General features: G+C 70.5%; 104 protein-coding genes (2 of these 104 cut by a window edge). 37 read left to right on the forward strand and 67 right to left on the reverse strand.

The window, feature by feature from the left end:
* On the reverse strand, window positions 1–753 hold the start of the coding sequence (locus NE236_RS16570) for a peptide ABC transporter substrate-binding protein (protein WP_252842881.1). 843 nt of this gene lie to the left of the window's left edge; 753 of the gene's 1,596 nt are visible here — the first part of the coding sequence; it begins with the start codon at window positions 751–753; its stop codon lies off the left edge, out of view.
* A 298-nt stretch (window positions 754–1,051) separates the two neighbouring features.
* Between NE236_RS16570 and NE236_RS16575 the strand changes: the two genes are divergently transcribed.
* Window positions 1,052–2,428, forward strand: a complete 1,377-nt coding sequence (locus NE236_RS16575) for a GH39 family glycosyl hydrolase (RefSeq protein WP_252842882.1) — start codon at window positions 1,052–1,054, stop codon at window positions 2,426–2,428.
* Window positions 2,429–2,501: 73 nt separating this feature from the next.
* Here NE236_RS16575 and NE236_RS16580 read toward each other — a convergent pair whose 3' ends face one another.
* Genes NE236_RS16580 through NE236_RS16590 form a run of 3 tightly spaced genes read right to left on the reverse strand, consistent with a single transcriptional unit; the run spans window position 2,502 to window position 5,919 of the window.
* Entirely contained in the window at window positions 2,502–3,242 is a 741-nt protein-coding gene (locus tag NE236_RS16580) for a succinate dehydrogenase/fumarate reductase iron-sulfur subunit (protein WP_252842883.1), read from the reverse strand.
* Window positions 3,242–5,176, reverse strand: coding sequence for a fumarate reductase/succinate dehydrogenase flavoprotein subunit (locus NE236_RS16585; protein ID WP_252842884.1), 1,935 nt, complete (start codon window positions 5,174–5,176; stop codon window positions 3,242–3,244). Before NE236_RS16585 ends, NE236_RS16580 begins: the two co-directional genes overlap by 1 nt.
* A 2-nt stretch (window positions 5,177–5,178) precedes the next feature.
* The gene (locus NE236_RS16590; RefSeq protein ID WP_252842885.1) at window positions 5,179–5,919 is read right to left on the reverse strand and encodes a succinate dehydrogenase cytochrome b subunit; all 741 of its coding nucleotides are present in this window, start codon (window positions 5,917–5,919) and stop codon (window positions 5,179–5,181) included.
* Window positions 5,920–6,007: 88 nt separating this feature from the next.
* Here NE236_RS16590 and NE236_RS16595 point away from each other — a divergent pair, with 88 nt between their 5' ends.
* Window positions 6,008–6,934, forward strand: coding sequence for a LysR substrate-binding domain-containing protein (locus tag NE236_RS16595; RefSeq protein WP_252842886.1), 927 nt, complete (start codon window positions 6,008–6,010; stop codon window positions 6,932–6,934).
* Window positions 6,935–7,035: 101 nt separating this feature from the next.
* Here the strand turns inward: NE236_RS16595 and NE236_RS16600 are convergent, their stop codons facing one another.
* Window positions 7,036–7,590: a hypothetical protein gene (locus NE236_RS16600; protein ID WP_252842887.1), complete on the reverse strand. Its 555-nt coding sequence runs from the start codon at window positions 7,588–7,590 to the stop codon at window positions 7,036–7,038.
* A gap of 298 nt (window positions 7,591–7,888) precedes the next feature.
* Here NE236_RS16600 and sdhC point away from each other — a divergent pair, with 298 nt between their 5' ends.
* The 6 genes from sdhC (at window position 7,889) to NE236_RS16630 (ending at window position 15,920) form a co-directional block, all read left to right on the forward strand.
* Entirely contained in the window at window positions 7,889–8,719 is an 831-nt protein-coding gene (gene sdhC, locus NE236_RS16605) for a succinate dehydrogenase subunit SdhC (protein WP_252842888.1), read from the forward strand.
* Window positions 8,720–8,731: 12 nt separating this feature from the next.
* The gene (locus tag NE236_RS16610; protein ID WP_252842889.1) at window positions 8,732–10,642 is read left to right on the forward strand and encodes a fumarate reductase/succinate dehydrogenase flavoprotein subunit; all 1,911 of its coding nucleotides are present in this window, start codon (window positions 8,732–8,734) and stop codon (window positions 10,640–10,642) included.
* 1 nt (window position 10,643) lies between these two features.
* Window positions 10,644–11,414 carry a succinate dehydrogenase/fumarate reductase iron-sulfur subunit gene (locus NE236_RS16615; protein ID WP_252842890.1) on the forward strand — a complete coding sequence of 257 codons (771 nt, stop codon included), beginning with the start codon at window positions 10,644–10,646 and terminating at the stop codon, window positions 11,412–11,414.
* Window positions 11,415–11,666: 252 nt separating this feature from the next.
* The gene (locus NE236_RS16620) at window positions 11,667–12,248 is read left to right on the forward strand and encodes a DUF4282 domain-containing protein (protein WP_252842891.1); all 582 of its coding nucleotides are present in this window, start codon (window positions 11,667–11,669) and stop codon (window positions 12,246–12,248) included.
* Window positions 12,249–12,318: 70 nt separating this feature from the next.
* Window positions 12,319–14,691, forward strand: coding sequence for a protein kinase domain-containing protein (locus NE236_RS16625; RefSeq protein WP_252842892.1), 2,373 nt, complete (start codon window positions 12,319–12,321; stop codon window positions 14,689–14,691).
* Window positions 14,688–15,920, forward strand: coding sequence for a coiled-coil domain-containing protein (locus tag NE236_RS16630; RefSeq protein ID WP_252842893.1), 1,233 nt, complete (start codon window positions 14,688–14,690; stop codon window positions 15,918–15,920). Before NE236_RS16625 ends, NE236_RS16630 begins: the two co-directional genes overlap by 4 nt.
* A gap of 98 nt (window positions 15,921–16,018) precedes the next feature.
* Here the strand turns inward: NE236_RS16630 and typA are convergent, their stop codons facing one another.
* Window positions 16,019–17,875 (reverse strand): translational GTPase TypA, encoded by a 1,857-nt coding sequence (gene typA, locus NE236_RS16635; protein ID WP_252842894.1) that lies wholly within the window; start codon window positions 17,873–17,875, stop codon window positions 16,019–16,021.
* A gap of 296 nt (window positions 17,876–18,171) precedes the next feature.
* On the opposite strand from typA, the gene NE236_RS16640 reads away from it, so the two are divergent.
* Window positions 18,172–20,022 (forward strand): serine/threonine-protein kinase, encoded by a 1,851-nt coding sequence (locus NE236_RS16640; protein WP_289850495.1) that lies wholly within the window; start codon window positions 18,172–18,174, stop codon window positions 20,020–20,022.
* Here the strand turns inward: NE236_RS16640 and NE236_RS16645 are convergent.
* The 10 genes from NE236_RS16645 to ychF form a co-directional block, all read right to left on the reverse strand.
* Window positions 20,017–20,316 carry an MTH1187 family thiamine-binding protein gene (locus NE236_RS16645; RefSeq protein ID WP_252842896.1) on the reverse strand — a complete coding sequence of 100 codons (300 nt, stop codon included), beginning with the start codon at window positions 20,314–20,316 and terminating at the stop codon, window positions 20,017–20,019. The two genes, NE236_RS16640 and NE236_RS16645, sit on opposite strands and share 6 nt — an antisense overlap.
* Window positions 20,316–20,720 (reverse strand): (deoxy)nucleoside triphosphate pyrophosphohydrolase, encoded by a 405-nt coding sequence (locus NE236_RS16650; protein ID WP_308209108.1) that lies wholly within the window; start codon window positions 20,718–20,720, stop codon window positions 20,316–20,318. Before NE236_RS16650 ends, NE236_RS16645 begins: the two co-directional genes overlap by 1 nt.
* Window positions 20,721–21,863, reverse strand: coding sequence for an NlpC/P60 family protein (locus tag NE236_RS16655; protein WP_252842897.1), 1,143 nt, complete (start codon window positions 21,861–21,863; stop codon window positions 20,721–20,723). It lies immediately after the preceding gene.
* Window positions 21,864–21,873: 10 nt separating this feature from the next.
* Window positions 21,874–22,500 carry a hypothetical protein gene (locus NE236_RS16660; protein ID WP_252842898.1) on the reverse strand — a complete coding sequence of 209 codons (627 nt, stop codon included), beginning with the start codon at window positions 22,498–22,500 and terminating at the stop codon, window positions 21,874–21,876.
* Between the two features lie 7 nt (window positions 22,501–22,507).
* Entirely contained in the window at window positions 22,508–24,802 is a 2,295-nt protein-coding gene (locus NE236_RS43580; protein WP_289850496.1) for a type IV secretion system protein, read from the reverse strand.
* An 83-nt stretch (window positions 24,803–24,885) separates the two neighbouring features.
* A complete protein-coding gene (locus NE236_RS16670; protein ID WP_252842899.1) occupies window positions 24,886–27,423 on the reverse strand; it encodes an ATP-binding protein in 2,538 nt (845 codons plus the stop codon).
* A 179-nt stretch (window positions 27,424–27,602) separates the two neighbouring features.
* Window positions 27,603–30,722, reverse strand: a complete 3,120-nt coding sequence (locus tag NE236_RS16675) for a TcpE family conjugal transfer membrane protein (protein WP_252842900.1) — start codon at window positions 30,720–30,722, stop codon at window positions 27,603–27,605.
* Window positions 30,723–30,783: 61 nt separating this feature from the next.
* Complete coding sequence (locus NE236_RS16680) at window positions 30,784–31,068, reverse strand: hypothetical protein (RefSeq protein WP_252842901.1); 285 nt, start codon at window positions 31,066–31,068, stop codon at window positions 30,784–30,786.
* Between the two features lie 61 nt (window positions 31,069–31,129).
* Complete coding sequence (locus NE236_RS16685; protein ID WP_252842902.1) at window positions 31,130–32,140, reverse strand: conjugal transfer protein; 1,011 nt, start codon at window positions 32,138–32,140, stop codon at window positions 31,130–31,132.
* Window positions 32,141–32,330: 190 nt separating this feature from the next.
* Complete coding sequence (gene ychF, locus NE236_RS16690; protein ID WP_252842903.1) at window positions 32,331–33,410, reverse strand: redox-regulated ATPase YchF; 1,080 nt, start codon at window positions 33,408–33,410, stop codon at window positions 32,331–32,333.
* Between the two features lie 196 nt (window positions 33,411–33,606).
* Between ychF and NE236_RS16695 the strand changes: the two genes are divergently transcribed.
* Window positions 33,607–34,821: a DNA recombination protein RmuC gene (locus NE236_RS16695; RefSeq protein ID WP_252842904.1), complete on the forward strand. Its 1,215-nt coding sequence runs from the start codon at window positions 33,607–33,609 to the stop codon at window positions 34,819–34,821.
* A 154-nt stretch (window positions 34,822–34,975) separates the two neighbouring features.
* A complete protein-coding gene (locus NE236_RS16700; RefSeq protein WP_252842905.1) occupies window positions 34,976–35,539 on the forward strand; it encodes a DUF6542 domain-containing protein in 564 nt (187 codons plus the stop codon).
* A gap of 7 nt (window positions 35,540–35,546) precedes the next feature.
* Here the strand turns inward: NE236_RS16700 and NE236_RS16705 are convergent, their stop codons facing one another.
* The gene (locus NE236_RS16705; RefSeq protein ID WP_252842906.1) at window positions 35,547–36,494 is read right to left on the reverse strand and encodes a 4-hydroxy-3-methylbut-2-enyl diphosphate reductase; all 948 of its coding nucleotides are present in this window, start codon (window positions 36,492–36,494) and stop codon (window positions 35,547–35,549) included.
* A gap of 182 nt (window positions 36,495–36,676) precedes the next feature.
* On the opposite strand from NE236_RS16705, the gene NE236_RS16710 reads away from it, so the two are divergent.
* Window positions 36,677–37,654: a DUF8129 domain-containing protein gene (locus NE236_RS16710; protein ID WP_252842907.1), complete on the forward strand. Its 978-nt coding sequence runs from the start codon at window positions 36,677–36,679 to the stop codon at window positions 37,652–37,654.
* A gap of 161 nt (window positions 37,655–37,815) precedes the next feature.
* On the opposite strand, the gene NE236_RS16715 is transcribed toward NE236_RS16710, so the two are convergent.
* Both NE236_RS16715 and NE236_RS16720 read right to left on the reverse strand, forming a co-directional pair.
* Complete coding sequence (locus tag NE236_RS16715; RefSeq protein WP_252842908.1) at window positions 37,816–38,814, reverse strand: hypothetical protein; 999 nt, start codon at window positions 38,812–38,814, stop codon at window positions 37,816–37,818.
* Window positions 38,811–39,122, reverse strand: coding sequence for a PadR family transcriptional regulator (locus NE236_RS16720; RefSeq protein WP_252842909.1), 312 nt, complete (start codon window positions 39,120–39,122; stop codon window positions 38,811–38,813). The genes NE236_RS16715 and NE236_RS16720 overlap by 4 nt, the downstream gene beginning before the upstream one ends.
* Window positions 39,123–39,179: 57 nt before the next feature.
* Between NE236_RS16720 and xseA the strand changes: the two genes are divergently transcribed.
* The 3 genes from xseA (at window position 39,180) to NE236_RS16735 (ending at window position 41,631) form a co-directional block, all read left to right on the forward strand.
* On the forward strand, window positions 39,180–40,385 hold the full coding sequence (gene xseA, locus NE236_RS16725; protein WP_252842910.1) for an exodeoxyribonuclease VII large subunit: 1,206 nt from the start codon (window positions 39,180–39,182) through the stop codon (window positions 40,383–40,385).
* 134 nt (window positions 40,386–40,519) lie between these two features.
* Window positions 40,520–41,305: a hypothetical protein gene (locus NE236_RS16730; RefSeq protein ID WP_252842911.1), complete on the forward strand. Its 786-nt coding sequence runs from the start codon at window positions 40,520–40,522 to the stop codon at window positions 41,303–41,305.
* A gap of 89 nt (window positions 41,306–41,394) precedes the next feature.
* Window positions 41,395–41,631 carry an exodeoxyribonuclease VII small subunit gene (locus tag NE236_RS16735; protein ID WP_252842912.1) on the forward strand — a complete coding sequence of 79 codons (237 nt, stop codon included), beginning with the start codon at window positions 41,395–41,397 and terminating at the stop codon, window positions 41,629–41,631.
* Window positions 41,632–41,781: 150 nt separating this feature from the next.
* On the opposite strand, the gene NE236_RS16740 is transcribed toward NE236_RS16735, so the two are convergent.
* The 6 genes from NE236_RS16740 to NE236_RS16765 form a co-directional block, all read right to left on the reverse strand.
* Entirely contained in the window at window positions 41,782–42,420 is a 639-nt protein-coding gene (locus NE236_RS16740; protein WP_252842913.1) for a response regulator, read from the reverse strand.
* Entirely contained in the window at window positions 42,417–43,598 is a 1,182-nt protein-coding gene (locus tag NE236_RS16745; RefSeq protein ID WP_252842914.1) for a sensor histidine kinase, read from the reverse strand. The genes NE236_RS16740 and NE236_RS16745 overlap by 4 nt, the downstream gene beginning before the upstream one ends.
* Window positions 43,599–43,601: 3 nt before the next feature.
* Window positions 43,602–45,176 (reverse strand): substrate-binding and VWA domain-containing protein, encoded by a 1,575-nt coding sequence (locus NE236_RS16750; protein WP_252842915.1) that lies wholly within the window; start codon window positions 45,174–45,176, stop codon window positions 43,602–43,604.
* A gap of 210 nt (window positions 45,177–45,386) precedes the next feature.
* On the reverse strand, window positions 45,387–46,028 hold the full coding sequence (locus NE236_RS16755; protein ID WP_252842916.1) for a DUF4245 domain-containing protein: 642 nt from the start codon (window positions 46,026–46,028) through the stop codon (window positions 45,387–45,389).
* Entirely contained in the window at window positions 46,012–46,599 is a 588-nt protein-coding gene (locus NE236_RS16760) for a TetR/AcrR family transcriptional regulator (RefSeq protein ID WP_252843121.1), read from the reverse strand. The genes NE236_RS16755 and NE236_RS16760 overlap by 17 nt, the downstream gene beginning before the upstream one ends.
* A gap of 20 nt (window positions 46,600–46,619) precedes the next feature.
* Window positions 46,620–46,757: a hypothetical protein gene (locus NE236_RS16765; protein WP_252842917.1), complete on the reverse strand. Its 138-nt coding sequence runs from the start codon at window positions 46,755–46,757 to the stop codon at window positions 46,620–46,622.
* Between the two features lie 100 nt (window positions 46,758–46,857).
* Between NE236_RS16765 and glpX the strand changes: the two genes are divergently transcribed.
* A complete protein-coding gene (gene glpX, locus NE236_RS16770; protein WP_252842918.1) occupies window positions 46,858–47,892 on the forward strand; it encodes a class II fructose-bisphosphatase in 1,035 nt (344 codons plus the stop codon).
* Window positions 47,893–47,972: 80 nt separating this feature from the next.
* Here the strand turns inward: glpX and NE236_RS16775 are convergent, their stop codons facing one another.
* The 4 genes from NE236_RS16775 to NE236_RS16790 form a co-directional block, all read right to left on the reverse strand.
* Window positions 47,973–48,854, reverse strand: coding sequence for a carbohydrate ABC transporter permease (locus NE236_RS16775; RefSeq protein WP_252842919.1), 882 nt, complete (start codon window positions 48,852–48,854; stop codon window positions 47,973–47,975).
* Window positions 48,851–49,783 carry a carbohydrate ABC transporter permease gene (locus tag NE236_RS16780; protein ID WP_252842920.1) on the reverse strand — a complete coding sequence of 311 codons (933 nt, stop codon included), beginning with the start codon at window positions 49,781–49,783 and terminating at the stop codon, window positions 48,851–48,853. The genes NE236_RS16775 and NE236_RS16780 overlap by 4 nt, the downstream gene beginning before the upstream one ends.
* A 16-nt stretch (window positions 49,784–49,799) precedes the next feature.
* The gene (locus NE236_RS16785; protein WP_252842921.1) at window positions 49,800–51,047 is read right to left on the reverse strand and encodes an extracellular solute-binding protein; all 1,248 of its coding nucleotides are present in this window, start codon (window positions 51,045–51,047) and stop codon (window positions 49,800–49,802) included.
* A 336-nt stretch (window positions 51,048–51,383) separates the two neighbouring features.
* Window positions 51,384–51,989, reverse strand: coding sequence for a DUF1707 SHOCT-like domain-containing protein (locus NE236_RS16790; RefSeq protein ID WP_252842922.1), 606 nt, complete (start codon window positions 51,987–51,989; stop codon window positions 51,384–51,386).
* Window positions 51,990–52,043: 54 nt separating this feature from the next.
* Between NE236_RS16790 and NE236_RS16795 the strand changes: the two genes are divergently transcribed.
* Entirely contained in the window at window positions 52,044–52,979 is a 936-nt protein-coding gene (locus NE236_RS16795; RefSeq protein ID WP_252842923.1) for an ABC transporter ATP-binding protein, read from the forward strand.
* Window positions 52,972–53,754 carry an ABC transporter permease gene (locus NE236_RS16800; RefSeq protein ID WP_252842924.1) on the forward strand — a complete coding sequence of 261 codons (783 nt, stop codon included), beginning with the start codon at window positions 52,972–52,974 and terminating at the stop codon, window positions 53,752–53,754. Before NE236_RS16795 ends, NE236_RS16800 begins: the two co-directional genes overlap by 8 nt.
* Before the next feature lie 99 nt (window positions 53,755–53,853).
* Here the strand turns inward: NE236_RS16800 and NE236_RS16805 are convergent, their stop codons facing one another.
* From NE236_RS16805 to NE236_RS16815, 3 genes are all read right to left on the reverse strand, one after another.
* Complete coding sequence (locus tag NE236_RS16805) at window positions 53,854–54,879, reverse strand: CU044_5270 family protein (RefSeq protein ID WP_252842925.1); 1,026 nt, start codon at window positions 54,877–54,879, stop codon at window positions 53,854–53,856.
* 2 nt (window positions 54,880–54,881) lie between these two features.
* Window positions 54,882–55,481, reverse strand: coding sequence for an RNA polymerase sigma factor (locus NE236_RS16810; RefSeq protein WP_252842926.1), 600 nt, complete (start codon window positions 55,479–55,481; stop codon window positions 54,882–54,884).
* An 86-nt stretch (window positions 55,482–55,567) separates the two neighbouring features.
* The gene (locus NE236_RS16815; protein WP_252842927.1) at window positions 55,568–55,705 is read right to left on the reverse strand and encodes a hypothetical protein; all 138 of its coding nucleotides are present in this window, start codon (window positions 55,703–55,705) and stop codon (window positions 55,568–55,570) included.
* A 342-nt stretch (window positions 55,706–56,047) separates the two neighbouring features.
* Here NE236_RS16815 and NE236_RS16820 point away from each other — a divergent pair, with 342 nt between their 5' ends.
* Complete coding sequence (locus NE236_RS16820; RefSeq protein WP_252842928.1) at window positions 56,048–57,259, forward strand: MFS transporter; 1,212 nt, start codon at window positions 56,048–56,050, stop codon at window positions 57,257–57,259.
* A 54-nt stretch (window positions 57,260–57,313) separates the two neighbouring features.
* On the opposite strand, the gene NE236_RS16825 is transcribed toward NE236_RS16820, so the two are convergent.
* The 6 genes from NE236_RS16825 to pdxR (NE236_RS16850) form a co-directional block, all read right to left on the reverse strand.
* Window positions 57,314–57,412 (reverse strand): DUF397 domain-containing protein, encoded by a 99-nt coding sequence (locus tag NE236_RS16825; protein ID WP_252842929.1) that lies wholly within the window; start codon window positions 57,410–57,412, stop codon window positions 57,314–57,316.
* Window positions 57,409–57,528: a DUF397 domain-containing protein gene (locus tag NE236_RS16830; protein ID WP_252842930.1), complete on the reverse strand. Its 120-nt coding sequence runs from the start codon at window positions 57,526–57,528 to the stop codon at window positions 57,409–57,411. The genes NE236_RS16825 and NE236_RS16830 overlap by 4 nt, the downstream gene beginning before the upstream one ends.
* Window positions 57,525–58,334: a helix-turn-helix domain-containing protein gene (locus NE236_RS16835; protein ID WP_252842931.1), complete on the reverse strand. Its 810-nt coding sequence runs from the start codon at window positions 58,332–58,334 to the stop codon at window positions 57,525–57,527. The genes NE236_RS16830 and NE236_RS16835 overlap by 4 nt, the downstream gene beginning before the upstream one ends.
* 574 nt (window positions 58,335–58,908) lie before the next feature.
* Window positions 58,909–59,733, reverse strand: coding sequence for a helix-turn-helix domain-containing protein (locus tag NE236_RS44510; RefSeq protein ID WP_252842932.1), 825 nt, complete (start codon window positions 59,731–59,733; stop codon window positions 58,909–58,911).
* Window positions 59,734–59,840: 107 nt separating this feature from the next.
* Window positions 59,841–60,098 carry a hypothetical protein gene (locus NE236_RS16845; RefSeq protein WP_252842933.1) on the reverse strand — a complete coding sequence of 86 codons (258 nt, stop codon included), beginning with the start codon at window positions 60,096–60,098 and terminating at the stop codon, window positions 59,841–59,843.
* A 91-nt stretch (window positions 60,099–60,189) separates the two neighbouring features.
* Window positions 60,190–61,638, reverse strand: coding sequence for a MocR-like pyridoxine biosynthesis transcription factor PdxR (gene pdxR, locus NE236_RS16850; RefSeq protein WP_252842934.1), 1,449 nt, complete (start codon window positions 61,636–61,638; stop codon window positions 60,190–60,192).
* 83 nt (window positions 61,639–61,721) lie between these two features.
* Here pdxR (NE236_RS16850) and NE236_RS16855 point away from each other — a divergent pair, with 83 nt between their 5' ends.
* Both NE236_RS16855 and NE236_RS16860 read left to right on the forward strand, forming a co-directional pair.
* Window positions 61,722–62,819, forward strand: a complete 1,098-nt coding sequence (locus NE236_RS16855) for a DMT family transporter (protein ID WP_252842935.1) — start codon at window positions 61,722–61,724, stop codon at window positions 62,817–62,819.
* Window positions 62,820–63,070: 251 nt separating this feature from the next.
* Window positions 63,071–64,012, forward strand: coding sequence for an EamA family transporter (locus tag NE236_RS16860; RefSeq protein ID WP_252842936.1), 942 nt, complete (start codon window positions 63,071–63,073; stop codon window positions 64,010–64,012).
* A gap of 179 nt (window positions 64,013–64,191) precedes the next feature.
* Here the strand turns inward: NE236_RS16860 and NE236_RS16865 are convergent, their stop codons facing one another.
* Window positions 64,192–64,353 (reverse strand): hypothetical protein, encoded by a 162-nt coding sequence (locus NE236_RS16865; protein WP_252842937.1) that lies wholly within the window; start codon window positions 64,351–64,353, stop codon window positions 64,192–64,194.
* Window positions 64,354–64,493: 140 nt separating this feature from the next.
* Between NE236_RS16865 and NE236_RS16870 the strand changes: the two genes are divergently transcribed.
* Window positions 64,494–66,134, forward strand: coding sequence for a fumarate hydratase (locus NE236_RS16870; RefSeq protein WP_252842938.1), 1,641 nt, complete (start codon window positions 64,494–64,496; stop codon window positions 66,132–66,134).
* Between the two features lie 33 nt (window positions 66,135–66,167).
* Here the strand turns inward: NE236_RS16870 and NE236_RS16875 are convergent, their stop codons facing one another.
* Entirely contained in the window at window positions 66,168–66,650 is a 483-nt protein-coding gene (locus NE236_RS16875; protein WP_252842939.1) for a hypothetical protein, read from the reverse strand.
* Between the two features lie 270 nt (window positions 66,651–66,920).
* A complete protein-coding gene (locus NE236_RS16880) occupies window positions 66,921–68,156 on the reverse strand; it encodes a serine/threonine-protein kinase (RefSeq protein ID WP_252842940.1) in 1,236 nt (411 codons plus the stop codon).
* Between the two features lie 134 nt (window positions 68,157–68,290).
* Here NE236_RS16880 and NE236_RS16885 point away from each other — a divergent pair, with 134 nt between their 5' ends.
* Together NE236_RS16885 and NE236_RS16890 are read left to right on the forward strand one after the other, a co-directional pair.
* Complete coding sequence (locus NE236_RS16885) at window positions 68,291–70,087, forward strand: serine/threonine-protein kinase (protein WP_252842941.1); 1,797 nt, start codon at window positions 68,291–68,293, stop codon at window positions 70,085–70,087.
* A gap of 297 nt (window positions 70,088–70,384) precedes the next feature.
* Complete coding sequence (locus NE236_RS16890; RefSeq protein WP_252842942.1) at window positions 70,385–71,788, forward strand: class II fumarate hydratase; 1,404 nt, start codon at window positions 70,385–70,387, stop codon at window positions 71,786–71,788.
* A 111-nt stretch (window positions 71,789–71,899) separates the two neighbouring features.
* On the opposite strand, the gene NE236_RS16895 is transcribed toward NE236_RS16890, so the two are convergent.
* The 8 genes from NE236_RS16895 to abmR form a co-directional block, all read right to left on the reverse strand.
* Window positions 71,900–72,364 (reverse strand): aggregation-promoting factor C-terminal-like domain-containing protein, encoded by a 465-nt coding sequence (locus NE236_RS16895; RefSeq protein WP_252842943.1) that lies wholly within the window; start codon window positions 72,362–72,364, stop codon window positions 71,900–71,902.
* Between the two features lie 300 nt (window positions 72,365–72,664).
* Window positions 72,665–73,096: an aggregation-promoting factor C-terminal-like domain-containing protein gene (locus NE236_RS16900; RefSeq protein ID WP_252842944.1), complete on the reverse strand. Its 432-nt coding sequence runs from the start codon at window positions 73,094–73,096 to the stop codon at window positions 72,665–72,667.
* Between the two features lie 297 nt (window positions 73,097–73,393).
* On the reverse strand, window positions 73,394–74,395 hold the full coding sequence (locus tag NE236_RS16905; protein WP_252842945.1) for an aggregation-promoting factor C-terminal-like domain-containing protein: 1,002 nt from the start codon (window positions 74,393–74,395) through the stop codon (window positions 73,394–73,396).
* Window positions 74,396–74,808: 413 nt separating this feature from the next.
* On the reverse strand, window positions 74,809–76,116 hold the full coding sequence (gene phoH2 / locus NE236_RS16910; RefSeq protein ID WP_252842946.1) for an RNA 5'-3' helicase PhoH2: 1,308 nt from the start codon (window positions 76,114–76,116) through the stop codon (window positions 74,809–74,811).
* A 162-nt stretch (window positions 76,117–76,278) separates the two neighbouring features.
* Complete coding sequence (locus tag NE236_RS16915; protein ID WP_252842947.1) at window positions 76,279–77,040, reverse strand: isoprenyl transferase; 762 nt, start codon at window positions 77,038–77,040, stop codon at window positions 76,279–76,281.
* Between the two features lie 33 nt (window positions 77,041–77,073).
* Window positions 77,074–77,655, reverse strand: a complete 582-nt coding sequence (locus NE236_RS16920) for a hypothetical protein (protein WP_252843122.1) — start codon at window positions 77,653–77,655, stop codon at window positions 77,074–77,076.
* A 247-nt stretch (window positions 77,656–77,902) separates the two neighbouring features.
* The gene (locus NE236_RS16925) at window positions 77,903–79,438 is read right to left on the reverse strand and encodes a phosphoenolpyruvate carboxykinase (RefSeq protein ID WP_252842948.1); all 1,536 of its coding nucleotides are present in this window, start codon (window positions 79,436–79,438) and stop codon (window positions 77,903–77,905) included.
* Window positions 79,439–79,695: 257 nt separating this feature from the next.
* Entirely contained in the window at window positions 79,696–80,220 is a 525-nt protein-coding gene (gene abmR / locus NE236_RS16930; RefSeq protein WP_289850499.1) for an ATP-binding transcription factor AbmR, read from the reverse strand.
* 115 nt (window positions 80,221–80,335) lie between these two features.
* Here abmR and NE236_RS16935 point away from each other — a divergent pair, with 115 nt between their 5' ends.
* Window positions 80,336–81,865, forward strand: coding sequence for a DHA2 family efflux MFS transporter permease subunit (locus NE236_RS16935; protein ID WP_252842949.1), 1,530 nt, complete (start codon window positions 80,336–80,338; stop codon window positions 81,863–81,865).
* A complete protein-coding gene (locus NE236_RS16940; protein ID WP_252842950.1) occupies window positions 81,846–82,463 on the forward strand; it encodes an acyl-CoA-like ligand-binding transcription factor in 618 nt (205 codons plus the stop codon). Before NE236_RS16935 ends, NE236_RS16940 begins: the two co-directional genes overlap by 20 nt.
* Before the next feature lie 37 nt (window positions 82,464–82,500).
* Here NE236_RS16940 and NE236_RS16945 read toward each other — a convergent pair whose 3' ends face one another.
* Window positions 82,501–83,655 (reverse strand): C40 family peptidase, encoded by a 1,155-nt coding sequence (locus tag NE236_RS16945; protein WP_252842951.1) that lies wholly within the window; start codon window positions 83,653–83,655, stop codon window positions 82,501–82,503.
* A 210-nt stretch (window positions 83,656–83,865) separates the two neighbouring features.
* Window positions 83,866–85,854, reverse strand: coding sequence for a thioredoxin domain-containing protein (locus NE236_RS16950; RefSeq protein WP_252842952.1), 1,989 nt, complete (start codon window positions 85,852–85,854; stop codon window positions 83,866–83,868).
* A gap of 97 nt (window positions 85,855–85,951) precedes the next feature.
* On the opposite strand from NE236_RS16950, the gene NE236_RS16955 reads away from it, so the two are divergent.
* Window positions 85,952–86,329: a hypothetical protein gene (locus NE236_RS16955; RefSeq protein WP_252842953.1), complete on the forward strand. Its 378-nt coding sequence runs from the start codon at window positions 85,952–85,954 to the stop codon at window positions 86,327–86,329.
* A 172-nt stretch (window positions 86,330–86,501) separates the two neighbouring features.
* Window positions 86,502–87,050, forward strand: coding sequence for a hypothetical protein (locus NE236_RS16960; protein ID WP_252842954.1), 549 nt, complete (start codon window positions 86,502–86,504; stop codon window positions 87,048–87,050).
* A gap of 72 nt (window positions 87,051–87,122) precedes the next feature.
* Here NE236_RS16960 and NE236_RS16965 read toward each other — a convergent pair whose 3' ends face one another.
* Genes NE236_RS16965 through NE236_RS16980 form a run of 4 tightly spaced genes read right to left on the reverse strand, consistent with a single transcriptional unit; the run spans window position 87,123 to window position 91,035 of the window.
* Window positions 87,123–87,809 (reverse strand): hypothetical protein, encoded by a 687-nt coding sequence (locus NE236_RS16965; protein WP_252842955.1) that lies wholly within the window; start codon window positions 87,807–87,809, stop codon window positions 87,123–87,125.
* Window positions 87,810–87,827: 18 nt separating this feature from the next.
* A complete protein-coding gene (locus tag NE236_RS16970; RefSeq protein WP_252842956.1) occupies window positions 87,828–89,102 on the reverse strand; it encodes an ABC transporter permease in 1,275 nt (424 codons plus the stop codon).
* On the reverse strand, window positions 89,099–89,839 hold the full coding sequence (locus NE236_RS16975) for an ABC transporter ATP-binding protein (protein ID WP_252842957.1): 741 nt from the start codon (window positions 89,837–89,839) through the stop codon (window positions 89,099–89,101). The genes NE236_RS16970 and NE236_RS16975 overlap by 4 nt, the downstream gene beginning before the upstream one ends.
* Entirely contained in the window at window positions 89,836–91,035 is a 1,200-nt protein-coding gene (locus tag NE236_RS16980) for an efflux RND transporter periplasmic adaptor subunit (RefSeq protein ID WP_252842958.1), read from the reverse strand. The genes NE236_RS16975 and NE236_RS16980 overlap by 4 nt, the downstream gene beginning before the upstream one ends.
* A gap of 190 nt (window positions 91,036–91,225) precedes the next feature.
* Between NE236_RS16980 and NE236_RS16985 the strand changes: the two genes are divergently transcribed.
* A complete protein-coding gene (locus tag NE236_RS16985) occupies window positions 91,226–92,677 on the forward strand; it encodes an efflux RND transporter periplasmic adaptor subunit (RefSeq protein ID WP_252842959.1) in 1,452 nt (483 codons plus the stop codon).
* 236 nt (window positions 92,678–92,913) lie between these two features.
* On the opposite strand, the gene NE236_RS16990 is transcribed toward NE236_RS16985, so the two are convergent.
* The 3 genes from NE236_RS16990 to NE236_RS17000 form a co-directional block, all read right to left on the reverse strand.
* On the reverse strand, window positions 92,914–94,350 hold the full coding sequence (locus NE236_RS16990) for a S1C family serine protease (RefSeq protein ID WP_252842960.1): 1,437 nt from the start codon (window positions 94,348–94,350) through the stop codon (window positions 92,914–92,916).
* 234 nt (window positions 94,351–94,584) lie between these two features.
* Window positions 94,585–96,060 carry a sensor histidine kinase gene (locus NE236_RS16995; protein WP_252842961.1) on the reverse strand — a complete coding sequence of 492 codons (1,476 nt, stop codon included), beginning with the start codon at window positions 96,058–96,060 and terminating at the stop codon, window positions 94,585–94,587.
* Window positions 96,060–96,755, reverse strand: a complete 696-nt coding sequence (locus NE236_RS17000) for a response regulator transcription factor (RefSeq protein ID WP_252842962.1) — start codon at window positions 96,753–96,755, stop codon at window positions 96,060–96,062. The genes NE236_RS16995 and NE236_RS17000 overlap by 1 nt, the downstream gene beginning before the upstream one ends.
* A gap of 191 nt (window positions 96,756–96,946) precedes the next feature.
* On the opposite strand from NE236_RS17000, the gene NE236_RS17005 reads away from it, so the two are divergent.
* Window positions 96,947–97,744: a phosphatase PAP2 family protein gene (locus NE236_RS17005; RefSeq protein ID WP_252842963.1), complete on the forward strand. Its 798-nt coding sequence runs from the start codon at window positions 96,947–96,949 to the stop codon at window positions 97,742–97,744.
* A 272-nt stretch (window positions 97,745–98,016) separates the two neighbouring features.
* On the opposite strand, the gene NE236_RS17010 is transcribed toward NE236_RS17005, so the two are convergent.
* Both NE236_RS17010 and mca read right to left on the reverse strand, forming a co-directional pair.
* Window positions 98,017–98,235, reverse strand: a complete 219-nt coding sequence (locus NE236_RS17010) for a hypothetical protein (protein WP_252842964.1) — start codon at window positions 98,233–98,235, stop codon at window positions 98,017–98,019.
* On the reverse strand, window positions 98,232–99,089 hold the full coding sequence (gene mca, locus NE236_RS17015) for a mycothiol conjugate amidase Mca (protein WP_252843123.1): 858 nt from the start codon (window positions 99,087–99,089) through the stop codon (window positions 98,232–98,234). The genes NE236_RS17010 and mca overlap by 4 nt, the downstream gene beginning before the upstream one ends.
* Window positions 99,090–99,339: 250 nt before the next feature.
* Here mca and NE236_RS17020 point away from each other — a divergent pair, with 250 nt between their 5' ends.
* On the forward strand, window positions 99,340–99,705 hold the full coding sequence (locus NE236_RS17020) for a DUF4307 domain-containing protein (RefSeq protein WP_252842965.1): 366 nt from the start codon (window positions 99,340–99,342) through the stop codon (window positions 99,703–99,705).
* 133 nt (window positions 99,706–99,838) lie between these two features.
* Complete coding sequence (greA, locus tag NE236_RS17025) at window positions 99,839–100,339, forward strand: transcription elongation factor GreA (RefSeq protein ID WP_252842966.1); 501 nt, start codon at window positions 99,839–99,841, stop codon at window positions 100,337–100,339.
* Window positions 100,340–100,653: 314 nt separating this feature from the next.
* Here the strand turns inward: greA and NE236_RS17030 are convergent, their stop codons facing one another.
* Window positions 100,654–101,121 carry an Lrp/AsnC family transcriptional regulator gene (locus NE236_RS17030; RefSeq protein WP_252843124.1) on the reverse strand — a complete coding sequence of 156 codons (468 nt, stop codon included), beginning with the start codon at window positions 101,119–101,121 and terminating at the stop codon, window positions 100,654–100,656.
* 158 nt (window positions 101,122–101,279) lie between these two features.
* Here NE236_RS17030 and hppD point away from each other — a divergent pair, with 158 nt between their 5' ends.
* The 3 genes from hppD (at window position 101,280) to NE236_RS17045 (ending at window position 105,650) form a co-directional block, all read left to right on the forward strand.
* The gene (gene hppD / locus NE236_RS17035; protein ID WP_289850501.1) at window positions 101,280–102,491 is read left to right on the forward strand and encodes a 4-hydroxyphenylpyruvate dioxygenase; all 1,212 of its coding nucleotides are present in this window, start codon (window positions 101,280–101,282) and stop codon (window positions 102,489–102,491) included.
* 154 nt (window positions 102,492–102,645) lie between these two features.
* Entirely contained in the window at window positions 102,646–104,073 is a 1,428-nt protein-coding gene (locus tag NE236_RS17040; RefSeq protein ID WP_252842967.1) for a M1 family metallopeptidase, read from the forward strand.
* A 98-nt stretch (window positions 104,074–104,171) separates the two neighbouring features.
* Complete coding sequence (locus tag NE236_RS17045) at window positions 104,172–105,650, forward strand: M1 family metallopeptidase (RefSeq protein ID WP_252842968.1); 1,479 nt, start codon at window positions 104,172–104,174, stop codon at window positions 105,648–105,650.
* A gap of 88 nt (window positions 105,651–105,738) precedes the next feature.
* On the opposite strand, the gene NE236_RS17050 is transcribed toward NE236_RS17045, so the two are convergent.
* The 5 genes from NE236_RS17050 to NE236_RS17070 all read right to left on the reverse strand — a co-directional run bounded on the left by NE236_RS17050 (window position 105,739) and on the right by NE236_RS17070 (window position 111,352).
* Window positions 105,739–106,515, reverse strand: coding sequence for an ABC transporter permease (locus NE236_RS17050; protein ID WP_252842969.1), 777 nt, complete (start codon window positions 106,513–106,515; stop codon window positions 105,739–105,741).
* Window positions 106,516–106,520: 5 nt separating this feature from the next.
* Window positions 106,521–107,468 (reverse strand): ATP-binding cassette domain-containing protein, encoded by a 948-nt coding sequence (locus NE236_RS17055; RefSeq protein WP_252842970.1) that lies wholly within the window; start codon window positions 107,466–107,468, stop codon window positions 106,521–106,523.
* 383 nt (window positions 107,469–107,851) lie between these two features.
* Window positions 107,852–109,000, reverse strand: a complete 1,149-nt coding sequence (ilvA, locus tag NE236_RS17060) for a threonine ammonia-lyase (RefSeq protein ID WP_252842971.1) — start codon at window positions 108,998–109,000, stop codon at window positions 107,852–107,854.
* A 238-nt stretch (window positions 109,001–109,238) separates the two neighbouring features.
* Window positions 109,239–110,162 (reverse strand): ROK family protein, encoded by a 924-nt coding sequence (locus NE236_RS17065; RefSeq protein ID WP_252842972.1) that lies wholly within the window; start codon window positions 110,160–110,162, stop codon window positions 109,239–109,241.
* Window positions 110,159–111,352, reverse strand: a complete 1,194-nt coding sequence (locus NE236_RS17070; RefSeq protein WP_252842973.1) for an FIST signal transduction protein — start codon at window positions 111,350–111,352, stop codon at window positions 110,159–110,161. Before NE236_RS17070 ends, NE236_RS17065 begins: the two co-directional genes overlap by 4 nt.
* Window positions 111,353–111,656: 304 nt before the next feature.
* Here NE236_RS17070 and NE236_RS17075 point away from each other — a divergent pair, with 304 nt between their 5' ends.
* On the forward strand, window positions 111,657–113,039 hold the full coding sequence (locus NE236_RS17075) for a sigma 54-interacting transcriptional regulator (protein WP_252842974.1): 1,383 nt from the start codon (window positions 111,657–111,659) through the stop codon (window positions 113,037–113,039).
* A gap of 112 nt (window positions 113,040–113,151) precedes the next feature.
* Window positions 113,152–115,125, forward strand: a complete 1,974-nt coding sequence (locus tag NE236_RS17080; protein ID WP_252842975.1) for a VWA domain-containing protein — start codon at window positions 113,152–113,154, stop codon at window positions 115,123–115,125.
* Between the two features lie 35 nt (window positions 115,126–115,160).
* Here the strand turns inward: NE236_RS17080 and pdxR (NE236_RS17085) are convergent, their stop codons facing one another.
* On the reverse strand, window positions 115,161–115,343 hold the end of the coding sequence (gene pdxR / locus NE236_RS17085; RefSeq protein ID WP_252842976.1) for a MocR-like pyridoxine biosynthesis transcription factor PdxR. The gene runs 1,218 nt beyond the window's last position; only the last 183 of its 1,401 coding nucleotides appear in the window; the start codon falls outside the window, past its right edge; its stop codon occupies window positions 115,161–115,163.

Genomic DNA, 115,343 nt, shown 5'->3' on the forward strand with positions numbered 1-115,343 from the left:
GTCACGGCCGGCGTAGATCTTGAATGTGAGCCCGTCGGCGTGGGCGGGGCGCGGTCCCTTGTAGCCGGTGAACTTCTTCAGTTTGATCTGCCTGTTGTGCTCCCAGGAGCCGTCCAGCATGAACGGTCCGTTGCCGATCGGCTTCTGCTCGAACCCCTTGAGGTCGCTGAGCGCGGCCTTGGGCAGCGGCGCCGTGCCGACGAAGGACAGCACCAGCGGCAGCTGGCTGAAGGGCTTGGTCAGCGTGATCTGCAGGGTGTGGTCGTCGATGACCTTCAGGCCCCGCAGCTTGTCGGTCTTGGGCTTGGCCTTCTCGTCCGACGGGTTCAGGTCGTCGTAGCCGTCGATGGTGGCGAAGTAGGCGTTGTTGCCCCAGCCGTTCGGGCCGTACGCGGCCTGGTTCCACGCGTCGGCGTAGCTCTGGGCGGTGACCGGCTCCCCGTTGTGGAAGGTGAGACCCGGCTTGATCTTGACGGTCCAGACCTTCTGATCCGTCGAGGTGAGGGACTCGGCCTCCTGCGGCAGGGGCTTGCCCGTCGGGTCGAGTGTCATCAACCGGTCGAAGAGCGCGTCGTCGACGTTCAGGCCCTGACCGTCGTTGGTGTTGCCCGGCGTGAGGTGCTCCGGCTCGGTGACGGCGTAGCTGAAGGACTTGTCCGTGCCACCGCCGCCGGATCCGCCGCCACCACAGGCGGAGGCCGCGAGCGCCACCGCGGTCAAGGAGATGAGCCAGCGGCTCTTTTTCTCGGACATCGGGCCGTCCACCTCCGGGATCGTACGGTGATCGGCCCTAGCCTCGGGCAATGCGGCCACGGTTGGTAGATCTTTACGTCAACCGTTTCGATATCGAAATATACCTACCAACGCGACCGTGGACTCGGACGCACCGACGGCCACCACGGACGGACGGCTCGTGATTGGGCCGTGGGTCCCTGTCGAAAGGCGGCCGCGACTGCGAAGATCGGCGCGCGGGCGGTGGGGCCATCGGCGCATGCCGGACCACCGCCGCACGACCCACGGATCACCCCTTCACCCGGAGCCGGCCGACCGCATGAGAACCCTCAAAGCCCTCCTGTCCACCGTCACGGTGGCCACCGCACTCCTGTCCGGCACCGCCCCGGCCGACGCCGCGACCGCCACCATCACCGTCGCCTTCGGTACGACGGTCCGCACTGTGCCGCCCGAGACCTTCGGCATCGACATCTCCGGGTACGGCTACGGGAACTACATCACCAACGACGCCGCCCAGCGCGCCATGCTCGGCGGCGGCCGGTACGGCCTGGCCCGCATGCAGCTCGTCTACAGTGTCCCCGGCGACACCACCAGCAAGATCGTGGCCGGCGGTGACGGCGCCGACCGCGGGCCGACCGGCGACGAGTGGGTATCGTCGATCAAGAACCTCGGCGCGGCACCCGTCGTGATCGCGCCCCTGGACGCCGTCGACGCCGCCGGGCTGGTCCGCCACTTCAACACCGGAACGGCGCCGAACACGGTCACCCGCTGGATCCTCGGCAACGAACCCGACGGGGCCAAGATGGAGGCGGCGGACTACTCCGCGAAGTTCAACGCGGTCTACGACGCGATGAAGGCCGTCGACCCGACCATCAAGATCGGCGGACCCGCCACGGCCTACCCGAACTGGGACTTCCTCCAGACATTCCTCACGGGCAGCGGCTCACGGGCGGACTTCGTCGACTTCCACAAGTACGGCATGGGCGGAGACACGTTCCTCTGCGACGACCAGCTGCTCGCCAATACCGTCGGCTGGGAGAACGACATCACCCGCCTGCGCGGCATGATCCAGACGACGGTCCCGAGCCGGGCCTCCTCGATCGGCATCGAGGTCGGTGAGATGAACTCCGACTGGAGCGTGCACACCGCGCCGAGCAGCTGCGGGAACACCGGCACCGAGCCCCTGCAGTACCGCAACGCCGCCGTCTGGTGGGCCGCCAGCGCCTTCGGCCACGTGGTGAACGCCGGCGGGACCGGCATGGCCTACGCCGACAAGAACGGCGCGCTCGGCCTGTTGTACGACCAGGTCAACGCGGACCGGCCGTCGTACGCCCAGAACGGCGCCGGCCTGGACGAGCGGATGCCGATCTACAGCGGCCTGGGCTTCTTCACGGGGCAGCAGGGCACCTCGCTGAGGCACTTCGGCACCAGCCTGGTCTCCTCGTCGACGACCCTCCCCGACGTCGAGGCCTACGCGTCGGCGAACCCGAAGGTGATCGTGATCGTGAACAAGGGCACGACGAACCGGCAGGCCGTCATCGGGGTCGACAGCGGCACCACGGCCACCGCGTTCCAGAAGGACGGCAACACGGTCTCCTACGCCACGCCCACGTCGCTCGGCTCGCTGCCCGTCCAGTCCGGGCAGATCAGCGTCACCCTGCCCGGTCCGTCCGTCACACAGCTCGCGATCGGTTAGAGACATGTTCACGGCCCGGGCGGAAAGGGGGACGTACCTTCCGCCCGGGCCGTGAAGTCCGGTCGCGGCCCGCTCAGCCTCGGTAGGCCTTGAGCAGGTCGGCGTTGAGACGGGAGATCGTCTCGAGCGGGATTCCCTTCGGGCAGACCGCGGTGCACTCGCCGGTGTTCGTGCAGCCGCCGAAGCCCTCGGCGTCCATCTGGTCCACCATCGCGGTGACCCGGTCGTACCGTTCCGGCTGGCCCTGCGGCAGCAGGCCCAGGTGGGTGATCTTCGCGGCGGTGAACAGCATCGCGGAGGCGTTCGGGCAGGCCGCCACGCACGCCCCGCAGCCGATGCAGGTCGCCGCGTCGAACGCGTCGTTCGCGTCGTCCTTCGGCACCGGAATGGCCGCCGCCTCGGGCGCCGAGCCGGTCGGGGCGCTGATGTAGCCGCCGGCCTGGATGATCCGGTCGAACGCCGTCCGGTCCACGACCAGGTCCTTGATGACCGGGAACGCCCGCGCCCGCCACGGCTCGATCGTGATGACGTCGCCGTCTTTGAACTTCCGCATGTGCAGCTGGCAGGTGGTCGTGGCCTTCTCCGGCCCGTGCGGCGTGCCGTCGATCACCAGCGAGCACATGCCGCAGATGCCCTCACGGCAGTCGTGGTCGAACGCGACCGGGTCCTCGTCCTCGAGGATCAGCCGCTCGTTGAGGATGTCGAGCATCTCCAGGAACGACATGTCCGGCGAGACGTCGTCGAGCTCGTACGAGACCATCCGGCCCTTGTCGGCGGTGTTCTGCTGCCGCCAGATCTTCAGCGTGAGCTTCATTACTTGTACGACCTCTGGGTCATCTTGACGTTCTCGTACTCGAGGTCCTCCTTGTGGAGGACGGGCGCGCCGCCCGTGTACTCCCACGCCGCCACGTAGGCGAACCTCTCGTCGTCGCGGAGCGCCTCGCCGTCAGGGGTCTGCGACGCGGTGCAGAAGTGGCCGCCGCAGGACTCCTCGCGGTGGAGCGCGTCGATGCACATCAGCTCGGCCAGCTCGAAGAAGTCGGCGATGCGGCCGGCCTTCTCAAGGTTCTGGTTGAACTCCTCGTTCTCGCCCGGGACCTTGACGCGGGTCCAGAACTCCTCGCGCAGCTCGCGGATCCGCTCGATCGCCTTGAGGAGGCCGACCTCGTGGCGTTCCATCCCGCAGTACTCCCACATGACCGCGCCGAGCTCGCGGTGGAAGGAGTCGGGCGTACGGTCGCCGTCGATCGACAGGAGCTTCTCGATGCGGCTGTCGACCGCCTCGCGGGCCTCGACGACGGCCTCGTGGTCCTCACCGATCTTCTCGAACGGTCCCTTGGCCAGGTAGTCGCTGATGGTGTTCGGCAGCACGAAGTAGCCGTCGGCGAGGCCCTGCATCAGCGCGGACGCGCCGAGGCGGTTCGCGCCGTGGTCGGAGAAGTTCGCCTCGCCGATCACGAACAGGCCCGGGATGGTCGACTGCAGGTCGTAGTCGACCCACAGGCCGCCCATCGTGTAGTGCACCGCCGGGTAGATGCGCATCGGGACGTCGAACGGGTCCTCGCCGGTGATGCGCTCGTACATCTCGAACAGGTTGCCGTACTTGGCCGCGACGGCGTCCCGGCCGAGCCGCGCGATCGCGTCGGCGAAGTCCAGGTAGACGCCCAGCCCGCCCGGACCGACGCCCCGGCCCTCGTCGCAGACGTTCTTGGCGGCGCGGGAGGCGATGTCCCGCGGCACCAGGTTGCCGAACGACGGGTAGATGCGCTCGAGGTAGTAGTCGCGTTCGTCCTCGGGGATGTCGGCCGCCTTGCGGGTGTCGCCCTTCTTCGCCGGCACCCAGACGCGGCCGTCGTTGCGCAGCGACTCCGACATCAGGGTCAGCTTCGACTGGTGATCACCGCTCGGCGGGATGCAGGTCGGGTGGATCTGCGTGAAGCACGGGTTGGCGAACAGCGCGCCCTTGCGATGCGCCCGCCAGGTCGCCGTGACGTTGCAGCCCTTGGCGTTGGTCGACAGGAAGAAGACGTTGCCGTAGCCGCCGGACGCCAGCACGACCGCGTCGGCGGTGTGCGTCTCGATCTCGCCGGTGACCATGTCACGGGCGACGATGCCGCGCGCCACGCCGTCGACGACGATCAGCTCGAGCATCTCGTGCCGGGCGAACATCTGCACGGTGCCGGCCGCGACCTGCCGCTCGAGCGCCTGATAGGCGCCGAGCAGCAGCTGCTGGCCCGTCTGACCGCGGGCGTAGAACGTCCGGGAGACCTGCACGCCGCCGAACGACCGGGTGTCCAGGAGGCCGCCGTAGTCGCGGGCGAACGGCACGCCCTGCGCCACGCACTGGTCGATGATCTCGACGCTGACCTGGGCGAGGCGGTAGACGTTCGACTCGCGGGACCGGTAGTCGCCGCCCTTGATCGTGTCGTAGAAGAGGCGCTGGATGCTGTCGCCGTCGTTGCGGTAGTTCTTGGCGGCGTTGATGCCGCCCTGCGCCGCGATGCTGTGCGCGCGCCGCGGGCTGTCCTGGTAGCAGAACGACTTGACCTGATAGCCCAGCTCGCCGAGCGTCGCGGCGGCCGAGCCGCCGGCCAGGCCGGTGCCCACCACGATGACCGACAGCTTCCTGCGGTTGGCCGGATTGACCAGCTTGCCGCCGAAACGGCGCTTGTCCCAGCACTCCTCGAGCGGGCCCTCCGGCGCCTTGGTGTCCTCGATGGGGGCGCCCTCGGTGAACAGTTCGTCCATGGCTACTTCAACACTCCGATCGTGACCCCGACGGGAACGGCCACGAAGCCGAGCACCACCAGCGCCGCGGTGACGTCGGCGACCAGGCGGATGGCGGGGTAACGGCCCTGGCGGCCCCAGCCGAGCGTCTGGACGGCGCTGAACAGGCCGTGGCGCAGGTGGAGGCCGACCAGGATGACGGCGACGATGTAGAAAAGGGTGATGTACCAGCGGGCGGGGTCGAAGTCCGCGATGACCTTGTCGTACGGCGTGGCGTTCTCGCCCTTCGGGTTGACGGCTCCGAAGGTCAGGTCCAGCAGATGCCAGATGACGAACAGCAGGATGACGACCCCGCCGTACCGCATGACGTACGTGGCGTACCCGTTCTCGTGCACCTTGGGCCGCGCGGCGTACCGGACGGGGCGGGCTCGGCGCGCCTGGCGGGCCAGGGAGACCGCCGCCCATATGTGCAGGATCACGGCGACGACGAGGCCGGCTTCCAGGCTGCTCAGGAAGACGCGGTGCGGGAGCGCCGGCGCGCCGACCGATCGCAGCCAGTAGGAGTAGTGGTTGAAGTCCTCCCGGCCCAGGAAGGCCTTGAGGTCGCCGAGCATGTGGGTGATCACGAACAGGAAGAGGATGGCGCCGGTCACCGCCATGACGACCTTTCGGCCGACGGAGGAGCGGTACCGCTTCAGCGGACCGGCCGCCGACGAGGGCGTCTTCGGGCGGGGACGGGTGGCCACCGGCGTGGATCGGGTCACGGACGACACATCGCGCAAGCTATGTCCGTTTTTACGGTGGCGTCCAAGACATGACGACGCTTGTTTCCATAGCCGTAGGCTATGAACCGTGCAGCTACAGCAGCTTTCGTACTTCGTCGCCGTGGCCGAGGTGAGGCACTTCACACAGGCGGCGGAAACTCTGCGCGTCGCACAGCCGTCCCTGTCCAAGCAGATCAGGACGCTGGAGGCGGAGCTGGGCGCCCCGCTGTTCAGCCGCGCCCGTGGCAACATCACGCTGACGCCCGCCGGCGAGGCGCTGCTCCCCCTCGCGCGGCGCATCCTCGCGGACGTCGAGACGGCGCGCCGGGAGGTCCAGGACCTGACCGGGCTGCGGCGCGGGCGCGTACGGCTCGGCGCGACCCCATCGCTGTTCGCCGGCCTGCTCGCCGACGCGCTGATGCGCTTCCGCACCCGCTATCCCGGCATCGAGCTGCGGGTCGAGGAGGGCGGCTCCCGCGACCTCGTACGGGACCTGGCGCGCGGGCAGCTGGACCTGGCCCTGATCATCCTGCCGCTGCAGAGCACGGACCCGGCCCTGGAGACGATGCCGATCCTGCGCGAGGACCTGATCGTCGTCTCGCCGCACGCGGACGCGCCGAAACGCTCCCCGCTGCGGATCGAGGACCTGCGGTCGCGGCCGCTGGTGATGTTCCGCCGCGGGTACGACCTGCGGGAGGCGACCCAGGCGGCCTGCCGGCAGGCGGGGTTCGAGCCGCGGTTCGCCGTCGAGGGCGGGGAGATGGACGCGGTACTGCGGTTCGTCGAGGCCGGCATGGGCTCGGCCGTCGTGCCGTCGATGGTGCTCGCCGGGCGGCCCGGCCTCGTGGGCACTCCCCTGGCTCCGCCCGGGCTGCAGCGCACGATCGCGCTGGCCCGCCGCAAGGACGTCGACCCGACGCACGCCGCACGGGCGTTCCGCGAGACGCTGCTCGGATTCCTGCGCGACGCCGAGACCGACGACGCCCTCCCGCCGGGGGTCGAGCGGCTCGACTGAGACGGCGGTTCCGGCGGTCACGCCGACGCGCCGGCCGCCCCGCGGGACGCCGGCGAGGTACACACGCACGGCGTCCGCCGGGCGCGCGCCCGCAGCGGGCGTCAGGTGATCACGTCGACGTGCGGGGCGAACTCGCGCAGTGCCCTGGCCAGCCTCCGCCGGGCGATCCGCCAGCCGCCCAGGCGGGTCGACACCAGACGCGGCGGCTCCTCGTCGGGCGGCGCGTAACCCCGCAACGCCACGGCGCCGTGGCCGGTCGAGCCGCCCTCGGCCGCGTGGAACTCGATCGCCGCGACGTCGTCCCAGGAGAACCACTCGCCCTTGGCGCGGTCCCCCGAGGGGCACCAGAAGACGCCGTCGCGGGTCACGGCGAACGCCACCCGCCCCCGTACAACGCGGCGCAGATAGACGGCCGCGAGCACGAACAGGCCGACACCGGCGAGCGGCATCAGGCAGCCGGCCCAGAAGTTCACCCAGTCACCGACGCTCGGATGCGCGCCGGGACGCCAGCGCGCACTCGCCGGGCGCCGCAGCTCCCCGATGACGAATCCGGCGACGAGAACCGCGCCGACGACGGCGGGGACGAGCGGGCTCCACCAGGCGTAACGCACGACGTACGCGCCCGGGCCGAAGCTCGACCGTGACCGTTGCCCCATCCCTCACTCCCGTCAGGCGACTCCCGGGAGCCGCGATCTCATGCCATCCCACGAGCACACAATCGGACATTAGCGGAACAAACGCCTATTAGGCATCATAATTCACAAATACCGATTTTGGTCACATTTGGCGCATAATTAGCCCGGTTACTCGCTAGTAAGTGGGCAGTTTCACATTCGGTGACCGCGCCTCGTATCTTGCTCGTGACAACTCCCTAATAACGTAGAGCGCCCCGCAGAGGAGAGGCTGGAGTATAGGCGGCCCTCCCAGGCGATGTGCCTTCGATGGAGACTCCGGATGACGCAGACGACGGTGGACGCGCCGGCCAAGGATCGAGCCCGGATCCCGGCGCGCACCCTACGCACGGACCGCTATTGGACCAGCCCCCTGACCACGTTCATCGTGTTCACGGCGTGGGTGATCTACGCGACCGTACGCTCGATGATGGGCAGCAGTTTCTGGGTTGAGAAGTACCACTACCTGACGCCGTTCTACTCGCCGTGCGTCAGCAAGGCGTGCCCGGCCGGGGCCGCGGACTTCGGCAGGTTCGTCCCCGACCACCTGCCGTTCTTCATCCCGTACGCCCTGATCTCCCTGCCGTTCCTGCTCGGGTTCCGGCTGACGTGCTACTACTACCGCAAGTCGTACTACCGGGCGTTCTGGCTCACCCCGTCGGCGTGCGCGGTCCCGGACAAGAGCCCCGCCCGCAAGACGCCCGGCGCCTACTCCGGCGAGACGCGGTTGCCGCTCATCCTGCAGAACGCCCACCGCTACTTCTGGGTGGTCGCGGCCCTCATCTCCCTCGTCAACACGTGGGACGCGATCAACGCCTTCCACGGCAAGGACGGCGGCTTCGGCATCGGGCTGGGCACCATCATCCTGTGGGTCAACGTGATCATGCTGTGGGGCTACACCCTGTCCTGCCACTCGTGCCGGCACGTCATGGGCGGGCGCCTGAAGAGCTTCTCCAAGCACCCCGTCCGCTACTGGCTCTGGACGCAGATCAGCAAGCTGAACGCCCGGCACGGGCAGTTCGCGCTGATCACGCTCGGCACTCTCGCGCTGGCCGACGCGTACGTCGCACTCGTCGCGCACGGCTCATTCTCCGACCTGCGGATCTTCAACTAAGGACGACCACAAGTGACTGACATTGAGAGGCTGCAGTACGACGTCGTCGTCATCGGCGCCGGCGGCGCCGGACTGCGCGCCGCGATCGAGGCGCGGCTGCAGGGCAAGAAGACCGCGATCATCTCCAAGTCGCTCTTCGGCAAGGCCCACACGGTCATGGCCGAGGGCGGTGCCGCGGCGGCCATGGGCAACGCCAACCCGAATGACAACTGGCAGGTCCACTACCGCGACACCATGCGCGGCGGGAAGTTCCTCAACAACTGGCGCATGGCCGAGCTGCACGCCAAGGAGGCCCCCGAGCGCATCTGGGAGCTGGAGGCCTGGGGCGCGCTGTTCGACCGCACCAAGGACGGCAAGATCAGCCAGCGCAACTTCGGCGGGCACGAGTACCCGCGCCTCGCGCACGTCGGCGACCGCACCGGCCTGGAGCTGATCCGCACCTGCCAGCAGAAGATCGTCGCTCTCCAGCAGGAGGACCACAAGGAGTTCGGCGACTACGACGCGCGGCTGCGGGTCTTCGCCGAGACGACGGTCACCCGGCTCCTCAAGGACGAGCAGGGCAGGATCTGCGGAGCGTTCGGCTACATCCGCGAGACCGGAAAGTTCGTGGTCTTCGAGGCGCCCGCCGTGGTGCTCGCCACCGGCGGCATCGGCAAGTCCTTCAAGGTGACCTCCAACTCCTGGGAGTACACCGGGGACGGCCACGCGCTCGCACTGCTGGCCGGCGCGTCGCTGATCAACATGGAGTTCGTGCAGTTCCACCCGACCGGCATGGTCTGGCCGCCGTCGGTCAAGGGCATCCTCGTCACCGAGTCCGTACGCGGCGACGGCGGCGTGCTGAAGAACTCCGACGACAAGCGCTTCATGTTCGAGTACATCCCCGAGGTGTTCAAGGACAAGTACGCGACGACGGAGGAAGAGGCCGACGGCTGGTACGAGGACCCGGACAACAACCGGCGCCCACCCGAGCTGCTGCCCCGTGACGAGGTCGCCCGCGCGATCAACTCCGAGGTCAAGGCCGGCCGCGGATCACCGCACGGCGGCGTCTTCCTCGACATCGCCTCCCGCCTCAAGCCCGAGCAGATCATCAAGCGGCTGCCGTCGATGCACCACCAGTTCAAGGAGCTGGCCGACGTCGACATCACGGCCGAGCCCATGGAGGTCGGCCCGACCTGCCACTACGTCATGGGCGGCGTCGAGGTCGACCCCGACACCGCCGCCGCGCTCGTCCCGGGCCTGTTCGCCGCCGGCGAGGTCTCCGGCGGCATGCACGGGTCCAACCGCCTCGGCGGTAACTCCCTGTCCGACCTGCTGGTCTTCGGACGCCGGGCCGGACTGGGCGCCTCGGAGTACGCCTCCGCCACCACCGTGTCGGTGCCGGAGTCGGAGATCGAGGCGGCGATGGCCGAGGCCCTCGAGCCGTACGAGCGCGAGGCCGGGGAGAACCCCTACACGGTGCACCAGGAGCTCCAGCAGACGATGAACGACCTCGTCGGCATCATCCGCCGCGAGGACGAGCTGGAGCAGGCCATCGAGGCCCTCGGCAAGCTCCGCGAGCGCGTCCAGAACGTCGCGGTCGCACCCTCGGCCGGCGCGTCGCCCAAGGAGGGCCAGGGCCCCGCCTACCATCCCGGCTGGCACCTCGCCCTGGACCTGCGCAACATGATGATCGTCTCGGAGTGCGTCGCGCGCGCCGCCCTCGAACGCCAGGAGAGCCGCGGCGGCCACACCCGCGACGACTACCCGAAGATGTCCGCCGACTGGCGCAAGGTCAACCTGGTCTGCCGGGTCCGCGACGGCGTCGTCGAGCTCAAGCGCCAGGACATGGAGCCGATGCGGGAGGACCTGCTCTCGCTCTTCGAACTCGACGAGCTGCAGAAGTACCTGACCGAGGGCGAGCTCCCCGCTGAGGAGAAGAACTGAGATGGGCTACAAGGCGAAGTTCCGGGTCTGGCGCGGCGACGCGGGTGAAGGCGAGCTCAAGGACTACACGGTCGAGGTCAACGAGGGCGAGGTCGTCCTCGACGTCATCCACCGGCTGCAGGCCACCGAGGCGCAGGACCTGGCCGTCCGCTGGAACTGCAAGGCCGGCAAGTGCGGCTCCTGTTCCGCCGAGATCAACGGCAGGCCGCGGCTGATGTGCATGACGCGGATGTCGACGTTCGCCGAGGACGAGACCGTCACGGTCACGCCGATGCGCACGTTCCCGGTCATCCGCGACCTGGTCACCGACGTCTCCTACAACTACGAGAAGGCGCGGGAGGTCCCGTCCTTCGACGGCGGCGACGTCAAGCCCGGCGAGTTCCGCATGCAGCAGGTGGACGTCGAGCGCTCGCAGGAGTTCCGCAAGTGCATCGAATGCTTCCTGTGCAACAACACCTGCCACGTCATCCGCGACCATGAGGAGAACAAGGAGCACTTCTCCGGTCCGCGCTTCCTCATGCGGGTCGCCGAGCTGGAGATGCACCCGGCCGACGTGGCCGACCGCCGGCAGATCGCCCAGGACGAGTTCGGGCTCGGCTACTGCAACATCACCAAGTGCTGCACCGAGGTCTGCCCCGAGCACATCAAGATCACCGACAACGCGCTCATCCCCATGAAGGAGCGCGTCGTGGGCCGCCGCTACGACCCGCTGGTCTGGCTCGGCTCCAAGATCGGCATCGTGAAGCGCGACAAGGAGACCCCCAAGGCCTGACCGGCCGGCCCGCGCGGCGTCCCGGCGAGTCGCCGGGACGCCGCGCGTGCCGCTCGCCGCGGCCGCCGGTCGGTGGCTCGGGCGTTGGCGCGCCGCCACGCCGAGGCCGCGTCGCCGCGTGATCGACGGTCACAGCCGCCGACCCGTGTCCCGCTCCGGCGAAGCGGACAAACAGGATCAGCACGGCCTGGTCATGTGAACTGAGACCCGCGGCGCTCTAACCTGTGACGGGTGGAAGCCGAGGAGACAGAGATGTCCAACGCCCCCGACGATCCCGGACACCGTCCCCCACCCCCCCGCCAGGGCGACCCCCAGCCGTATCAGGGCGATCCTCAGCCGTATCGCGACGATTCACAGCCCTATCAGGGCGACCCAGGCCCGTATCAAGGTGGGCAGCCGCCGTACAGCGGATACCCCCCGCCGCCGAACCAGCCCCCGCCTCCGGCCAGCCCCTGGCAGGGCCCGCCCCCCGGCTACGGCCCCCCTCCGCACGCCCCCCAGGGATCACCGGGCTACCCACCCCGCCCCGCTGGCAAGGGCTTCTTCGGCGCGATCTTCGACATGAACTTCGACCACATGATCACGGTCAAGCTCGCCCGAGTGATCTACGTCGTCTTCCTGCTACTGATCAGCTTCTTCTCTCTGATCATCCTGTGGTATGGGTACTCGATCTTCCAGTGGAACGCATTGCTGGGACTCATGGTCAGCTTCGCTGCGCCACTGACCTGGATCTTCTACGTCCTGGTCCTCCGTGTCTCCATGGAATTCGTGATCAACCAGTTCAAGATCACCGAGCACCTGAAGGCGATACGCGAGCGGGGAGATCTGCGCTGATCACTGTGGCCCGCCAAGGCCAGGGCGTTAGGCTCTCGGAAGCACCTACTGACGTGGCGAGGGACAGGTAGTGGCGGACATCGAAGGGCCGTCCGAGACACGGCGCGAGGAGTTCGGGACGCGTCGGGACACAGCACCATCCCAACATGACGCGCCGGGTGCCACCCGTCGGGACGGCGGCTCGCCCGGGCCCTCCCTCGTCCGGCTCCCCGCCGACCTCGGCGACCGCCTCTCGGTACTAGGTGAGCTCCCCGCGCAGGGCGCGGAATCCGACCTGTTGCACGTCCGGGACCACGCGGGCACGGAGCTCGTCGTCAAGATCTTCCGGCGCGGCTTCACCGCCGACCGCTCGGTGTGGCAGAAACTGCCGACGCTCGACTCCCCGCATGTCGTGCGCATCCTCGAGACGGGACACGCCGAGGGACGCGACTACGAGGTCATCGAGTACGTTCCGGCGGGTAACCTGCGGGTCCTCGGGGCTCAACTGCCTCCGGCCCTGGTCGCCGAGGTCGTCGCACAGCTCGCGGGCGGGTTGGACCGGCTGCACGCGGCCGGGATCGTGCACCGCGATCTGAAGCCGGAGAACGTCCTGGTCCGCGGCACGACCCCGCTCCGCCTCGCCATCACCGACTTCGGCCTGAGCCGGGTGATCGAGCAGAGTGTGGTCTTCGCCTCGTCGTCGCGCACTCTCGCGTACGCCGCGCCGGAGTCGCTGTCCGGACAGGTCTCCCCCGCCCGTGACTGGTGGTCACTCGGCATCATCGCGCGGGAGCTGTTGACCGGCCGTACCCCGTTCGCGGGCATGAGCGAGACCGCGGTCGTCGACCATCTCGCGACCCGCACGATCGACTGCGACGACATCGCCGACCCTCGGATGCGTCTGCTCTGCCAGGGCCTGCTGACCCGTGACCCGCGTAAACGATGGAGCGGTGACGAGGTCGGGCAGTGGCTCGGCGGGGAGAATCCCGCGGTGGCCACGCCGGCGCCTCCCAGCGCGTCACCGCTCTCCGCAGGCGCCTCTTCGGGCGCGCTGGCCTTCGGCGGCCGGACGTACACCGACCGAAGTGAACTCGCGCGCGCGTTGATGGCCGACTGGGAGCCCGCGGCCCGCTACTTCTTCGGGACGATGTACACCCCTGTCGGTCCGAGCGAGGCGTGGCAGGCACTACGCGGCTGGCTGAACGGCTTCGGCGACGATTCAGAAAGCCGCATCCGCCTCATCGACGAACACCTGACCGGCGACCGTCCACCCGACGTCAAACTGCTGTACCTGCTGCGCTGGCTGGATCCGACCCTCGACCCGCACTTCCTCGGGCTGCGCCTGCTCCCCGAAGACCTCCCCGTCCTGGCTGCCATCGTCGACGACGAGCACCATCCCGACCACCACACGGCGGCGCGCGCGGCGCGGGCCCTCTGGGAGCATCGGCTGCTGCCCGTCCTGGCGGGTTTCTCCGGAACCGACGAACTGACCGCGATCGACCACCGCTGGCAGGGACTGGTGACGTCCTGGAACCGGCAGGCCGAATGGCTGCGTTCCCAGCTGCCCCGATCGGCGAACCGCCTGTCCGACGCGGGCGCCGCCGGCCTGGACGAGCCCCCCGTCATCTTGGTCACGCTGCTCGCGCTCGCGGGACACCCCGACGAGGCCCAGCGATCACTGGCCGTGGCAGCCGATCGTGCCCGCGACTCGGTACGGGAACCGGTTCCCTGGTTCGCCTGGCTCTCCGATCAGGCCGGGGACGATCTCCTCCGACTGTTCGCAGTGATCCGTACGGCCCCGGACGCGGTGCTCGAGGTCGAGGCGACGGCTCGCCGACACTACGAGGCCGAACAACGATCCGCCGAGGGTCGTGGGCACTGGGAAGAACGGGAGCGGCACCGGCTGTCAGGACGCCGGGCGGCCATGATCCGCGCCGTGCTGTGGACCCTCCCGCTGGCGGTCCTCTGGATCGGCGGCGGTCGGGTGATCCTGAGCATCGTCCGGCTGGCCTCTTCGGAGCGGGGCGGTCAGGCCGTCGACACCTCCGCCTTCACTCTGCCGTTCCTGCTGATCGGCGCCATCGCCTGGGTGGTCGACACCGGGTCCGAGGTCTTCCTCGCTTCCAAGCTGGGCGCCGACTACATGAGTTCCACGCCATGGTCACCACTGGCGAAGATCTTCGGTTCGACGAGCCGGGCGTTGTCCGGAGCTTCTCAGGCGGTATCACGGAGGAGTCGAAGAACCGGCAACCGGGGGTGCGGAGTCGCGGTTCTTCTCTGCGTCCTGCCTCTCCTCATGCTTCTCATTCTGATCCCCGCATTGGTCGCCGTCTCGTGGCTGCTCTGGCTGGCGGTGCTGGTCATGGTGCCGCTTGCACACATCGTCGTGACGGCCGTGCGGATGCAGCGGTGGCGACAAGCGCATGAAACGGCCCGGGAGCAGGCTGTGGGAGGACGACTGTGAGCAGTGGTGTGGAAGCGGACATCGCCCTTGACGCGGCCGTGATCGCCTCTCTAGGGCTCGTCCGCGTGATGGGTGGTGCCGCCGGATTGGCGGCAGCCGGCGCGGGGGCGCTCGCCGCCCTGGCCGAGGGGCGTGCCGAGGCGCAGGCACAACGGCTTCAGGAGGCCCAGGAGTTGGAGAAGACGGTCGGTGAGGCGCTGGACCGCACCGCTCGTATCGCCGCGCTCGCGCAATCCGCTCGCCACCACGGCCTGGCCGTCGGCCTGCCGACCCCGATCGAGCTCGCCGGCCGGTCCGCCGATGAACTCGCCGCCTGGATCATCCAGGCGGACGCACAGATCGCGCCCGCCGAGGAGTCACTGGCGACGGCGATCGCCGAAGCGGCCACCGGACGCATCTTCGACGCCGCTTCGACGCCGCTCAAGGCCAGGCCGCAGGAAGGCCGATCGTCCGCCGTGCCTCGCCCGCCGACCTCCCCTGATGACCTGACCCGCGTTCTCAAGCGGCTGGCACCGGACGCCGCCGGCGATGATCGGCGGTCCGTCACGGAGGCAGCCGAACAGGTCGTGCACGCGCCGACGGCGTCGGAGGCCGAAGGGCGGCTCACCGAGGTTCGGATCCGTATCCAGGACGCCAACGAACGAGCCCGCGAGCGCCGTGACGGCAGGGCCGCCGCACTGCGATTCCTGCGGGAACTGGAGGCCCACCCCGCCGCGGAGTCCGTACGGCCACGGCTCGGCGAGGTCGCCGACGGAACACGTCCCTTCGATGAGGCGCTGCGTGCCGAGGCCGCCCGTCTCGTCGAGGACGCGCAACGGCAGGCCGAACATCGCTACGTGACCGAGGTCCTGCGTGAGACGTTCGGCGCGTTGGGATACGAGGTCGGCGACGGCTTCGAGACGCTGACCGCTCAGGACGGTGAAGCGGTGCTGACGCGAGGCGACTGGCCACAGCACGCCGTCAAGGTCCGCGTCGACGACGCCCGCCAGGTGCGGATGGCGTTGCTGCGTACCGAACCGGCGGAGAGCGACGAGCAGCGTCGTCTCGACGTCGAGCGGGAGGAGCAGTGGTGCGCCTCCTTCGACGCGGCTCGGGAACGCCTCAGCGAGGCGGGCGTCCACGCCGACGTACGGTGGCGGGTCGAGCCGGGTACGCAGCGTCTCCCGGTCGCACAGCGACAGCGATCACGTCGCCAGCAGGACGAACAGCGCCGGGAACTCGGCAGGTGAAGCCCCGGGGTGGACGTCGTTCCACCCCGGTACCGGCCGTGCTCTGCCGGTCATTCGACGGGCACCGTCGTGGCGCCGCCGGTCCGGGGAGCCCGGGCTCAGGCCTGGCCGCGCTTGGCGCGGGCGCGGGTGCGCTCGCGTTCCTTAGAATCGAGGATGACCTTGCGCAGCCGAATGGCGGCGGGGGTCAGTTCGACGCACTCGTCGTCGGCGACGAACTCCAGTGCCGCCTCCAGGCTGAGGACGCGGGGCGGGGTGAGCCGCTCGAACGTCTCCGCCGTCGAGGACCGGATGTTCGTCTTCTGCTTCTCCTTGGTGATGTTGACGTCCATGTCGTCGGCGCGGGAGTTCTCTCCGACGATCATGCCCTCGTACACCTCGGCGCCGGGCTCGAGGAAGAGCGAACCACGCTCCTGCAGGTTGAACATCGCGTAGGCGGTCGCGGCACCGACTCGGTCGGAGACCAGCGAGCCCGTCGGCCGGGTACGCAGCTCACCGAACCAGGGCTCGTAGCCCTCGAAGACCTGATGCGCGATGCCCGTACCGCGCGTCTCGGTGAGGAACTCGGTGCGGAATCCGATCAGTCCACGGGCCGGGACCACGAACTCCATCCGGATCCATCCCGTGCCGTGATTGGTCATCTGCTCCATGCGGCCCTTGCGGACGGCGAGCAGCTGGGTGATCGCGCCGAGGTACTCCTCGGGTGCGTCGACGGTGAGGCGCTCGACGGGCTCGTGCAGCTTCCCATCGATCTCCTTGGTGACCACCCGCGGCTTGCCGATGGTGAGCTCGTAGCCCTCCCGGCGCATGGTCTCGACGAGGATGGCCAGTGCCAGCTCGCCACGCCCCTGAACCTCCCAGGAGTCCGGCCGGTCGGTCGGCAGCACCCGGATGGACACGTTACCGATCAGCTCGCGGTCCAGCCGGTCCTTCACCAGCCGGGCGGTGACCTTGGTGCCCTTCTCACGGCCCGCCAGCGGGCCGGTGTTCGTGCCGAGGGTCATCGAGATGGCCGGCTCGTCGACCGTGATGAACGGCAGCGGGCGCGGGTCGTCCGGATCGGCGAGGGTGTCACCGATCATGATGTCCGGGATGCCGGCGATGGCGATGATGTCGCCCGGGCCGGCCTGCTCGGCCGCCTTGCGCTCCAGGGCCTCCGTCATCAGCAGCTCGGTGATCTTGACGCGCTCGATGGTGCCGTCGTGCTTGCACCAGGCGACCTGCTGCCCCTTCTTGATCACTCCGGCGTGCACCCGGCAGAGCGCGATACGGCCGAGGTAGGAGCTGGCGTCGAGGTTGGTCACGTGCGCCTGCAGCGGCGTGTTCGGGTCGTACGCCGGCGCGGGAATGGTCCCCCGGATGACCTCGAACAGTGGTTCGAGATCCTCGGCGTCCGGCAGGCCGCCGTCCTCCGGCTTGTTGAGGCTGGCCCGCCCAGCCTTCGCCGAGGCGTACACGATCGGGAAGTCGATCTGGTCCTCGGAGGCGTCGAGGTCCATGAACAGCTCGTACGTCTCGTCGACCACCTCGGCGATACGCGCGTCCGGCCGGTCGACCTTGTTGACGACGAGGATGACGGGAAGCTTGGCCGAGAGCGCCTTGCGCAGGACGAACCGGGTCTGCGGAAGCGGTCCCTCGGAGGCGTCGACGAGGAGCACGACGCCGTCGACCATGGACAGGCCCCGCTCGACCTCGCCACCGAAGTCGGCGTGTCCGGGGGTGTCGATGATGTTGATCGTCATGCCGCCGTGCAGCACGGCGGTGTTCTTCGCGAGAATGGTGATGCCCTTCTCGCGTTCGAGATCGTTCGAGTCCATGACCCGCTCGTCGACGTCCTGGTTCTCACGGAACGCACCGGACTGCCAGAGCATGGCGTCAACGAGCGTCGTCTTGCCGTGGTCGACGTGAGCGACGATTGCGACGTTACGGAGATCGTCCCGAGTGGCGATGGGCATACGTGCGGGTCTCGCTTCGTGGTGTTGGAGTCGCCGCGGGATCCGCGCGGCGACTTCATTCTACTTGGCCCGCCGAGGCCACCGATCGTCTTGCGATTCGCCGCCGGGCGGACGCGGAACCGGCCACCAGAAGCATCCACCGTCATGGCAACCGAACGTGGCGGTGCGGCGTCGAATCTTGGGTGGGACGTCTCGATCCTGGCCGGAGCATTCAACGAGGCGTCCCGCCCTGTCGATCTTGTGCCTCGGGTGACGGCGCCCCATGATGTGCCCTCCATGGCACCGAGGAGCGCACGTTGAGCCACTGGACACTCCCGGGTTATACGGAACTGCGTGAGCTCGGTTCGGGCGGTTTCGGACGAGTCGTGATGGCACGCCACGACGTGTCCGGGGGCATCGTGGCCATCAAGTACCTGTTCACCCAGCGGCTCGGCGGGGACGCCTTCCGTGCCTCATTCCGGGACGAGGCCCGTCTCCTCGCGACGCTGGACAGTCCGTACATCACCCGGTTGTACGAGTACGCCGAGGAAGGCGACCACGCGGCGATCGTCATGGAGGCCGTCGACGGCGCATCCCTCCGCGCGGTGCTGGACGCGCACGGCCCGGCCGGGCCGGAGGCGGCTCTGGCCGTGCTCCGGGGCTCCCTGCTCGGGCTCGCCGCCGCGCACGCCGCCTCGGTCGTTCACCGCGACTACAAGCCCGCGAACGTCCTGGTAGGGCAGGACGGCCAGAGCAAGGTCGCCGACTTCGGCATCGCCGTGCGATCGGGGGAGTCAGGCCCGGCCGCCGGCACGCCGTCGTACATGGCACCCGAGCAGTGGGAGGGCGCGCCGGCCGGTCCCGCGACCGATGTCTACGCGGCGGCGTGCGTCTTCTTCGAATGCGTCACCGGCCACCGACCGTACGACGGCGGAGATCAGGCGACCCTGCGGAGTGCGCACCTCACGGCACCGATTCCACTCGAAGAACTCCCCGAGCCGGTGCGGCCGCTGGTCGTGCGCGGGATGGCGAAGGATCCGGCCGATCGGCCGTCGGGAGCGCAGGCCTTCGTGGCCGAACTCGAGGAGGCCGCCAGAGCGGCATACGGGCCTGACTGGGAACGCAACGGCTGGAAGCGCCTTGCCGAGGCCGTCGCGGGACTGGCTGCGTTGGTGCCTTTCGCCCTTCTTCTCGGCACGACGCCGGGCGGGGCCGGAGCGGGCGGCGCCGGAGCGGGCGCCGCGGCGGGGGCGGGCGGCGGCGCCGGTGCGGGAACCGTCGGCGGGACGGGTGGAGCCATCGGCCGTACGGCGGGCAGAACACTGCGCGCCAAGGCCGGCGTCGGCGCGGCCGGCGCGATCGTCGTGGGCGTGGTCGGCACGGTCGCGATGCTGCATCAGGGCAAGGGCCATGAGAAGCCCACCGCGCCGGTGGCCGCGCGGAAGCCGTTCACGATCTCGTATGGCTCGCTGGACCGGACGTTCACGCACCCGGCGCTCACCGTCGAAGGCAGGTATGTCCGCATCGGCGGATTGCGGGATCCAGCCGTCGAACAGGTGGTCAACCAGGCCCTGCGGCTGCCCCTCGATCAGCAGGTGAAGCGGTACGAGCACGCGCGCCAGGCGGGCAGTTCGGCTTCAGGCCACCCCCAGGTCACCACAGCGATCGACGTCAGGCTGCGCGGGCCTCGACTGCTGTCGGCCCGGTACCGGTTCATCCCTCACCAGGCGCCCCTCACCGCGTTCGACTGGGGAGGCACGCGGGCGGTCACCGTCGACCTGGCCACCGGTCTGCGCCTGAGAGCTCGCGACATCCTCCGAGACGTCGCCTTCACCCGATCCGGCCTGAAGGATCTCGAACGTCGGATCGGCCGAGCAGCACCCGGCGGGGCGCTTTGCGGCGGGGAGCAGAAGATCAACTCGATGGTTCTCAGCCCCTCCACTATCGACACCGATGACAAGGAGAAGCGTGCGCTGGACCTGATGCCGACGAAGGAGGGGATGGAGTTCGACGTCGTGCCGCCCTTGCTGGGCTACGTCTGGGCGTGCGCCGAGACCCTGGTCACGGTCCCGTACGACAGGATCTCCGACCTCGTCCGGCCGGAGATCCTCGCGCTCACCCGGACGTCGGCCGGGTCGGCCGCGTCGCCCTCACCAACGCCGTCATGAATCCGCGGTCAGGTGCCGCTCGATGGTTTCGACTTTGCTCGTGAGTCCGTCGGCGACTCCCTCGCGGATGTCGGCCTTCAGGACGAGGCTGACCCTCGGGCTGCGGGCGGCGACCGCGTCAACCGCACGCTTCACGACGTCCATCACCTCGTCCCACTCGCCCTCCACACTCGTGAACATCGCGTCCGTGCGGTTGGGCAGCCCGCTCTCCCGGACGACGCGCACCGCTTCGGCGACGTGCTGCCCCACTGACTCGCCGACGCCGAGAGGGGTGACCGAGAAAGCAACGATCATCAAGACTCCTTCAGATGCTCGTGTACGGCTTCGACGACGGGTAGGTCGGCCGGCAACCACGGTACGTCGAACAGTTCGGCCCCGGTCAGCCAGCGCAGCGCGGAGTGCTCCCGGGCCTCCGGCTCGCCGCCCACGATCGTGGCCGTCCATACCCGCATCACCATTCCATTGTGGAGCGGGCAGTCCTGGCCGACACGGCCGCCGACCGACACGTCGATCCCCAGCTCTTCGCGGCATTCGCGGACGAGCGCGTCCTGTTCCGTCTCTCCGGCCTCGACCTTGCCACCGGGGAACTCCCAGCCGCCGGCCAGTTCGGGCGGCTCGGCGCGCTGCGCCGCCAGGAGCCGTCCCCTGTCGATGATCGCCGCCCCCACCACCAGAGGCGGTACCGGTCTGGTCTGCACTCAGCGCTTCTCCGTCGGACCGTTGTGGCCGTTGTGGGCGGTCGGGCGGGTGAAGCCGACGGGACCGCCGTTGGGGAAGGTCTTGTAGTTCTGGTACTTGACGACGTCACCCGTGTGCGGGGCGACGATCATGATCCCCTTCTGCGGGTTGTACACGATACCCACATGCCCAGGACCCGAATGGCCGGGGAAGTAGTCGAAGTAGACGAGATCGCCGGGTTGCTCCTGCCCCTTCTTGATCTCCGCACCCCACCAGTATTGAACATCCGACGTGCGTGGGATGTTGACGCCGACGGTCTTGTAGGCCGCCATCGTCAGCCCGGAACAGTCGAAACTGCTAGGGCCTTCGGCGCCGAAGATATACGGCTTGCCGATCTGTGCTTTGGCGAAATTGATGACCTTCGCCGCGACCTCGTTCGGCGCGACGGGGGCCCCGTTCACGTCCGCGCACTTGGGTCCGCTGGCCTGAACAACGTCGAAGTTCCCTGAAGCGTACTTCTTCGCCCAGGAAAGCACGTTGTTGACGTAGGACACGAGGTGGTTGTAGGCGAAGATGGCGTCACGAATCCGATCCGGCGCGCCGCTGGCCTTCAGGTAGCGAGCGGCGGCGGGAATGGCGTCGGCCGGATCGTAGCGGTCTTTCTTGTTGTCGCCGTCGCCGTCCACCCCGTACGTGGCCCAGGTGCCGGGTATGAACTGCATCGGCCCGCCGGCGTGTGCGTAGTTCTCACCGCTGAGAACACCGGGCGCCTTCAGTTGACCATGATGGGTCTCGACGTACCCGACGCCCGCCAGGACGTTCCACGGGATCCCGTACTGCTGCCCCGCCTTCTTGTAGAGAGCGAGATAGTTGGACGGGATGCTGCTCGCGTCGCCGGACTGCTGCGGCTGGGACGCCGCCCCAGAGGTGTCCGTGCAGTTTCCGCCGCGACTGGCGTTCTGATAAAGGCTGTTCGCTCCGAAGAACAGAGGAATGGACACCAGACTCATGAAGAAAATCGCCGCGGCGCCTCCGGCGATGATGATCGGCAGGCGGACCAGGCCTTGATCCGATCGCGTGAAATGCTGAAGAGAGATAATGCGACGGCGATCGTTCCGTCCCCCCAAGCCGACGCCGAGCCGCAGGTGCCGGCGAAGCTTCATCTCTTTCCCTTCACTTGTCCCCCACATTGGCCGGCTGGAAGGCGTAGACGACCCAGCCTCCACCGGACCTCGTCACCGTGACGGCGTACTGCTGGCTGGTGTCGCTGGAGCTTCCTCCCTTGCTGATGTGCTGAGTTCCGGTGACCAGGAAGATGAACTGGTCCTTCTCCATGTCACGGAGGGAGTCCAGATGCGCGTCGGAGGTCGAGACCTCCTTGTCCTGCTTCCGCTGATCGAGGACACCCGGCGCCGACGAGTCGCGCTGCAACTGGGCCGCGAGATCAGTGGTCACCATGCCTTGCATCCGCCCGAGATAGGCGCTCGGCTGTTCGTCGTACCGGTAGGTGCCGTAGGCGATGGTGAAACGACGTGCCACGTCCGCCGCCGCGCTGAAGTCCTTCTGCGTGAACGGCAGGAGTGAGTAGATGTCGTACGAACCCCCGCTCGGCGGAGGACCTGTCGTTCCGGGCGCGGTCGCCGACGGCACGGAGGGCGACGGGGAGGCCGCTTCACCGCGCTGAGCCGAACTCTTGTGTTTGCCGCTCCCCGTCCCGATGGTCAGGATGACCCCCGCCGCGGCGAGGAGCACCACCAGCGCGGCGAACAGGATCTTACGCTGGCGATCGGTCAGGTCCATCGGCCCCTCATTGTTCCTCGCCGTCCTCACGCTTCACCGGCCGCAGCCAGAACGGCATCGACGGACCGTCTTCCCGCGACCGGCCCGACCACAGTGGCGGCGGCGCCTTGCCCTCGGAACGGACCTCCTCTTGCCGCTTGGCCGTGGACGCGGGGTCACGTCTCCCTCCCGACGCTCCTCCGCGCGCCGGGGGAGTCTGCGGCCGGCCGCCCGAGCCGCCAGAATCAGGTCGCGGAGTCGTACGACCGCCGGCCCCGCCGCCGAACCAGCTCCGGCCGCCCCCGGCACCGCCGCCCGTCGCCGCGCCGCCCTTGTCACCGCCGCCGACCGGGCCACGCCCTCCGTTCTCGCCCCCGCCTGCCGGCCTGCCCGGTGGCGTGCGGGTGCCGGAGCCCTGGCCCGCGCCGGTCTTTCCGGCAGCACCCCAACTCGGAGCGGTGGGCGCGGAGGGCGGACGCGTGCCGCTTCCGGCGGCACTCGGGCGACGTTCCTCGCGGGAGGAGGAATCGAGAGGCGGACGAGGAGCCGGCGGACGGGCCGTTACCGATCCGGACGGACGCGAGCCCCACAGGCCGCCGCCGTTCGCCCTCGCCGCAGGCGGCGCCGCCGCGGCCTGCGCGCGAGGGGAAAGATTCAGTGGCGGGGCACTGCCTCTCGCCGCACCGGCGGCCTTCGCCGCGAGTTGCGCGGCACGGCCGCGCCGGTCGGACGCGCCGACCACCTCGCGGCCGGCCGTGTCAAGGTCGGGCGACTCGTCACCCCTGAGGGTGGGGGCACCGGCCGGGTTCCCGGAGTCACGCTTGCCCCAGCGACCGAGCCGGTAACCGGCGGCCCCCGGGACGGCCGCGGTCGCGATCGCGGTGGTCCGCTTCCTCGTCTCCCGGATCGCCTCTTCGACCTGCTGTTCACCCTTGCGGGAGCCGACGGCCGAGTACCCGACCGCGGCGAACAGGTGCTGGAACGGTTTCCGGTAGACGAATGCCGCGAGTGTGACCAGGGAGATGAGCAGGATCTGCAGGCCCCACGGCAGGCTCTCGGCCATGACCAACCCGTAGCACCACAGCAACAGCGCGAGCACGCCGATGAGGGCCGCCTGCTTCAGCAGAGTCGACAGGAGCAGCTCGAACCAGCGCACCGCGATGACCCGGCCGATGCCGGGATGGATACCGATGCCCAGGAAGATCGGCCCCGCGACGAGAAGGAGCAGAAACGAGATTTTCAAGATCACCAACATGACCGAGACGACCAGAACCAACAACCCGGCGACCAGCGCCGCGAGGAGGGCTCCGAATCCCACTGCGAGGCGCGACTGCCAGTCCTTCCCCTGGAAGAGGGAGTAGACCCCGGGGTAGTTATCCTTGATGTTCTTCGTGACACCTTTATAACTATCGGCCTTTTTGCCGAGATCCACCTTTTTTCCGCTGGTGGTCTCAGAAAGTTCCACGGCCTGAGAAGCCAGGAGTGTGGCCGCGTTCTCTTGGACGATCTTACTCTTCGGATCGTCGCTGCCGAACTCGCCCATCAACCACGGCTTGCAGACAAGCGTCACCCAGAGTCCGTTGGCATTGCGGGTCACCGCGTCGTTCGACACCGGCTGTGGCGCTTTTCCGGCCGCCTTCGGCGGGATGCAGGCCGTGGAATTGGCGTCGCTCTGCGGAAGAGCAGCGTTGAAGGCCGCGGTCGCCCCGTTCGAGACCTTCGTTCCCAGCGTCGTGAAGTCACCGGGTCTGCCGATCAGCCAGATCAGTGCGACCATCGCCACGACCATCCAGATGGTGCCCTCCGCGACCCGGCTGGCCCGCCTGCGAATCAGCCCCCACCACGCCAGCCACAGAGCGCCGAGGATGACGACCCAGGACCAGTACTTGGCCCCGAACGTGTTGCCCATTCCCCGGATGACGCCGTCGACGGTCTTCTTCAGCCACCCGAGGAGGGACTCGGACGCCGCCGCCTGGTAGATCGTGATGGTCGTCCGGTCGATCGCCTGCGCGAACACGAAGACGGTGTTCGCGATGTTGTTCCCGATCATGGCCGGCATGTCGGAGCAGCCCATGTCCACCGCGTGCCACGACTGACCGCGCGTTCCGTACCGGTCGTAGTACGTGAGCTGCTCGGGCGCGGCCTTCTTCATCTCCGTGCTCGGATAGTTCGGCGGTTTGACCATACCGTCGATTCCCGAACCGTACTGCTCCGGAGCCGGGTGGTCGGCGGGCGCGCAGGCGTCGTTCGGGTTCGAACCCGGTGCCGTGGGAATGGGGTCGGCGCTGGCGATGCCCAGGGGACTCAGGACCAGCAGAGCCATGAGCATAAGAATGAGAAGCGACCGGCGCTTCCCCCGTGGTCTGCCGTTCGCCGCTGTTCGTCGTCGGCGGACGCCTGACACCCTCATCGGGGGACCTCCTGGGTGACCTCTGTAGCGGGGCCGCGGGGGGCGGTGGAGGGACGGGATGGTCGCTCGTTCCCACTATGCGCGCCCGAGGGCTCGTCCGCACTGATTTCGCCGGGCTTGGAGCGTGTCGGGTTGGTGTCGAGCCAGCGGAGCAGTTCCTCGGAGACCAGGTCGACGCCGATGCGGCCGGCCCGGCCGTCGAGGTCGCGGAAGATGCACTCGCCGTTGCCGAGGTTGCGCAGCACGGCGCGGTGCTCGTCGGAGTTCTCGACGCCGAGGAGGGCCATCACGTTGCCGACCTCGTTCCGCTCGGTCGAGCGGAACGAGTAGACGGACGACAGGCAGTTCGTCACCTGTTCGTTCAGGAGGTCGCCGGCGTTCTGCGAGACGAGGATCAGGGCGGTGTTTCGGGAGCGGCCCATCCGGGAGACCTCGGGGATCAGCTTGGCGCCCTCGGGTGTCTGGGTGATCGCCCAGGCCTCGTCGAGGAAGATCGCCTTCGGGAGGTGACGGTCGAGGCCGTGCATCAGGCGGCGGGCGAACTGCGAGACGAGGTACATCAGGGCGACCGAGAGCCGTTGCTCGTAGGAGTAGTCCTCACGGTTGATGGCGACGTCCGGCAGGGTGAGGCCGCCGAGCGTGAAGACCGTGGTCCAGCCGGCCGTGTCGATCCGCTCGCCGCCGGAGGGGTCGAAGCACAGCCGCGCGAGACGCATCTCCGACATCGAGCGGAGCACCGCGCCGAGGTTCTTCGACGCCGGGTCGTCCGACGCGTCCAGGTAATCGACGACCTTGCCGAGCGAAGGCTGCGGCTGGTTGGCGACCGCGCCGACCGCCTGGATCATGGCGGACTCGCGCTCCTCGGACATGCGGGGCAGCAGCAGGCGGAGCGTCTCCGTGGCCATGGTCTTCTTGGCCGCGAGGTCGTCGCCGAAGCTGAAGGGGTCGAGGAGACCGGGGGCGGCCGACCCCAGCGGCAGGACGCGGGCGCGGCGCCCGCGTCGGCGCAGGAGGTCGACGAGGGACTCCGCGTCGCCCTTCGGGTCGATCGCGGCGACCGTCACCCCGCGCAGCGACATCTGGTACAGCAGGAGCAGCGCCAGCGTGGTCTTCCCGCCGCCCGGCTCGCCGGTGATCGCGACGGCGGTGGGGCGGTTGCGGGCGGCGGCGACGAGGGGGTCGAAGTGCACGATGGAACGGGCACGGCCGAGGGTCTCCCCGATGTACGGCCCGACCCAGCCGGCGGAGGTGTCGTCCCGCCGGTCCCCCAGGTCGACCGTTGCGGTGGGCATGCCGCCCGCGATCGTCCGCAGCGGCTGGCGCTGGGCGTAGGCGTTGACGCGGATCCGGTCGCCGGGCAGCGATTCGCAGAACAGCGAGAACTGGTCACCGGTCGAGCAGACGATATCGATGCCGAGGTCGCGGTAGTGCTCGACGACCGCGTCGACGCGCTGTTGCAAGAGCTCCTCGGTCGGCGCCGAGACGATGAGCCGGTGCCAGCCGTACACGAAGGGCAGGCGCTCCTTCGTGATGCCGTGCTCGAGCATGCGGGCGGCGTCGATCTGCTCGGCCAGCGCGATGGGGGCCTCCGCCCCCGCCTCCCGGATGTGCTGGTCCATGTCCCGGGCATGCGCGAGCTTCCGGGAGACGTCCTTGGACGCCTTCGCCGGTGGGACGAGCTTCATCCGCGCCGACACCTCCACCGGGAAGGGCAGGGCGTCGGCGAAGTGCATCCACGGCTCGCCGTCCGGGAACGGCATCAGGTCGGGGAAGCGCGCGAACGACAGGTACGCGACGTGGGACGAGCCGTCCGGCTGCTCCATGCGGAGGTTCGATCGGCCGTTGACGATCGTGCCCTCCACGAGGCTCTCGATCTCGCCGGCTCCCCAGGTGCGGCGGGGCGTGGCCGAGGGCGGCGGGTCGGTCAGGGCGCCACTGGCCGCGTGCTGGAAGAGCCAGGCGATCTCGGTGGACGACGCGTGCCGGGCGTACAGGGCGCTGCCGCCGAGGGAACGGCCGAGCCGCTCGGCCTGTTCGGTCCAGCGCGCGATCTCCTTTTCCGGGATCGCGTCGTCGTGCAGCCCGAGGACCTCCTCGCTCCGCTTGTAGAGCCCGAAGAGCTGCCTGAACGCCCCTCCGGACAGCTGGGCGCCCACGCCGCGCTGGCCGAGGCGCACGCCGAGGTAGACCTCCTTGGTCCAGAAGTCCTTCGACCAGACGTGGGCGTACATCTCCTCGAGGTACTCGCGCCAGCCGGGGCCTCCGTCGGAGGTCTCGTCGAGGGCGAGTGCCCATTCGGCCGCCGGATAGGTACGGTGCGCGATCCGCAGGTGGATCTCGGCGTCCTGCATGCGGATGCCGGCCATCGCGATGGTGATGTTGGTGGCGAGCGCCTCGCGCTCTTCGTTCGTCGTGAACTCGTACGAGACGGTCGGCAGCCGGAAGTACGCCCAGGCGGCATTGTCGGTGAGGAGGATGCGATCGTCGAAATACCGTACGGCCAGCCGGCTGCGGGCCTTCGATGCCCTGCTCATCGGTTACTCCTCGTCCTCACTGAACACGATCATGCGCTGCCCGGTCAGATTCCGCCGGAGGGGCCTCCGCCACGGGACGGCCGTCCCGTCGTCGCCGCCTTCTCCGGGCGTTCCTGCGGGAAGACCACTCGGCCGTTCGGTCCGCCGCCACGGGTGGGTGCCCGCCGGACGCTGCCGGCTCATCGTGAGACCTCCTGCGGTGGATAGCGTCCCGGTGTCTGGACGAGACCGCCGGCGACGACGCCGCCGAGCGCGATGAACGCCTTCCGGGTGGGGGCGCGCAGCGAACGCAGCTCATTGCGGGGAGCGCGGTCGAGGCTGAGGTGGTCGTCCCAGGGGATGCGCACGAGGGCGCGGCAGCGGCCTCTGGCGACGGACTCGGCCTGCTCGACATCGTCCATGCTGCGGCGGCTCACGCCGTTGATGACGGTGACGGCCCTGGCCCGCAGATCCTCGTACCCATGGCCGTCGAGCCATTCGAAGGTCATGGCCACCGCCCGCGGCGCGTCGGAACTGGCGGGGGCGACCAGCACGATCTGGTCGGCGTACGGCAGCACCCGAGCGACCACGGCGGCCGCCGCGTCGAGCAGCGTGATCGAGTAGAACCGGTCGAGCGTCCGCATCGCGAGGGCGTAGTCACGGTCGTCGAGGGCCTGGACGGGGTTCTTGCCGGCCGCAACGACCTCCAGCCCCGACTTGGAGGTGGAGGTGTACCGGCGCATCATCTGGTAGCCGGTGACCTGCTCGGCATGGGTGATCAGCGAGGTCAGCGTCTCCCTGGTCTCGGTCCGGGTGCGCCGGGCCATGGCACCCGGACCCGGGTTCACGTCGACCGCGACGATCCGGTCACCGCGGTGCTGGGCGAAGGTGTGACCGAGCATGAGCGCGGTGACCGTCTGCCCGGCGCCGCCGGTGCAACCGAGCACGACGACGCGTCGGGCGCCCGCGAAGGCGGTCCGGACGCGCTCTTCGTAGTCGCCGTCACCGTTGCCGCCGCCCGAGAACATCCGCCTGCGACCACGGCCGTCGTCGCCGCGTGCCTCTTCATCGTGGCCGACCTGGGGGATCGGCCCGGGACGCACCGGTGAGGCGGGGCCGGAACGAACGGCGCGGGCGGGTGACTCCGGCGGCGCACCGGCGGCGTCCTGCCGGCCCGGCCAGTGCGGCTCCACGCCCGGCCGCGACGGGGCCGAGGGCGGGGTCGGCCGGGCCGCCGGAACCTGCGCGGGCCTCGCCGGCTGCGTCCGCGGTGGCTGGGCAGGTGCCTGAGGCGAGGCCGCCCTCGGTGGTGTGGCCTGAGGCGACGGGTGCCCGGCGGCGGGGGCCCGCGGGGGTACGGGCGGCGTCGCCGGCCGGGCCGGGGCGGATGGTGTCCATCCCGGGGCCGGAGACTGCGGCTCGCGGGCGGCCGGCGGCCGCGCTTCGCGCGAAGGCGCGCCCTCCTCGCCGTGCGACCGGCCTCGGGAGGGCGCCGCGGGCCCGCTCGGCCGACCGGGAGCGGTGCCGCGCGGTGTCGCGGCGCCGGCGTCCGGTCGCGACGCCGGTGTGCGCCGCGACCGGGCCGGCCACACGATCTGGTCCGTGCGGGCCTCGGCGACGGCCTGGTCGTCGTCGCTCAGCGCCGCCGCGCCGCCATCCGAGGCCGAACCGCCGTCCGACACCGCGCCGCGATCCGGCGCCGCGCCACGGTCCGCCGTCCTGCCGGGATCCACCGCCTCGGCCGGCCGGTGCGCCGCAGGGCGTGCCGGATCGTCGCTCCCGGCCGGTGGCTCGGCGGAACGGGGAGCCACCGGGTCGTCACCGGGCTTGGCGTGCCGCCCGTGCGGCAGTGGGATCACCGATGCGGGGAGCCCGCCCTCATCAGCCTGTTCCGGACCTGCCGGCCGGTCCGTCCCGGCAGGCGGGCCCGGCCGATCGGCCTCAGCGGGCCGAGCGGGCCGGCCGAGCGCCGGGGGCTGAACGAGCGTGGGGCCGCCCGGCCGCCGGGTGTCCATGCCGCCAGGAGCGGGTGTGGGTACGGGTGAGGCGTCGGGGTGTGCCGGGGGGGTCGGCGGAGCCGCGTGCCTGCCGGCGAGGCCTGCCCCTGTCGGCCTGGTCGGGACGTCGGCGCGGGCTGGGGCATCCGGGCGGGCGGACGCTTCCGGTCGCGCGGGGGCTTCCGGTCGCGCCGGGACGACCGGGCCGCCGGGCTTCGCCGCGGGCGGCACCGGCTGCCGCCCCGGCGTGGACGGGGTGGGCGCCGCCGCCGTCGGCCGGGCACTGGCGGCGGGAGCCTCGGGCTCGTGAGAGATGTTGCGTTGTCGCGTCACACGGCGCGGCACGTCGGCCTCCCGCCCCGGGCCCTGAGGGCCGGCGTCGGGCCGGTTCTCCACGGGCTGTCCGCGATCGGCTCCGCGCCTGTCCGCCGTGTCGCTCTCGGCGGACGCCGGGCCGGTGGCGTGGGCGGCGGGGAGCGCGGGCCTCGCCTGCGGGCCCGGCCTCGTGGGAGTGCCGGGCGAGGCAGGTGTGCCCGAGGTCCCCGGGGTGCTGGGCGAGGCGGGAAGGCCGGGCGAGGCGGGAAGGCCAGGCACGGCCTGGGGCGCCGTCGGCTGTGGGCGGGCCGGCCGGGCGGAGGTCGGTCGTGCGGAGGGCTCGGACCGCACCGGCTGGGGACGGGTCGGCTCGACCCGGCCGGGCGTGAGGCGTCGTCCGGCGGAGGCGGCCGGCGGCGCCACCGTGGTGCCGTCATGGGGGGTCGGCTGAAGGCTCGGCGCCTGCGGGCGCTGTGCGGCGGCGGGGCGGCGGGGAGTGCCGCGGGACGCCTGGCCCGCGCCGCTGTGTTCCAGGACAGGCGGCACGGTCGCGACCGGTACCGCCGCCCGTTCCAGGGCGGGCGTCTGCTCGGCCGGCTCGGCGACGGGCCGCGCGGCATGCACGCGGCGGCCTGCCAGATGGCCTCGACGCCACACCCGGCCGACGACGACGACCTCACCCGGCTCGCGGATCGGCGTCAGCCGTGCCCAGGTGCGCGCCTCGGTGAGGTAGCGGACCTGGGACATCAGCAGCTCGGTGAGGCGTTTGCCCTCGATGACGGGGCGGGTGGCCAGCCAGGTGAGAACTCCGGGCGGGACGAGGTAGACGACGTGCCAGGGCGCGTGGAACGGCAGGCCGACCACCTGGAGCAGGACGATCCAGGGCAGGAAGACACCGACGAACACACCGATCTGCACCAACGGCAGCGGCATCGGCAGGCGCAGGTCGTAGAGCTTGTACAGCCGCTTCTCAATGCGCCAGATGTTGGTGTACGTAGGCAGATCCACCCGGGCCCCACTCCCCTAATTGAGACCAGCCATGACTAGACCAGCATGACACCGGCTTTGTTCAGGATGTTTTGATTCCAAGAGCGGTCGCAATCGCCTTGGCCGTCGTCTCGATGATGTTGGGGACGTAAAATATGACTCCGATCCCGATCGCGAGGAGAATGAATTGCACGAATCGCGTGATCTCCCTCGTGAAGAGGAAGAAAATCGCGACGATGGAGACGACGACCAGGAACAACGGCCCGAATATGTCGCGCAACCACTTAGCGAGATTGCCGGTGTCGAGGCCATTGTTGGGCACCGCGTCCACATGATGCGGCAGGATCGCCAACACGTGTTGGATCATCGGCCTGGCCTTCCTTGGTCGGGGAGTGAATCGTAGCGTTCGGGACGGGCCGGCCGTGACCTCATGATCCGGCCGGAATCATGGAACCTTGAATGTCCCTGACGAACCAATATCCGCCTTTCTTGACCATGGCGAGCTGATAGGTCTGCTCGAGTGTGCCACCCGACGTCTTGGACTGACCAGCGGGAATCTGCCAGACGACCGTCGCGGTGACGGTCCGGGACGCGGCGTCACCCCGCGGGGCGATCATCTCTTTCAGCTGACCCAACGTGACGCTGTTGCCCAGCCCGGTGACGGGCGGGTCGGAGTATCGCTGGAGCGAGCCGGCATCGCTGGCGGCATAGGCCTTGAAGAAGTCGGTCAGCGGTTGCTGGAGTTCGGTCTCCAGCGCGGAATCGCGGTCCTGGGCGACCGGGGGAACTGACGCCGTGGCCGGCGGCGGGAGCATCGCGGGACGCCCGGTTATCGCCATCGCCCCGTCCTTGGCGTACACGGGCACGGCCAGTTGGAAGAGCCGCCCGTTGGCCCGCGCGAGAAGGGTGACGATGCCGTGCACGGCGTCGTCGGAACGCACGGAGGCGACATGCGCGGACTGCAAAACCGATTTACCGGTGCCGCCCCATCCGAGCTGCGGGTCGATGCCCCCGGCGATGAACTGGGCGAGCTGCCTCTGCCGATCCACCGCCGTCGCCTGGTCGTAATTCAGATAGACCTCGGCGAATGACAGGGCGTACGCCGAGGCCGCCGCCTCAGGGAACCGCGGTTTGGTCGAGTCGCTGGCCGCCGGCGTGTTGGACCGGCCCGCGGTGAACCGCTCGAAGGGTGCCCGGACGCCGTTGACCAGCACGACGATGAGGAAGGCCCAGAGGATGATCCGGCCGACGTAGATGAGCCAGCGGCCACCGGAACCGCCCCAGCCGCGACGGTCGCCACCACCATCGCCGGAGCCGCCACGGCGCCTGCCGCGGCGCCCCTTCTCGTCCGGAGTGTCCCAAGGGTCCGCGGGCGAGAATCCGCCCGGCGGGTAACCGGACGCACCGGCGTCTACAACGCCGGACGACCTGCGAGCCATCTTGCCTCCGCTCGCGCCTTCCCCCCGGATCGGCGCGCCGTCTTATCCGTCTGGTCGAGTTCGGTTTACCACCTTAACCACGGCGGTCAATTGTTCCAGTGTCGAGCGAGGATGCACAGTCCCGCCGCGCGGTTGTGGACAACTCGGTAGCCGGTGGAGCATTACCGGACAGCGAGGTTCGTCTCCCCTGCTACACGTTGAAGCGGAACTCGACCACGTCACCGTCCTGCATGACGTACTCTTTGCCCTCCATCCGGGCCTTTCCGGCCGCACGGGCGGCGGCGACCGAGCCCTCGGCCACCAGGTCCTCGTAGGACACGATCTCGGCCTTGATGAAGCCCTTCTGGAAGTCGGTGTGGATCACGCCGGCGGCCTCCGGGGCGGTGGCGCCCTTGCGGATGGTCCAGGCGCGGGCCTCCTTGGGGCCGGCGGTGAGGAACGTCTGCAGCCCCAGCGTGTCGAAACCGACGCGGACCAGCTGCAGCAGGCCGGGCTCCTCCTGCCCGGTGGACCGCAGGAGCTCCAGCGCCTCCTCGTCGGGCAGCTCGATGAGCTCCGACTCGATCTTGGCGTCGAGGAAGATGGCCTCGGCCGGGGCGACCAGCTCCTGCAGGCGGGCGCGCAGCGCCTCGTCGCCGAGCTCGTCCTCGTCGACGTTGAAGGCGTACAGGAACGGCTTGGCGGTCAGCAGGTGCAGCTCACGCAGCGGCACCGGGTCGATGCCGGAGGCGTAGACCGTGGTGCCGTCGTTGAGCGTCTTCTGCGCCACCTGGGCCGCCTCGACGACCGCGAGCTTGTCGCGGTCCTTCGTCGTCCGCGCCTCCTTCTCGAGGCGCGGCAGGGCCTTCTCCAGCGTCTGCAGGTCCGCCAGGATCAGCTCGGTATTGATCGTCTCGATGTCGCGCAGCGGGGCGACGTCGCCGTCGACATGGGTGACATCCGGATCGTCGAACACCCGGATGACCTGGCAGATCGCGTCGGTCTCCCGGATGTTGGCGAGGAACTGGTTGCCGAGTCCCTGCCCCTCGGACGCGCCCTTCACGATGCCCGCGATGTCGACGAACTGCATGGTCGCGTGCACGATCTTGGCCGAGTCGTACAGCTTGGCCAGCTCGTCGAGACGGGCGTCGGGCACTGCCACGACACCGACGTTCGGCTCGATCGTCGCGAACGGGTAGTTCGCCGCGAGAGCGGTGTTCTTGGTCAGGGCGTTGAACAGGGTCGACTTGCCCACGTTGGGCAGTCCGACGATTCCGATGGACAGGCTCACGGACGCAGAGTCTACGGGCCCCTGCGGACCGGCCGTACGGCCTGGACGCGACGGTGAACGTAGGCGCGGGGAACACGCCGGAGGCGGCTGAGGGCCGCCCGTACGGTCACGGGCTCACGAGGCGTCGCCGGGGACGGCTGCGGGCTCGTCCGCGCGTCGGGCCGACATTCTCGTGCTGCTTTGTCACGATGCGGACATGGACGTTCTCCTCGGACTCGTGATCGGGCTGGTCGTGGGCACGGTGCTCGGCATCGCCTGGACCCGGAGCCGGACCGCCGTGATCACCGCGCGGGCGAAGGCCGCGGAGGAGAAGCTCGCCTACGTCGAGGAAGGGCTGGCCGAGCGGTTCCAGGCGCTGTCGGCCCAGGCGCTCGACGCGAGCAACCAGCGCTTCCTCGAACTGGCCGGCACCCGGCTGGCCACCGCCAACGCCGAGGCCGCCGGCGAGCTGGACAAGCGCATCGCCCCGCTCCGGGACACGCTCGGCAAGGTCGAGGAGCAGCTACGCGAGGTCGAGACCGGTCGGCGCGAGTCGCACGCCATGCTGGCCAAGCAGGTGGAGTTCGTGCGGCAGAGCTCCGACCAGCTCCGCAAGGAGACCCAGACGCTCGTACGGGCGCTGCAGCGGCCGGAGGCGCGCGGGCGGTGGGGAGAGCTTCAGCTGCGCAGGGTGGTGGAGATCTCCGGCATGACCCGGCACTGCGACTTCGACGAGCAGGCCGTCGCGGAGAACGGGCTTCGTCCCGACATGGTCGTGCGGCTGGCGGGCGGCAAGAACATCGTCGTCGACTCGAAGGTCTCCCTGTCCGCGTATCTGGACGCCGCGGGCGCGGACGAGCCCGGGGCGTGGGAGGCGCGGCTGGACGCGCACGCCCGGCACCTGCGCGAGCACGTCGACCGGCTGGCCGCGAAGTCGTACTGGCAGTCCTTCAGCCCGGCCCCGGAGTTCGTGGTGCTGTTCGTGCCGGGCGAGGCGTTCCTGGCGCCCGCGCTGGACCGGGACCCCGGCCTGCTGGAGTACGCGATGCGCCGCCGGGTGCACATCGCGACGCCCACGACCCTCGTCAGCATGCTGCGCACGGCGCACTACGCCTGGCAGCAGCAGGCGTTGTCGGAGAACGCGCGCGCGGTGTTCGAACTGGGCCGGGACCTGTACGACCGGCTCGGGACGCTCGGCCGCCACGTCGATCAGCTCGGCAAGTCCCTGACGAACGCCGTCGTCGCCTACAACCGGACGATCGGGTCGCTGGAGAGCCGGGTGCTGGTGACCGCGCGCAAGCTCAACGAGCTGGGTGTCACCGACGCCGAGCTCGACCCCCCCACGCCGGTCGAGGAACCGGCCCGTTCGCCGTCCGCGGCGGAACTGGCCGACGACGCCGAGCAGAACCGCCAAATCCGCCTGCTGCCCTGACGTCGTGTCGCGAGACGCGGCGTACTGAACGGGTTACCGTGGACGAAGGCACTGTCGACCCTGGGGCGGGCTGGTGGCAACGGACACGCGCGGAGATCCGGATACGGTCTCCGCTCCGGAGCGTCGGGTGAGGCGGCGTCCGACCGCGACCCCGGTGGAGCCTTCACGGACCCGTTCGGCCGTCGCACTGACCGGCCGGGGCGGCGCCGTCGTGGTGTTCGTGTGCACGCTGCTCGGCGCGGTGATCGGCGGGCTGTTCGGGCTGCGGGAGGCGCAGGGCCTCCTGTTCGTCGTCGGGTGCCTGCTGGCGGCGCTGGCGACCCGCCGCACGGACCTGCTCACGCTGGTGGTGACTCCGCCGCTGTTGTTCTTCCTGGTGAGCCTGCTGTCGGCGGTCACCGGATCGATCGGTGAGAAGTCCTTCCTGCTGAGCACCGTGGTGACCGTGGCGGCGAAGCTCACCTCGAGCGTGCCGTGGCTGTTCCTCGGCGCGGTGCTCGTCGTGCTGATCGCGGTTCCCCGGGGGCTGCCCGCCAACCTGCGCGAGCTGCGTGCCAGGGTCGCGGCCGACAATCCGTTCCGCGGCCGCACCTCCCTGCGCGGCCGGAAGAGCAACGAGGACGACGACCCGGTCCGGTGGGACGAGAGCCCCGGAGGAAGGCTCCCCGCCGCGAAGGCCTCGCCCGCAGAGGACCCAGAGGACACCGCGGGCGAGTGACTCCCGGCTACGCCGACCGCAGGTCGCGGCGGAGCTCGTGCGGGAGAGCGAAGATCATCCGCTCGCGCACCGACTCGACCTCCTCCACGGTGTCGAAGCCGAACTCGCCGAGGCGGGCCAGCACGCCCTCGATCAGTTCTTCCGGCACCGACGCGCCGCTCGTCAGGCCCACCGTGCCGACCCCGTCGAGCCATGCGGGATCGATCTGCTCGGCGTAGTCGACGAGGTACGCGGCGTCGGCACCGTGGTCCTTGGCCACCTCGACGAGACGCTTGGAGTTGGAGGAGTTCTCCGAGCCGACCACGATGACCAGCTGGGACTCGGCGGCGATCTCCTTCACCGCGACCTGGCGGTTCTGGGTGGCGTAGCAGATGTCGTCCGACGGCGGGTCGATGAGCTTGGGGAACCGCGCGCGGAGGGCCTCGACCGTGGCCTTCGTCTCGTCGACCGACAGCGTGGTCTGGGAGAGCCACACGACCTTCTCCGGATCGCGCACCCGGACGTTCGCGACGTCGTCGGGTCCGTCGACGAGCTTGATGTGCTCCGGGGCCTCGCCGCTCGTGCCGATGACCTCCTCGTGGCCCTCGTGCCCGATCAGGAGGATGTCGTAGTCGTCGGCGGCGAACCGCCGGGCCTCCTTGTGGACCTTCGTGACCAGCGGACAGGTGGCGTCGATCGTACGGAGCGCGAGTCCGGCCGCCTCCTCGTGGACGACCGGGGCGACCCCGTGCGCGGAGAAGACGACGATGGCGCCCTCGGGGACCTCGTCGGTCTCCTCGACGAAGACGGCTCCGCGTTCTTCCAGGGTCTTCACGACGTGGACGTTGTGCACGATCTGCTTGCGGACGTAGATGGGCGCGCCGTATCGCTCGAGCGCCCGCTCCACCGCCTGCACCGCACGATCCACGCCCGCGCAGTAGCCGCGCGGCTTGGCCAGAAGAACCCGACGAGTCATGTGTTCCATGGTAGGTGTGATCGGAGTGCCCCGGTTTCGGGCGCAGAAAAACGCGGCCACTGCGCGTGACGGCGCTGCGCCGTAGGGCAGAGTGGTGGATAACAGAGCCGTCATACCGACCAGTCCGCGTCCGCGGGGCTGGAGGGGGAGCTGAAACAACGATGACACGATCGCCGCGCCGCATGAAGGAGCAAGTCCAGGAGACCGTCAGTGAGCTCCCCATCCACGCCGCCCGGCTGGCCGTGATGGGCGTCGGCCAGGCGCTGCTGCTCACCGACCGTGTCCGCAAGGATTACAAGGAGGCTCGTGAGTCGGGTCTCGGGCCGGTGCTGGGCCGGCTGCGCGACGACGCCGAGGACCTGACCGGCCGGCTCGTGGGCAAGGTGACCGGGCGGTCCGCTCCCGACGGAGGGGCGGGTGAAGGCGGCGCGCCGACCCCGGCGAGCTCCGAGATCGCCGTGGGCAAGCCGGGTGGTGCCGGCCGTACGCGCCCGGCGGCGAGCCGCACGAAGCCGTCCACAGCGGCACAGGCCAAGCCGGCCCCGGCCACGGGCAAGCCCTCGTCCCGGGCGAAGGGTGCCGCCGCGCCGGCCTCGCGTCCGGGCACCGCCGAGCGCCAGGCCAAGATCACAGAGGCGAAACCGACCGGGACGAAGACGACGGAGGCGAAGCCGGCCAAGCCCGCGCCCGCTCCCAAGCCCGCCCCGGCGCGGCCCGAGAAGACCACGACGCCGACCGCCGAGAAACCCGCCACGGCCGCCCCCGCGAAGGAGACGCCGCCGCCCTCGGCTCCGGCCGAGGAGAAGACCTCTCCCGCCACGGGCACGCGCCCCGCCGGGACCACGGCTGCGGCCGCCGCTCCGGCCAAGGAGGAGAAGCCCGCCCCGGCCGAGGGGACTGCGGCAAGCGCTCCGGCGCCGAAGGCGGAGGCCGCCCGGAACGCGGGCACGACCGCGCCGAGCACCGCGCCGGCGTCCGGCGATGAGCTGCCGATCCCTGACTACGACCACGCGTCGATCGCCTCCGTACGGGCCCGGCTGCGCAACCTGAACGTGCGCCAGGTCAACGAGTTGCGGGACTACGAACGGGCGCACTCGGCACGCGCCGAGTTCCTGCGCATGTACGAGAACCGCATCGCCAAGCTCCGCAGCGGGGACTGAGCGGGCCTGCCCCGTTCGCTTCCCCGGTGCCGCCGGGGAAGCGAACGGGGCGGCGATAACGACGGCCGTGACCGGGTGCACCCGGTCACGGCCGTCCCGCTCCGGCAGGGCGCGCGCCACTCCCTCCGCACCCGCTGAACGCGGGATCAGGAGGGGAGGGCTCAGGCCCGTGCCCGGACGCCCCGGCGGCCCATGACGACCATCACCCCTACCAACAGGGCCTGGACCCCCCAGATCGCTGCCGAGAGCATCGGCGGGCCGATACCGTCGGCCATCGCGCGGTAGGCCTCGGGGCCGACGTTCGCCAGGAGGAACAGCGCCGCAGCCAGCGACCAGCGCAGATCCCGGGTCACCGCGGTCGCCCAGACCCCGCAGGCCAGCAGGAGCATCGTCAGCGCGTTACGGACCACACCGAGTAGCGGGAGGTAGTCGGTGATCGAGTGACACCCGGCGGCAGGGTCGCAGAACGTCTCGGGACGGGAACCCACCGGGATATGCAGATGCCAGGCCGCCCAGGCGATGATCAGTGCGGCGAGCCACCACCACGAACGACTCCGCGGCCTGGCCGGGCGGCCTACGGCAAGGATGAGCAAGGCGGCCGCCATGACGACGCACCCGGTGACGGCCGTCACATCGCCGTACATCGGACCGAAGCCCGGCACCACGTTAAGGATCGGCTCCGATCCGATCGACGCACGGTTCACCTGAGACGCCTCGATCAGCGCGAGGGGCAGAGCCATCCAAAGTCGGTTGCGCAGCAGGGCCAGGAAGATGACGAGGGGGCCGACCACCCATCCCGTGGACGGATTCCAGAGTCCCATGTCGAGGAACCTGAGATCCGAGAAGAGATTGGCCAGGGCGATGAGGAATGCGCCCAGGGCCAAGCCGTCGGCCCACCACGGCGCAGGATGCGCGGTGCGCTCGCGGAGGCGTGTCGCCAGGCCGCCGCCGATCAGGCCGACGGCCTCGCGGACGGGCGGCCGGCGGCGCCCCGCGGAGATCTCCAGCAGCGTTCCGACGATCTCCTCTCCGTGCGCGGCGCGATAGGCGGGCGGGTACGCCCGCAGCAGCCGGCGGTACCAGGACTCCGGACCCCGACCCGCTCTTTCTCCACCCGGGTCCTCGGCTCCCGAGTCGTCGCGCGCTTCCGGCCCCCTCATGAGAGCGCCGTCCCAGGCCGTCCGAACACGATCCTGACCGCTCGCGCCATGCGCTTCGCCTCCTCGGTGACGGCCTCGGCGCCGTCCTCGGTGATCCGGAAGTAGCGGCGGGGCCGCCCGCCGACGGTCTCCTCACGGTCCACGGCGATCAGGCCGGCGCCGGCCAGCCGGTCGAGCGCGCCGTAGAGGGTGCCGACGGCGAGCCGTACCCGGCCGCCGGACTGCTCCTCGGTGCGCTTGATGATCGCGTAACCGTGCAGGGGACCGTCGAGGAGCGCCGCCAGAATGAAGTAGGTGGGTTCGCTCATCGACCGCATGACGCCGAACAATACATCGGCTCACGAAGTATTGGCTAGGCTTCCGCCATGGCGTTGGAAACCTCACCGGAGTCACCCACCCCGGTCCGCACCGTCCTGCAGCTCGTCGGCGGCTGGATCGCCAAGCTCGGCAGGATCTGGGTCGAAGGACAGATCACCGAGCTGAACCGCCGGGCCGGCACCGTGTACTTCACACTGCGCGATCCGGTGGCCAACGTCTCGGTGCGGGTCGTCTGCCCGCGCGCGGTGTGCGACAACGCCGGTCCGGCCGTGGTGGACGGCGCGCGGGTCGTCATCCACGCCAAACCGGACTTCTATATCAACCGCGGTTCGTTCGCGCTGTCGGCGTTCGAGATCCGGCCGGTGGGCGTGGGCGAACTACTGGCCCGGCTCGAGCGCCTCAAGCAACTCCTCACCGCCGAAGGGGTGTTCAACGCCGAGCGCAAGCGGCCGCTGCCCTTCCTGCCCGGCACGATCGGGCTGATCTGCGGCCGTGACTCCGCCGCCGAACGCGACGTGCTGGACAACTCCCGGCGCCGCTGGCCCGCCGTCCGGTTCACCGTGGAGAACACCCCCGTCCAGGGGTCGTACGCGGTGAGCGAGATCATCGACGCGCTCCACCGGCTGGACGCCGCCCCCGACGTGGACGTGATCATCATCGCGCGTGGGGGCGGGTCCCTGGAGGACCTGCTGCCGTTCAGCGACGAGGCACTCGTCCGGGCCGTGGCCGCCGCCCGTACGCCGGTCGTCTCCGCGATCGGCCACGAGCAGGACACTCCGCTGCTCGACTACGTCGCCGACGTGCGCGCCTCCACCCCGACCGACGCGGCCAAGAAGACCGTGCCGGACGTCCGCGAGCAGCTCACGCTGATCGGGCAGCTGCGCGACCGGGGGCGTCGCTGCCTGTCCGGGCGGGTGGAACGCGAGGTCCAGTGGCTGACGGGGATGCGTTCCCGGCCCGCGCTCGCCGATCCGGCCCGGGAGATCGAGCGGCAGACGGAGGGCGTCGCGACCCTGCGCGACCGGTCCCGGCGCTGCCTGGCCGCGGCGCTCGACCGGGCGGGTGACGGCCTCTCCCACACGCGGGCGCGGCTCGTCGCCCTCTCCCCGGCGGCCACGCTCGAACGCGGCTACGCGATCGCGCAGCGCCCGGACGAGTCCGTCGTACGGGCGGCGGCGGACGTGCGGAAGGACGACGAACTGCTCGTCCGGTTCAAGGACGGCCGGATCACCGTGCGCGTCGACTCGGCCTGAGGCCCCGGGGCGCTTCCGAATCGGAATGCGCATCCGTCACATCGGTCGCAAAGATATGGTCTTGTCACAGTATTTCCCACTTCGGGCCGATCGCGGACAGCTGCAGGAGCCCGAGATCTCGTGAAGGACCTCCGTTGACCCAGCCTCCGCCGTACCCGCAGCAGCCCTCCCCCGGCCCCTACGGCGGGCAGCCCTACCAAGGCGGCCCCCAGGACCACCCTCAGCCCTACCCCGGCCCGCAGTACCCCCAGCAGCCGTATCAGGGGCAGCAGGGACAACCCCCCGCGCAGGGGGGCTACCAGCAGGCGTACCCCGCCGGGCAGGGGCACCAGGGGCCGTACCCGGCGGGCCAGGGCTACCAGCAGGCCTATCAGGGCCAGGCCGCCGCGTACCCGGGCCAGCCGAACGCCTACCAGGCTCAGCCGCAGGCATATCAGGGGCAGCCGCAGGCCTACCAGGGGCAGCATGCCGGGTACCAGCAGGCTCCGGCCGGCCACCCGGCACCGATGGGGGGCCCGTACGCCGGTGATGGTCTGGCCTGCCGGGTCTGCGCCGCCACGCCCGCGGTGAAGGCCACGTTCCGCGGGGTCGTAGGCGCGATCGTCATGCACACCATCTGGACGGCCACCGGACCGTTCTGCCGCGACTGCGGTCAGGCGACGTTCCGCAAGCAGACCGCGAGGACGCTCGCCGGCGGCTGGTGCAGCATCGGCGCGCTGGTGCTGGCCCCGTTCTTCCTGCTGTTCAACGTCATCGCCCGCGGCAAGGTCGTGAACCTGCCCGCGCCGCAGCGCGCCGCCGGCGGCCCGGCGCCCCTGGAGCCCGGCAAGCCGGTGTTCCAGCGGCCGACCGCCTACGTCTATCCGGTGATCTTCTTCCTGTTCTGCATGCTCCTGCTCATCGGCATCCTGGCCCGCTGACCCCGGATCTCCCCGGCTCGCCGGGGCGGACACGTGCGCGTCGAACCGTGATGGGTGAGGCGATCGCACGCTGCCCTTAGGGTTGGAGTGTGGCGGAGGAGAAACCGGAGCTGTCCTACGAACAGGCGCGCGACGAGTTGACGGACGTCGTACGGCGCCTCGAGGCGGGCGGGCTCACGCTCGAGGAGTCCCTGGCGCTCTGGGAGCGCGGCGAACGGCTGGCCGCGATCTGTGAGGAGTGGCTCGAGGGCGCCCGGGCCAGGCTCGCCGCGGCCATGGCGGAGCGCGCCGAGCCCGCCGACCGCCAGGAGGGTGCGCCCTTCTGAGCCGGTCCGACGCCGGACCACCGGCCGGACCACGGGTCCGTACCCGGACGCCGGGGCCGGTGGCCGCACCGGGACGCGAGGCCGACGGCCGAACCGCACGGGCGGCCCGGCGCGCCGGGCGCACGACCGCGACGGTCGCGGGCCGGGTGATCAGGAGTTCGACGTGCCGAGCCAGCGGGCGATCGCCGCGGCACGCGTACGCACGCCGAGTTTGGCGTAGATACGGCTGACGTGGTTCTTGACGGTCTTCTCGGACAGGACCAGTTCGTCGGCGATCTCGAGGTTCGAGCGTCCCTGCGTGATGAGCCGCATCACCTCGACCTCGCGCGTGGACAGGCCCAGCCCCCCGTCTCCGGCCGGAGAGGCCCCGGAGGCGCATTGCAGGGACTGCACCACCACCCGGGCGGCCACCGCGGACAGCGGGTTGGCCCGGCCCGCCACGACGTCGCGGATCGCCACGACGAGGTCGTCCGGGGAGAAGGACCCGTGGACGAGGTAGCCGCACGCCCCGGCCTGGATGGAGCCCCGGATCGACTCGGAGTCCTCGTTGTAGGACAGCATGAGGACCCGGGTGATCGTGGCGAGCGTACGGGCCGCCCGCACGCCGTCGACCTCGGGCATGCGCACGTCGAGAAGGACGAGGTCGGGCCGCAGTTGCCGGGCCAGTTCGATGGCCTGGCGGCCGTCACCGGCCGTCGCGAGCACCTTGACGTCGTCGGCGGTCTCCAGCAGGGCGACGAGCCCCATGAGCACCACCGGGTTGTCATCCACCACCATGACGCTGATCATCGAACCGCCTCCCGTGCTCCGTGAATCTCCGGCAGGCTCACCGTGAGGGTGCTGCCGTTGCCGGGTGAGGACGTCAGGGTCAGCACGCCGCCGGCCCGTCTGGCCCGTTCTCCCATTCCGAGGACGCCGTAGTGACCGTCCCGTGCCAGGGCGCCCGTCAGGTCGGCCATGTCGGGCGGGCACTCGAAGCCCTTGCCGTCGTCGCGTACCGACAACTCCACGCCACGGCCTGTCGCCGTCAAGGTGACCTTCACCCTCGCGGCGGCGGCGTGGCGTTCCACGTTGGTCAGCGCCTCCTTCAGGATCGCCAGTGTCTCCGCTCGCCGGACGGGCGGGAGCCGCACGTCGTCGTCCACCTCGATCTCCACCGTGATCGCGGTGGTCGCCTCCCAGTCCGCGGTCATCTGCCGGACCGCGTCGGCGAGCGACCGGCCCTGCCCTTCATCCCGCAGGCCGGCGATGAGCTCCCTGGCCTCGGCCACCGCGATCTTCACACCGGCCGCGATGTTCTCCGCCTCCTGCTCGGCGCGGGGCGGCGACTTGCGCACCCACGCCGGCAGCGCGGCCGCCGACAGCGCGACGCCGTGCAGCGTCTTGGCCAGGGAGTCGTGCATGTCGCGGGCGAGCCGCAAGCGCTCCTCCGCCGACGCCGCGATCACCTCAGCCCGCCGCCGGGCCTCTTCCGCCTCCGCGAACTGTTCGAGCAGCCGGTGCACGGCGATGCCGGTGCATCCGGCCACCGGGTAGAAGACCGGCAGCGCGATCACCGCCTGGAGGTTGACGTTCTGGATCGCCCGTGCGGCGAGGTCGTACAGCGCGATCTGCAGTGCGCAGACGAACAGCAGTCCCCGCCACTCGTACAGCACTCCGGCGAGCGCCGAGGTGACCACGCTGAACAGGAAGAACGGACCGAAGGCGCCGGCGGGCTCCAGCACGAGGTAGGCCGCGGCGGCGTCCACCACCAGTGTGAGCGGACTGCGGGCGAGCAGCGGCAGCAGCCGACTCGGCGCCTGCGCCACCGCGATCGAGATGACGGCCACGACGCCCATCGGGACGAGCTCCGCGGAGGTGAACTTCGCGCTCGGCACGAGGACCACGGCCATCGCGAGCAACAGCAGACGTGCGTACATCAACAGCCGGACGGTGACGTTCAGCCGCGAGGACAGGGTGCCGTTCATCGGTCAACGCGAACAGTGCAGGTCGTCTTTGACGCGCAGGGCGAGGGCGCATCGGAACAGGGTCATGATCTGCTGGTTGTTCCGGATGGGATAGGCGGCGCCTTCCGTGGCCGCGGCGATCCTCTTCAGCGGTGTCATGTCGACGCCCTCCCCGAACGCCATCAGGGTGATGTTGACCTGGTGTTCCGGGTCGAAGTCCTTCTGCAGCTCGGTCACCAGCCGGTCGAGCGTGATCCGATCGTTGGCGCCGGAGGCGCCGCCGGTGAGGACGAGCACCTCGTTGAGCATCCCGGGCCGGTAGCCCTTCGACAGCTCGCGGTAGGCGTCGAGGATGGCGTCGTACAGGCCGCCGTTCCTCCCCTTCTTCGGCCGCAACCCGCCGATCTGCTGGAGCAGCCGGGCCCTGCGGGTGCCGTAGGGGGGACTGATCTCCCGCAGTGGGCCGACACTGACCAGTGGCCGGTACGGGCGGGCGTCACGGCCGGGGAAGGACCACAGCCCGAACTCGGTGTCATCCTCCATCATTGAGAACCCGCTGCTCAGCGCCCCCGCCATCGCCTGCGTGCGCGTGGCGGTTCCCATGCGGGCGAGCGTGGCGTCCGACACGTCGATCAGCGCGAGGGCCCGCAGGCCCTGCCGCATCTTCGTCCAGGTGTCGCGCATCCCGCGCGCCGCTCCCGGGCGGATCACGGGGAGCACGCGCGGTGCGGCGGCCGGCAGCCCGGCGGAGATGAGCCTGCCCGCGTCGCCGCCGGGCGTACGGAGCCAGGCGTCGTGCAGCCGGGCCACTCCGTCGGAGGAGCGCAGCGCGGCGAGGAGGCCGGCCGCGACACGTCCGCGGTCCCGGTCGGCGGTGAGGACGGCGTACGGGAAGTCGAGGATCGGTGCCGTCGGCGGGTAGACCGCGGTGACCTGGCGCCCCTCCTGTTGCTGCCGCCAGATCGTCTGCTCGGAGACGGGCAGCACGGGCGGGGTGCCCTGGTCGGCGAGGGCGGTGATGGCGTCCGTGGCGTCGGACGACGGCTGGACGCCCTGCAGCATGCCGCTGAACGTCTGGAGTCCGTCGGCTCCGCTGCCAGCGGCGGATGAGAGGGCGAGCAGCGACGCCATCCCCGTCGCGGACGCCTCCGGGTCGAGCAGGCGCAGGCTGTAGGTGTCACCGCGGAAGCCTCCCCACCCCTGTTTCGCCAGCTTGGCCACGTGGCGCTGGGCGCCCTCCGGCGTCATGGCGAACACCACCGGAGACGAGGCCACCGAGGGCGCGGACCGGACCACCCCGTCCTTGATGCCGTCGAACCACAGGGACGAGTCGGCGATCCAGACGTCCGGGCGGGCGTCGGCCGTCATGTCGCCGGAGGACAACAGTCGTGCCGTCTGCGCCGAGTCGCCGGTCACCACGTTGACGTCGGCGCAGTGGGCCGCGTTGTAGCGGGCCGCCACTTCGGTGACCGCCGCGGCGATCGCCGGATCGGCCGTCACGGTCAGGGACCGGTCCTGACAGCCGGTGTGGTTCCGATAGACGAGCCAACCTCCACCGCCGAGTGCCAGACCGACGACGAGGGCGACGGCCGCCGCCATGCTCGTGCGTTCGCGCCCCCTCAGGGAGGAGAGGGCCGCGCCCGTGGAATCCGAAAGTACTTCATGTTCTGCGAATGAGGAGTCCACCGTGGTGAGTCTCCATGGGGAGATGTGTGCCTGCATTGCATTGCGCAAGCGCGACGATCAGTAGGGTCCCCATGGCCCCACAAGCTACATCAATTTCTCTGCTATCGGGGGATTACGGACATCCTAGGAGTGCTGCTTCGGCTGCGGCCGGAGCGAGCCCGCCAGCGTGGCCAGTTCCTCGTACGAGGCCGTACCCGTGACGACCAGCGTGACGCCCGGCAGCCGACGCACCAGCGACCGCTGGTTCTTGTCCTTACGGAAGGTCTTGTCCCACGCGGCACCGGACACCTGAAGGGAGCCGTCCGGCCTTCCCTGGCTCGTCATGCGGGCGACGAAGCCGTCGCTGCCGTCGGCCCGTTCGCCGCTCTCCTCCAGCGCGGCGTACTGCTTGCCGGGCGTGTAGAAGCCGAGATGCCAGCCGACCGGGCCGTTCGCCCGGCCGGTCAGCCGCGAACTGGTGGGATACCACTTCGGGTCCAGCCCCTGGGGCGCCTGCACGGTGAACGGCGCGATCGCCACCAGGCCGTTCAGGTTCGCGCGGTAGTCCACCTGCGGGATGGCGTTCGGATTGCGCCGGGGAGTGACCAGCAGGACGAACCCGACGACCACCAGGCAGGCGAGCATCGCGGCCGCGAACCCCGAGAACCCGGACATGAGGCGCCGGTACACCGATGGTGACACGGTGATCGGACCCTCGCCGGCCGACGTCTCCGGCGGGGCCTGGGTGCTCACCGGCGACCCGGCCGTCTCACGGCTTTCGCTCACGCCGGCTCTCCAGACTCGAGATGATCGCCAGCACGTCGTCGGCCAGCCGCCGGGAGGCCTCTTCGTCCTCCGACAGGGACACCTCGGAGACTGCGCCGGACACCGCGCCGGTCAGCACGACCACGAGCGCCTCGTCGACGTCGCCGTCACCGGAGTCGAACAGCGCGGCGTTGCGCCGCGCCCAGGTGCGCAGCCGCTCGCGCAGCACCCGGTCGAAGCCGGGCGGGCCGTCGCCGGACACGAACAACCGGGACAGGTCCGGCTCGGCGAGGCAGCCGTCGAGGTAGGCGCGCGCCCCCGCGATGAACACGCGCATGGGGTCGGTCTCCCCCAGGTCGCGGGCCCGGTGGACGGCCTCGCGCGTGCGCTCCTGCTGGCGGGCCTGGAACTCGCCGAAGAGCGTGAGGTAGAGATCGGCCTTGCCGCTGAAGTGGTGGTAGAGGCTGCCGACGCTGGCGCCCGCCTTGGCGACGATGTCGGTGACCGCCGCCTGGGCGAACCCTGCCTCGGAGAACACCTGGCGCGCGGCCGTCAGCAGCGCGCTCCGCGTGGCGGCGCCTCGATCCGACATGCGCGAAACCGGTTCGACGCTCACTGACGCGCTCCTCGTGGGGTGGGAGGCACGCCGAACACGCGCCGCGCGGCCGGCACGCCGCGGGCGTCCCCCGCGGCCGGCCCGCCGGCCGACGTCGGCCGCTCGTCGGCCTGCCACTCGATGTCGCTGCTCATGACGGCCCTAGATTACGCCCTGTCTGCTCGGAAATACGATCGAAGGAGACCTGCCAGGTAACCCGTCAGGTAAAGCCCGCCAGGAAAGGCCAGCATCGCCATGACTGAAGAAACGACCGTATCGTCCCCGCTGACCACCGAGGCCGACGCCCCCGACCGCAACCTCGCACTGGAACTCGTGCGCGTGACGGAGGCGGCGGCGATGGCCGCGGCCCGGTGGGTGGGCCGGGGCGACAAGAACGGCGCCGACGGAGCCGCCGTGAACGCCATGCGCCAGCTCATCAACACCGTGTCGATGAACGGCGTGGTGGTCATCGGCGAGGGTGAGAAGGATCATGCGCCGATGCTGTACAACGGCGAGCAGGTCGGGGACGGCAGCGGTGCCGACTGTGACGTGGCCGTCGATCCGATCGACGGGACGCGGTTGACGGCGCTGGGGCAGAGCAACGCGATCGCCGTGATCGCGGTGAGCCCCCGGGGCACGATGTACGACCCGTCCGCGGTGTTCTACATGGAGAAGCTGGCGACCGGGCCGGAGGCGGCCGACATGGTGAACATCGACGCGCCCGTGGCCGACAACATCCGCGCCGTCGCCCGGGCCAAGGGATGCTCGGCGGGTGACGTGACGGTCGTCATCCTCGACCGGCCGCGGCACGAGGGGATCGTGAAGGAGATCCGCGAGGCGGGCGCGCGCATCAAGTTCATCACCGACGGCGACGTGGCCGGTGCGATCATGGCCGCCCGTGAGGGGACGGGCATCGATCTGCTGCTCGGCATCGGCGGCACGCCGGAGGGCATCATCGCGGCCTGCGCGATCAAGGCCCTCGGCGGCGTCCTCCAGGGCAGGCTGTGGCCGAAGGACGACGCGGAGCGGCAGAAGGCGATCGACGCCGGGCACGACCTGTCGCGCGTTCTCACGACGGACGACCTGGTGACCTCCGACGACGTCTTCTTCGCCGCGACCGGCATCACCGACGGGGAGTTGGTCGGAGGGGTCCGTTACGGCAAGGGGATCACGTCCACGCACTCGCTGGTCATGCGTTCGCGCAGCGGGACGATCCGCCGGATCCACAGCGAGCACCGGCTGTCGAAGCTCCGCGCCTACTCGGCCATCGACTTCGACGCGGCGACCTGACGGTGAGGAGCGGGGGCCGGACGCGCCGACCCCCGCTCTGCTCCCCGGCTCGCGCGCCGGCCCCGCTCTGCTCGCGGCGCTTACTTCACCGAGCCGGCCGTGAGCCCGCCGATGAGGTAGCGCTCGATGAAGATGAACAGGATGACCACCGGCACGATCGCGATCAGTGACGTCGCGAACAGGTACTGCCAGTGCTCCTGGTACTGCGTGACGAAGGACGGGATCGCCACCGTCAGCGGCTGGCGGTTCGGCGACGACGTCACCGTCAGGGCCACGATGTACTCGTTCCACGCCCCGATGAAGGTGTAGACGATCGCCGTGACGACGCCGGGCAGGGAGATCGGCAGCGTCACCCGCGTCAGCGCCTTGACCCGGCCCGCCCCGTCGAGGAACGCCGCCTCCTCCAGCTCCTTGGGGATGCTGGAGAAGTAGCCGTGCAGGATCCAGACGCAGAACGGCAGGTTGAACGCGGCGTTCACCAGGATCAGCGACAGGAGGGTGTCGGTCAGGTTGAGCGACACCATCTCCCGGTAGATGCCGATCACCAGCGCGGTCGGCGCGAACATCTGCGTGACCAGGATGAGCAGCAGGAAGGCGTTGCGGCCGCGGAAGCGGTTGCGCGCGGTGTAGTACGCCGCCGGCAGGGCGACCAGCAGCGTCACCAGCGTCGCGGCCCCGGCCACGATCAGCGACACCTTCATGTTCTGCCAGATCGGCGCGGCCTTCCACACGTCGACGAAGTTGGACCAGTTCCACTTCGACGGCAGGTAGGAGGACCGCATCAGCTCGTGCTCGGGCTTCAGCGCCGTCACGAGCATCTCGAGGTACGGCGCGACGAAGAACAGCCCGACGAGCCAGCCGACCCCGGTGAGGATCACCTTGCGGACCGATACGGGCCCGCGCCGTGCGCCGGCGGGCCGGTTCGCGACCGGCCGAGCGACCGTCGCGGACTGCTGCGTCATGAGACTTCCTCCCGCCAGCGCGAGGCGCGCAGGTACAGCAGCACCAGCACGAGGATCAACGCGAAGTTGACCACCGCCATGGCCGCGGACTCGCCGACGTTCTGATCGAAGAAGGCGATCTTGTACATGAACGTCGTCGTCGTGTCGGTCGCGTGTCCGGGCCCGCCCTGGGTCATCGCCCAGATGATCGGGAAGGAGTTGAACACGTTGATCACGTTGATGATCGAGGCGATCAGCAGGGCCGGCCGCAGCAGCGGCAGGGTGATCTGGAAGTACGTGCGGAAGGTGCCCGCGCCGTCGACGCGCGCCGCCTCGTACACCTCACCCGGGACCGTCTGCAGGCCGGCCAGGATCACGAACGAGGCGAACGGCAGCGACACGAAGACCGCCACCCACATCATCCACAGCATCGCCTGGGTCGGGTGGGCCAGCCAGTTCACCGGCTTGTCGATGACCCCGAGGTCCACGAGGACCTCGTTGACCACGCCGAAGTAGTTGTCGAGCATCCACTTCCAGATCAGCGAGGTCATCAGCACGGACGCGGCCCAGGGCACGATGACCGCCCAGCGCACGACGCGCCGCCCGGGGAACCGGGCGTTGAGCAGCTGCGCCAGCCCCAGGGAGAGCACCATCGTGGCGACCACGACGCCGACGACCCACACCAGCGTGCGCAGCATGACGTCGACGAGGTCGCCCTCGCTGAACAGGTCGGTGTAGTTCTGCGCGCCCCGTGAACCGAGGGTCAGGCCCGAGGAGCTGATCTTCAGCAGTGATGTGCGGACCATCTCGACGACCGGCCACAGCACGACCACGGCGATGAGCACGATCGCCGGGCCGATCCACAGGAGCGGCGCGAGTGCCGACCTGATCCGCCGGGCGGCGCCGGCGCGCGGCACCGGGGTGGCGACCCCGGTGCCACGCGACCTCATCTTGACGTCCTGCACGTCAGCCGTTCTTCTCGGCCGTCTGCTGGATGTTGTCCAGGACCTTCTTCGGGTCGGCGTTCGCCACGGAGGTGCCGAGGCTCTGCTTCACCGCGCCGGCAACGGCCGACCAGGCGGGGTTGTCGGTCGGCGCGAACTTGGCGTTCGCGAGCGCGTCGACGAACGGCTTGTAGTACGGGTCGCTGCTCAGCGCCTCACCGGCCGACTTGGTCACCGACAGGAAGCCCTCGGTCTGCAGGAACTTGGCCGAGTTGTCCTTCTGGTAGAAGAAGTTCAGGAACTTGGAGACGGCGTCCTTGTTCTTGCCGCCGTTCTTGAACCCGACCAGGAAGTCCTGCACGCCGAGCGTGTTGTGCGTCGTGCCGTCCTTGCTGGGCAGCGGCGCGACGCCGAAGCTGAGGTCCTTGTTGACCGGCTGGATGGCGTTCTTGCGGGCCATCGGGCCGTTGATGCCCATACCGATCTTGCCGAGCGCGAACTGGTTGAACACCGTCTTGCGGTCGGTGGTCTCCGGGTTCGGCTGCGTCAGGCCGGACTTGTTCAGGTCCCGCAGGTAGTTCAGGGTGTCGACGTTGGCCTGCTGGTTGATCGCCCACTTGCCGGACGCGTCGACCCAGCCGCCGTTGTTGTTCATCGCCCAGGAGTAGAACTCGGCCTGGGCCTCCTCGGGGCCGAGCGGCAGGCCGTAACCGATGAAGCCGGCCTTCTTGATCTTCTGGGCGTCGGCCTTGACGTCGTCCCAGCTCTTCGGCGGGTCGGTGATGCCGGCCTTCTTGAAGATGTCCTTGTTGTAGAACAGCTGCCGGGCGCTGGAGATGAACGGCAGGCCGTACTGCTCGCCCTGGTACTTCGCCCCCGCCACGAACTGCGGCAGGAAGTCACTCAGCACCTGCGGCGAGACGATCTCGGACGCCTTGTAGATGAGGCCGTCGCGCGCGAAGTCGGAGTAGGCGTTGTAGTTGAGGATGTCGGGCGTCTGCTTGGTCTGTACCCAGGTCTTGACCTTCTGGTCGATCTGGGTCCAGTCGACCATCTCCAGGTTGACCTTGTAGCCCTTGTTCTGGGCCTCGAAGGTCTTGATCAGATCGTCCCAGTACACCTTGGTGTCCGCGTCGTAGATCGCCGCCGCGAACTTGATCGTCTTTCCGTCACTGCTACCACCGCCGGACGAACTGCCCTTGCTGCATCCGGTCATACCGAGGGCCACCGTGAGACCCGCGGCGATGGCGGCCATGAGATGCCGTTTCACCTGTCCCCGCCTTCTGCTCCTGCTTCGGCTCCGGGGCCACGCGGGTGCGCGCGACGTCCCCGGTCATTGTCTTCCTATGGGTTCGCCAATCCCCCGGCCCGGCCCCTCGACCCGTCACCTCCGAGCAGCCGTTTGGCGTGGCACAGCTGTGCGGCTCCCGCCGCCGCCTCCTTTCACGCAGCATGAAAGGTTGTGCACGATTGAGGCGCTCATTGAGCAAAATCGCGCATGGCACTGAACGATAGGAGCTGGTCCGTACCAGTTCAAGAGGAGAGGAAGGTAGGAGTCTTAACTGTTATCGAAGAGGCATGACCTGCTGATCTTGTCGCGCCCCGGTCACGACCGGCGGCGGGCCACCCCCCAGCGCCGACGCCGCTTGGGCGTACGGGCGTTGACCGACCCCAGGACGATCACGCCGCTGACCTCCACCACCGGGGCATCGGCGCCGTACGGCACCCGCACCCGCAGGTCCTGCGCGCCGAGAACGGAACGGCCGGTGAACTCCACCCGTACGCCCTCCGGCACCACGAGGCGGAGCCGCCCGGCGAGCATCGCCGCCCGCACGACGACGTGCCGGCGCTGCAGCAGGGCCTCCCGAAGGTCGATCTCCACGGTGCCGAACAGCGCGGACACCGGCAGTCGGACCGGCACCACCCAGCGCCCGCCGCGCCGTACGGTACCGAACAGCGCCAGCATCGGACGGTCCTCGACCTGGATGGGCTGCTGCTCGGCGGTGGTCAGGTCCGCGGTCAGCGCCGACAGCTCGCCCAGCGTGCGGGCGGTGTAGGCGCCCTCGACGCGTTCGGCGTGCTCATCGACGGTCAGCCGGCCGTCGCCGTGCGCGTCGCGCAGCAGCGCGACCACCCGCTCCCGGTCGGCGTCGGAGGCGCGCAGGTCACGCGCCGGCACGTGCTCGTCGTTCGGTCTCCACGGCAACTCCACGGCTCGACGATATTCGCTGGCGTGCCACCATGACCGCTTCGTAGCGTGGAGTCCATGGCGGACCTCCCGGCGATCACCCTGCGCGACGTCGTCAAGCGGTACCGCGACAAGGACGGGTCGCACATCACCGCGGTCGACGGGCTCACCCTCGACGTCCCGGCCGGAGTCTGTTTCGGGCTGCTCGGCCCGAACGGAGCGGGCAAGTCGACGACGATGAGGATGCTCACGGCACAGTCCCGCGCCGACGAGGGCGCCATCACCGTCCTGGGCCATCCCATTCCCGCCGAGTCCAAGGAGGCACGAGCGGTCATGGGCGTCGTGCCGCAGACGGACAACCTCGACGAGGAGCTGACCGTCCGGCAGAACCTCGAGGTCTTCGCCCACCTGTACCGCGTCCCCCGGGCCGGGCGGCGCGGCGCCGTCGACCGCGCCCTGGAGATCGCCCAGCTGACCGACCGCCCCGGGACCCGTGTCGTGAACCTGTCCGGCGGCATGCGGCGGCGGCTCCTGGTCGCCCGCGGGCTCGTGCACTCGCCACGTCTCGTCCTGCTGGACGAGCCCACCGTCGGCCTCGACCCCCAGGTCCGCGCCGACCTGTGGGGCCTCATCGCCGCCCTCCGCGACGAGGGCACGACCGTGCTGATGTCCACGCACTACATCGAGGAGGCCGAGCGGCTCGCCGACGGCTGCGCGCTGATGTCGGGCGGCCGGATCGTCGCGCAGGGCACGCCCGGCGACCTCATCGCCCACCACGCGGGCGGCAGCGTCGAGGAGCACCACGGCCCGCCCGACCGGCTCGCCGAGATCGAGGCGCTCGTACGCCGGGCCGGCCTGCCCACCCGCCGCACCGGCCCCACCGTGTCGGTGCTACGCGCCGAGCACATCCCGCCGTCGCTGGCCGACGCGCTCGGCAACGGCGACCGGGTCGTACGGCGCGCGGCCAACCTCGAAGACGTGTTCGTCGTCCTGACCGGAGAGAACGTTGGCTGACACGAGACTCCGCCGGTTCGAGTGGGCCCCGGTACGCGGCGTCTGGCGGCGCGAGCTGGCGCTGTTCCGGCGCTACTGGACCTCCACGTCGTTCGCCGCGACCGTCGAGCCGACGATCTACCTGCTGGCGTTCGGCTTCGGGTTCGGGTCGCTGCTGGGCCACATCGCGGGCTACCGCTACGTCGACTTCGTCGGCACGGGCATCGTGGCGACCGCCGCGCTGTTCACGTCGGCGTTCCCGGGGATGTTCAACACTTACATCCGGCGCATCTACCAGCACTCCTACGACGCGGTGCTGGCGACGCCCGTGGACGTCCACGAACTGGTCGCCGGTGAGGCGTCGTGGATCGCGGTCAAGGGCGGGCTGTTCTCGTGCGTGCCGCTGCTGGTCGCGCTGGTCTTCGGCCTGCCCCCGGCCGCCGGGATGTTCGCCGTACCGGTCTTCACGGTCCTCACGGCGATCGGGTTCGCGCTGTTCGGCGTCTGGATGTCCACGGTCGTCCCGTCGATCAACAGCTTCGACTATGTGATCACCGGGGTGCTCACCCCGATCTTCCTCGTCGCCGGCACGTTCTTCCCGGTCGACGGGCTGCCGGGCTGGGCCCGTACGGCCGCCCACTTCAATCCCCTCTACCACTGCGTCGAGCTGGTCCGGCACGCGGCGTTCGGCTTCCGGCCGCTCACCGACCTCGGCCACGTCGGCGCGCTCGCGCTCTTCGCAACGCTCATGTGGGTCCTCGCCGTACGCGGCATGCGCCGCCGCCTCATCGATTGAAGGACGACGGCACCGTCCGTGGCGGCGGCCGGTGCCGGCTGACGGCGGTGTTCCGGGTCCGGCCGCGACCGGCCGGACCCGAGTTCCGTGCGGCGTCCGCTAGGGGCGCTGTCCGGGCTTGTCGACGACGCCGGCCGCGAGGCGCACGAACAAGACGTCGATCGTTCCCTTCTTGACGGTCCAGGAACCGGATTTCCCGGTGCCGGCATCGCCCGTGTGGTCCTTGACCGCGACGGACCGCTCGCCCAGGAAGGCGTACGTCTTCCGATCGAACAGGATTTCGCTCCGCAGCCAGCCCTCGTTGACGCGGGAGACGGCGAGAGCCGGACGCCCGTCGACGTCCAACGCCTCCTTGTTGAGCGTCACTCCGGAGATCTTCGCCATCGCCCGATAGACCGTCGCCTCCTGCTGCGGTGGCACGACACCGTTGTTGTCGAGCAGTGAGCCAAGGAGGTCGAAGATATGGCCGTCGCGTTCGTCTGCGGTGTCGCCTGGGGCACCCTGCCGGCGGAACCACGCCAGCAGCGCGTCCGGGTCACGTGGCAGCGTCGACAGGGAGGTATAGCCGATAGGAGGCACCCCACCGCCCGTCGGGCTGATCTCCAGTTTGCCGTGGTCGTAGGAGGCCAACCTCTTGCCGTCGGCCCGGTACCAGGTCCGATCGATCCGTGTCTTCAGCGGCGTCTTGGACGTCTGGACCTTGCCGATCGGTGGATTCCCGGGAGAGGTGTACCGCGTCTCGGTATAGACCCACTGGTCGGCGCGGGGAGGTTTGTGCGGGCGGGCCTGTGCGTGCTCGGCCGCCTGGGCCAGCACCGTCTGGGCGTTGGCCACCGCCCCCGCGGGCAGGCCGGGCACGACCGGGCGGGGGTGACCGTTCTTGTCCGTGCCGCCGAGGTTCTGCGCCACGGTCACCCCGGCCGCGATCGTGACGGCCAGCGCCCCGACGGCGGCGAGCCGAAGGCCCATCCGGGGCAGGCGGAATCGGCGGGCGCGGCGGGGGGCCGTTCCGGCCGTACGGGCGGAGGCCCGCTCCAGGAGGGCGGCTCGGGCCGCCGCGTGCGCGGCCGCCGACGGAGGCGCCGGGCGGTCCCAGGCGTCGCGCAGGGTGGTCAGGTCGTCCATCGTCATCGGTCCTCTCGGGTGGTCGTCGGGTCGGTCCGGCCCAGGGCCGCGCGGATCCGCTTGCGGGCGCGGTGCAGTCGTGACCGTGCCGTGCCGGCGGGGATGCCGAGGGCGTCGCCCGCCTTCTCCGAGGTGAGCTCGGCCCAGGCGACCAGGAGGAGCACATCCCGGTCGGCGTCGGGGATCTCGGCCAGCGCCGCCGCGAGCCGTCCCCGATGGGCCTGCGCGTCGAGCCGGACCGCGACGCGGTCCGCGTGGCCCTCGCTGACCTCGTCGACGCCCGTACGGGCCAGCGCGCGGTACTGCCGGACCTCCGCCCGGTGGTGCCGGGAGATCAGGTTGGAGGCGATCCCGTACAGCCATGGGCGGGCGTCCGCGCGGGACAGGTCGTACTTCGTCCGGTTGTCGAACGCGAGCAGGAACGTCTCGGCGGCCACATCGTCGGCCAGGCTCTCGCCGAGCCGGCGGGCGGCGTACCCGTGGATCAGCACGTAATAGCGATCGAAGATCGCCGCGAAGGTCTCCGGCTCACGCAAGGACTGCTCGATGATCGCGGCGTCGGTGGCCTCCTCCGTCGGGAGGGCTCGCATCACCGCGGCCATGTCCAGGTCCTTCGTCTCATCGTCTGCCTTCCGCAGGGGGCATGGTCACCCCTCTTTCACCGATCGCCCGCAGAGTGTTCGCCGCCTCATCGGCCGTCCGCGGGTTCGGCGGTCGGCGTGACCACGTAGGCGATGATCCTGCGGGCATGCTCGATGTCACCGGCCGGGCAGATGCGCTCGCCGCAGCTCCACCACCAGCACAGTTCCTCTTCGGAATCCGGCATGCACCGGATGATCTCGGCGAAGTGCCAGTTGGCCTGAAGCGGACCCGGCGGGCACCGCCCCGACCCGGCTCGGCTCCCGCCGGAGTCCGTACGCTCGTTCACTTCGGGATCATTGCCCTTTCCGGGGCTCGGCGATGGGCGATAATCCCAAGGTCAACGGAGACGAGTCGGCGCTCACTCCCAGGGTCGGCCGTGTTCCGTCGCCTATCCGATCGGCGACGACGGGCTCGCCGGCCGGCGCCGCTCTCCCAGACCGTCGCCGGGCAGGCACGGACGTCTATTGACCTGCCGAGATCCACTACCTACGCTGACGCGAACGTATTTCACGTTCCGGAGGGCAGCGTGGCTGTGGAGATCGACCAGAGGACCCGGCACGGTCGGCGTGCGGCGTACGCGGCGTTCGGGGTGCAGGGTCTCTGCTTCGCCGCCCTCGTGACCCGCATTCCGGAGTTGCAGAAGGCCCACAACCTCAGCGACGGGACCCTCGCGCTCGTCCTGCTGGCCGTCCCGGTGGTCGCCGGGCTGGGCAGCGTGCTCGCCGGTTCGCTCATGCCCCGGTACGGCAGCGGCGTGGTGCTGCGGATCGCCCAGCCGCTCGTCCTCCTGTCGATCGTCGCGATCGGCGTCGCGCCCGGTGACCTCGCGCTGTACGGCACGACGGCGCTGTTCGGCCTGTTCGTCGGCGCGGTCGACGCGTCGATGAACGCTCAGGCGGTGACCGCCGAGACGCGGTACGGCAAGAGTCTGCTCACCGGGTTCCACGCCGTGTGGAGCGCGGCGGGCATCCTCGCGGGCCTGTGGAGCGCGCTCGCCAACAAGATCGATATGGGGCTCGGCACCGGGTTCGCCATCCCGGCGGCGCTCGGTATCGCGGCGTCCGTGTGGGCCGGCCGCCGCCTGTACCCGAAGGCGCTGGAGGCCACCGGGCCCAGCGACGAGCAGCTGAGGGCCGCGGCCAAGAGGGTGCCGTGGAAGCCGATCATCGTCATCGGCCTGGCGGTGACCTGCATGTACATCGCGGACTCCGCGACGTCGAGCTACAGCGCCAAGTACCTCAAGGACGACCTGCACGCCTCCGGTTTCGTCGCCCCGCTGGGATACGTCGCCTACCAGGTCTTCATGATGCTGAGCCGGACCGGCGCGGACCTGCTCGTCCGCGCGCGCGGCGCGGCGAAGGTCGTCGCGGCGGGCGGGCTGGTCGGCGGTGTCGGGCTGCTCACCGCGGCCGTCGCGCCGAACCCCGCCGTCGCCATCGCCGGGTTCGCCGTCGCGGGGCTCGGCCTGTCCGTCGTGGTGCCCACGTCGTTCTCGGCGGCGGGCCGACTCGATCCGACGGGGCTGGGCATCGCCGTGTCGCGGGTCAACGTCTTCAACTACGCGGGCTTCGTGCTCGGGGCGGTCGTCGCGGGCGCGGTCGCCTCCGACCTGTGGATCGCGTACGCCGTCGGCGCCGCGCTCTGCCTCGTCGTCGTCGGGACGGCGCGAGGGTTCGAACCCACGCCGGTCGCCGGCGCGACGCCCAACCCGGCGGTCGCCGAACGCCCCCTCGCCTGAGCGGGCGGTACATGCCGGCGCACCTGCCCCTGAGAGCGGGTCGAGTTCCGGTCGTCAGGACGGCCGCGCGTCCGTCTCGACGACCGCGACCTCGACGCAGTCGCCCTGCTGCACCCCGCTGCGACTGCTCTTCCGCCAGACCGGAACGTTCATTTCATCGTCTCCACGACTCGCTTGATCAATTCCCGGGACTCGACGACCGCGATCTCGACGCAGTCGCCCTGCTGCGCCCCGCTGCGACTGCTCTTCCGCCAGACCGGAACGTTCATTTCATCGTCTCCATGACTCGCTTGATCAATTCCCGGGACTGGTCCTCGGGTAGGGCCTGCTGGCCGATGCGGTCGTACCGGAGGAGGTACGAGCGGACCTCGTCCGCCGACGGCACCAGCCTCCCGCCGCCCGGGGACTCGGTGTAGGCGACGTCGCCCGACGGACCCGACATGATCTTGAAGCTGCCGTCGAGTCCGTAATGGGCGCCCGCGGACCGGGGGACGACGCGAATCCCGACATCCGGCAGTTCAGACGCCTCCAGGAGGCGGGCGAGCTGATTCCGCATCACCGCAGGGCCTCCTATCGACCAGTCGAGCACGCTTTCCGTGAGCAATATCAACAATACGGGCGGGTCGTCCCGCGTCAATATCACTTGCCGGGGCATCCGCTCCTCCACTAGGCGATCGACGTTCGGCACGCCTCCCGCCGCGATGAGTGCGTGAGCGTACTCCGAAGTCTGCAGCAGACCGGGCACGACCAGCGCCTCGAAGACCTTGATCACCGAGGACCGGGCCTCGATGTCCAGGTGCTGCTGATGCCAGTTCGGGTCGTGACCCCGTTGGGCGTACCACAACTGGATGGAGAAGTGGCCGCCCGTGCGCCAGGCCCGATCGAGGGCCGCCGCCTGCCCGTCGTCCAGCTTCGCCTCGGCGTTCTCCAGTCTGGAAATGCTGGACCGCGCGCAGTTGAGGATCTTCGCCACGGCGTCCCCGGTCAGATTGCGCTGGGCACGATGAAAGCGCAGGTCGTGGGCCATCCACGCCCACATGGACGACTTCGGGTCCGGCGACGACTTGGCCTGCATGGTGATCCCTCCTCATTTCCAGCGCTATCCCGATGTGCCGTGGAACGGCGACATCCATGCCGGGGGAATGCATTCTGGGAATACATATCAAGGCATCGCGGATCGAGGGAAAGGATCGAGGAATTGTCCGATATTTCAGGGGCCGATGGTGCCGAGGAACCAGCAATCGAGGCAGAAATGTCTACATCAGGGAATGGCGTCCTCCGGCAGGAGCGGTTGATCCGTGCCCGGCTGGACGAACTCGCCACGGCCCTGCGATGCCACGGGCTGGAGGTGCGGATAGGGACCAGCGCCCTGATGGCCTGGGCCCCCAAGGCATCAAGGATGATCAGGCCGTCGCGTTCCACCTCCACGTGGCTGACCCAGCCATCCGGCAGCGACGCCCGGACCACCTCGCGGACCCCGATGACGGCCGAGAGCCACCGAGCCGCCGCCGGCGGATCGTCGTACAGGACACAGGGCACGATGGTCGGATAACCGCGTCGCGGGTCGTACATGATCGATTCCTTTCTCCGGACCGACGCGACGACCGTAGGAGAAGTCCGGTGTCCGGGTCTTGAAGGAAATCGACCGCTTACCCGGCCCACCGGCGGACGACGGCCGGGGTCGTGGCCGCGAACCGGGTGAACTCCCGCGTCAGGTGGGCCTGGTCGGCGTACCCGCACACCGCCGCGACCTCGGCCGGAGGAAGGCTCCCGCGGGCCAGCAGCCGGGCCGCCCGCGCGTAGCGCAGCACGCGTGCCGCGGTCTTGGGCGTCGTGCCGACCTGCTGCCGGAAACGGGCCACCAGGTGCCGGTGGCCGCACCCCGCGGCGGCTGCGAGCTCCCCGATCGGAACCGCTCCGTGGGCGGCGCGCATCGTGCGCCACGCGGACACGATCTCCGGCGACGGCACCGGGCCGGCCTCCGCTCTCTCGGTGAGAAGGGCGTCGAGGAGGCGGAAGCGCACCGGCCAGGACCCGGCGCCCTCCAGGCGCTCCGTCCAGCGACCCGCCGCGGGCCCGATCAGGTCCGCCAGGGCCACGACCCGGTTGCCAAGCTCATGGGCCGGCACGCCGAGCAGCGAGAAGGCGCCGAGGGGATCGAGCCGGATCTGGACGCCGCACTGGCGGCCGTCGTGTCCCGTCAGGATCGGCCGGTCGTGAAAGCCCGCGACGAACGAGGTGAAGGGGCTCAGGTCACCGGCGTCGGGGGTGGCCTGGGCCTGGTGCGGGTCCCCGAACCCGATGATGAGGATGAGCTCACCGGCGGGCGTCTCCCGCCGTCGTACCGGCGCCGGGGTGGTCTCCCGGTAGCCGGAGTAGGCGAGCACCCGGCCGCGCAGAGCCGGGGCGGGCCGGCCGTCGGCCCACGCGCGGACCCCGGCGGCGCCGTCCATCGGCTGCGGTCCGACACGCACGAGCCGATGCTAACGCCGCCGCGGGCGGTCTCCGTCCGGCGGCGACCGGCGGCGATGACACGAAACCGCGTCCCCGCCGGGGGCGGGAACGCGGTCGACGGCAGACCCTATGGGTGGGAGGCGTGGGGGCGCATCTCCCGCTGGAGGCGCTGCATCGCCTCCTCACCGGCGCGTTCGGCCTCTTCAGGGGTTTTGATCTCGGTGAGGGCGATGCGCAGTGCGGCCTCGGCGGCGTCGGCCGCCGCGCGGGCGGTGATCGCATGGGTATGGGCGCGTTCGATGTCACCGAGGCCTATGCAGTCGAAGGCGACCTGCGTGTCGTGGGCGGCGAGTTCGAGTTGGCGGGCGGCTTCGTCAAGACTCATTGTCGTCCTCCTCATCGCGGCAGTCGTACCCGCCTCCGCGATTTCGACACGGGCGGACCGCGATGCGTGTTCCGTACCGTCCGAAAGTCGGCTATGCCGGGGTCTCCGGATCGGTGCGGGCGGCGGGCGACACGGCCCTCGCCAGGAGCTCCACCGCCTCGGCGAGTCTGCGCTCAGACAGGCGCGCGTAGCCGACGACGATCGCGGGCGGACCAGGGCGTCGCACGCGCATCTGGGCGACCCCTTCGACGGCGACGCCCGACGCGGCGGCTCGGGCGACGACCTCCGCCTCGTCGACACCGGCGGGCAGTTCGACGTACGCGTGCAGTCCGGCGGACACGCCGTGAACGCGCACCGCCGGGAGGCGCCGTGTCAGGGCGGTGGTGAACGCGTCACGGCGGTCCCGGTAACGCCGCCGCATGACGCGCAGGTGCCGGTCGTACGCGCCGCTCGCGATCATCTGGGCGAGGACGTGCTGGTCGAGCACTGAGGAGCCGAGGTCGTACAGCGCCCGCGCGGCGCGCAGCCGGACGGCCAGCCATGGCGGTGCCACCGCCCAGCCGAGCCGCAGGGCCGGGGACAGTGCCTTGCTCACCGACCCGGCCAGGACCACCCGTTCCGGAGCCAGGCCCTGCAGGCAGCCGACCGGCTCACGGTCGTAGCGGAACTCTCCGTCGTAGTCGTCCTCGATGATCACAGCGTCGACGGCCCGCGCCCATTCGACGAGGGCCGCGCGCCGGCGGGGTGAGAGTACGACCCCGGTCGGGAACTGGTGCGCGGGGGTGATGAGCAGCGCCCGTGCCCGCGTCCGGGCCAGCGCGGCGACGTCGATCCCCTCCTCGTCCACGGGAACCCCCACCATGGTGACGCCGGTCGCCCGGATCAGCGGGATCTGCTGGTGAGCGAGGGGATCCTCGACCGCGAGCAGCCGGTGCCCCTCCTCGATGAGGATGCGCGGGACGGTCGACAGCGCATGGGCCACACCTGCGGTGATCACGACCGTTCCGGGCTCCGCCACGGCGGCGCGCACACGCGCCAGGTACGCCGCGAGCTCGGCCCGCAGCCGTCGGGTGCCGGCCGGGTCCGGATAGTTGAGCTCGGCGTGCGGGAGCCCGCGCAGTACGTCGCGCAGCGTCGTCGCCCACCGCTCCCTGGGGAAGGACGTCAGGTCCGGCTTGCCGGGCCGCAGGTCGTACGTGATGCCCGGCGGATCGACCGGCCCGGCGTCCATGCCGGCGGCGAGCCGGAGAACGCGCCGGTGCGCCGCGCCGGCGGGGGTCGGCGGCGGCTCGGGCACGGGCGCCCGGGCCACCCGCGTACCGTCGCCCTGACGCGAGACGAGGAACCCCTCGGCGACGAGCTGCTCGTACGCGGTGACCACGACTCCCCGGGAGACGTTCAGGTCACCGGCGAGGTCGCGGGTGGAGGGCAACCGGTGCCCGGGGACGAGCGTGCCGCGTCGCACGAGGTCGCGCAGTCTGTCGGCGAGCTGGAAGGCCAGTCGACCGGCGGAGCGGTCGAGCGTCAGATGCAGGTCCACGCGCCGCCTTTCGGAATGGTCCTTTTTGCAGGCGATCGATTGGTCCTCGTACGAGGACCAATCACTGCTTAGCGTCTCAGCCCATGAAGCCCAGCACCAGCCCGCGCGGTGTCATCCAGGCCGCGTGCGCGATGATCCTCGTCGGAACGCTGACCGCCGTCTCCGCCGCGATCTCCCGTTATCCGGTGTACGGCGGCCAGGCGGTGCGCTATGCCGTCGCGGCGGTGATCCTCCTGACCGTCGCCCGATCGCGAGAGCGCTCCGGCCGCACGGCCGGGCGGCCACCGGCGCGTTCGCGCCTGACGCTCCGAGAATGGTCGCTGGTCACCGCGCTCGCCGCGACCGGTCTGGTCGGCTTCAACCTCTGCGTCGTCGAGGGGACGCGGCACACCACGCCCGCGATGATCGGCACGGTCGTGGGTGCGGTACCGGTCGTCCTGGCGGTGGTCGCGCCGCTGATGGAGCGACGGCGCCCGGCACCGCACCTCGTGGCCGCCGCGGTGATCGTGACGCTGGGCGCGGCGGCGGCCAACGGCCTGGGGGGTGGCAGTCTCTCCGGTCTGCTGCTGGCGCTCGGTGCCCTCGTCGGCGAGATGGCGTTCTCGCTGCTGGCCGTGCCGCTCCTGCCCCGGCTCGGGCCTGTCCGCGTGTCGGCGTATTCCGCGGCGGTCGCCACCCCGATGCTGCTCGCCGTCGGCCTCATCGTGGACGGCACCGCCGTCGTGCGGATCCCCACGGCCGGCGAGGTGGCCGGGTTCGCGTACCTCGCGGTCATCGTCACGGTGGGGGCCTTCGTGCTGTGGTACGACGCGCTGGGGCGGATCGGCGCGGACCGGGCCGGGCTGTTCGCGGGCCTGATCCCGGTGAGCGCCGCGGCCACCACGATGGTGCTCGGACTGGGCACGCCGAACGCCGCCGAGCTCACCGGCGCCCTCCTCGTCGGATGCGGGGTCGCGGCCGGGCTCGGCGGTGGAGCGGCGAGCCGCCGAGTGAGCAGGAGGCTGGGGGTGGGCCCCCGAGAGGGGGCCGGAGAACGATATGTGGCCGGTGAGGGACGAGCCGGCCGCGAAGCGAGCGAGAAGGCGAGCGCGACCGTGAGCACACCGGGCCGGCCGGCGACGGCCGTAGCCCCGCCGTCCGATCAGGGAGAAGTGCGTGTCGCCGACGCATCGTGTTCCTGACGTGAGGGTGCGGACGAAGGGTCGTCCGGGGACGCGACCGTGAGGCCGTGCCGGGACCCGAGCGGTGGGTGGCGGGAACCGAGCGGCAGGGGGCCGCGCCGGGTGGTCAGCCGACGCCGTCGAACGGCCTGACCTGGCCAAACCCCGAAGTCATGGGGGCCGCGCCGCTCGCCGATTCGAACACATGGTCCTTCGTAAAGATCTTCAGAGGATGCGTGCGAGAGGGCCATTCGCTACTTAGCGTCACGGGCATGGAACAGACAGCCTCCCGTGCCCGCGGCGTGGCTCAGGCCGCCCTCGCAATGATCACCCTGGGAACGCTCGCCGCCGTTTCGGCGGTGATCGCCCACTACCCCATCTACGGTGGCCAGGCCGTCCGCTATGCCGTGGCCACCGCCTTCCTCCTCGGCGTCGCCCGGTGGCGCAGACGTCGGCGGCCGGTACAGTCGCCGCCCGTCAAGCCCGACGCCCTCCTCGTCCGGCCGACCGTACGGGAGAGCCTCCTGTTCGCCGTGCTGGCCGTGACCGGGCTGGCCGGCTTCAACCTCTGCATGGTCGAGGGCACGCACTACACCAGCCCCGCGACGATCGGCACCGTGATCGGATCCGCCCCGATCGTCTTCGCGCTCATCGGGCCCCTGATGGAGCGCAGGCGGCCGACCGCACGCCTCGTGACCGCCGCCGTCGTCGTCACCATCGGCGCGGGGCTGACCAGCGGGCTCTGCGGCGGCCGGCCGCTCGGCCTGCTGCTGGCCGTCGGTGCTCTCGTCGGCCAGGTGGCCTTCTCCCTGCTGGCCGTCCCGCTGCTGCCCAAATTCGGGGCGATCCTCGTGTCGGCCTATTCCTCGGCGGCGGCCGCCATGATCCTGTTCGCGATCGGCCTGACCGTGGACGGCACCGCCGTGTTACGCCGGCCGACGGTCGGTGAGGCGGTGAGCATCGCGTACCTTGCGACGTTCGTCACCATCACCGCCTTCATCCTGTGGTACGACGCGATCAGCCTGATCGGCGCGGACCTGGCCGGGCTGTTCTCCGGATTGATCCCGATCAGCGCGCTCGCCACAACGGCGTTCCTGGGCATTCGCGCCATCCGGCCCGCCGAGCTGGCCGGGTCCGTGCTCGTGGGCATCGGTGTGGTCGTCGGGATGGGCGACCTCGGGGCGTCCCGTTCGCGAAGCGAGCCGGCGGCGTGAGCTATTCCGCCTCCGAGCGGGCGCACCGGCCCGGCGGCGCCGCCGACGAACGTGGTCGCACGCCGACTCCGCCCTCGCCGGGCGCGGTCGCGACCGCGCCGGACGCGGCGCCGAGGCCATCCGAACGGGCGCGGCGCCGCCGCCTCTCGGCGGGCGCGACACCCGGCCGCCTCGGCGGGTCAGCGGATCGGCCACTCCTTATTGATGTTCCGCAGCACGAGTATGAGCAGGCTCACCACGATGCCGGCGACGAGTGCCACGCCGACGACGGCGATCACGATGTAGAAGATGTTCGGGTGGTGGAACGTTCCGGCCGGGTCGGCATAGGCGATGAACAGCATGTTTTCCCCCTCTTGTCGTCATACCTCTGCCCGTGGCATCTCGGCAAGAGACCTCCGTCCCCGAGGCGCGTTCGGCACCGGGTTCGCCCCGCTCTAGGCTTGGGGACCACATCATCACCGCGTCGTCAGCGAGGAAGCCGATGCCCGAATTCGCCTTCACCGAGCTTCTCCCCCAGGGCCCGGACGAGACCGACTACCGCCTGCTCACGAGCGACGGGATCAGCGAGTTCGAGGCGGGCGGCCGCACCTTCCTTCAGGTCGAGCCCGAGGTGCTCCGGCTCCTCACCGAGACGGCGATCCATGACATCTCGCACCTGCTCCGCCCGGCGCACCTGACCCAGCTCCGGAAGATCCTGGACGACCCGGAGTCGTCGCCGAACGACCGGTTCGTGGCCCTCGACCTGCTCAAGAACGCGAACATCGCGGCGGCGGGCGTGCTGCCCATGTGCCAGGACACCGGCACCGCGATCGTGATGGGCAAGCGCGGCCAGCACGTCCTGACCGACGGCGACGACGAACGTCACATCGCGCACGGCGTGTACGACGCCTACACGAGGCTGAACCTCCGTTACTCCCAGATGGCGCCGCTGACCATGTGGGAGGAGAAGAACACCGGCAGCAACCTGCCCGCCCAGATCGAGCTGTACGCCGCGCCCGGCGACGCGTACAAGTTCCTGTTCATGGCCAAGGGCGGCGGGAGCGCGAACAAGTCCTTCCTGTACCAGGAGACCAAGGCCGTGCTGAACCCCGGCCGGATGCTGTCCTTCCTGGAGGAGAAGATCCGGTCGCTCGGCACCGCCGCCTGCCCGCCGTACCACCTCGCGATCGTGGTGGGCGGCACCAGCGCCGAGTACGCCCTCAAGACCGCCAAGTACGCCTCGGCGCACTACCTCGACACCCTCCCGACCGGGGGCGACCCGACCGGCCACGGCTTCCGTGACCTGGAGCTCGAGCAGCAGGTCTTCGAGCTCACCCAGAAGCTCGGGATCGGCGCGCAGTTCGGCGGAAAGTACTTCTGCCACGACGTCCGCGTCGTCCGGCTGCCCCGCCACGGGGCGTCGTGCCCGGTGGCGATCGCGGTGTCCTGCAGCGCCGACCGGCAGGCCCTGGCGAAGATCACCCGCGACGGCGTGTTCCTCGAGCGGCTCGAGGCCGACCCGGCGCGCTACCTGCCCGAGACCACCCACGACGACCTCGAGGGCGAGGTCGTCCGCATCGACCTCAACCGCCCGATGGACGAGATCCGCGCCGAGCTCGGCCGCTATCCCGTCAAGACGCGGCTCTCGCTGACCGGGCCGCTCGTCGTGGCCCGGGACATCGCCCACGCCAAGATCAAGGAGCGTCTGGACGCCGGCGAGCCGATGCCGCAGTACCTCCGCGACCACGCCGTCTACTACGCCGGCCCGGCGAAGACGCCGGAGGGCTACGCGAGCGGGTCGTTCGGACCGACGACGGCCGGCCGGATGGACTCCTATGTCGAGCAGTTCCAGGCGGCCGGCGGCTCGCTGGTCATGCTGGCCAAGGGCAACCGCAGCAAGCAGGTGACCGACGCGTGCGAGGCGCACGGCGGCTTCTACCTCGGATCGATCGGCGGCCCGGCCGCCCGCCTGGCCCAGGACTGCATCAAGAAGGTCGAGGTGCTGGAGTACCCCGAGCTCGGCATGGAGGCGGTCTGGAAGATCGAGGTCGAGGACTTCCCCGCGTTCATCGTGGTGAACGACAGGGGAGACGACTTCTTCGCGGACACGACCGGGCCGCTGCTGACCATCGGCCGACGCTGACGCCCGACCGGCCGCCGTGGCCTGACTGCGGAATCAGACCGACGGTGAATCGGGCCAGTTCCAGGTCATGGCGCTCTTGCCGTCGCGGTCGATGTCGTACTTGACATAGCCGTCGGCGGTCCAGCCTCCGTTGACCTTCGAGGAATCGACCTTGGTCGAGCAGAACACGTCGCCGTCCTTCTGCGTGTTCACCTTGTGGCGGGCTTCGCACGACTGGGTCTGCCTCGCGACATTGTGGCGTTCGAGGCGGAGGACGAAGCCGACCTTGTCGAACTTGCGCTTGTCATCGACGTCGGAGTCGCCGCCGTTGTGCCAGTGGATGTCCGCGTAGGCCCAGTGTTTGCCGTTGGAAAGCTTGACCACGCAGAGGTTGATGGCGAACCTGGTGTCTTTACCGGGCGTCGGGAGGGTCTTCTTCATCTTCGGGTTGTCGCTGTAGAGGCAATGTTCCGTGTCCGCGTGCGCCGGCGGCGCCAGGGCGGTGACGGCGGCCGCGGTGACGGCGGCCGCGCTCAAGGAGCGGACGATTCGCGTGAAGCGCATGGTCTTCCTTCCGAGTTTTCGCTGGTGGAGGGGGACGCGCTGAGCCGCCCCCAGGGGAATCAGCGAAGCGGCATGAAGATCATCATGCCGGAATGACGACCGCGAAACGCCCTTAATGCCACAAATCAGGGCCAGGGTCGCAGAAGTCCGAACGCAGAACACGGGGCTTCGGCGGCCAGATCAGTGGGGCCGGCTGGCCGCGGTATTGCCGGGCCGCGCGCGGCCGGAATGCAGGGCTGCCTGCTATTTGCGCTTGACCTTGGTCTTGTTCTTGGCCTTGTTCTTCGTGGCCAGGCCGTGGCTGGTCTTGGTGGCCTTGGTCGGTGCGGCCGCGGCCTGGCTCGTCTTCGCCGGTCTGCGGGCCGGAGCCGTACGGCGCGCGGCCGACGGGGCCGTGCCGGCGGACACGGGCCGCAGCGGCACCCCGCCGCCGGGTCGAAGGGACGGCGGGGCCGGGTTCGACGGCGTGACGGTGCCATGGCCGGGAGACGAGCGCTCCGCCTCCTGGCCGCCTCCGGAGGTGACGGTCACCGTGACGACCACGGCCGCGGCGGCGACCGCCGCGGCGGCCACGCCCGGCACCATCATCCGCCGTGCGCGTCTGACCCCCGTGGGCTTCGTGACGTCCGCCCCGAGCCGTGCGAGCAGTTCCCCGGTCCGCGGTCGCTCCGCCGGGTCCTTGGCCAGTGCGGCCGCGACCAGCGGACGGAGCGATTCGTGCAGGTCGTCGAGGTCAGGCGGTTCGTGGATCATCCGCAGCGCCACCTCGTCACCGTCCCCTTGACCGAACGGGTTGCGGCCGGTCCCGGCGTAGGCCACGAGACAGCCCCACCCGAAGACGTCGGCCGCGCCGGCGGCGGGCCGCCCCGTCAGCCGCTCGGGCGGGATCCAGCCGGGACTGCCCATCACGACGCCGTCCTTGGTCAACCCGCCCGAGGCGGGAAGGCGCTGGGCGATCCCGAAGTCGATGATGCGGGGGCCGTTGGGCGTCAGCAGCACGTTGGCGGGCTTGAGATCCCGGTGGACCATGCCCGACCCGTGGATCGCGGCCAGTGCCCGCGCGACCCCCGTGGCGAGGGCGCGCAGCTGCTCCGGCCGCAGGGGCCCGCTCGTGTCGACGAGGTGCGCGAGTGACGGGCCCTCGACGTACTCGGTGATCAGGTACGGCGGTCTGTCGGTCGTGCCGTCGACGAGTACCCGCGCCGTCCACCCGGCGGGCACCCGCCGGGCGCACTCCGCCTCGCTCTGGAACCGGAGCCGCACGCCCTCGTCGTCGGCGTCCTCGGGACGCGCGGTCTTGACCGCGACGAGACCGCCGCTCCGGTCGCGCCCCAGGTAGACGACGCCCATCCCGCCCGAACCCAGCCTGGCGACCAGGCGGTGCCCGCCGATGGAGGCCGGATCGTCGATCTCGAGCGGAAGCACACCGGAAGCGAGGACCGTGGGTCCGTCGAGCCCCGAAGCCGAAAAGGTTTCCATCCTCACGCCTCTTCCGATGGCGTTGACAACAGACCTGCCTGTCAGCTCCGATCTTGCAGCGGTGCCGACCTGAGTGCAAGATCACCGTAAGGATCCGCGTGCCGCGACGGGCACACGCGGGTATCTTGCGCTTCGTGGCCGAGTCCCGGGATCGCTTGCTCTCCGGTCGTTACCGGCTGATCGAGGAGATCGGCCGAGGTGGCATGGGCACCGTCTGGTGGGCGTACGACGAGGCCGATGAGCGTGAAGTCGCTGTCAAGGAGGTCCACCTCCCGCCCAGTCTGAGGCCCCGTGAGCGGATCAACCTCATCAAGCGCACGAACCGCGAGGCGATGTCCGCCGGCCGGCTGAACCACCCCGGTCTCATCGCGATGTACGACGTGGTGATCGAGGACGACCGCCCGTGGCTGGTCATGGAGTATGTCGCGGCCCGGTCTCTGGAGGACGTCTTCGTCGACGGCCCGATCTCGCCCGTACGCGTCGCGGAGATCGGCCGCCAGCTGCTCGACGCGCTGCGGGCGGCCCATGAGGCCGGCATCGTCCACCGTGACGTCAAGCCCAGCAACGTGCTCCTGGAGACCTCCGGGCGGGTGGTCCTGACCGACTTCGGCATCGCGACGTACGAGGGCGCCACCACCCTCACCCAGTCGGGGACGTTCATGGGCTCACCGGCGTACGTCGCTCCGGAGGTCGCCCGTGGCGAGCAGGCGTCGCCCGCCTCGGACCTGTGGTCGCTCGGCGCGACCCTCTACGCCGCCGTCGAGGGACGGCCCCCGTACGACTTCGAGACGGCGATGGCCACGCTCAGTGCGCTCGTCACGGCCGAGCCCGACCCACCGACGCGTGCCGGGCCGCTCCGCCCGTTGCTCGACGGCCTCCTGCGTAAGGATCCCGCGCGGCGGCTGACCGCCGAACGCGCCGCCGCGCTGCTGACCACCGCCACGGCCCCGCCGTTGCCGCCGCGCCCGGCGGAGGTCTCGCGAGCGCGGTCGAGCAGGCGGTCCAGCCACGAGTGGTCCAGCAGCGAGCTGTCCGGTCTCCGGAGACCCGGCCGGGCGCAGCCGGCTCCGCCGGGTGTCGGGCGCTCCGGCCGCGCGAAGCCCACGCCGACCGGCCCGGAGGGATCGGACCGTGCGCGGTCCGAGCCCCCGGACCTTGACCGGCCGGGCCGGGCGCCTGCCACGCCGTCCGGCCTCGAGCGGACCGGGCAGGACCGGACGAGTCGGGACCTGCCGGTGACCGGGGCTCCGGGTCGGGCACCCGCGCAGCCGACAGCGGACTGGGTGCCCGTCGCGAGGCCGTCGGGCACATCGGCCGCCGGATCCGCGCGCGGCCGGCGGCGGTTGATCGACCGGCCGGGAATGCTGCCCGCCGTGACCGGCGGTGTGCTGGCGCTCGCGGTCGCGGCCGGCGTGCTCGCCGGGCTGGGCGGCTGGGCCGGTCCGCGGGACGCCCCGTCCGGCGCCCGCTCGCCCGCCGCCGGTGCTCCCCCGACCGTGGCGCCCCGTACGCCCGGCGCCACCTCGACGCCGACGCTCACCGCGCGGTTTCCGGGCGCCCTCCCCCTCACGCTGCTGGACGCGTCGGACCGGCCCGTGTCGCGCCGGGTGGCGAGGGAGAGCGGCGCCTGGCCGGACGCGTCCGCGCTGACCCTCAGCGTTCCCGGCCATGTCCGCCGTGTGGGCGTGCTCGTCGTCTGCCGGTCCGGCGCACGCCGGCTGTCGTTCACGGCCTACGCGCTGGGCGTCCCCGGCCGGACGGTGAACGGCGACTGCGCCAAGAGCGGGCGCCGGGTCTCGACTCCACCCGAGCTGAGGCTTCCCTCCGGCGCGTCGCACGTCCGGATCCGCGTACGCCTGCGCCGCGGACCGGAGGCCGTCGCCGGCCCGATCGAGTGGCTCGTCGGCGCGTACGAGTCCCTGACGGGGTGAGCCGCGCGCCCGGACCCGCCCCACGCGGGGGCCTCCGGTGCCTCGCCCCTCATCGCGTCACGAGCGCGCGGCGACCCGCCACGTGGGGGGCCATCCGGCACCTCGCCGCTCATCGCGCCCACGGGCGCGAGGCGACCCGCCACGTGGGGGCCACATCCGGCGCCTCGCCGCTCATCGCGTCACGGGCGCGAGGCGATCCGCCGCCGGCCGGCCGGACCGGCCCGTGGCGGGGAATACGGCTGGTGTCTCATGGGTCGGGTATGGACGGGGACGATTCGACGGCTCTGGAGACGACCGATGAGCGAGCAGCAGGAGTTCCGTATCGAGCACGACTCCATGGGGGAGGTACGCGTTCCCGCATGGGCGAAGTGGCGTGCACAGACCCAGCGGGCGGTGGAGAACTTCCCCGTCTCGGGGCAGCGGCTGGACCGCGCGCACATCGCCGCGCTCGGCCACATCAAGGCGGCCGCCGCGAAGGTCAACGCCGAGCTCGAGGTGATCGGCAAGGGGATGGCCGACGCGATCGCGGAGGCCGCGCTGGAGGTCGCGGGCGGCGACCACGACGCGCACTTCCCGATCGACGTGTTCCAGACCGGGTCGGGCACCTCGTCGAACATGAACACCAACGAGGTGATCGCGACCCTCGCCCAGGAGCGGCTGGGGCGGCCGGTCCACCCGAACGACGACGTCAACGCCTCGCAGTCGTCCAATGACGTGTTCCCGTCGTCGATCCACATCGCGGCGACCGGCCTGGTGGTGCACGAGCTCATCCCCGCCCTGCGGCACCTCGAGAGCGCTCTGGACCGTAAGGCCGAGGAGTTCGCGTCCGTCGTCAAGTCCGGTCGGACGCACCTGATGGACGCCACCCCGGTCACGCTGGGCCAGGAGTTCGGCGGCTATGCCGCGCAGGTACGGTACGGCGTCGAGCGGCTGGAGGCCGTGCTCCCCCGGCTCGCCGAGCTGCCGCTGGGCGGCACCGCCGTGGGCACCGGCATCAACACCACGCCCGGTTTCGCGGACCGGGTCATCGCCGAGCTGGCCCGGGCGACCGGGCTGCCGCTCACCGAGGCGCGGAACCACTTCGAGGCCCAGGGGGCCCGCGACGCCCTGGTCGAGACCAGCGGCGCGCTGAAGACGATCGCTGCGGGCCTGACGAAGATCGCCAACGACCTGCGCTGGATGGGCTCGGGGCCGCGCGCCGGGCTGAGCGAGATCCGGCTGCCCGACCTCCAGCCCGGCTCGTCGATCATGCCCGGCAAGGTGAACCCGGTGATCCCCGAGGCGGTGTGCCAGGTCGCCGCGCAGGTGATCGGCAATGACGCCGCGATCACGTTCGGCGGCGCGTCGGGCAACTTCGAGCTCAACGTGATGCTGCCGATGCTCGCCCGCAACCTCCTGGAGTCGATTCGCCTGCTGGCGAACGTCTCCCGGCTGTTCGCCGACCGGTGCGTCGAGGGCATCGAGGCCGACGCCGACCGCTGCCGGGAGTACGCCGAGTCGTCGCCGTCGATCGTCACGCCGCTCAACCGCTACATCGGCTACGAAGAGGCGGCCGCGGTCGCCAAGCAGGCGCTGCGCGAGCGCAGGACCATCCGGGAGGTCGTCCTGGAGCGCGGCCACGTCGACGCGGGCCGGTTGACGATGGAACAGCTCGACGCCGCCCTCAACGTCCTCGCCATGACCCGTCCCGCCGGCTCCTGACCCGGCGCCTTCGCGTCGTCCGATCCGCCGGGGACCCGGCCGCCGCCCGAGGCCGCGTCCGGTGCGGCCGGCCCCATCGCCGAAGGGGCTGGCCGCACCGGACGCCGCGGATCAGTACCAGCCGCTGGCCGCCGAGTGGCCCCATGCCGTGCAGGGATTCCCGTACCGGCTCTTGATGTAGCCCAGCCCCCACTTGATCTGCGTGGCCGGGCTGGACCGCCAGTCCGCCCCGGCGGCGCGCATCTTGGCCGCCGGGAGGGCCTGCGGGATGCCGTACGCCCCCGACCAGGGGTTTCGGGCCCGGTGGTTCCAGCTGCTCTCCCGCGTCCACAGGCGGTCCAGGCACTGATACTGCCGGTACGACCAGCCGTTTTCGACGAGGAACGGCAGGGCGAGCACTCGGTTGCGTTCCCCGATGGTCAGCTGCGGTGGCCGGGCGGGCACCAGGTCGGGCCGTGCGTGGGCCGGTTCCGCGCCGCGTGCGGGCGTCTCCCCCGTGAGTCCGGTGATGAGAGCGGCGGCGCTGCCGAGCGCGGCCACGCTGCTCCGGGAGAGTCCCGTCAGTTTGAGATCCAAGTCGGCTCTTCCGTCAGCCGGAACGCCGGTCACGCTCCGTGCAGGCCTTCACTCCGCCGGTCGGCTGCCCTGCGGGCGACCGGGCCACCGGACGGCATCCCATCAGGGCGCCGCACGCGACGTTCCGCGCTTCGGAGTGACGGTGACGGTCCGTCCCGGACGGGAGCGGACCGTCACCACGCCATGACACGTTCCGTGACACGCCCTGCTCGACACCGCTCCCGGCCGCGTCTGTGCCGCTCTTTTACCGACTTCTTGCCGCCGATCAGGGGTGTCGGGATGAATCGGCGGCGACAGGCCCTAGTACCAGCCGGTTCGGTCCATGTGCGACCATGCGCCGCACGGCGTCTTGTAACGACCCTTGATGTACTTCAGACCCCATTTGATCTGGGTCGCCGGGTTCGACTTCCAGTCCTTGCCCGCGCTGCGCATCTTCTTGCCGGGCAGCGCCTGGGGAATGCCGTAGGCACCCGACCAGGGGTTGTGCGCCGTGTGGTTCCAGCTGCTCTCGCGGTTCCACAGTTTCACCAGGCAGGTGAACTGGCGCTTGTAGGTGCGATGCCACCGCTTCTTCACGAGCGGCTTGGCGATGCGCTGATTCCGCTGCTTGCGGCTCAGCTTCTTCTGCGCGCTGACGGCGACGCGTTCGGCCGCCGTGGTGGGTGAGGCCGCCTGAACCGGTGCCTCGGCGGCGAGGCCGATGCCGAGGCACATGCAGAGAGCGAGTGTCACGGCCTTGACCGCGGAGAGGCCACGTGGGCGCTTGGGGAACAAGAAGGACCTTTCATCAGCCGACGCGCCGGTCACGCGGCGAGCGGTGTCCGCCTCGGCCGTAGCGGCCTTCGTGGAGCGGGATGGAAGGCGACCGGGCGATCGGCCGGCGTCGCTGTGGGACGCCGTGCCCGGCCGTGAGGGACGGCCGGGCATCCGAGGCGGTGCGGCGGGTGGCCCGCCGCGTTCATCCCCACGGGCGTCTCACGATCCGTGGGTGGGCCCGGCGGCCGGTGGCCGCCGGGCCGAAGGGGAATGTCAGTACCAGCCGGTGGACTGGGAGTGGCCCCAGGCGCCGCAGGGCGTGCTGTAGCGGCTCTTGATGTAGCCGAGGCCCCACTTGATCTGCGTGGTGGCGTCGTTCTGCCAGTCGGGCCCGGCGCTGGACATCTTGGAGCCGGGGAGCGCCTGCGGGATGCCGTACGCGCCCGAGGCATTGGCCGCGTGCACCCGCCAGCCGCTCTCGCGGTTCCACAGACTGACCAGGCAGCTGAACTGCGAGCTCGGACTCCAGCCGAAGCTCGACAGCATGTTCCGCGCGATCGTCTGCGCCTCGCCGGCCGGAACGGCGTCGCCGCCGCCCCCGCCGGTGCCACTGCTCGGGCTGGTGGTCGGCGTCTTGGTCGGAACGGGCTCACCCTTGGCCAGCAGCTTCGGCCGGTCCTTCTCGCTGCGGGCGGCGCGCAGGGCGCGGCTCTTCAGCTCCTTGCGGCGCTGGCTCTCGATGCTCTTGCGCTGCGTGTCGGTGAGCGGGGCCGGCTGCTCCGCCTGGGCCTGCACCTGAGCGGAGGGCTCGGCGGCGGCCTTCTTCGTGGGCGTGGAGTCACCACCGGTGAGCGCGAACGCGGCGGTGCCGCCGCCCACGACGACGGCCGCGGCGGCGGCGATCGCACCGATCTTCACCAGCCTGCCCGAGGGGCGGGACCTGCGGCGCATCGACTCGAAGCCATCGTCCCCGGAGCCGGGGCCGGGGCCGTTCGGCGGCAGAGGGCCGCCGGGAGGGGGAGCGCCGAAGTCGTTGCGGGTGACCTCGAACTCATCGACCGGGGCGGTTTCGGCCGTCCCCGGCAGGGGCATGGCGGAGGTGGCCCCGGAGACGTCCGGCCCCTCGGGCCACGACGCGATGGGGGAACCCGCGACCTTCACGTCCTCGGACGAGGGCTGGTTCTCGAGGAAACGGGCGTCGTCCCACGGTGCGTGAGGCTCGGTGCCGTCTTGTCGATCGTCTCGCCCGGGGGACCCGAAACGGTCTCCGTACAAGGCGGTCCTTCCGACGGTCGCACGCGCATGGGCACGCGTACGAGTGCCATCACCCCCGGCGCCGCCGCGACTCGAAAGCGCGCGGCACCCTGGGCGGGCTTGCCCTCCCGACATGCGGCGCACGGGGGGTCACGCCGGGACCGGGGGGTGTCCCGCAGGAGTGCTTACGGCGGACCACACTGCAGTAAGACGGGGGGTACTCCGCAACCGGAATGACGTGACTGATCTCACGTCTAATCACGTCACATCGGGCACAAACGACCGAACATCCACTCCGAGCAGGGAATTCACTGGTGGCGACATCGTTATGTGATGTTGGTCACACTATGACGATCGCCGTTTGAACGACTCCGGGGCGTGACGAAAAGGGGCTCCTCCGATCGAATCGGAGGAGCCCCTGGGCCTGCGCGGAATCAGACGCCGACGTCGCCGAGCGTCTCCGTCACGAGGGCGGCGATCGGTGAGCGCTCGGACCGGGTCAGGGTCATGTGCGCGAACAACGGGTGCCCCTTGAGCTTCTCGACCACCGCCACGACGCCGTCGTGGCGACCGACCCGCAGGTTGTCCCGCTGCGCGATGTCATGCGTCAGCACCACGCGCGAGCCGGTGCCGATGCGCGACAGCACGGTGAGCAGCACACCGCGTTCGAGGGACTGCGCCTCGTCGACGATCACGAACGAGTCGTGGAGCGAACGGCCGCGGATGTGGGTCAGCGGCAGCACCTCGAGCATGCCGCGGTCGAGGACCTCCTCGATGACGTCCGGAGTGGTCATGGCGGACAGGGTGTCGTACACCGCCTGTCCCCACGGGGACATCTTCTCGTTCTCGGTGCCGGGCAGGTAGCCGAGTTCCTGCCCGCCGACGGCGTACAGCGGCCGGAACACCACGACCTTGCGGTGACTGCGGCGCTCCAGAACGGCCTCCAGGCCCGCGCACAGCGCCATGGCCGACTTGCCGGTGCCGGCCCGCCCGCCGAGCGAGATGATGCCGATCTCCTCGTCCATCAGCAGGTCCAGCGCGACGCGCTGCTCCGCCGACCGCCCGTGCAGGCCGAACACCTCCCGGTCGCCGCGGACCAGCTGCACGGACTTGTCGGGCATCACGCGGCCGAGGGCCGAGCCGCCGGCCGAGATCAGCCGGAGCCCCGTGTGGCACAGCAGGTCGCGCGCCTCCTCCAGGTCGAGCCGGCCCGCGTCGTACAGCTCCTCCAGCCGGTCGGAGCCCACCTCCAGTTCCACCATGCCCGTGTGACCGGTCTCCACGACCGTCTCGGCGCGGTACTCCTCCGCCGTGAGGCCGACCGACGCGGCCTTGACCCGCAGCGGCAGGTCCTTGGACACCAGCACGACGTCGTGCCCCTCCTGGGACAGCGAGAGCGCCACCGTGAGGATGCGGGTGTCGTTGTCACCGAGCCGGAACCCGGCCGGCAGCACCGACGGATCCGAGTGGTTGAGCTCGACTCGGACCGTTCCACCCTGGTCACCGACCGACAGCGGCTCGTCCAGGCGGCCATGGGCGACCCGCAGGTCGTCCAGGGTGCGAAGGGCGTTCCGTGCGAAGTAGCCCAGCTCCGGGTGGTGGCGCTTGGCCTCGAGTTCGGTGATCACGACGATCGGGAGTACGACCTCGTGCTCGGCGAACCGGGTCAGCGCCCCCGGGTCGGCGAGCAGAACGCTGGTGTCGAGGACGTACGTGCGCCGGGTGGTGGCAGGTGTGGCCACTCGTTCTCCTTCGGGCACCTGCCCAGGCGGGCCGCCTGGGAAAGCGCCCTTTCCTCGGGGGGACCTGGTACGACGCTAGGCCGAAGGAACCGCCCGAGAACAGATGCGCACCGAGTGGTCGACCGGCCGAAACCGGCCGTTCGGGAACGCTCAACCGACGGTTCAGAAGCCGTAGCGCCGATGCCTCGCGGCGTAGGAACGGATCGCCCGCAGGAAGTCGACCTTGCGAAAGTCAGGCCAGAAGGCCTCGCAGAAGTGGAACTCCGAGTGGGCGCTCTGCCAGAGCATGAAGCCGGACAGGCGCTGCTCTCCCGACGTGCGGATGACGAGATCCGGGTCGGGCTGGCCGCGGGTGTACAGATGCTCCGCGATGTGCTCGACATCGAGGATCTCGGCCAGTTCCTCGATGCTGGTGCCCCTGCTCGCGTGCTCATGCAGGAGTGAGCGCACCGCATCAGCGATCTCACGTCTACCTCCATACCCAACCGCGACGTTCACAATCAGACCAGGGGCGTCAGATGTGCTTTCGGCGGCGTGCTTCAGCACACGTGCGGTTTTGTCGGGCAGGAGATCGAGCGCTCCGACCGGCTGGACGCGCCAGCCCTGGCCGGCCAGGTCCTCCACGGTGTTCTCGATGATCGCCAGCAGCGGCTCCAGCTCCTCCGCGGGCCGGGACAGGTTGTCGGTCGACAGCAGCCACAGCGTGACGACCTCGACGCCCGTCTCCTTCGACCACTGGACCAGTTCGGAGATCTTGTCGGCGCCCCGCTGGTGACCGGTGGCGACGTCGGCGAGACCCATCGACCGCGCCCACCGGCGGTTGCCGTCCAGGATCACCCCGATGTGGCGCGGTGTGGTGTCCGGGCTGAGCCTCGTCTCAAGCCGTCGTTCGTAAAGCTTGTAGACCAGGTCTCGCAAGCCCATGTGCCCGCACCTTCTTCGTCGACGCCAGGGGGATCAGCAGTCAATTATCGCCCCGGAGGGCGCATGCCGGGCGCTTACCGGTGAACTCGCGAGGACGTCTCGGTAATCGGCGCCCACCCGCCGAGCCTCGACGACCAGGGCCGCCAGGAAGTCGGCGAGCTCCGCGGAGGTGAGGACCGCGCGCACCCCGTGGCCGTCCGTTCCCCATGCCTCCACGACGGCCCTCCGGGACCGCCGCCACTCACCGCCGCGGTGGTCCGGGCCGGACAGCCAGGTGCACGACGTGCGGAGCGTGCACCGGAGTTCGCCGGTGCCGGCCGTGTCCGCGCGCTCCCTGCACCGGAACGTGAACAGCTCGGGCTCCCGGGAGACGAGCCGGTACTCCCCAGGGGCGCCCGGCGCCGCCGGGGCCGGCGGTTCGGGAAAGCGATCCGCCTCATCGGGCCAGGCCCGTGCCTCCGGTGAGCCCTCGAGGCGAGCGTCGGCCACCCGGCGGGCGAGCGCGGCCAGGAAGTACCCGCAGCACTCCCCCACCGCGCCGAACGACCGGCCGTCGCACTGAAGTTCGAGCGTGACCTCGTACGGGGTGCCGCTCCGGTCGCGGACCGGAACCATGATCACCTCTAGCCATGATCCGTCGACGCAGCGTAGTTCTCCCACATGGGTAAGCGTAGATTGCTGTTTTGCTCCAGATCGAGAGCCCACGGGATACTTGACCCGACGCTGACCGACCCGGGCGCCCGAGGTCACCCGGGATGAGGCGGCGCGTGAAACGCCCCGGGCGCCCGGTTTCCCGTTGATCGGACGTGAAACGCCCCGGCGGCGGGCGTCCCGCCGCCGGGGCGTACCCATCCCGGGTTGGTCAGCCGATCGACTTGACGATCGCCTCGTCGAGGCCGGTGAAGGATGAAAGGTATTCGCGGCGCTCGGCTTTCAAACGCCCGACCATCGCGTCGTACTCCTCCATCCGGCCCTGCCGCTCGTACAGCCGCCGGGGCTGGAGGATCTCGATGTCATCGATGCCGGGCAGGGACGAGGCGATCTCGTACCCGAAGTCGGGATCGTCCTCCCACTCGATCGTGCCCTCGACGATGGCCTGCACGATCGCCGACGAGTGCGGGATCTTCACCTTCTTGGCGCGGTCGTCGCCCTCGCCGCCTCCGACGCGGCCGGTGTTGAGCACGAAGACCTTCATCTCGTGGCTGTCGAGCAGTTCGAGCATCCGGTTGCCCATGTCGGCCATGTCGCGGGGGAAGAAGGGGTTGGTCCCGGGCACCCGCAGGAACTTGCCCTCCTCGTCCTTGCCGCCGGCGCTCGTGCCCGTCGTCTCGCCGAGCATGAAGTACGCCGCCGCCTGCGCGCGGTCGAGCCGGGCCACACCCGGGACGATGTTCTCGTTGCGGTTGAGGATCAGCAGGAACTCGGCGGGCTCCACCTGGTCGGCCGGCCACGGGTCGACGTACTTGAACGGCCAGGTCGTCCGCCCGTTCTTGGTGCAGGAAGTGTCGAAGAAGTCGACCTTGCCGTCGGCGTCGACCGAGACGTTCTCCAGATAGGCGTCGGGCTTCACCGTGGCGTTGTAGATCGTCGGCTCGAATTCGGGATCCAGGCCGAATGTCTTGGCGAAACAGCCGTTCTCGGTGGTGTGGACACGACCTCCCGGCATCAAGGCGATGAAGTCGTCCTGGACCGGCTTACTGCCGAGCTGGGTGGTGAAAGTCGTCGTCGTCTTGCCGGTGCCCGACAGACCCACGATGAGCACCGTCTTGTTCTCACCGCCCACCGGGATCACTTTGCATCCGGCGTGCAGGGAAAGGCCACCGCGCTCATAAACGATGTTGTTCCACATCCGCAGGCCGCCCTTCTTGGACTCCCCGAAGTAGTCCGAATTGAAGACCCGCGTGATGTCGGAATCGAGGTCGACGGCGATGAGCCGGTCGTTCGGGTAGCCCTCCATCGGAAGGTTCGGGGTGTACACGACGGTGGTGTCGGGGTCCCACGTCGCCGGGTCGTAGGTGTCTTCGACCGGGTAGTAGAGCTGCTTCTGCATGCCGGCGATGTTGGCGTTCGACGCCTCGATGACCAGGCGGGCCCTGGTACGGAAGCCGCGGTCGCTGCCGATGTAGCCGTCCACCACGACGACGTCCCGGCCTGCGAGGTAGGTGTCCTGCGCGCCGGCGACGCGGTCGTACTCCGCCCGGGTGATCGTCTGCTTGGTGCTGTTGGTGGAGTCGTCCACGATGTAGGTGGACTTGGCGCTCCGGCTGTCCACCCGGGCCTTCACGACGACGTTGCCGAACTCGGTCACCTGGGAGTTGGGCATCTTCTCGGTGAGTTCACGCAGTCGGGCCGCGGTCGGATTCCACTCGACGGACCTGGCCTTGACCTCGTACGCCACGATCACTCCTTCGCACAGGGACACCCGATGGGTTGATGGTCGGGATTTGGTGAGTGTACCCACACGAGGCATTTTGAACATCCCCCCGTCAAGCAGATCTCAACGGGGGGAAGGTCGTTTAGGGGGCATTGGTTTAGACCTTTGGATTAGACCAATGGATTAGACCTTTGGACTAGACCGAGCGGCAATTCTTGTTTGTTTCACGCGTGTTTCCGATTTCCTCGAAGTCGGTCGGCCGGACACGGAGGGGCCGCGGGTCAGACCTGGGGGCCGGCGGCCCGCGCGCGCTCCACGTGCAGGAGCGCGTCCCGCAACTCGGCCAGCCACTCGTCGGCGTTCTTCCCGACGAGACGGACGCACCAGGCGAGCGCGTCACTGCGGCTGCGCGCGACACCCGCGTCGACCAGCGTGTCGAGAACCCTCCGCTCAGGCTGGCGGAGGCGGGTCATCACGGGCACGGACAGCGTGGTGAACATGACCTTCTCATCGGCGCACTCCACGCCCCAGGAGACCTTCCGGGCGAAACGGTGCTCGGCCTCCCGGGCGATGGCGACCCGGTGTTCCCGCGTGTCCTCGCGAAAACGCTGGATCTGGCCGGCGACGGCCTCGGACCGCTCGGCCTCGGAGGCACCCTCGGCGACCTCAGGTTCAGCCAACCGGCCGATGACGCCGATCTCCTCCCGGTCGAGGACGACCCGGGGCGGCCCCTCGAACCACTCATCGGGCAGCCGCCCGGAGAACCAACCGCGGAGCTTCTCCTCCGCACCTTCCGTAGTAGTCATGTAATCATGATTACATGACATCGCGCGGTCGCCAAGAGCGGATGCCAGGTTGACAGAAACCCCCTTATGGGAGTTACTTTCATTTCATGTCAACATCCAGATGGTGGTAACTGTCATGAACTCTCTTGGAGTCCGCCGTTGGTGGGTGCTCGGCGCACTCGTCGTCATCCTGCTCGCCGTAGGCCTCGACCTGACCGCGCTCAACGTCGCCCTGCCGACACTGTCGGCACAGCTGGGCGCCGGCACGACCGCACTGCAGTGGATCGTCGCCTCGTACACACTGGTCTCGGCGACCCTGCTCATTCCGGCCGGGCTGATCGGCGACCGGTACGGCCGTAAGAAGACGCTGCTCGCCGGCCTCGCGCTATTCCTGGCCGGCTCGGTGATCGCCACACTCGTCTCCAGCCCCGCCGGCCTGATCACGGCCCGCACGCTCATGGGCGTCGGCGCGGCGGCCATCACTCCGCTCGCCATGTCGGTGCTCCTCGTCGTCTTCCCTCCCGAGGAACGGCCGAAGGCGCTCGCGGCCTGGGCCGGCGCATCCTTCCTCGGCCTGCCGCTCGGCCCGATCATCGGCGGTTACCTGCTCGACCACTTCTGGTGGGGCTCGATCTTCTTCATCAACATCCCCGTCGCCGCGGCGGCCCTCATCCTGGGTCTCATCCTGATCCCGGAGTCGCGCTCCTCCTCCGCTCCCCGTCCGGACTTCGCCGGTCTCCTGCTGTCGACCGCCGGCCTGATCGCGCTCGTGTACGGCACCATCCAGGAGAACGAGTACGGCTGGTCGAGCCCGGCCGTGTGGGGCGTGATGACGGCCGGCGCGATCGTCGTCGTGGCCTTCGTGGCCTGGACCCGTCGCGCCCGCCACCCGCTGATCGACCTGACCCTCTTCGCCGACCGGCGGTTCACCGGCGGGGTCGTCCCGGCCACCCTGATGACCTTCGCCATGTTCGGTGTGCTCTTCGTCGCCCCGCAGTACTTCCAGGCCGTGCTCGCGACCAGCCCGCTGGGGTCGGGGCTCCGGCTGCTGCCCCTCATCGGCGGCCTGCTGGCGGGCTCCCGGATCAGCGCGCTCCTCGTCAGGCGGCTCGGCGCGCGCGTCACCATCGCCGCCGGGAGCCTGGTGATGACCGCCGGAATGGTCATCGGCACGACCACCACGGCCGGGTCGGGCTACGGCCTCGCCGCCGCCTGGCTGACGGTCGCGGGCCTGGGGATGGGCCTGATGCTCCCCGCCTCGATGACCGCGGCCCTGAGCGCTCTGTCGGCCGAACAGGCGGGCGTCGGCTCCGCCGTCCTCATGACCGTCCGTCTCGTCGGAGGGGCCTTCGGAGCCGCCGTGCTGGGCAGCGTGCTGTCCTCCGGCTACCGCGGGCACGTCGACGTGGCCGGGCTGCCGCCTTCGGCGGCCGAGGCGGCGAGGGCCAAGGTCGGTGGCGGCCTCGCGGTGGCCGAGCGCCTGCACGACCCCCGACTGCTCCACTCGGCGCGGGCGGCGTTCACGCACGGGATGGACCTCACCCTCGTGGCCGGTGCGGGGATCATGGCGGCCGCCGCGATCCTCGCCGTGATCCTCCTGCCGCGTCGAGATGCCACCGCGCCCACGGGTAACGGACAATCGACTCATGAGTACGCCTCCGCTTGAACGGTCTCTCGAACAACGCCTCGGCCTGCGCGAACGGAAGAAGCTGAAGACCCGGCGTTCCATCCAGGAGCACGCGCTCCGGCTCTTTCTGGAACAGGGCTACGACGCGACGACCGTCGAGCAGATCGCCGAGGCGGCGGAGGTGTCGCCGAGCACGTTCTTCCGGTACTTCCCGACGAAGGAAGACGCCGTCCTCACCGATGAGTACGACCCGTGGATGCTCCAGATCCTCCGCGAGCAACCCCCGGAGCTGTCCCCCGTGGAGGCGCTCCGCACCATGCTGCGCGAGACCATGGGGACGATGATCGCCGGTGAACGACAGCGGATCCTCGATCGGGGCCGCCTGATGCTGTCGGTCCCGGCCCTGCGCTCCCGTCAGTGGGAGCAGACCAGGGCCACCCAACGGGCGATCGTCGAGGCCCTCGCCGAGCGGGTCGGCCGTCCGGCGGGCGACTTCGAGCTTCAGGCGTTCGGGGCGGCGCTGATCGCCGTCTGGGAGACGGCGGTCCTGGCCTGGGTGTACAAGGACGGCGAGGAGGACATCCTGGAACTGCTCGACCGCGGCCTCGACTTCCTCGCCGCCGGGTGCCCCCTCTGACCGCCGCGCGTCGCCTCCGCGGCGCGCGGCGCGAGTGTCAGGCCTTGGTGCCGGCGAGCTGGGGATTGACCCGGATGGCGCCCCAGAAGTTGTTCAGGTAGACGTCCTGGATCTGGATCAGAGTGCCGGTGTGCCGCGCGACGACCATCTTGTTGTTGCCGAGGTAGATCGCGATGTGCGAGACGCCGTTGAAGGTGGGGTCGTTCTTCCAGGTGAGCAGGTCGCCCGGCTGGGCCTGGCTGAACGGCAGCCGCCAGCCGGTGAACGCCTGGATGTCGGCCGTGCGCGGCATCCTGATGCCGGCCTTGGCGAAGGCGTACTGCACGAGGCCGGAGCAGTCGTAGCCGCCCTCGCGGTCGGACTCACCACCCCAGACGTACGGCATGCCGATTTTGGACTCGGCGGCCTGGATGACCGTGCTGACCTGCGTCGCGGTCAGCACGCGGCCCGGAGCACCAGCCGTGCCCCCGGGAAGGGTCGGGCCGTCGAACCGCGACTCGAGCGTGGCCATCTTGGCGCCCTTGGGAAGGAGCTCGGCCAGCTGTTTACGGAGCTTGGCGAGGTTCGCGTGCGGGGCGCTGACGAGCAGGGCGTTGCCGGAGGGCATGCCGATCGTCTGCGCGGTGTAGTGCGAGACCACCGCGTCGACCTGGTCGATGCCCATCGTGGCGTACGCGCCGACGCGCACGGACGTCTGGTGCGTCTGCCCGCCGATCTGCGTCTGGGACGCCAGCGGGATGCCGCCGTCCTGCCCCATGGTGAAGGAGATCGCGACGTCGCCGCCCGCGACGTTGTTCCACAGGGCGTCGGACTTGGCGCTCGCCTCGGGAGTGTAGGCCCGGAACGTCGACGGCTCGACGCCCAGGATGCCCACGCGCTTGCCGCCCACCAGCGCGCGCGCCGCGTCGACGACCTCCACGGCGTTGACGCCCTTCGTCTGGCGGACCTTCTCGATCGCGTCGGCGGGCAGCGTCTGCGGGGAGGCGACCAGAAGGTGCGGTGTGACCGTCTTCTGGAGCGCCGCCACCCGATAACTGGTGCTCTGCGCCGCGGCCACGTAACGCCCGCCGGCGAGTGGCACCGCCGGGGGCTGCAGCGGCCCGGCGAGCACGATCGCGATGTCGGCGGCGATGGTGGTGGCCAGTGAAACGCCGACGACCGTCGGCAGCATGCGGCGGCTCGGCCAGCGCACGGCACCCTCCCTCGTCCCCAGTGCGTTGTACGACTATGACCTACGAGGGCGATGGTCGTCCAGATGCCCATGTGCCTCGTCGGCCACTGGTGTTCGCCCGCCGGCGGTCCGTCCGGGCGCTCGTTCTGAGGTAACACGGCCGAAACGCAAAGATCAAGCCCGTGGCGGTCAATATTGACAGGAATTCCAATGAGCCGTGGCGGGCGGGGGTCACCCCCGAGCGGAATCCCGGATCTGTTCCTGGAGGGCGCCGACCTCCGTGACCGGGAGCCGGCAGGTGAAGTCGCGGCAGACGTACGCGGCGGGCCTGCCGTCGACGGGTGTCCGCCCGTCCAGCAGGGGCACCCCCGAGCCGACGGCGACCACCGCGGGCAGCGGGCTGAGCAGCGCCGCCCGGTGCAGCTCCCGTGTCCGCGGGTCGTCCGCCGGACCCGCGATGGCGATCTCCAGCGGGCCGGCGAGGGCCGCCTCCGCGACCGCGAGCCCCCATCCCGCGAAGCGGGAGTGGCGCTGCGCGAGGGGCGTCACCGGGCCCAGAGCGGCCAGGGCCGCCTCCCGGTGCCTGGCCGAACCGGTGAGCGCGGCGTACGACAGCAGCGCGCCCGCCGCCGCGAACCGGCCGGACGGCGTGGCGTTGTCAGTGGGGTCCTGCGGACGCTTCCACAGGCGCTCGGCGTCGTCGGCGGTGTCGTAGAAACCGCCGCGCCGGTCGGCGAACCGCTCCAGGACCACGTCGAGCAGTTCCCCGGCGAACCGCGCGTGGCCGGCCTCGCCCGTCACTCCGTGCAGCGCGATGAGCCCCTCCGCGAGGTCGGCGTAGTCCTCCAGGACGCCGGCGTTGGTTCCGGCGCCGCCCGCCCGTGAGGTCCGCAGCAGCCGCCCGTCCCGCCAGTGCGTCTCGCGCAGCAGCCGGACCGCCTCCTCGGCGGCGGCGACGAGATCCGGCCGGCCGAAGTACGCGCCGCACTCGGCGAGGGCAGCGATCGCCAGGCCGTTCCAGGCGGCGACGACCTTGTCGTCACGTCCCGGCGGGACCCTTCGGGACCGCGCGTCGAGCAGCGCGGCGCGGATGCGCGTGTACCGCTCGCCGTCGTCGGGGTCCGCACGCAGTTGCAGGACCGACGTGCCGTGCTCGAACGTTCCCGTCCCGGTCACCCCGAACAGCCTCGCGGCGTACGCCCCGTCGTCCTCGCCCAGCACCTCGGTGAGCTCCCCGGGCGTCCAGACGTAGTACGCGCCCTCCTCGAGGCGGCCCTCGGCGTTCTCGCTGTCGGCGTCGAGGGCACTGGCGAACCCGCCCTCCGGCGTGCGCAGATCCCGCACCATCCAGTCGCAGGTCTCCAGGGCGACGCGGCGGGCGAGCGGACCGCCGGTCAGCCGCCACCAGTGCGCGTATACGCGGGCCAGCAGGGCGTTGTCGTACAGCATCTTCTCGAAGTGCGGCACCACCCAGCGCTCGTCCACCGAGTAGCGGGCGAATCCCCCGCCCAGCTGGTCGTACATGCCGCCCCGCGCCATCGCGTCGAGCGTGCCCTCGGCCATCGCCGGGCCGTCGCCGCCCCGCGCGGCGTGGCGGAGCAGGAACTCCAGCACCATGGACGGCGGGAACTTCGGTGCCGCGCCGAACCCGCCGTTCGCGTCGTCGAACGAGCGCGCCAGGTCGCGTACCGCGACATCGAGCACCTGCGGCTCCGGGGCGCCCTCGCCACCGAGGGCCGCCGGGCCGGCGAGCGCGCTCACGACCTTCTGCCCCTGGGCGATCACATCGTCGCGCTTGTCCCGCCAGGCCTGGGCCACCGCGCGCAGAAGCTGCTGGAAGTGCGGCCGGGGGAAGTAGGTGCCGCAGTAGAACGGCTCGCCGCCGGGTGTGATGAAGACGGTCATCGGCCAGCCGCCCTGGCCCGTCATCGCCTGGGTGGCCTCCATGTACACCGCGTCGACGTCGGGGCGCTCCTCGCGGTCCACCTTGACGCTGACGAACAGCTCGTTCATCAGCCGCGCGGTCTCCTCGTCCTCGAAGGACTCGTGCGCCATCACGTGGCACCAGTGACAGGCGGAGTAGCCGACGCTGAGCAGGATCGGCACGTCCCTGCGGCGCGCCTCCTCGAACGCCTCGTCCCCCCACGGGAACCAGTGGACGGGGTTGTCCGCGTGCTGCAACAGGTACGGGCTCGTGGCGTCCCTCAGTCGATTCATCATCTTCACCGTATCCACGCGGCCTGGCGGGTTCGCGGGCACTGACCCTCTTGAGGACTTAACCTGTCGGCAGAGTCCAATGACGGTCGGAGTGTGCACAGTGGACCCGCTCTCGGTATCAGCGCTCGTCACTCTCCTGTCGAAGATCTTCGACGGGACCACCGACAAGGTCGGTGAGCAACTGTGGGACAACCTGACCTCGGTCGTGCGGCGCGCCTTCGGCCGCCGCAGCACCTCCGTCGAGGCGGCCAAGCGCCTCGGTGAGCGACCGGGCGACCCGGACTCGATCAGGGCACTGGCCGACGCGCTCATCGCCGACTCCGCCCGCGACCCGCAGGGAGCCGTCCAGGTCCGCCACTGGCTGGCCCAGGCGGAGCGCGCCATCGCCCAAGACGAGGCCGTCCGCAACACCGTCACCGGCAACGTCCACGGCAACGTCGTCCAGGCCCGCGACATCCACGGCGACATCACCTTCTGAGGGGCCTCTCCACGTGGCCAGGTGACGTCGGCCGGGTGGTTCCCGGTCTTCGCGTCGGACGAAGCCGGCATCGACCTGTTCCTCGGGCGGTGAGGCCGTCGACGAGATCGTGGAGCAACCTTTCAGCCAGGCCGAAGGCGGGCTCCAGGAAGATCGGCCATCATCGCGGCCCATGCGAATTCTCCATGGCGGAGCGATGCTGGCGTCGGTGGCCGCGTTGTTCCTCTGCGCCGGCTGCGGGTCCTCCGGCGGCAAGGCGGCGGCCTCGCCGTCCGGGTCGGCCGGAACGGCGGGTGCCGGCGGCTTCGCGGCGTACGCCGCCTGCCTGCGACAGCATGGCGCCAACGTCCCGACGGCCCGTCCCAGTGGCCGGCCCTCCGGTCAGGCCGGGCAGCGAGGCGGTGGTTTCGGTGGCGGCCTGGGCGGGGCCGGCCAGGAGGCCCGGGACGCCTGCCGGTCACTCGCCCCCCAGGGACAGCGCCAGGGCATGCAGGAGATGCAGGCGTTCCGCAGCTGCCTCACGGATCACGGCGTGACGCTTCCGACCCCGACGCCGGGAGCCGCGCGCACACCGGGTGCCGGCCGTACGCCCGGCGTCCGCCGCTCTCCGGGCATGGGCTTCCTCGGCGGGCTCAAGACCACCGATCCGAAGATCGCCAAGGCGCTGAAAACCTGCCGTCCGCTCCTTCCGAGCTCCTCTCCCCGTCCGTCGGCGAACTGAGCCGTCGGCGATCCCGGTCCGCCCCCGGCGTCGGCGGGCGGAACGGGATCGCCGGCGTCCTCGTGTCGCGCCTCAGCGGTTCTGGGTCACCGTGGTGGCGGTCACGCTGCCGTCCTGGCCCGGCGTGCCCTGAACGACGACGGGCGCGCCGGCCTTGAGGTCCTTGACCTTCGCGCTCTTGGTGACGGAGACCTTCGTGGAACCGGTGGTCTTCACGCGCACGATCCCATTGGCCGTCTGGACGTAGATGACGTCGCCGTCGACGAGCTTGACGGTGCCGGACGTGCCCGCGCCGCCGGAGGGAGCAGCGCCGGTGCCGGAGCCCGGGGCCGTACCGGGTGCCGCCGGGCGGCCGCCCTGACCGGTGCCGGCACCCTCGCCGGGGACGCCGCCCTGACCGGAGCCCGCGCCCTCGCCGAATCCGCCGCGCCGGGCGGTTCCCGCTCCGAAGCCGCCGCCCGTACCCTGGCCGCCGGCGCCGGCGGCTCCGCCGGCTCCGCGGGCGAACGAGGAGAACCCCGCGGGTGCCTGCTTCGCGCCCCAGTGCTTGTCCGCCTGTACGCCGCCGAGGAACCCGGCGACGATGAGCACCCCGGCACCGAGGAACACGGTGGCCGAGGGGATCCGGCGTTCCTGTCGTGGTTCGGCGGCCGCCAGCTCTTCGGCGAGGTCACCTTCGAACGGTGAGGTGCGCAGCAGTTCTTCCGACGGCACGTCGTCGAGCGGTGCGTCGCTGCTCTTGCGCCGTGTTCCAGGCATGATTCATCCCTATTCGTGCTATTCGTGGCGAAGTGCTTCGATGGGCCGGAGCTTGGCCGCGCGGTTGGCCGGGTAGCTGCCGAAGAACAGCCCGATCGCGACCGAGACGCCCAGGGCCAGCGCGATCGAGCTGGGCACGATCACCGGCCGTACTCCCAGGACCGTGAACTGACTGCCGACCACACCCGCGGCGACCCCGAGCAGCCCGCCCAGGAGGCTGAGAACGGTGGCCTCGACGAGGAACTGGCCGAGGATCGCGCTCTTCGGTGCTCCGATGGCCTTGCGGATGCCGATCTCGCGAGTCCGCTCGGTCACGGTGACGAGCATGATGTTGGTGATGCCGATGCCGCCGACCAGGAGGCTGATGGCCGCGACCGCGCCCAGCAGCACGGTGAACGTCCGGCTGCTGCTGCTGATCGCCGACTGCAGGCTCGCCTGGTTCAGGATCTGGAAGTCGGCGGTGTTGGACCCGGAGATGTCGTGCCGCTGGTTCAGGACGTCGGTCACCTCGGCCTGCGCGGTGTCCACCACCTTGGGGGACTTCGCCTGAACCACGATCTGGTTCAGCGCCCCGTAGCCGGTCAGGCTCTGCTGCACGGCCGGCAGCGGCGCGATCGCGACGTCGTCGGCGTCCTGGAAACCGGACGAGCCCTTGGTCTTCAGGACCCCGACGACCGTGAAGTTCACCCCGCTGACGGTGATCTGCCTGCCCAGCGGGTCCACCGTGCCGAACAGGTCCTCGGCCACAGTGTTCCCGATGACCGCGACCTTGCGGCCGTTCAGTACGTCGTCGTCGGTGAAGTACGTTCCCCGGGCCACCGGGTCGTTGGATGCCTCGAAGTAGGCCGGGTAGGTGCCGACGAACTGCTGGATCGCGTGGGCGGTCCCCTCGTACGTCGCGTTCACGGACGAGGAGGTGACCACCGGGGAGACGCTCTTGACCGAGGGGACGTTCGCCGCGTCGGCCAGGGAGCGAGCGTCCTCGACGGTCAGGCTCTTGGCCTGCGCGCGAGGCCCGGTCTGCTGTGACCTCCCGCCGGCGCCCCCACCGCCGAACAGCCGGGCGAGGCCGCCCGCGCCCCCACGGCCGCCCGCGGTCGACGGCATGACGGTCAAGGTGTTGGTGCCGAGACGTTCGATGTTCTTCTGCACCTGCTGCGACGAGCCGTTCCCGACCGCCACCAGCATGATCACGGCGCCGACGCCGATCAGAATGCCGAGGGTGGTCAGGCCGCTGCGCAACTTGTTCGCCGCCAGCCCGCGCAGGGCGAACCTGAGTACTTCCCGTGTCATCGGTCGTCGGCCCTCAATTCGTCCCCGCCGGACCGGATGGCGGGCCGGCCCACGGGCGCAGTGCGCCGGTCCTCGACGATGCGGCCGTCGACCAGGCGGATCACCCGCTTGGCGCGGCGCGCGACGTCGTTCTCATGAGTGATCAGCACGATGGTGCGGCCGTCGGCGCTGAGCCGGTCGAGGACGCCCAGCACGTCGGCGGTGGAGCGGGTGTCGAGGTTACCGGTGGGCTCGTCGGCCAGCAGGAGCGCCGGTGCCGTCACCAGCGCGCGGGCGACGGCGACGCGCTGCTGCTGACCTCCCGACAGTTCGTTCGGCTCGTGGTCGACACGGTCGGCGAGGCCCACCTGCTCCAGGGCGGCCAGCGCCCGCCGCCTCCGCTCGGCGGCCTTGACACCGCCGTACGCCAGCGGCAGCTCGACGTTGGCCAAGGCGCTCATCCTCGGAATCAGGTTGAAGGACTGGAACACGAACCCGATGCGCCGGTTACGGAGGATCGCCAGCCGCCGGTCGTCGAGCGCGCCGACGTCCAGACCGTCGAGGAGGTACCGGCCCCCGGTGGGCACGTCGAGGCAGCCCAGGATGTTCATCAGCGTCGACTTGCCCGAGCCGGACGCACCCATGATCGCCACGTAGTCGCCCTCGTCGACGGCGAGGCGGACACCGCGCAGCGCGTGCACCGCCGTGTCGCCGTCCCCGTACACCTTGGTCACGTCCTGGACGTCGAGGACGGTCATCCCCGGGCTCCGCCACGGGCGCCGCCGATTCCGCTCCCGCCGCCGACGCCGGGGAAGCGGCCCGACGGGAATCCGCCGGTTCCCGTCGTGGCGGTGGACGTGACGAGCACCTGGTCGCCTTCCTGGAGGCCTGACGTGATCTCGGTGCCCTGGTCACCCTGGACGCCGGCCTGCACCACCCGGATCGTCTGCCGGCCGCCCGCCATCACGGTCACCGTGCTGCGGCCGCCGGCGGTCCGGACGGCGGCGGTCGGGACGTACAGCACCTTCTCCGCCTGCGCGGTGGTCACCCGGACTGTGGCGGTGGCCCCGATGCGGAGCCCGGCGGGCGGGGCGGTGAGCGAGACCGTCACGCCGTACTGCACCACGTTGTTCGAGGTCGTCGCGGTCTGGTCGATCTCGGTGACCTTGCCGGACGCCTGGGCGTTCCGAACGGCGTCGAAGGTCACGGTCGCCTCTTGGCCCCTCTTGAGCTTGGCGACGTCGGCCTCGGTGAAGTTCCCGGTCACCGCCAGCCTGGAGGTGTCGGCGATCGTCATGAACCCGCCCCCCGAACTGCTCGCGGAGCTCCCCGATCCGCTGGAACCGGACGAGCCGCCCGACCCACCGCCCGCCGCGCCGCCGGAGGAACCGCCCGCGCTGCCGGAGCCCGCCGACCCCGATGATCCGCTCGATCCGCCGGTCGAGCCGCTGGAGGATCCACCGACGGTGCCGTTGACCGCGACGACGGTGCCGCTGAACGGTGCGGTCAGGTCGGTCCCGTCCAGGGCGCGCTTGGCGCTGTTGTAGGACGCCTTCGCCTGTACGTAGGACGAATAGCCCGAGGCCGTCGACGTGTCGCCCGCTTCGGCGGCGTCCAGGGCGGCCCGCGCGGCCTCGAGGTCGTCGCGGGCGTTGGCGTCGTCGACGGTGGCGAGCACCCGGCCCTTCTTGACCTTGTCGCCCACCTGAACGTTGATCTTGTCGACCGTGCCGCTGGTGGTGAAGGAGAGGTCGCGGGACTTGGCGCTGGCGACCGTGCCGGAGGCCGACACCGAGGCGACGACGGTGCCACGGCTCACCCGGACGATCCGGCCAGGGGACGACGCGCCCGCGTCATCATCCAGCGAGAGGTACGCGAACCCGGCACCGCCGGCGATCAGAACGGCCAGAGCGCCGTTGATCAGCACGCCACGGCGACGGAGGAGGGATTTCACGCGCCACAGCGTCTCGGAGGCTGCTTGGGCGAACCTGATCCGACCCTGAAAGGTTCCTGTGAGATCGTGCGGTCGTCGCGTGGGCACCGAGGCCACGACCAGGTGTCCACCGTCCTCGGAGAGGCCGCCTTCAGCGAACTTTGAGGATGGACTCGGCTTCCCGTGACCTTCGCCCGCCAGAATCCGACGCGTGAACCGGCCGACCATGCGCGATCTCCGGAGACCACCGTGGCTCACCGCCGGTGCGGTGGTCATGCTCGCGACCGGGGTGGTGGCCGTCGGCGACTCCTCGGCGAGCGCCACGGCGTACGCCCTCGTGCGACGCGGAACCGTGACGGCGACCGCGGGCGCCGCGGGGGCCGTCCGGAGCGCGGACACCCGCGAGCTCGTCTTCGGCACCTCGGGGACGGTGAAAGAGGTCGAGGTCGCGCCGGGCGCCCGGGTACGCGCCGGCCAGATCCTCGCGCGTCTCGACGACACCGCGGCCCGGGACCAGGTGGAGGTCGCCAGGGCCGCGCTCACGGCGGCTCAGGACACGTACGCCAACGCGCTGGGGGGCGTGTGCACGGGCTCCGGCGGGGCGGGTGCGGGCGGCGGCGCGGCGAGCGGGACGGGGGGCGGCACCGGAAACGCCGGTGCGGGCGGTGGCGGGAGTGCGGGCGGAACGGCGGTCCAGCCGGCCGGTTTCCACCGGCGTCCTCGGCCGACGCGGACGCCCACCGCGACCCCCACCAGCCCCTCACCCACCTCCACGCCGACTCCGACGCCGACGCCGACGCCGACCTCGCCGCGGCCGACCCCGACCGTCCCCACGCCCACGCCCACGCACACCCCGCGGCCGACCGGGCACCCCACTCCGACCGGGCATCCCAAGCCCAGCGGTCACCCGAAGCCGAGCGGCCATCCGAGGCCCGGCGGCAAGCCAGGCTCGGGCGGTGGCCGTCCCGGCGGGGGTTCGGGTGGCGGAGGCGGCTGCCAGGCGGGTGCGGTCGAGCAGGCCGCCGCGAAGGTCACCCAGGCGGAGGTGGACGTCCGGCATGCCGAGCGGACGCTCTCCGCGACCACTCTCCGGGCGCCCATGGCCGGCACCGTGCTGTCGATCGCGGGGACGGCGGGCGCCCCGGTCGGCGCGGGCAACGGCGGCTTCATCACGCTCGGCGATCTGGCCGACCTCCAGGTACGGGCCCTGTTCTCGCTCGGTGACGCGGACCGGCTCAAGGTCGGCCAACGGGCGGCGATCGGACTCGGGATGTCGGCGGACGGACGCTACACCGGCACCGTCACCGGCATCGACCCGGCGGCCACCACGAGCGGCAACCTCGCTCGGGTCGGCGTGAACATCTCCCTCGACGACTCCCCGGCCGGAGTGCTGGTCGGCATGAGCGCGACCGCCGAGGTCGTGACCGCGCAGGCGCAGAGTGCGCTGTACGTGCCCGCCGGTGCGGTGCGGTCCGAGCCCGACGGCACGGCGACCGTGCTCGTACGGCACGACGGTCGGACCACGGCCCGGACGGTACGCCTCGGCGTGCGGAGCGACCGGTACGTGGCGGTCACCGGCGGTCTGTCCTCGGGTGACCACGTGGTGATGCCCACGGGCACCGGCTCGGACGGTTTTCCGGACGGCGCCTTCCCCGGCGCCTGACGGCCTTCCGGTCTCCCGGCGGTGGCCGCGACCGCTCCACGAGCGGCGGGCTCCCGGACGACGAGTGTTCCGTCCTCCCGTTGGTGCGTCCGGTACCGGACGGTCTGCGGGTGGACGCACAGGCATACGGCCGGCGGCCTGCCCGGAGACGCCGGCGGCCCGGCCGAGACGGTCCCTGGTTCAGGACCTCTCCGCCGGGCCGGACGGCACCCCCGCCGTGGCGTCCGCCGCTCGGGTCAGCTGCCCGAGTTGGAAGCGAGGGTCACGCTCGCCGTGTGCTTGCTCCCGCCCCGTACGTACGTCAGCGAGATCTTGTCGCCGGGCTGGTGCCCGCGGATCGCCGCGGACAGGGTCTGGGCGTCCTCGACGGCCTTGCCGTCGACCTGGGTGACGATGTCGCCCTCCTGCAGGCCGGCCGATGCCGCCGGCGTGCCCTTCTGCACGCCCGCGATCAGGGCGCCCTGCTGGGCGCCGGCCGCGTCGGACAGCGAGACGCCGAGGTAGGCGTGCGTCGCCTTGCCGGACTTGATGAGCTGGTCGGAGACCTGCCGGGCGGTGTCGATCGGGATCGCGAACCCGACGCCGATGTTGCCGTTGCCGTTGCCCGAGGTGGCGATCGCCGTGTTGATGCCGATGACCTGGCCGGACGCGTTCACCAGTGGGCCGCCGGAGTTGCCCGGGTTGATGGCCGCGTCGGTCTGGATGGCGTCGCCGATCGTCGCGCTCGAGCCGCTGGACTGGCCCTGCTGCCCCGGGAACCCAGGCTGCTGCTGTTGGTTGTCGCCCTCGTTGAGGGTGCGGTGCAGCGCGCTGACGATGCCGGAGGTCACCGACCCCTCCAGACCGAGCGGGCTGCCGATCGCCACGACCGGGTCGCCGACCTGCAATTGGTCGCTGTTGCCGAGCGTCGCGGGCTTGAGCCCGGACACGCCGGACGCCTTGATCACCGCCAGGTCCGTGGCCGGGTCGGTGCCGAGCACGGTGGCCGAGGCCTTCTTCCCGTCGCTGAAGTTCACCGACATCTGGCCGCCCTGGCCGGCGTCGGCCACGACGTGGTTGTTGGTGAGGATCACGCCGTCGGAGCGCAGGATGACCCCGGACCCCTCGCCCTGACCGGTCTGAGTGGTCACCGTGATGGACACGACGCTCGGCTGCACCGCCTGGGCGATGGCCGCGATGCCGGTGGCGCTCTTATTGGAGGCCTGTTGCACCGCGGTCGGGCTCGCGAACACGGTGCGGCCGTTATCGACCAGCGCCGCGACGGCGCCTCCCGCGATCCCCCCGGTCAGGACCAGGGCGAGTGCGACGCCACCGGCCGCCGCCTTGCGCCGTGCCGTCCACCAGCCGGGCGGTCTCGGATCCGCCTGCGCGGGGTACGCGTACGGGTCCGGCTGCGGCCCGTACGGCGGCGCCTCGCCCCGGGCGGCGTAGGTCCCGGGTGCTCCGCCGTGGGGCGGCTGCTCCCCCGGCCCTCCGTACGCCGCCTCCTGCCGCGCGCCGTACGGCTGACCGTCGCGGCCGTCGTAGGCCTGCGGCCCCTGCGGGACGTGCGCCGGCGGCTCGTCCTGAGTCTCATGCGGCGCCGGGGTCGCCGGTCCGGGCTGCTCCCCGTACGGCCGCTGCTCGGCGGGCGGCCAGGATCGGGCGTCGTCGGGCTCCTGTGCTTCGGACATGGACGAGGAACCCGTCTGTGGCTCCACGGGTGGGGTGGTCCCGGCCTGTGATTCTTCGGGACGCTCGCCCGCGGGCCGGTCGTGGGTTTCCATCTCTTCGTCCCCCAAAGTCCGTACTTTGTCTGACGCTTTGAGGATGGCCACCCGGCCTTGAATGCTCCTGAGCCCAGCCTGAGAGTTGTCCCAATAAGGCCCTGATAAGAGCCGAACGCCGCAGGGCGGGAAGCCCGGCCGTTACACGCGGACGGCCTCCCCCGCGTCCGCGTCGATCGCGTCGGGGTCCAGCGGAAGGGTGATCAGGAAGGTGGCACCCTCCCCGGGAGCCGTCTCCACCTCCACCATGCCGCCGTGCGCGTGCACCAGCCCGGCGACGATCGCCAGCCCGAGGCCGGTGCCGCCGCGGCTGCGCGCGGGATCGGCGCGGTAGAACCGCTCGAAGACCCGCTCCGCCTCCTCATGGGGCATGCCCGGCCCCTGGTCGGCGACCTCGAGCACGGCCGCCGGGGACTCGCCCAACCGTCCGGAGCGCATGATGACGTCGACCGGGGTGCCGGCCGGAGTGTGCTGCAGCGCGTTGGTCAACAGGTTGCGGATGACCTGCCGGAGACGCAGTTCGTCACCGGTGACGATGAACGCCGAGCCGCCGCGCACCGAAAGCGTGATCTTCCGGTCGCCGTCGAGGACGCGGGCGTCGTGCACGGCGTCGGCGGCCAGCGCGAGCAGGTCGACAGGGCGCATGTCGAGGGGGCGCTGCTGGTCGAGCCGGGCCAGGAGCAGCAGGTCGTCGACGAGCGCGCCCATCCGGACGGCCTCGTTCTCCACCCGCTCGATGAGCCGGTCGAGTTCGGCGCGGTCGACGTCGTCGCGCTGCCGGTAGTACTCCGCGAATCCCCTGATCACGCTCAGCGGCGTGCGCAGTTCGTGGCTGGCGTCGGCGACGAAGCGGCGCATCCGCTCCTCCGACTCACGGGCGGTCGCCTCGGACCGCGCCTGCGCGTGGAAGGCCGTCTCGATCTGGGCGAGCATGCCGTTGAGCGCGTCGCCCAGGCGGCCGACCTCCGTCCGCGGGTCGGCGTCGGGGACCCGGCGCGACAGGTCACCCGTCGCGATCGCGGCCGCCGTGTGCTCGATCTGTTCGAGGGACCGCAGGCTGGCGCGCACGATGGCGATGCCGAGCCCGGCGACGAGGACGACGGCGACGCTGCCGACGATCAGCTCGACGCCCACGAGCTTGCCGACGGTGTGCTGGACGTCGGTCAGGTCACTGCCCGCGACGATGTAGCCGTCACCGACCGGCTCGATGTACACCCGCCACCGGGCCTCGCCGCTGACCGCGCCGACCGTCACCGGCCTCTGGGCATGCTCGTCGAGCCAGACGGGGTCGTCCGGCACGCTGGGGTCGGGCTGGACGACCCCCCAGGACGACACACCGGTGCTCTTGCGGAGCTTGCCCTGAGCGTCGCGCACCTGGACGACGTACTGGCCGGCCTGACCGGGCAGAGGCTTTCCGGGTACGGCAAGGGACCGTTCCGCCCGGTGGACCACGTCCCGGAGCTGGCCGTCGGTCCGCTGCACCAGGTAGTAACGCATCATCGAGACGCTGGCCACGCCGACCACGATCAGGGCCAGGGTGACGAGAGTCAGCACCGCGGTGATGAGCTTGATCCGCAGCGGGGTCCGGGCGGACAGGCGCCGCGCCCAGGCGGCCATCAACGCTCCGGCGGCAGGCGCAGCACGTAACCGACCCCGCGCAACGTGTGGATCAGGCGGGGGCCGAGCTTGTCGAGCTTGCGGCGCAGCACCGAGACGTACGACTCGACGATGCCCGTGTCGCCGCGGAAGTCGTAGTCCCAGACGTGGTCGAGGATCTGCGCCTTGGACAGCACGCGGTTGGCGTTGGTCATGAAGTAGCGGAGCAGCTTGAACTCGGTGGGCGACAGCTGGATCGGCTTACCCGACCGCCAGACCTCGTGGCTCTCCTCGTCCAGTTCGAGGTCGGCGAAGCTCAGCCGGGGCGGGGGCTCCGCCGGGCCGCCCTGGGCGCGGCGCAACACGGCGCGGATGCGCGCGATGACCTCCTCGAGGCTGAACGGCTTGGTGACGTAGTCGTCCCCGCCCAGCGTCAGCCCACGGATCTTGTCCTGGGTGGCGTCCCGCGCGGTCAGGAACAGCACCGGAATGTGCGCCCCGCCGCCGCGCAGCCGGCGGATGACGTCGAAACCGTCCATGTCGGGCAGCATGACGTCCAGCACGATCAGGTCGGGCCGGCGCTGCAGGGCGACCTGGACGGCCTCGCTGCCGCCGGTCGCCGTCGCCACCTCGAATCCCGCGTAGCGCAGACTGCCGGACAGCAGCTCCAGGATGTTGGGTTCGTCTTCGACCACGAGGAGTCGCGCTTCACTCACCCCTCCATAGTGACCTGCGGAGTTGAGGACTACCTGAAGGGGCCCTGAGAGCCTGCTCGGGAGACGCCCCGGAGGCCCTGGGCCGCCGCGGGGAATGAATCAAGTAGATGTACGTTACACATAACGCCGGTCCAGGAGGGGTACCGGCAGAGCGCGACCAGAGGCACGACGGCGGAGGGGGTCCCGCGTTGGTGACCAAAGTTCCCCAGGCGTACACGGCGCCGCTCCCGGCGTTCCACGCGGCGCCCGCGCGGCCCCGTAACCGCTGGTGGCGGGAAGTGCTCCTGCTCATCGGCATGTACGTGATGTACGACGGAGTGCGCATGCTGATGGCCGTCGGCCATGGGCAGGCGTTCGCTGACGCACATCACGTGCTCGGCATCGAGCGCGCACTGCGCATCGCCGACGAGCGGACCATCAACCACGCCGTCTCCGGCCATCCGGTCCTCGGCGTCTCCATGTCGTACGCCTACGCGACCCTGCACTACCTCGTCACGCCGATCGTGCTGGTCTGGCTGTGGAAGAGACGCCCCTGGCACTACGCGCGCGCCCGTACGACCCTGGTCGTCGCCACGCTGCTCGGGCTGGTGGGATTCTGGCTGTTCCCGACGGCCCCGCCGCGGATGCTGCCCGGGTTCATCGACACGCTCGGGAAGTACCACGAGTGGGGCTGGTGGTCCGGGGACGCGAGCGCGCCGAAGGGGCTGGGTGGCCTGACGAACGAGTTCGCCGCGATGCCGTCACTGCACGTGGGCTGGGCGGCCTGGTGCGGCTGGCAGATCGCCCGCAACACCGCCCGCCGCGGGCTTCAGGTCCTCGCCGTCGCCTATCCGATCTTCATCGTCGCCGTCGTCATCGGGACGGCCAACCACTACATCGCCGACGCCGTCGCCGGGCTCGCCGTGATCGTCGTCGGGGCCGGGGTGGCGGGTGCGGCCGGCCGGTTCCGAGACCGCTCCCCGGTTCCCCGGATGGTCTCCTCGTCCTGACGGAGTCCGCTCCACCGATCCCGGATGGCCACCTCGCCCGGACGCGACCGCCCGGCGCCGAGGCCGCCCCCGGTCCATGGATGGCCGCCTCGTCCCGACGCGGCTGACCGGCGCCGAGGTCGTTCCCCGGTTCCCCGGGTGGCGCGACCGACCGGCGCCGAGGCCGCTCTCCCGGTCCGCGGGTGGCCGCCTCGCGCCCTGACGTGGCCGACCGGCCCGTCGTCCCGGCGGTGTCGTCCGGAACCAGGCGGCCCTCTGGTCGTGCGGGAACGTCAGGCCTCGCCCTGGTCCGTGTCGGACCGGGCGCTCTCCTTCTGCTGCCGCTCCCAGTCGGCCTGCCGGAGCTCGTCCTCGCTCGGGGCCTCGATCTTCCGGATCTGCTTGTTCATCGAACGGATCAGGAAGAAGAGCGTCACTCCCAGCGCGGCGACGACGAGGAAGGCCACCACGCCAGGCGTGACCTGGTCTTCGTTGACCGCGAGAAACATCATGGCAGGCACACCTTCTCCCGGACGCCGGCGAACAGGTCGTCCTCCGGCAGCTCCGTGTCGACCAGGGAACGCGCCAAATGGTAGTCCTCGGTCGGCCATGCCTCGCGCTTGATCTCCGTCGGGCAGGCGAAGAAGGGCCCGTTCGGGTCGATCTGGGTGGCGTGCGCCAGCAGCGCCTGATCGCGCACCTCGAAGTAGTCGGCGCACGGCACGCGCGTGGTGATCTCCCACTGGAGCGGGCGGTCCTGCCAGCGCTTGAGCATCTCGTTGTAGGGCGACTCGAGCCCCGCCTTGATCATGGCCTCGTGCTCGGCTTCGAAGCGCTTCTGGTGGAAGGTCATGTGGTAGTAGAGCTTGAGGGGTTGCCACGGCTCTCCGGTGCCGGGGTAACGGTCGGGGTCGCCGGCCGCCTCGAACGCCTCCACCGAGACCTTGTGGCACATGATGTGGTCGGGGTGGGGATAGCCGCCGTTCTCGTCGTACGTCAGCATGACGTGCGGCCGGAACTCACGGACGGCCCGGACCAGCGGCTCGCTCGCGACCTCGATCGACTGCAGGGCGAAGCAGCCCTCCGGCAGCGGCGGCAGCGGATCGCCCTCCGGCAGCCCCGAGTCGACGAAGCCGAGCCACTGCTGCTCGACTCCGAGGATCTCCCGCGCCTTGGCCATCTCCTCCATGCGCACCGACGCGAGGTTGGCCTTGATCTCCGGCTTCTCCATCGCGGGGTTCAGGATGTCGCCCCGCTCCCCGCCGGTGCAGGTGACCACGAGAACCTGAACTCCCTCGGCGGAGTAGCGCGCCATCGTGGCGGCGCCCTTGCTCGACTCGTCGTCCGGATGAGCGTGGACGGCCATCAGGCGCAACGGCTCCGAACCGGTCGGTCTCTCGGACAACGTAGGCTCCCCGTCAGCGTAAGGTCGTAATCGTCGCGTGCGCGGTCCCGGAGGCGGGGCCGCTCCCGCAGATGGATTCTTCCGGAGAACACCGGCCCCCCGCACGGAGATTCCCGCGCGCGGACACGGTAACGACCGCCACCGACATTCGAGGGAGGGATGCGGTGTTCGTCCTCGGCACCACCGCCGGGGCGGCCACGCCGCTACGCCGATGAGCACGAGCAGTACCGCCCGCAAGGGGAACAAGGTGGCCTACGCGGTCATCGGCGTGCTGGTCTCGGTCTGCGCCGTGGGTTGGGCGATCATCGTGGGATACTCCGAAGGCAGTCCGGGCGTGACCCCGGAGGTCATCTCCTTCCAGCTGGCGGATCGTTCGGTCCGCGTGCACTACCAGATCAGCAAGCCGAAGGGCGATGACGTGCGCTGCGCCCTGGTCGCGTACGGCACCGACCACGGGGAGCTCGGCCGGGCCGAGGTCACCGTTCCGCGGGGGACCGGCAGCGTGGAGAGACACCAGGAGCTGCCGACGTCATCGCGGGCGACGTCCGTGACCGTCAGGGACTGCCGCACAGGTTAAAAACGACTTCCCACTGGGAAACAAAGATGAACGTCATAACGGCATAAAGCTCTCGTCCATCGGCTACTTCACGTTCAAATGCCGGTAGCCTAGAGAGTTCAACGGCCGCACTTCACGTGGATGAGGAGTACCCGTGACCGAGACCCGCAATGAGAACGTCACCTGGCTCACCCAGGAGGCGTACGACCGGCTCAAGGCAGAGCTGGACTACCTCACGGGCGAGGGCCGGATCGCGATCGCGCAGAAGATCGAGGCCGCTCGCGACGAAGGGGATCTGCGGGAGAACGGCGGATACCACGCGGCCAAGGAGGAGCAGGGCAAGCAGGAGGGCCGCGTCCTCCAGCTCCAGCAGATCCTGCAGAACGCCCGCGTGGGCGAGGCGCCGCGCACCGAAGGCGTGGTCGGCCCCGGCATGACCGTGACCGTGCAGTTCGTCGGCGACGACGAGGAGGTCACCTTCCTGCTGGCCTCCCGCGAAGAGAGCGGCGCCCCGATCGACGTCTACTCCCCCAAGTCCCCGCTCGGCGCCGCGATCAATGGCAAGAAGGTCGGCGAGAAGGCCAAATACAACCTGCCGAACGGCCGGAGCATGCAGGTCGAGATCCTCGACGCCACGCCGTACGCCGGCGGCTGAGGCACCACTGCCGACACGCACGGCCCCCCGCCTGGCCCGCATCGACTCCTCCGCGCCGAGGACGACCAATGGCCGTACCCGTCATCGCCCGCACGTCCGCGACGTGCGGGCGATGACGTTCGTTCCGGGGGCCGGGCGACGCCTCGTACGCGCGTTTCTCGGGCCGCACGCGCGCCGCGTGACCACGCCCGGTCCTGAGACACGCGCCCATGTCCGCCAAAGGTGGCGCCCGACGCCCCGTATGCGCGTTTCTCCCGGCCCGCCGGTGCGCGCCACGTCCGCCAGGGCGCACCGACGGCCCGTACGGGCGCGTCTCAGGACCGGGCGGCCGCCCGTACGAGAGGCAGCGTCCGCTGGGGCACGGGGGTGGCCAGCGCGATGACGGTCGACGTCCGCTGGACGCCCTCCACGTCGACGACCAGGTCGATGACGCGCTGGAGATCCTGATTTTCCCGCCCCACAATGCGGCACAGCATGTCGCCCCCGCCGGTGATCGTGTGGACCTCGATCACCTCGGGGATGGCCGCCAGCCGGGCGGCGACGGGATCGTGACCGCCCGCCTGTCGGATTTCGAGGGTCACGAACGCGGTGACCTGATAGCCCAGGGCCGCCGGGTCGACCTCCGGTCCGAACCCGCGGATGACGCCGTGCTCCTGTAGCCGGTCCAGCCTCGCCTGCACGGTGCCGCGCGCCACGTCGAGCCGGCGTGAGCACTCGAGCACGCCGATGCGCGGCTCGGCGGTCAGCAGCCCGATGAGCCGGGCGTCGAGGTCGTCGATCATCTCCCCCTCGCATTCCCTGGGCAGGGTGTACAGATACGTCCATCCGTTGCAGGCCTCACTGTACAAGTTGCTCAGTAATTTCAGCAGCTCTTGCGCACTCTGTAGCCGCCGATCGACATTGTGAGGGAACGTCGCTCACCACAGCGCAAGGAGTAACCATGACCGACGCAACCGGGCAGAAGGATCGCGTGCCGGAGCCGCGCGCCGACGATGGCCGGGCGCGGAAGCCGCGCCGGGAGGACCCGTTCCCCGTCAAGGGCATGGACGCCGTCGTCTTCGCCGTGGGCAACGCCAGGCAGGCGGCGCACTACTACTCGACCGCGTTCGGGATGCGCTGTGTCGCGTACAAGGGGCCGGAGACCGGGAGCCGGGACGAGGCCGCGTACGTGCTGGAGTCCGGCGGAGCCAGGTTCGTGCTCAAGGGCGCCGTCCGGGCGGGCACCGACCTGGCCCGGCACGTCGCCGAGCACGGCGACGGCGCGATCGACCTGGCCATCGAGGTGCCGGACGCCGAGGCGGCGTACCGGCACGCGATCGCCCAGGGCGCGAGGAGCGTCGAGGCCCCGCACATCCTCGAGGACGACCACGGCAAGGTCGTGATCGCGGCCATCGCCGCCTACGGCGACACGCAGCACTCGCTGGTGGAACGGACGAACTACACCGGCCCGTACCTGCCGGGATACATCGCCGCCGACCCCATCGTGACGCCGCCCGCCAAGCGGTCTGCGGGGGGTACGGGGGGTCGCTCCCCCGGGAGGTACTTCCAGGCGATCGACCACTGCGTCGGCAATGTCGAGCTCGGCAAGATGGACGAGTGGGTGGACTTCTACCGGCGCGTCATGGGCTTCACGAACATGAAGGAGTTCGTCGGCGACGACATCGCCACCGAGTACTCGGCGCTGATGTCCAAGGTCGTGGCCGACGGCAGCAGAAAGGTCAAGTTCCCGCTCAACGAGCCGGCGATCGCGAAGAAGAAGTCTCAGATCGACGAGTATCTGGAGTTCTACGGCGGCCCCGGCATGCAGCACATCGCGCTCGCGACCAACGACATCCTGAACGCCGTGGACGCCATGCGTGCCGCGGGCGTGGAGTTCCTGGACACGCCCGACTCCTACTACGAAGACCCTGAGCTGCGGGAACGCATCGGCGAGGTCCGGGCACCGATCGAGGAACTGCAGAAGCGCCGGATCCTGGTCGACCGCGACGAGGACGGCTACCTGCTGCAGATCTTCACCAAGCCGGTGCAGGACCGGCCGACGGTCTTCTTCGAACTGATCGAACGACACGGCTCGCTCGGTTTCGGCAAGGGCAACTTCAAGGCTCTCTTCGAGGCGATCGAGCGCGAGCAGGAACGCCGCGGAAATCTCTAGTCGGCGAGGACCGGACCCGCCGGAGATCCACCGCAATGGCGCGGCAAAGAATTCTCCAAGCCGGCATGACCCGATCCGGTTCCGCCCTTTCCTGGGCCGGGTCGGGTAAAGCGGCGAGTTGCCCTTATCGCCGGTTTACCGTCAGGCTGGGGCGGTGAGCCATTCCTCCCGGATCACCGCGAGCGCACTGGTCCTCAGCCTCCTCACGGCCTGCTCGGCCAACCAGGCCACCGGCCGGTCACCGGCATCCCGGGCGGCCTCCGCCGCATCGGCCGCCGGAGCCGCGAGCGCCGGGGACCCTTACGTCCCCGGTGACGGCAACGGCGGCTACGACGTGCAGCACTACGACCTGGACCTGCGCATCACCCCGCGCGCCACGCCCGAACTGACCGGCACCGCGACCATCACCGCGGTCGCCACCGGCGCGCTGGCCCGCTTCGACCTGGACCTCACCGGGCTCACCGTCTCGAAGGTGACGGTCGGCGGCACGGCCGCCGCGTTCAGCCGCTCCGGGAGCGAGCTGGTCATCACCGCACCCGCGCCGATCGCACGGGGCGGGCGGTTCGCCGTCCGCGTCGAGTACTCCGGGACCCCGCGTGTGATCGACGATCCGGTGCTCGGCCGGTACGGCTGGATCCCCACCTCGGACGGGGTCTTCACCGGCGACGAACCGAGCGGGGCGCACACGTGGTTCCCCTCCAACGACCACCCGGAGGACAAGGCCACGTTCGGTTTCCGCGTCACCGTCCCGCATGGGTTGAACGCGATCGCCAACGGCCGGTGGACCGGCACGCGCACCAGCGGCGGCTCGACGACCTCCACCTGGCGCGAGGACACCCCGATGGCGACCTATCTGGCGATGGTCGACGTGGGGCGGTTCAAGGTCCGCACCGGCCGCACGCCCGGCGGCGTCCCGGTGTACGCGGCGGTCGATCCGGCGGTCACCACGACCACCGTGGACAAGCTCTTCGAGACGACCGCACGGGTCACCGACACGTGGGCGAAACTGTTCGGCCCGTATCCGTTCGGTCTCACCGGGGGCGTCGTCGACGACGTTCAGGTGGGCTTCGCGTTGGAGACACAGACCAAGCCGGAGTACAGCGGAGCCATGGGCGCCGATCCCACCACCATCGCGCACGAACTGTCGCACCAGTGGTTCGGCGACAGCGTCACGGTCGCCCGATGGAGCGACATCTGGCTCAATGAGGGCTTCGCCACGTACGCCGAGTGGATGTGGGGCGAGCGGAGCGGTTCCGGCACATCGGTGCAGACGCAGTTCGACCAGCGCTATCGGCAGGCCGACAGCCCCGACCTGTGGTCCGTGGCCCCGGCCGAGCCGGGGCGCGCCCGGTTGTTCGGCCGCTCGGTGTACGAGCGCGGCGCGATGACCCTGCACGCGCTGCGCCAGAAGGTGGGCGACGCGAAGTTCTTCGCGATCCTGCGGACCTGGACGAGCGAGCACCGGTACGGGAACGCCACCACTCCGCAGTTCGTCGCGCTCGCCGAACGGATCTCCGGCAAGGACCTCGGCAGATTCTTTCAGGTCTGGCTGTACGGAAAGACCCGCCCGACCGTGTGGTGACCACCGATGGAAGCCTTGTGGTCACCGATGACAGGGAGCATGCTGTGTCCCGCGTTACCCCTCGGGCGTTGCGCCACAAAAAACAACTGGAGAGCTGCATGGCAAGGCTTACCCCACGAGCTGTCTCGATCGCCGCCATCCTGGCGGCGGCCGGCCTGCTCACCCCCCTGTCCGCGGCCGAGGCCCAGAGCGGTTTCCGCCCGGGTGCGCCCGGCGCCGGGGACCCGTACTTCCCCGACATGGGGAACGGCGGCTACGTCGCCCGGCACTACAGCCTGTCGCTCGCGTACGACTCCGGCACGAAGGCGATCAACGCGCACGCCAGGATCTCCGCGACCGCGACGCAGAACCTGTCCCGGTTCGACCTGGACTTCCTCGGCCCGCTGAAGATCAGCAAGCTGAGAGTCGACGGGCACACGGCGAAGTACACGCGCACGGGCGTGCAGGAGCTGGTGATCACGCCTCCGCACGGCCTGCGCAAGGGGCGGTCGTTCACGGTGGACGTCGCCTATTCCGGCGTGCCGCAGATGATCAATGACAAGGCGCTCGGCGTCTCGGGCTGGATCGGCACGCACGACGGCGCGGTGGCGCTCTCACAGCCGTTCGGCTCGGCGACCTGGTATCCGGTCAACGACAGCACCCATGACAAGGCGACCTACGACTTCACCATCACGGTGCCGAAGGGCCTGAAGGCGCTGGCCAACGGCGAGCCCGCCGGGACCCGCACGCACGGATCGACCACGACGTTCCGCTGGGTCGACCGGCAGCCGACCGCCAGCGAGCTCGTCATGGTGGCGATCGGCCACTTCGACGTCAAGGACACCCGCACGCCGAGCGGTCTGCGCAACATCACCGCCGTCGACCCGGCCGCGGTCAAGCCGGCGGCCCGGGCCACCGCCACGGACGGCACCGACCGCCGGCGCCTCCGTGCGGTCCCCGTGCCCACCCCCTCCGGCGACTTCAACACGGCGACCGCCGACGTCATCGAATGGGAGCAGGAGCTCTACGGCCGCTACCCGTTCGGCTCCGTCGGCGGCATCGACGTGCTCGCCCCGAACGTCGGCTACTCCCTGGAGACGCAGGGCCGTCCGGTCTACGCGCGGCGTGCGGCCGGCGCGCTGCCGAGCGCGGACCTGCTCGCCCACGAGCTGGGGCACCAGTGGTTCGGGGACTCCGTCACGCCGGCGCAGTGGAAGCACATCTGGCTGAACGAGGGGTTCGCGACCTACACCGAGTGGCTGTACAGCGAGCAGCACGGCGGCAAGACGGCGCAGCAGCTGTTCGACGAGGCGTACGCCTCCGCGAGCACCGACTGGAGCGGCAAGGTCGCCGACCCGGGCCGTGACCACATCTTCGACGACCTCGTCTACACGCGGGGCGCGATGGCCATCCACCAGATCCGCAGGGCCGTCGGCGACGAGGTGTTCTTCAGGCTGCTCAAGGCGTGGCCGGCGGCGCACCGCTACGGCAACGACACCACGGCGCAGTTCATCGCCTTCACCGAGCACTTCGCCCACAAGGACCTGGACAAGCTGTTCAAGACGTGGGTCTACAGCGAGGGCAAGCCCGCCCTCTGAGCAGGGCACCGGCACGAAAGCGACCCGGCGGCCTCCCCGAGGCCGCCGGGTCGTTCGATGCCCGGGTCGTCGTGCCCGTCCCGGCGGGTCAGCGGCTGGCGGCCTTCTTGTACTGACGGACGCCGAGGAGCAGGAAGACCAGTGTGATCCCGACGATCCAGGCCACCGACTGCAGGGCCGGCGTGGCGACGGCCCGCCCGTGGCCGTAGAACATGGCGCGCAACGCGTCGTTCATGGTCGTCACTGGGCTGTACCGGACGACCTGCTGGAGCCAGCCGGGCAGGCTGTTCATGGTGACGAAGCCGTTGCTCAGGAAGGTCAGCGGGAAGATCCAGATCATGCCGGCCATGTTGGCCGCCTCGACCGATTTCACGCCCAGGCCGATCACGGTCCCGATCGAGGAGAACGCGAACGCGAAGGCGATCAGCAGGAGGATGCCGCCGATCGCCGACGCCACGCCGTTCTGGAACCGGAACCCGACGGCGTATCCCGCCGCGATCATGATGAGCAGCGTCAGCGTGTTACGCGCCGCCTCCGCGACCAGCCGGCCGACCAGCACCGCCGACCGGGTCATCGGCAGCGACCGGAACCGGTCGATCAGCCCCTTGTGCAGGTCGTCGGCGAGCCCGACGGAGGTGCCCGCGGTGGCGAACGCCATGGTCTGCACGAAGATCGCGGGCATCATGTAGTTCTTGTAGTCCATGCCCGGGATCTTGATCGCGTTGGCGAAGACCACCGTGAACAGCAGGATGAAGATGATCGGCTGCATGATCGAGAAGAACAGCAGCTCGGGGATCCGCGTCGTGTGCCTCAGATGACGCCGGGTGATGACCGCCGCGTCGGCGACGGCGTACGGAACGCTCATGGGGACTACTCCTCGTCGGCGGCGTGACCGGTCAGGGACAGGAAGACCTCGTCGAGCGTGGGGCGGCGCAACGCCAGATCCTGTGCCTCCACTCCCGCGGTGTCCAACTCACGGACGACCTCGACGAGGGCCCGCGTGCCACCGGTGACCTGGACCGTCACCAGATGGCTGTCCTCGTCGACGACGGGCTCGGCGGCGGCGACCCGGCGCAGCGCGCCGGCGGCCTTCGCCAACTCCGACCGGTCGGCGACGGTCAGCTCCACCCGCTCGCCCCCGACCTGGGCCTTCAGCTCGTCCGCCGTGCCATTGGCGATCACCTTGCCCCGGTCGATGATCGCGATGTCGTCGGCCAGCGCGTCGGCCTCTTCGAGGTACTGCGTGGTGAGCAGCAGAGTGGAACCCTCGCGGACCAGCTCGCGGATGACGTCCCACATGCCGAGGCGGCTGCGCGGATCCAGGCCGGTGGTCGGCTCATCGAGGAAGATGACCTGCGGCCTGGCGACGAGGCTCGCGGCGAGGTCGAGACGCCGGCGCATCCCCCCGGAGTACGTCTTGGTGACCCGGTCGGCCGCGTCGCTCAGGGCGAACCGCTCGAGCAGCTCCCCGGCGCGCTCACGGGCGGGCTTGGCGCCCAGGTGGTAGAGCCGGCCGACCATCTCGAGGTTCTCCCGGCCGGTGAGGTGCTCATCGACTGCGGCGTACTGCCCGGACAACCCGATGATCTTGCGAACGGCGCCGGGCTCACGGCCGACGTCATGCCCGGCGACCGAGGCGTGACCCGCGTCCGGGCGCAGCAGCGTGGTGAGAATGCGGACCGTCGTGGTCTTACCCGCGCCGTTGGGGCCGAGCAGACCGAGAACGGTGCCGGCCGGCACGCGGAGGTCCACGCCGTCCAGCGCCGTGACCTTTCCGTAGTGCTTGGCCAGTCCTTCGGCAACGATGATGTCGGACACTCTGGTCCCCCGCGTAGAACGGAAGTGGGATTTCCGCCAGTGATATCAGACGCCTACGACACTCCCGGCGTGGCTGATCGCGCCACGACCGTACGTGGCACCCGAACCCGACACAACCGATTAACCGGCTCTGACCGGACTGGGACGCGGGCGGGGTGAAGCCGACGGCGTGACCTGCAGGTCAGCGGGCAGCCGGGCGTGGGCATGCGACGCGGACGGCAGGGTATGCGGACGGCAGGGCGTGCGGACGGCAGGGCCCTCGCCGCGCGGCCGGGTGTGGCGGACGACGCGGCCCTCGCCGCGCGGTCAGGTGACGCCGACGACGACAGGCCCTCGTTGCGTGGTCGGGTGGAGCCGATGACGACGCCGCCCTCGGCGGATGGTCAGGTGAAGCTGAGGGTGTAACCCTCGGCGCGCAGGCGGCCGAGCACCTCGTCACAGTGGTCCGGCCCCCGGGTCTCCAGGTGCAGCAGCACCTCGGCCTCGTCGACGTTCAACCGGGCGGCGGTTCGCTGGTGGACGACGTCCAGGACGTTGACCTCCAGCTCGGCGAGCTCGCCCAGCAGCGTCACGAGCGCGCCCGGCCGGTCCCGGAGCCGTACGCGGAACATCAGGTAGCGGCCTGCCACCGCCAGGCCGTGGCGGAGCACCTTCGACAGCAGCAGCGGGTCGATGTTCCCGCCGGACAGCACCGTCACCACGGGCGGCTCGAACATCTGGGGCCGGTCCAGCAACGCGGCCACACCGACCGCGCCGGCGGGCTCGACGACCTGCTTGGAACGTTCTAGGCAGTTCAGCATGGCCTGGGACAGGGTCTCCTCCGAGACGGTGACGACGGAGTCGACGAGCTTGGAGACCAGCTCGAACGTGAGGTCGCCCGGCCGGCCGACCGCGATGCCGTCGGCCATGGTGCCGGACGGCTCCACGGCCACGGGGCGACCGGCGGCCAGCGACGGCGGGAAGGCCGCCGCGCGCTCCGCCTGCGCGCCGATCACCCGGACGTCGGGCCTGGCCTCCTTGACGGCGGCGGCGATGCCCGCGATCAGGCCTCCGCCCCCGACCGGCACGACGATGGTGCGGACCTCCGGGCACTGCTCGAGGATCTCCAGGCCGACCGTGCCCTGCCCCGCCACCACGTCGGGATGGTCGAACGGATGGATGAACACGGCGCCGTTGTCGCGGGCGTAGGCCTTCGCGGCCGCCAGGCAGGCGTCCACACCGGGCCCGCCGAAGACCACTTCCGCGCCGTACGCCCGGGTCGCGGCGACCTTCGGCAGTGGAGCGCCCTCGGGCATGAAGACGACGCTCCTGCCACCGAGCAGTGTGGCGGCCAACGCCACGCCCTGCGCGTGGTTACCGGCGCTGGCCGCGACCACGCCGCGCGCCCGCTCCTCCTCGGTCAGGCGGGCGATGCGGACGTACGCCCCGCGTGCCTTGAACGACCCCGCGCGCTGGAGATTCTCACACTTGAGCAGGACCGGGCCGCCGACCTTGGCCGACAGCGACCGGGACTCCAGGATCGGCGTCGTCACGGTGACATCACGCAGCAACTCGCGAGCCGCACGAACATCATCCGCACTGACAGGACCGCTCATGCCAAGAGTCTCCCACGGCGACGATCGGGTTCGACGCGAGCCTGGCACCGGCGGTGTCGCCCCGTGGCGGCCCGGTCGCCGCATCCGGCGTCGGCGAAGCCGGTGACGAGCCCGCCGAGCGGCGGCGGCTCGCCCTCCCGTACACGGACGCGACCGGCACCGGACGGCTGACGGGTCAGTCCGCGGTCCAGTACCGGTCGGCGGCGAAGATGAACGCCGCCGCGCCGACGAGACCGGCCATCTGCCCCAGCGCGGCGGGCACGACGCGCACCTGCCGCGCGAACTCCATCCGGGCGTGCGCCCGGAGCGTGTCCTCGAGCGGCCGGAACAGCAGCGGCCCCGCCTGGGACAGCCCGCCGCCGATCGCCACCACCTCCAGGTCGCACAGGTGCGTCGCGGAGGCGATCGCCACGCCGAGCGCCCATCCGGCGCGGTTCATCGCCCGGACGGCGATGGGGTGGCCTCGGGCGGCGTCATGGGCGAGTTCCTTCCCGGTCTCGCCCGGCCAGCCCTGTTCCCGCGCCCAGGCCGCCAGCCCCGGGCCCCGGGCGATGGCCTCGAGGCAGCCGCGCCCGCCGCACTCGCAGGGCGGCCCCTCATGATCGACGATCACGTGGCCGATGTGCCCGGCGTTGCCGCTCACGCCGTCGACGAGGCGGCCCCCGAGGATCAGCCCGCCGCCCACGCCGGTCGAGACGACCATGCCCAGCATGTCGTCGCGCCCGCGACCGGCGCCACGCCAGTGCTCCCCGACCGCCACTGCGACCGCGTCATTGTGGAGCCGGACCGGCAGGCCCGGAAAACGCTCCTGCAGCCGCTCGCGCAACGGAAAGCCCCGCCACGCCGGGATGTTCAGCGTCGAGACCTTCCCGCTCGGCCAGCTCATCGGTCCGCCGCACCCGACCCCGACGCCGGCGAGCCGCTCGGCCGGCAGCTTGTCGATCAGGGTCAGCACCGTCCGCCAGAGACCGTCGGCATCGGCGTGCGGCGGCTGCGGTGTCGCGATCCGCTCGTACGCGGCGATCCGCCCGCCCGGCTCGACCAGCGCGGCGGCCATCTTGGTGCCGCCGACGTCGACCGCGAGAACAGAGCCCGTCACGCGGAGTCCTCCTTGCTGCCGGGCCCGAAGGCCAGGATCGACGCGGTGAAGCTGTGCACATGGTTCCGCCCCGCGACCGGCCCGATCTCTCCCGCGGCGAAGAACCCGCCGACACCCCGCGCGCCGAGCTGCTCGCGCAGCGCCCGCACGTCGTGATCGGAGGTCGGGAACATCCCCCGGCCCCGCCCCGTGCACGAGAACAGCAGCGCGCCCTCGACGGGTGCCAGGTCCAGACCGCCCAGAAGATGGGTGAGATCCTCCTCCGCCGCGCCGGCGTCGCGTACGTGGAAGCGCACGGTCCGGCCGACGTCGATGATCTCCCCGGCGGCCAGCGCGCCCACCTCCGGATCGGCGCCGATGACCCCGCGGACCAGGAAGTCGCCGCGCTCATGCTCGTCGGCGTACTCGTCCATGGCCACGCCGATCAACAGCCCCGCCTCGACCAGCCCCCGCTCCGCTTCCGGCAGCTCGGCGACGATCTCCTCCAGCTTGGCCAGCGCGGACATGCCGGCCAGTTCGTACAGGATGTTCTCCTCGGCCTTGGTGACCACCATGGGCGGGCCGATGGGCCGGGCACCCTGGCTGACCACGGTCGACGTCATCAGCGATCCGCCGAGGAGCACCCCCACGGCACCGGAGTCGACGATCTCCCCGTCCGCGAAGAGCCGTGTGGTGCCGCGGCCACCCTGACCGGTCGCCAGGCCGCCCACGAGCGGGAGCCCGGGCAGCACGTCGCCGGACCGCTCGACGAACGCGTCCACGGGAAAGCTGTAGGGGTCGGCCAGCAGCACCGCCACCACGTCGTCGTCCCGTGTCTGCGGCATGCCGACGACCGCCAGCCGCGGCATCGACTCCGTCTCCGCGGCGGGGAACTTCAGTGTCTCCAGCCGGAACGGCTCGATGCGGGCCTCCGGAAGCCGGGCCGCCCAGGCGCTCACGGCGCTGGCCCCCTCGACTCCGCTGCTCCCGCCGATCACTCCGGGAGCGCCACAGCCGATGACGTTCGGGGTGCCCGCGACCTCCATCGCCCGCCGCGCCGCCGACTCGACGGCGTCCGGGCTCGGCGCGGACACGAAGACGAACAGAAGGTCGGGAAGGCCGTCGAGAGGCGCCACCGCCTGGGTCACTGCGGATTCCGCCGCCGCGACCAGATCCGGTCCGATCGCCAGACCGTCGCCGAAGCGTGCCATCGCCCCCCTATCCCCTCCACCACGGGTCCGATGCTTACGGTCTACCACAGCCACTGGGGGAAGCCATGATCTCCGTGACCGGCCCGAGGACCGGGACGGCCGTCGACACGCGCTGGAATCGTCACGGCCGTCGGCGCCCGTCGTCGTCGCGTACGAGCGACGCGCCCCATGGTCGGATGCGGCGGCGGTGGATCCCGGCATAGGGTCGGCAGGGAGCGGGCGGCCGGCCGGTGGTGTCGTGTTCGACCGCGTGCTCCGGCACGACGGACGCCGGCCGTCTAGCGAGTGAGGAGCGGTACCGACAGTGAATACGCGACCAACGACACTCCGCGAGCTTCGGGCCGGTGGCCACGTTCACCGGTCCGTCAAGGCCGAGATCCAGCAGAATCTGCTCGCCCGGCTGCGCTCCGGGGAGCCCCGGTTCCCGGGCATCGTCGGGTTCGACGACACGGTTCTGCCGCATGTGGAGCGCGCTCTCCTCGCGGGGCACGACCTGGTCCTCCTGGGCGAGCGCGGGCAGGGCAAGTCACGGCTGATCCGTACGCTCGGCGGGCTGTTGGACGAGTGGACTCCGGTCGTCGAGGGCTGCGAGATCAATGACCACCCGTACGCCCCGGTGTGCGTGCGCTGCCGCCGGCTGCTCGCCGAGTCGGGTGACGACCTGCCGGTCGCCTGGAAGCACCGGGATGACCGGTACGGGGAGAAGCTCGCCACCCCGGACACCAGTGTGGGCGACCTCATCGGCGACATCGACCCGATCAAGGTCGCGGAGGGCCGCACGCTCGGGGACCCGGAGACCGTGCACTACGGCCTGGTCCCGCGCACGAACCGCGGGATCTTCTGCGTCAACGAGCTGCCCGACCTCGCCGAGCGCATCCAGGTGTCGCTACTGAACGTCCTGGAGGAGCGGGACGTGCAGATCCGCGGCTACAACCTCCGGTTGCCGCTGGACGTCCTGCTGGTGGCCAGCGCCAACCCGGAGGACTACACCAACCGCGGCCGGATCATCACGCCGCTGAAGGACCGCTTCGGCGCGGAGATCCGCACCCACTACCCCCTGGACGTGGACGACGAACTCGTCCTGGTCGGCCAGGAGGCCGAGGTGTCGGCGGCGGTGCCGATCCATCTGATGGAGGTCATCGCGCGGTTCACGCGGTTGGTCCGTGAATCTCCGGCGGTGGACACGCGCTCCGGGGTGTCCGCGCGGTTCGCCATCGCCGCGACGGAGACGGTGGCGGCGTCCGCGATGCGCCGCTCGGCCATCGCCGGCGAGGAACAGCCGGTGGCGCGCGTGTGCGACCTGCCGTCGATCGTGCCGACCCTTCTCGGCAAGGTCGAGTTCGAGGTGAGCGAGGAGGGCCGGGAGCAGGAGGTGCTCGCGCACCTGCTGCGCAGGGCCACCGCGGAGACCTGGCGGCGCACACTCGGTCCGGTCGATCTCAGTGGCCTACTCGACCGGTTCGACCGGGGGGCGACGGTCGATTCGGGTGAGCTGGTGCCCGCGGCCGAGCTGCTGCACCGGATCGGCCCGGTGCCCGGCCTGGCACGGATCCTCGACAGCCTCGGCATGGAGGGCGAGTCACCGGGACACGCGGCGGCGGCGCTGGAGTTCGCGCTGGAAGGGCTCTACCTGATGCGCCGGCTGTCCAAGGACAGCGAGGACGGAACGACGACGTACCGGACCTGACAAGGTCGGAGTCGACGAGGTCCACAGTTGACGAGACCGGAGTAGACGAGACCGGAGTAGATGAGGTCCCGGACATGACGAGGTCCCGGACGTAGCGAGGGAGGAGGTCGCCGTGGCCGGATACCGCTACGGTCCGTACCACGAGGGGCCGGACCCGCTCGCCCCCCCGTACGACGTGCGTGCCGCGCTGGACGCCATGGGCGATTCGATGCTGGAGGGCACGAACCCCGGGGATGCGCTGCGCGACCTGCTGCGCCGGGGGCTGCCCGGGGCGCAACGACGGCGCGGACTGGACGACCTGCTGCGGCAGGTCAGATCCCGCCGCCAGGAGCTGCGCGGACGCGGACGGCTCGACGGCACGCTGGAGGAGGCACGGTCGCTACTCGACCGGGCGATCGGCCAGGAGCGCGCCGCGTTGTTCCCGGATCCGAGCGATGAGGCGCGGCTGCGGGAGTCCGAACTCGACACCCTGCCGAACGACACGGCGCAGGCGGTGCGCCGCCTGGCGTCGTACGACTGGCGGTCGCCGGACGCCCGGCAGACGTTCGAGGAGCTCAAGGACCTGCTGCGCCGTGACGTGCTGGACGCGCAGTTCCGCGGCATGAAGCAGGCACTGAGCGACCCCGACCCGGCGGCGATGCGACGGGTCAAGGACATGATGGCCGCGCTCAACGACATGCTGGAGAAGGACGCCAGGGGCGAGCACACCCAGGAGGACTTCGACGCCTTCATGCGGGAGTACGGGGAGTTCTTCCCGGACAATCCGGAAAATCTCGAACAGCTCGTCGACTCTCTGGCGCGGCGCGCCGCCGCCACCGAACGGCTGCTCGCCTCGCTAACCCCCGAGCAACGCGCGGAGCTCGCCGCGCTCATGGCGCAGACGCTCGAGGACGCCGGCCTGGCCATGGAGATGGAGCGGCTGTCGTCATCGTTGCGGCAGCGCAGGCCCGACCTCGACTGGTCGGGGTCCGAGCGGATGACCGGCGACGACCCGATGTCCATGGGCGACGCGACGACCGCGCTGCAGGAACTCGCGGACCTGGCGGAGCTGGAGGGCGCGCTGCGGCAGGACTACCCCGGCGCGCGGATGGACGACGTCGACGAGGAGGCGGTACGCCGGGCCCTGGGGCGACAGGCGGTCGACGACCTGGCCGAGCTGCGTCGCATCGAGGCCGAACTCGAGCGCCAGGGCTACCTCAAGCGCCGGGGCGGCTCCCTGGACCTGACGCCGAAGGCCGTGCGCCGCCTCGGAGAGACGGCGCTGCGGCGGGTGTTCACCCAGTTGGACACCGCCCGGCGCGGCGACCACGACCAGTCCGACGCGGGCCAGGCGGGCGAGCTGACCGGCGGCAGCCGCCCCTGGCGGCACGGCGACGAACAGCCGATCGACGTCGTACGGACGGTGTCGAACGCACTGCGGCGCGGCGAGTACCGTCCCGGCCGGTCCGGCGGACCGGGCGTGCGCCTGACGGTCGACGACTTCGAGGTCCTGGAGACCGAGCGTCGCACGGCGGCGGCGGTGTGCCTGCTCGTCGACCTGTCGTACTCGATGGCGCTGCGCGGCACATGGGGCTCGGCGAAGCAGACCGCGCTCGCCCTGCACACCCTGGTGTCCAGCAAGTACCCGCAGGACGCGATCCAGGTCATCGGGTTCTCCAACTACGCGCGGGTGCTCCCGCCCACCGAACTGGCCGGCCTGGACTGGGACATGGTGCAGGGCACGAACCTGCACCACGCGCTGCTCATCGCCGGGCGTCACCTCGAGAAGCACCCCGAGCACGAACCGATCGTGCTGATCATCACGGACGGCGAGCCGACCGCGCATCTGCTCCGGGACGGCCGTTCGTCCTTCGACTGGCCGCCGTCGCGCGAGACGCTGGAGCTCACGCTGGCCGAGGTGGACAAGATGACCCGGCGGCGCGCGACGCTGAACATCTTCATGCTCGCCGACGACGAACGCCTCGTGTCGTTCGTCCAGGAGGTCGCGCGGCGCAACGGCGGCCGGGTGTTCGCCCCCACACCCGACCGGCTGGGTGAATACGTCGTCCGCGACTACCTCCGCGTGCGCCGTGGCCGGGGTGGCTGAGTCCCTGGCCGGCGGGACCGGGCGGAGCCGAGGCGTCACCCCAGCAGGTCACCGACCGCGGCGATGCCCGTCCTGATCGCGCGCTCCCCGACGTCGCCGAAGCCGAGGACCAGCTGCACCGGCGTGCCCGCGTGCCCCGTACGGCACGGGCTCATGCCGTACAGACCGACCGCGCGTTCCCTGGCCGCCGTGATGACGGTGTGTTCGTCGATCGATCC

The sequence above is a fragment of the Actinoallomurus purpureus genome, assembly GCF_024055795.1.
Lineage (GTDB): Bacteria > Actinomycetota > Actinomycetes > Streptosporangiales > Streptosporangiaceae > Actinoallomurus > Actinoallomurus purpureus.

Coding starts and splice junctions, on each gene's coding strand:
- mca (WP_252843123.1), bottom strand. CDS start 99,089: ATGGCCGTCCACGCTCATCCGGACGACGAGTCGAGCAAGGGCGCCGCC.
- NE236_RS16920 (WP_252843122.1), bottom strand. CDS start 77,655: ATGGTTCCGGTCCGCGACCGGAGCGGCACCCCGTACGAGGTCACGCTC.
- NE236_RS16670 (WP_252842899.1), bottom strand. CDS start 27,423: ATGAGCAGGGCATCGAAGGCCCGCAGCCGGCTGGCCGTACGGTATTTC.
- NE236_RS16660 (WP_252842898.1), bottom strand. CDS start 22,500: ATGGACCTGACCGATCGCCAGCGTAAGATCCTGTTCGCCGCGCTGGTG.
- NE236_RS16995 (WP_252842961.1), bottom strand. CDS start 96,060: ATGGCCGCCTGGGCGCGGCGCCTGTCCGCCCGGACCCCGCTGCGGATC.
- NE236_RS17045 (WP_252842968.1), top strand. CDS start 104,172: ATGGCAAGGCTTACCCCACGAGCTGTCTCGATCGCCGCCATCCTGGCG.
- NE236_RS16580 (WP_252842883.1), bottom strand. CDS start 3,242: ATGAAGCTCACGCTGAAGATCTGGCGGCAGCAGAACACCGCCGACAAG.
- NE236_RS16715 (WP_252842908.1), bottom strand. CDS start 38,814: ATGAGGGGGCCGGAAGCGCGCGACGACTCGGGAGCCGAGGACCCGGGT.
- NE236_RS16615 (WP_252842890.1), top strand. CDS start 10,644: ATGGGCTACAAGGCGAAGTTCCGGGTCTGGCGCGGCGACGCGGGTGAA.
- glpX (WP_252842918.1), top strand. CDS start 46,858: ATGACTGAAGAAACGACCGTATCGTCCCCGCTGACCACCGAGGCCGAC.
- hppD (WP_289850501.1), top strand. CDS start 101,280: ATGACCGACGCAACCGGGCAGAAGGATCGCGTGCCGGAGCCGCGCGCC.
- sdhC (WP_252842888.1), top strand. CDS start 7,889: ATGACGCAGACGACGGTGGACGCGCCGGCCAAGGATCGAGCCCGGATC.
- NE236_RS16760 (WP_252843121.1), bottom strand. CDS start 46,599: ATGTCGGATCGAGGCGCCGCCACGCGGAGCGCGCTGCTGACGGCCGCG.
- NE236_RS16830 (WP_252842930.1), bottom strand. CDS start 57,528: ATGAACGTTCCGGTCTGGCGGAAGAGCAGTCGCAGCGGGGCGCAGCAG.
- NE236_RS16695 (WP_252842904.1), top strand. CDS start 33,607: ATGGACGTTCTCCTCGGACTCGTGATCGGGCTGGTCGTGGGCACGGTG.
- NE236_RS16780 (WP_252842920.1), bottom strand. CDS start 49,783: ATGAGGTCGCGTGGCACCGGGGTCGCCACCCCGGTGCCGCGCGCCGGC.
- NE236_RS17030 (WP_252843124.1), bottom strand. CDS start 101,121: ATGATCGACGACCTCGACGCCCGGCTCATCGGGCTGCTGACCGCCGAG.
- NE236_RS16855 (WP_252842935.1), top strand. CDS start 61,722: ATGAAGCCCAGCACCAGCCCGCGCGGTGTCATCCAGGCCGCGTGCGCG.
- NE236_RS16940 (WP_252842950.1), top strand. CDS start 81,846: ATGAGTACGCCTCCGCTTGAACGGTCTCTCGAACAACGCCTCGGCCTG.
- NE236_RS16815 (WP_252842927.1), bottom strand. CDS start 55,705: ATGCCGGATTCCGAAGAGGAACTGTGCTGGTGGTGGAGCTGCGGCGAG.
- NE236_RS16795 (WP_252842923.1), top strand. CDS start 52,044: ATGGCGGACCTCCCGGCGATCACCCTGCGCGACGTCGTCAAGCGGTAC.
- NE236_RS16865 (WP_252842937.1), bottom strand. CDS start 64,353: ATGCTGTTCATCGCCTATGCCGACCCGGCCGGAACGTTCCACCACCCG.
- NE236_RS43580 (WP_289850496.1), bottom strand. CDS start 24,802: ATGGCTCTGCTGGTCCTGAGTCCCCTGGGCATCGCCAGCGCCGACCCC.
- NE236_RS16880 (WP_252842940.1), bottom strand. CDS start 68,156: ATGGAAACCTTTTCGGCTTCGGGGCTCGACGGACCCACGGTCCTCGCT.
- NE236_RS16620 (WP_252842891.1), top strand. CDS start 11,667: ATGTCCAACGCCCCCGACGATCCCGGACACCGTCCCCCACCCCCCCGC.
- NE236_RS16710 (WP_252842907.1), top strand. CDS start 36,677: ATGAAGGAGCAAGTCCAGGAGACCGTCAGTGAGCTCCCCATCCACGCC.
- NE236_RS16740 (WP_252842913.1), bottom strand. CDS start 42,420: ATGATCAGCGTCATGGTGGTGGATGACAACCCGGTGGTGCTCATGGGG.
- NE236_RS16585 (WP_252842884.1), bottom strand. CDS start 5,176: ATGGACGAACTGTTCACCGAGGGCGCCCCCATCGAGGACACCAAGGCG.
- NE236_RS16890 (WP_252842942.1), top strand. CDS start 70,385: ATGAGCGAGCAGCAGGAGTTCCGTATCGAGCACGACTCCATGGGGGAG.
- NE236_RS16805 (WP_252842925.1), bottom strand. CDS start 54,879: ATGGACGACCTGACCACCCTGCGCGACGCCTGGGACCGCCCGGCGCCT.
- NE236_RS16825 (WP_252842929.1), bottom strand. CDS start 57,412: ATGAACGTTCCGGTCTGGCGGAAGAGCAGTCGCAGCGGGGTGCAGCAG.
- NE236_RS16845 (WP_252842933.1), bottom strand. CDS start 60,098: ATGAGTCTTGACGAAGCCGCCCGCCAACTCGAACTCGCCGCCCACGAC.
- NE236_RS16915 (WP_252842947.1), bottom strand. CDS start 77,040: ATGGGCTTGCGAGACCTGGTCTACAAGCTTTACGAACGACGGCTTGAG.
- NE236_RS16775 (WP_252842919.1), bottom strand. CDS start 48,854: ATGACGCAGCAGTCCGCGACGGTCGCTCGGCCGGTCGCGAACCGGCCC.
- NE236_RS16960 (WP_252842954.1), top strand. CDS start 86,502: ATGCGAATTCTCCATGGCGGAGCGATGCTGGCGTCGGTGGCCGCGTTG.
- NE236_RS16575 (WP_252842882.1), top strand. CDS start 1,052: ATGAGAACCCTCAAAGCCCTCCTGTCCACCGTCACGGTGGCCACCGCA.
- abmR (WP_289850499.1), bottom strand. CDS start 80,220: ATGACTACTACGGAAGGTGCGGAGGAGAAGCTCCGCGGTTGGTTCTCC.
- NE236_RS16685 (WP_252842902.1), bottom strand. CDS start 32,140: ATGGCTCGCAGGTCGTCCGGCGTTGTAGACGCCGGTGCGTCCGGTTAC.
- NE236_RS16950 (WP_252842952.1), bottom strand. CDS start 85,854: ATGATGAATCGACTGAGGGACGCCACGAGCCCGTACCTGTTGCAGCAC.
- xseA (WP_252842910.1), top strand. CDS start 39,180: ATGGCGTTGGAAACCTCACCGGAGTCACCCACCCCGGTCCGCACCGTC.
- NE236_RS16720 (WP_252842909.1), bottom strand. CDS start 39,122: ATGAGCGAACCCACCTACTTCATTCTGGCGGCGCTCCTCGACGGTCCC.
- NE236_RS16645 (WP_252842896.1), bottom strand. CDS start 20,316: ATGATCGTTGCTTTCTCGGTCACCCCTCTCGGCGTCGGCGAGTCAGTG.
- NE236_RS16765 (WP_252842917.1), bottom strand. CDS start 46,757: ATGAGCAGCGACATCGAGTGGCAGGCCGACGAGCGGCCGACGTCGGCC.
- NE236_RS17050 (WP_252842969.1), bottom strand. CDS start 106,515: ATGAGCGTTCCGTACGCCGTCGCCGACGCGGCGGTCATCACCCGGCGT.
- NE236_RS16935 (WP_252842949.1), top strand. CDS start 80,336: ATGAACTCTCTTGGAGTCCGCCGTTGGTGGGTGCTCGGCGCACTCGTC.
- NE236_RS16655 (WP_252842897.1), bottom strand. CDS start 21,863: ATGAAGCTTCGCCGGCACCTGCGGCTCGGCGTCGGCTTGGGGGGACGG.
- NE236_RS16975 (WP_252842957.1), bottom strand. CDS start 89,839: ATGACCGTCCTCGACGTCCAGGACGTGACCAAGGTGTACGGGGACGGC.
- NE236_RS16870 (WP_252842938.1), top strand. CDS start 64,494: ATGCCCGAATTCGCCTTCACCGAGCTTCTCCCCCAGGGCCCGGACGAG.
- NE236_RS17070 (WP_252842973.1), bottom strand. CDS start 111,352: ATGGCACGCTTCGGCGACGGTCTGGCGATCGGACCGGATCTGGTCGCG.
- NE236_RS16835 (WP_252842931.1), bottom strand. CDS start 58,334: ATGCAGGCCAAGTCGTCGCCGGACCCGAAGTCGTCCATGTGGGCGTGG.
- NE236_RS16810 (WP_252842926.1), bottom strand. CDS start 55,481: ATGGCCGCGGTGATGCGAGCCCTCCCGACGGAGGAGGCCACCGACGCC.
- NE236_RS16705 (WP_252842906.1), bottom strand. CDS start 36,494: ATGACTCGTCGGGTTCTTCTGGCCAAGCCGCGCGGCTACTGCGCGGGC.
- NE236_RS16750 (WP_252842915.1), bottom strand. CDS start 45,176: ATGGCGGCGGCCGTCGCCCTCGTCGTCGGTCTGGCACTCGGCGGTGGA.
- NE236_RS17010 (WP_252842964.1), bottom strand. CDS start 98,235: ATGATGTTTCTCGCGGTCAACGAAGACCAGGTCACGCCTGGCGTGGTG.
- typA (WP_252842894.1), bottom strand. CDS start 17,875: ATGCCCATCGCCACTCGGGACGATCTCCGTAACGTCGCAATCGTCGCT.
- NE236_RS16600 (WP_252842887.1), bottom strand. CDS start 7,590: ATGGGGCAACGGTCACGGTCGAGCTTCGGCCCGGGCGCGTACGTCGTG.
- NE236_RS16745 (WP_252842914.1), bottom strand. CDS start 43,598: ATGAACGGCACCCTGTCCTCGCGGCTGAACGTCACCGTCCGGCTGTTG.
- NE236_RS16970 (WP_252842956.1), bottom strand. CDS start 89,102: ATGACACGGGAAGTACTCAGGTTCGCCCTGCGCGGGCTGGCGGCGAAC.
- NE236_RS16680 (WP_252842901.1), bottom strand. CDS start 31,068: ATGATCCAACACGTGTTGGCGATCCTGCCGCATCATGTGGACGCGGTG.
- NE236_RS16860 (WP_252842936.1), top strand. CDS start 63,071: ATGGAACAGACAGCCTCCCGTGCCCGCGGCGTGGCTCAGGCCGCCCTC.
- NE236_RS16965 (WP_252842955.1), bottom strand. CDS start 87,809: ATGCCTGGAACACGGCGCAAGAGCAGCGACGCACCGCTCGACGACGTG.
- NE236_RS17020 (WP_252842965.1), top strand. CDS start 99,340: ATGAGCACGAGCAGTACCGCCCGCAAGGGGAACAAGGTGGCCTACGCG.
- NE236_RS16990 (WP_252842960.1), bottom strand. CDS start 94,350: ATGTCCGAAGCACAGGAGCCCGACGACGCCCGATCCTGGCCGCCCGCC.